This is a genomic window from Streptomyces sp. NPDC050548 (assembly GCF_044457385.1).
In the GTDB taxonomy this organism is placed as follows: Bacteria; Actinomycetota; Actinomycetes; order Streptomycetales; family Streptomycetaceae; genus Streptomyces.
This window is the reverse complement of the sequence record NZ_JBITGV010000014.1, coordinates 1-113,716: the sequence shown is the minus strand read 5'-3', so window position 1 is coordinate 113,716 and position 113,716 is coordinate 1. Positions and strand designations below refer to the sequence as shown.

Below are 113,716 nucleotides of genomic sequence, written 5' to 3'. Positions count from 1 at the left end.
TCCGCCGAACTGATCGCCGAGCTGAAGGAGGCGGGGGTGGTCGTGATCCCGTCGATCGGGGCGCGGCGGCACGCGGAGAAGGTCGCGGCGTGGGGCGCGGACGCGGTGATCGTGCAGGGCGGGGAGGGCGGCGGCCACACCGGGGAGGTGGCGACGACGGTGCTGCTGCCGCAGGTGGTGGACGCGGTGGACATACCGGTGGTGGCGGCGGGCGGCTTCTTCGACGGTCGGGGGCTGGTCGCGGCGCTGGCCTACGGGGCGGCGGGCGTCGCCATGGGCACCCGCTTCCTCCTCACCTCGGACTCGACGGTCCCGGACGCGGTGAAGGCGGCCTATCTGGCGGCGACGGTCAAGGACGTGACGGTGACGCGGGCGGTGGACGGCCTGCCACACCGCATGCTCCGTACGGAACTGGTCGACGCCCTGGAGCACTCCGGCCGGGCGAGGTCCCTGCTCCAGGCGATACGCCGGGCCGCCGGCTTCCGCCGCCTGTCCGGTCTGACCTGGCGGCGCATGATCCGCGACGGCCTCGCCATGAAGCACGGCAAGGACCTGACCTGGAGCCAGGTCCTGCTCGCCGCGAACACCCCGATGCTCCTCAAGGCGTCGATGGTGGACGGCCGCACGGATCTCGGGGTGATGGCGTCCGGGCAGGTCGCCGGGGTGATCGAGGATCTGCCGTCGTGCGCGGAGCTGGTGGCGCGGGTGATGAAGGAGGCGGAGGAGGTGTTGTGGACGCTGGTCAGGGCCGACTCCTGAACCGCCCTTGAACCACCTTGCCCCCCTTGAACCACCTTGCCCCCTTGAAGCCCCCGGCCCGGTCAGAGCCGTTCGATGATCGTCACATTGGCCTGGCCGCCGCCCTCGCACATGGTCTGGAGGCCGAACCGGCCGCCGGTGCGCTCCAGTTCGTGCAGGAGGGTGGTCATGAGTTTGACGCCGGTCGCGCCGAGGGGGTGGCCCAGCGCTATCGCGCCGCCGTTGACGTTGACCCGGTCGGGGTCGGCGCCCGTCTCCTTCAGCCAGGCGAGGACGACGGGCGCGAAGGCCTCGTTGATCTCGACGAGGTCGATGGCGTCGATGGTCAGGCCGGTCTTCTTCAGGGCGTGGGCGGTGGCCGGGATGGGCGCCGAGAGCATCCGGATCGGGTCCTCGCCGCGGACGGAGAGGTGGTGGACACGGGCGCGGGGCGTCAACCCGTGTTCCCGTACCGCCCGTTCGGAGGCGAGCAGCATCGCCGCCGCGCCGTCGGAGACCTGGGAGGAGCAGGCGGCGGTGATGGTGCCGCCGTCGACGACCGGTTTCAGGCCGGCCATCTTCTCCAGCGAGGTGTCCCGGCGCGGCCCCTCGTCGACCGCCACCGCGCCGTAGGCCACCGTCTCCCGCTCGAAGCGGCCCTCGTCGATGGCGCGCAGGGCCCGCCGGTGCGAGCGGAGGGCGAACTCCTCCTGGTCCTGCCTGCTGATCCCCCACTTCGCGGCGATCATCTCGGCGCCGGCGAACTGGTTCACCGGCTGTGTCCCGTACCGCGCGCGCCAGCCCTCGCTGCCCGCGAAGGGGCCGTCCGTGAGGCCGAGCGGCAGGGCGGCCTGGCGGGAGGCGAAGGCGATGGGGATGAGGGACATGTTCTGGACGCCGCCCGCGACGACCAGGTCCTGGGTGCCCGACAGCACGCCCTGGGCCGCGAAGTGCACGGCCTGCTGCGAGGACCCGCACTGCCGGTCCACCGTCACGCCCGGCACCTCCTCGGGCAGCCCGGCCGCCAGCCAGGCGGTCCGCGCGATGTCCCCGGCCTGCGGCCCCACCGCGTCCAGACACCCGAAGACGACGTCCTCGACGGCGGCGGGATCGACCCCCGAACGCGCGAGCAGCTCCCCCAGCACATGGGCCCCGAGGTCGGCGGGATGCACCCCGCTCAGCCCTCCCCCGCGCCGCCCGACGGGCGTCCGGACCGCTTCGACGATGTAGGCCTCGGCCATGTCAACTCCCCATACTTGCCCGTGAGTTACGTGCGTACGGCGATCCCGTCCAGCACCATCGACAGGTACTGCCGGGCGATCTCCTCGGCGCTGTGCTGTCCGCCGGGCCGGTACCAGGACGCGGCGACCCACACCGTGTCCCGCACGAACCGGTAGGTGAGCCGGACGTCGAGGTCGGCCCGGAAGACCTTGACGGCGACCCCGCGCTCCAGCGTGGACAGCCACGCCTTCTCGAACTTGCGCTGCGACTCGGCGAGGAACGCGAACCGCTCCTGCGCGACCAGCTGCTTGCTCTCCTTCTGGTAGATCGCGACGGCCGCGCGGTGCCGGTCGATCTCCCGGAACGACTCGGTGACCAGGGCCTCCAGCGTCTCGCGCGGCCCCGACTCGGCGTCCAGGACGGTGTCGTAGCCGCTCCACAGCTCGTCGAGGAACGTCCGCAGGATCTCCTCCAGCATCGATTCCTTGGAGTCGAAGTGGTAGTAGAGGCTGCCCGCGAGCATGCCCGCGTGGTCCGCGATCTTCCGTACGGTGGTGGCGTTGTAGCCCTGCTCGGCGAAGACCTCGGCCGCCGTGTCGAGGAGTTCGCGGCGGCGGGCCGGAGCGGCGGTCACCGGGGGTTTCTTCTTGGTCGGCACGGACCCATTGTCGTGCCACAGCACCGGCCCCTCGTCCCGCTACGCATGCTGACTGCTCACCGAGACGACCTCGCCGGTCATGTACGAGGAGTAGTCCGAGGCCAGGAAGACGATCACGTTGGCCACCTCCCAGGGCTCGGCGTACCGCCCGAAGGCCTCGCGCGCGGTGAGTTCGGCCAACAGCTCCGGGGTCGTCACCTTCACGAGGTGCGGGTGCATGGCGAGGCTCGGCGAGACCGCGTTGACCCGCACGCCGTACTCGGCGGCCTCGATCGCCGCGCACCGGGTCAGCGCCATCACGCCCGCCTTGGCCGCCGCGTAGTGCGCCTGTCCGGCCTGGGCGCGCCAGCCGACGACGGAGGCGTTGTTGACGATCACCCCGCCGCCGGTCCCGCGCATCGCGCGCAGCGCGGCCCGGGTGCAGCGGAAGGTGCCGTTCAACGTCACGTCCAGGACCTTCGACCACTGCTCGTCCGTCATGTCGACGAGGTCCGAAGTGCCGCCCAGGCCCGCGTTGTTGACGACGACGTCCAGCCGCCCGTGCGCCGCGACGGCCGCGTCGAACAGCGCCCGCACCTGTGACTCGTCGGTGACGTCGCACGGCAGCGCGGCGACCGACTCGGCGCCGAACTCCCCGGCCAGCTCGGCCTCGTACTCCTTGAGCCGCCGGGTGTGCGCGTCGCTGATGAACACGCGGGCGCCCTCCTGGAGGAAGCGGCGTGCGGTGGCTCCGCCGATGCCCGCGCCTGCGGCGGCGGTGACGACGGCGGCGCGCCCCTTCAGCAGCCCGTGCCCGGGGACGTATGCCGGACTCTCGACGCCTGTCATACGGCCACGCTAACCTACCAAACACTTGTTAGGGAAGGATGGTTGGCGATGGACCTCGACTTCACTCCCGCCGAGGAGGCGTTCCGCGCCGAGGCCCGAGCCTGGCTGCGCGCGCATGCGCCGGCCACGCCGCTCCCCTCCCTGGAGACGGAGGAGGGCTTCGCCGCGCACCGGGCGTGGGAGGCCCAACTCGCCGCGGACCGGTGGTCGGTGGTGTCCTGGCCGGAGGAGTACGGCGGCCGTGGCGTGGACATCGTGCGGTGGCTGCTGTTCGAGGAGGAGTACTACGCGGCGGGCGCGCCGGGCCGGGTTTGCCAGAACGGCATCAACCTGCTCGCCCCGACCCTCTTCGACCACGGCACACGGGAGCAACGCGCGCGCGTGCTGCCCTCGATGGCGACCGGCGAGGTGGTGTGGGCGCAGGCCTGGTCGGAGCCGGAGGCGGGTTCGGACCTGGCGTCACTGACCTCGCGGGCGGTGCGCACGGGCGGCGGCTGGCTGCTGAGCGGGCAGAAGACGTGGTCGTCGCGCGCGGCCTTCGCGGACCGCGCGTTCGGCCTGTTCCGCAGCGAGCCGGACACCCCGAAGCCCCAACAGGGCCTGACCTACCTGATGTTCGACCTGCGCGCGCCCGGCGTCACGGTCCGCCCGATCGGCCGCCTGGACGGCAAACCGGCCTTCGCGGAACTCTTCCTGGACGAGGTGTTCGTCCCCGACGAGGACGTGATCGGCGAGCCGGGCCAGGGCTGGCGGGTCGCCATGTCGACCGCGGGCAACGAACGCGGGCTCACCCTCCGCTCCCCCGGCCGTTTCCTCGCCTCCGCCGACCGCCTCCTCAACCTCTGGCGGGAGCAGGGCAGTTCGGCCACCGCAAGGGACCGGGTGGCGGACGCGGTGATCGGCGCCCGCGCCTACCAGCTCTTCACCTACGCCAACGCCTCCCGCTTCCTGGACGGCGAGTCCATCGGCCCGGAGTCCAGCCTGAACAAGGTCTTCTGGTCCGAGTACGACATCGCCCTGCACGAGACGGCCCTCGAACTGCTGGGCCCCGAGGGCGAGTTGGCGGACGCCGACTGGGCCGAGGGGTATGTCTTCTCCCTCGCGGGCCCCATCTACGCCGGTACGAACGAGATCCAGCGCGACATCATCGCCGAGCGCCTGCTCGGCCTGCCGAAGGGCCGCCGCTGATGCGCTTCCTCCTCGACCCCGAACAGCGGGCGTTCGCCGACTCGTTGAACGCGATGCTGGCGGCCGCGGACACCCCGTCGGTCGTACGGTCCTGGAGTCGCGGCGAGCATGCGAGCGGGCGCGCGTTGTGGCGCCGGATCGCGGGCGCCGGGGTGTTCGCGCTGGCGGTGCCCGAGGCCTACGAGGGGCTCGGTCCCCGGCCGGTCGAACTCGCGGTGGGGTTCGTGGAGTTGGGGCGGCACGCGGTGCCGGGGCCACTGGTGGAGACGGTCATGGCGGCGGCGCTGCTGACCGAACCCGCCCCGGCCAAGCGGCTGTTGCCCGAGCTGGCGGCGGGCGGGGCGATGGCCACGGCGGCGCAGGCGGGGTCGTACGCGCTGGACGGTGACGTGGCCACGATCCGGCTGAGCTGGGACGCCGACGGTCTGCGGCTGGCGCCCGGGCACGACGGACCGGTGCGCGCCTCCCTCGACCCCGCACGCCGTCTCACCCGTCTGCTCCCGGGCGGTGAACTCCTCACCCCGGAGCCGCCGTTGGCGCAGGCCCTCATCTGGGCCCGGCTGGCCACCGCCGCGCAGGCGCTCGGGGTCGGCCTCGCCCTGCTCGACAGGACCGTCACGTATGTCAAGCAGCGGACCCAATTCGGGCTCCCCGTGGGCTCGTTCCAGGCCGTGAAGCATCAACTGGCCGATGCGAAGATCGCGTTGGAGTTCGCGCGCCCGCTGGTCTTCGGCGCCGCGCTCACCATGACGGAGTCGGACGTGGCCGCCGCGAAGGTCGCCGCGTGCGAGGCGGCGTACGCGACGGCCCGTACGGCGCTTCAGCTGCACGGCGCGATCGGCTACACGGCGGAGTACGACCTGTCCCTGTGGCTGACCAAGGCCCGTGCCCTGCGCGCGAGTTGGGGCGAACCGGGCGAGTGCCGGGCCGCAGTGCTCAAGGGACTCGACCGCCTCAGTGGTGATGGTCCCCGCTCGTGAGTTCCTTGTACTCCTCCACCGTCGGCTTCGCGATCCGCGTCTCCGGTCCGAACATCGCCTTGGCGAGCCGGGCCCGCACCCGCTGCCCGCCCTTGACCTGCCGCTGCACACCGTTGGCGTCGACGAGCGGGCCGATCTCGTAGGGCGGTTCCTGTTCGTGCTGGGTGAGCCTGAACAGCTCGTCCTGCGCGAGGGGTTCGTGGACCTCGATGTACTCGCCGTGCGGCAGCATCTTGATGAGGCCGGACTCGCGGCCGTGCAACACCTTGTCCCGGTCCCGGCGTTGGAGTCCCATGCAGACGCGTTTGGTGACGAGGAACGCGACCACCGGCATCACGAAGAACGAGACCCGTACGAACCAAGTGATCGCGTTGATCGAGAGGTTGAGATGGGTGGCGACCACGTCGTTGCCGCCGCCGATCAGCAGCACGCCGTACAGACTCAGCCAGGCCACGCCGAGTCCGGTGCGCACGGGCATGTTGCGGGGCCGGTCCAGGATGTGGTGTTCGCGTTTGTCGCCGGTGATCCAGGCCTCGATGAACGGGTAGGCGCCGATGGCGGCGAGGATCAGCGGGAAGAGCGTGAAGGGGATGAAGACGCCCAGCTCCAGCGTGTGGCCCCAGGCGTCGATCTCCCATCCCGGCATCACACGGATGAGTCCCTCGGAGAAGCCGAGATACCAGTCGGGCTGGGCGCCGGTCGTCACCAGGTCGGGCCGGTACGGTCCGAAGGCCCACACGGGGTTGATGCTGGCGATGCCGCCCATGAGGGCGAGCACCCCGAAGACGAGGAAGAAGAAGCCGCCCGCCTTGGCCATGTAGACGGGCAGGAAGGGCATGCCGACCACGCTCTTCTGGTCCCGTCCGGGCCCGGGGTACTGCGTGTGCTTGTGGTAGAAGACCAGGATCAGATGCGCGACCACCAGGCCCAGCATGATCCCCGGCAGCACCAGGACATGGATCGGGAAGAGCCGCGAGATGATGTCGTGCCCCGGGAACTCTCCGCCGAACAGGAACATCGAGAGGTACGTCCCGACGATCGGCACGGACAGGATCGCGCCGTCCGCGAAGCGGATGCCGGTGCCGGACAGCAGGTCGTCGGGGAGCGAGTAGCCGGTCAGGCCGGTGATGATGCCGAGGAACAACAGGGTCCAGCCGAACACCCAGTTGAGCTCGCGCGGCTTGCGGTAGGCGCCGGTGAAGAACACCCGCATCATGTGGATGAGCATGCCCGCGATGAAGACGACGGCCGCCCAGTGGTGGATCTGCCGGATCAGCAGCCCGCCGCGCACGTCGAAGCTGATGTCGAGCGTGGACTCGAACGCCCGGGTCATCGGGATGCCGTTCAACGGCGTGTACGAGCCGTGGTAGATGACCTCGACGCCGCTCGGTTCGAAGAACAGGGTGAGATAGACGCCGGTGAGGATCAGGATGATGAAGCTGTAGAGGCAGATCTCGCCCAGCATGAAGGACCAGTGGTCCGGGAAGACCTTGCGCATATTGGCCTTGGCCAGCGCGTACAGCCCGAGCCGTCCGTCCGCCCAGTCGGCGAGCTTCTCCCCCTTGCCCGCCTCGCCCGGCCGTCCGCCGCCCGCTGTGCCGTTCACCGATCGTGCGCCGTCCATACGTTCGCCGCCTCCCCGTCCGGATCACCCCACAGGGTGTCACGGGGGCCGGGCTAAGCCAACGGTGCGTCAGCAGGCAATGACAGCCCGATCACGGCGGTACGACCGCGGGCGTGCAGCACCGCGTCCTCGTCGCCCAACTGGACGGCGTCGTAAGGCCCGAGGGCCAGTCCGGCCACCTCGGCGGTCCCGTCGAGCGCCACGACCAGCGCGCCCGCGCACACCCGCAGCCGTCCCCGGACGAAGGCGACCGTGGGGACCGTAGCGCCCACGTTCCTGCGCCACATGACGTTGAGGTTGACGACCGGGCCGTCCAGCAACCGGCAGTCGGTCGGTACGTCGCCTCTGAAGTCCCGTGGTGCGTAACGGGTGTTGACGAGCTGCCGCTCGCCGTCGACGGTGAGGTCCATGCCGGCGCCCTCGACGACGGTGAGAGTGCGGTCGACGTCGGGGAAGGCGGAGAACGGTCCGTCCGCGCCGACCTCGGCGAGGCTCACCCGCCACACGAAGTCGTCCATGCCGGAGCCCTCGGGCCAGGCGGCGATCTCCCGGGTGACACCGCCACCGTTCTTCCAGGGCACGGCGGTTCGCGCCGAGGCCGGCAGCAGGCGGGGCACTGAACTCACTGGACGATCTCCCGCTTCCGAGCCGCCGACAGCCACTGCGGGAACTCGCCCACGAGTCGGTCGTAGAGTTCCGCGTCGGACATCTTCAGCGGGTCCGAACCGGCGTGGAAGAAGCCCGCGTTGTCGACGACCCGCTGCTGCGGCACCGCCAACTCGTCGAGTCTGCGCAGGAATTCGAACTGCTTGCTCTTCGCGTCGCCGAACCCGACGAACTGCCAGAACATCGGCAGCTTCGCGGCCTTGCACACATAGCGTTCCGCGGCGAGCTTGTTGATCGGGCCGCCGTCGGTCTGGAAGACGACGAGCGCGGGGACCTTGGCGCCGCTGTCGAGGTAGTGGTCGATGACGGCGTCCATGGCGAGGTGGTAACTCGTCTTGCCCATGTGCCCGAGCCCGGCCACGATGCGGTCGATCCGCCCCTGATGGCTGTCGAGAGCGATGTCCGTGACGGCGTCGACGTCCGTCGAGAAGAAGACCACCGGCACCGTCCCGTCGTCGTCCAGGTGCGCCGACAGACCCAACACCCGGTCCGCCAGCGCCTGCACGCTGCCGTCCTTGTAGTACGGCTTCATGGAACCCGAGTAGTCGACCACCAGATAGACGGCCGCCCGCTGCCCGTCCAGCCCGTGCTTGCGGAGCGAGACCCCGGCGCTCTTGTACAGGCTGACCAGCGCGGGCGCGGTCTCCTCGACCTTGCTGAGCGAGATCGCGGCCACAGGCGCTCCCTTCGGATCACGACGAAAGGATCGAGATTACGCCACGCAGGTCCGACAATCCCCATGTCCCCCCAACCCCCGGAATAAGGGACGTAACCGCCCCTACTCTGGCCCCATGAAACGCGTCGGCGTCCTGATCCTCGCCGCCGTACCCGTCGTCCTCCTCGCGGCGACGGCCTACGGCTCCTCAACCACCGCCCACGACGACCCGCGGCCCGCGCACCCGGCCGCCGCGGCGCAACGGAGAGCGCCCGAGGGGCTGGCCGCGCCGGCCATGAAGAACCTCGCGCAGGAGCTGGTGGCCAGCGCCGAGAACTCGACGCTCAACTGGCGCAGCGCGTACGGATATGTGCAGGACATCGGCGACGGTCAGGGCTACACGGCGGGCATCATCGGCTTCTGCACCGGCACCCACGACCTGCTCGTCCTGGTCGAGAAGTACACCGCCGCCCACCCCGACAACGGCCTCGCCCGCTACCTCCCCGCCCTGCGCAAGGTCGACGGCACGGACTCCCACGAGGGCCTGGACCCCGGCTTCCCGGCCGCCTGGCGCGCCGAGGCGAAGGTCCCCGCGTTCCAGGCGGCGCAGAACGCGGAACGCGACCGCGTCTACTTCGACCCGGCGGTCGCCACCGCCCAACGCGACGGCCTGGGCCCGCTGGGGCAGTTCATCTACTACGACGCGATGGTCTTCCACGGCCCGGGCACCGACGGTTTCTACGGCATCCGCACGCGCGCGATGCAGCGGGCCGCGCCCCCGGCCCAAGGCGGCGACGAGAAGGCCTACTTGAGCGCCTTCCTCGATGTCCGCCGCGCCGCGATGCGGGCCATGCACCCCGGCATCGACACCTCCCGCGTCGACACGGCGCAGCGGAAGTTCCTGGAGGAGGGGAACCTGACGCTGCGTCCGCCGTTGGTGTGGAAGGTGTACGGGGAGACGTACCGGGTGCCGTAGCGGTGGGGCCGGACGCGCCACGGCGCCTGCCGGTCCGGTCGGGGACTGAGCAAGCGCCGCGCTCTGTTCCGCACGCCATTGTGCGGGACGTCTGTTGAGGGGATTCCCCCTCGTTTTTCTGGTGCCGTCAGACCATCAGTGAGCGGTCCGTCGGGCGGATCGGGGCCGGGAGTTCGCTGGCGCCGGTGAGGAAGCGGTCGACGCCGCGGGCGGCCGAGCGGCCCTCCGCGATGGCCCAGACGATGAGGGACTGGCCGCGGCCCGCGTCACCGGCGACGAAGACGCCGGGGACGTTGGTCTGGAAGTCGGCGTCGCGGGCGATGTTGCCGCGCTCGTCGAGGTCCAGGGCGAACTGGTCGACGAGACCGTTCTCGCGGTCGGTGCCGGTGAACCCCATGGCCAGGGTGACCAGTTGGGCGGGGATCTTACGCTCCGTGCCCGGCTTCTGGGTCAGCTTGCCCTCGACGAACTCGACCTCGACGAGGTGCAGCCACTGGACGTTGCCGTCCTCGTCGCCCTCGAAGTGGGTGGTGTTGACGGAGTAGACCCGCTCACCGCCCTCCTCGTGCGCGGACGTCACCTTGTAGAGCATCGGGAAGGTCGGCCAGGGCTGGGAGACCGGGTTCCGCTCGTCGCCCGGGCGGGGCATGATCTCCAACTGCGTGACGGAGGCGGCCCCTTGGCGGTGCGCCGTGCCCACGCAGTCCGCCCCGGTGTCGCCGCCGCCGATCACGACGACGTGCTTGCCCGCGGCCGAGACCGGGGCGGTGACGTAGTCGCCCTCCTGCACCTTGTTGGACAGGGGCAGGTACTCCATCGCCTGGTAGACACCGGTCAGCTCCCGCCCGGGGACGGGGAGATCACGCGCGGTGGTGGCACCGGCGGCGATGACGACGGCGTCGTAGCGCTTGCGCAGGTCGGTGGCCTTGAGGTCGACGCCGATCTCGACGCCCGTACGGAAGCGGGTGCCCTCCGCGCGCATCTGCTCGATACGGCGGTTGATGTGCCGCTTCTCCATCTTGAACTCGGGGATGCCGTACCGGAGAAGGCCCCCGATGCGGTCCGCGCGCTCGTAGACGGCGACGGTGTGGCCCGCCCGCGTGAGCTGCTGGGCGGCGGCGAGGCCCGCCGGGCCCGAGCCGACGACCGCGACGGTCTTGCCGGAGAGGCGCTCCGGGGCCTGCGGGGCGACGTCGCCCGTCTCCCAGGCCTTGTCGATGATGGAGACCTCGACGTTCTTGATGGTGACCGGCGGCTGGTTGATGCCCAGCACGCACGCCGACTCGCAGGGAGCCGGGCACAACCGCCCGGTGAACTCGGGGAAGTTGTTCGTCGCGTGCAGGCGCTCGGAGGCCGCCGTCCAGTCCCCGCGGTAGGCGTAGTCGTTCCACTCGGGGATCAGGTTCCCCAGCGGACAGCCGTTGTGACAGAACGGGATGCCGCAGTCCATGCACCGGCCGGCCTGCTTGCCGATGATCGGCAGCAGCGAACCGGGGACGTAGACCTCGTTCCAGTCCTTCAGACGGACGTCCACCGGACGGGACTTGGCGACCTCGCGCCCGTGGTTCAGGAAGCCCTTCGGGTCAGCCATTGATCGCCGCCTCCATCATCTTCTCGGTGATCTCGGTCTCGGAGAGACCCGCTCGCTCGGCGGCGTCCTTGGCGGCGAGCACTGCCTTGTATGCACTGGGGATGATCTTGCTGAAGCGGTCCACGGACACGGCCCACTCGGCGAGCAGCTTCTCGGCGACCGTGGAACCGGTCTCCTCGGCGTGACGGCGCACCACGTCGTGCAGCCACTGCTTGTCGGTGTCGTCCAACTCGCTTACGGCGCCCGCGTTTCCGACGTTGACGTTGTCGGGGTTCAGGTCGATGACGTAGGCGATGCCGCCGGACATGCCCGCCGCGAAGTTGCGGCCGGTCTCGCCGAGCACGACGGCACGGCCGCCGGTCATGTACTCGCAGCCGTGGTCGCCCACGCCCTCGGAGACCACGGTGGCACCGGAGTTACGGACACAGAACCGCTCGCCGGTACGGCCGCGCAGGAACAGCTCGCCGCCGGTCGCGCCGTAGGCGATGGTGTTGCCCGCGATGGTGGAGAACTCGGCGAGGTGGTCGGCGCCCCGGTCGGGGCGGACGATGACCCGGCCGCCCGAAAGGCCCTTGCCGACATAGTCGTTGGCGTCGCCCTCCAGGCGCAGCGTGACACCGCGCGGGAGGAAGGCGCCGAAGGACTGGCCCGCGCTGCCCGTGAAGGTGATGTCGATGGTGTCGTCGGGCAGACCCGCACCGCCGAACTTCTTCGTCACCTCGTGGCCGAGCATCGTGCCGACCGTGCGGTTGATGTTGCGGATCGCGACCTGCGCGCGGACCGGCTGGGCGTCGGTCGCGCTGGACGCGGCGAGGGCGTCGGCGGCGAGCTTGATCAGCTCGTTGTCGAGCGCCTTCTCCAGGCCGTGGTCCTGCTCGATGACCTGGTGGAGGGCGGCGCCCTCGGGGAGTTCGGGGACGTAGAAGAGCGGGGCCAGGTCCAGGCCCTGCGCCTTCCAGTGGTGGACGGCGCGCTCGACATCGAGCGTCCCGGCCTGGCCGACGGCCTCCTCGATGGTGCGGAAACCCAGCTCGGCGAGGATCTCGCGGACCTCTTCGGCGATGAACTGGAAGAAGTTCACAACGTATTCGGCCTTGCCGGCGAACCGGTCGCGCAGCACCGGGTTCTGCGTGGCGATGCCGACCGGGCAGGTGTCGAGGTGGCAGACGCGCATCATGACGCAGCCGGAGACGACGAGCGGCGCGGTCGCGAAACCGAACTCCTCGGCGCCGAGCAGCGCGGCGATGACGACGTCACGGCCGGTCTTCAGCTGACCGTCGGTCTGGACGACGATCCGGTCGCGAAGTCCGTTGAGCAGCAAGGTCTGTTGGGTCTCGGCGAGGCCCAACTCCCAAGGCCCACCTGCGTGCTTGAGGGAGGTGAGGGGCGAGGCGCCCGTGCCGCCGTCGTGGCCGGAGATCAGGACGACGTCCGCGTGCGCCTTCGACACACCCGCGGCGACCGTGCCGACGCCGACCTCCGAGACCAGCTTGACGTGAATCCGCGCCTGCGGGTTCGCGTTCTTCAGGTCGTGGATCAGCTGGGCGAGGTCCTCGATGGAGTAGATGTCGTGGTGCGGCGGCGGGGAGATCAGACCCACACCGGGGGTCGAGTGACGCGTCTTCGCGACCCACGGGTAGACCTTGTGGCCGGGCAGCTGGCCACCCTCGCCGGGCTTGGCGCCCTGGGCCATCTTGATCTGGATGTCGTCCGCGTTGACCAGGTACTCGGAGGTGACGCCGAAGCGGCCGGAGGCGACCTGCTTGATGGCGCTGCGCCGGGCCGGGTCGTAGAGCCGGTCCGCGTCCTCGCCGCCCTCACCGGTGTTGGACTTGCCGCCCAGCTGGTTCATGGCGATGGCGAGGGTCTCGTGCGCCTCCAGGGAGATGGAGCCGTACGACATGGCGCCGGTGGAGAAGCGCTTGACGATCTCGGAGACGGGCTCGACCTCGTCGATGGAGATCGAGGGGCGGTCCGACTTGCCGTTCTTTTCTGTTTTTAGGGCGAAGAGGCCGCGCAGCGTCATCAGCCGCTCGGACTGCTCGTTCACGCGGTCCGTGTACTTCTTGAAGATGTCGTAGCGGTTGGTGCGCGTCGAGTGCTGGAGGCGGAAGACCGTCTCCGGGTCGAACAGGTGCGGCTCGCCCTCGCGGCGCCACTGGTACTCGCCGCCTATGTCGAGGGCGCGGTGCGCGGGCGCGATGCCGGAGGCGGGGTACGCCTTGGCGTGCCGGGCGGCGACCTCCTTGGCGATGACGTCGATGCCGACGCCGCCGATCTTGGTGGCCGTACCGCTGAAGTAGCTGTTGACGAACTGCTCGTCCAGGCCGACCGCTTCGAAGACCTGGGCGCCGCGGTAGGAGGCGACCGTCGAGATGCCCATCTTGGACATGACCTTGAGGACGCCCTTGCCGAGCGCGTAGATCAGGTTCCGGATGGCCTGCTCGGCCTCGATGTCGGTGAGGAACGTGCCCGCGCGCACGAGATCCTCGACGGACTCCATCGCCAGGTACGGGTTGACGGCCGCGGCGCCGAAGCCGATGAGCAGGGCGACGTGGTGGACCTCGCGCACGTCACCGGCCTCCACCAGCAGGCCCACCTGGGTGCGCTGCTTGGTGCGGATGAGGTGGTGGTGGACGGCGGCGGTGAGCAGCAGCGAGGGGATCGGCGCGTGCTCGGCGTCGGAGTGCCGGTCCGAGAGGACGATCAGCCGGGCGCCGTTCTCGATGGCCGCGTCGGCCTCGGTGCAGATCTCGGCGAGGCGGGCCGCGAGCGAGTCGCCGCCGCCGGAGACCCGGTACAGGCCGGAGAGGGTCGCGGCCTTCATGCCGGGCATGTCGCCGTCGGCGTTGATGTGGATGAGCTTGGCCAGCTCGTCGTTGTCGATCACCGGGAAGGGCAGGGTGACGCTACGACAGGACGCGGCCGTCGGCTCCAGCAGGTTGCTCGCCGGACCGAGGGACGAGCGCAGGGAGGTCACGAGCTCTTCCCTGATCGCGTCCAGCGGCGGGTTGGTGACCTGCGCGAACAGCTGGGTGAAGTAGTCGAAGAGCAGGCGCGGGCGCGAGGACAGCGCGGCGATCGGCGAGTCGGTGCCCATCGAGCCGATCGGCTCGGCACCGGCCTTGGCCATCGGCGCGAGGATGACGCGCAGCTCCTCCTCGGTGTAGCCGAAGGTCTGCTGGCGGCGGGTGACCGAGGCGTGCGTGTGCACGATGTGCTCGCGCTCGGGCAGGTCGGACAGCTCGATCTCGCCGGCTTCGAGCCAGTCGGCGTACGGCTTCTCGGCGGCGAGGCCGGCCTTGATCTCGTCGTCCTCGATGATGCGGTGCTCGGCGGTGTCCACGAGGAACATGCGGCCGGGCTGCAGGCGGCCCTTGCGGACGACCTTCGCGGGGTCGATGTCGAGGACGCCGACCTCGGAGCCGAGGACGACGAGGCCGTCGTCGGTGACCCAGTAGCGGCCGGGGCGCAGGCCGTTGCGGTCGAGGACCGCGCCGACCTGGGTGCCGTCGGTGAAGGTGACGCAGGCCGGGCCGTCCCAGGGCTCCATCATCGTGGCGTGGAACTGGTAGAAGGCGCGGCGGGCCGGGTCCATGGAGTCGTGGTTCTCCCACGCCTCCGGGATCATCATCAGCACGGAGTGCGGCAGCGACCGTCCGCCGAGGTGGAGCAGCTCCAGCACCTCGTCGAAGGACGCGGAGTCGGAGGCCTCGGGCGTGCAGATCGGGAAGATCCGGTCGATCTTGTCCTGGTCGCCGAAGAGGTCGGAGGCGATCTGGGACTCGCGGGCGGCCATCCAGTTGCGGTTGCCCTTGACCGTGTTGATCTCGCCGTTGTGCGCGACGAAGCGGTACGGGTGGGCGAGCGGCCAGGACGGGAAGGTGTTCGTGGAGAACCGGGAGTGCACGAGCGAGATCGCGGAGGCGAAGCGCCGGTCGGACAGGTCCGGGAAGAAGGGCTCCAGCTGACCGGTGGTGAGCATGCCCTTGTAGACGATGGTCCGCGCGGAGAGCGACGGGAAGTAGACACCGGCCTCGCGCTCGGCGCGCTTGCGCAGCGCGAAGGCCTTGCGGTCGAGGTCGATGCCCCGGGTCTCGCCGTCGCTCACGAAGACCTGCCGGAAGAGCGGCATCGTGGAGCGGGCGGTGGCACCGAGGAGTTCGGGCGCGGTCGGAACCTCGCGCCAGCCGAGGACGGTGAGGCCCTCTTCGGCGGCGACCGTCTCGATCTGTGAGACGGCGGCGTCCGCGCCGTCCGGGGGCAGGAAGGCGATGCCGACCGCGTATCCACCGGCGGCGGGCAGCTCGAATCCGGCCACCTCGCGGAAGAAGGCGTCGGGCACCTGGGACAGGATGCCCGCGCCGTCGCCGGAGTCGGGCTCGGCGCCCGTCGCACCGCGGTGCTCCAGGTTGCGCAGCACCGTGAGCGCCTGCTCGACCAGCGCGTGGCTCGCCTCGCCGGTGAGGGTGGCCACGAAGCCGACGCCACAGGCGTCGTGCTCGTTGCGGGGGTCGTACATACCCTGGGCGGCAGGGCGAGCATCCATGAAGGACCAGTTCTGGCCATTCGTGGGCTGCTGGGACGGCTGGCGCGGCGTACGCATCGGCTCTCCCGTTGTCGTCGTGGCATATGCATGGGCATAGGGACGACGTTGGCCCTCTGCGGGTAAGCGCAAAATTTCGTGCAGGTTACATGATGGAACGGTTCTCGGGAACCGGATACTCCGTTCCAACATGCGGACGCCGCGGGGTGGCGGCGGTGCACCGCATCGGCGGTGGAGATGAAGGGGACCAAAGCGGACAGATCGATGTCCGCCGGACCAGGGCAGAGGGAGCGTCGTCGCCCATCCCGCGGGTACGCCCCGAGCGTCGTTGCCCGCAGCGCTTACGGCTCATGCCCAGTGGTTAAGCGTTCGAAACCAGCGGGTAACGGCTACTTATGCGGACCACCGCATAAGTGCGCGTCGAGCTATCCTACGACCGTTCCGAACAAGGTGCCCAGGGCGTACGTCACACCGGCCGCCGCACCGCCCAGCGCGAGCTGCCGCAGCCCGCTGAACCACCAGGTCCGCGCGGTCACCCGGGCCACCACCGCACCACAGCCGAACAGCCCGAGGAACGCGAGCAGCAGCGCCGGCCACAGCGCGGTCGCGCCGAGCAGGAACGGCAGTACGGGAAGCAGCGCGCCGAGCGCGAACGAGCCGAAGGACGACACGGCGGCGACGAGCGGCGAGGGCAGATCGCCCGGGTCGATGCCCAGCTCCTCGCGGGCGTGTATCTCCAGGGCCTGCTCGGGGTCGCGCGAGAGCTGCCGGGCGACTTCACGGGCCAGCGCGGCCTCGACCCCGCGACTCTCGTAGAGGGCGGCGAGTTCGCTCTCCTCGTCCTCCGGGTGCTTGCGCAACTCCCGGCGCTCGACGTCGAGTTCGGCCTCGACGAGTTCCCGCTGGGAGGCCACGGAGGTGTACTCGCCGGCCGCCATGGAGAAGGCACCGGCGGCGAGCCCGGCCAGCCCGGTGATGACGACGGTCTGATGACTGACGGCACCGCCGACGACACCGGTCATCAAGGCGAGGTTGGAGACGAGACCGTCCATGGCACCGAACACCGCGGGGCGCAGCCAGCCGCCGTTCACATCGCGGTGGGTGTGGTTGTCGCGGTGCGCCTCGTGAAGCGTCGCCTCGGTCTCGATGATGGCCATGCGGTAATCCCCCAGGGGCTAAGGTAAGGCTAAGTTTAGACAGATTCTACTCTTCGACAACACTGAACATACGCCGATCATTTCCGACTCACCAGCAAGGAAAGGCTGGGCTAACCAGCACGTTTACCCTCGAACGCTCATCCGAGCTACTAGCCCATCAAATGTCGACCGGGTGATGCTGCGCTCCGTCAGGCTCTGCCGAAGGCCTCCCGTGGGAGACATCCGCAAAGGGTTCCGCGCCCCGAGGCGCTCTGAGGGAACCCCGTAGGGAGAGGCCGCGTATGGCATCGATCGCCTGCATTCCCCCGGTCCCGGCGCCCAAGAACGCCGCCGAACTCCGCGAACGGGCACGCGGCGCGCTGCTCGGCCTGGCGGTGGGAGACGCCCTGGGGGCACCCGCAGAAAACATGAAGCCCTCGGAGATCCGCGCCCGCTGGGGCCGCATCGAGGGCTATGTGGCGGAGAACCCGGCGGGCACGGACGACACCGAGTACGCGATCTTCTCCGGCCTGCTCCTGGCCCGCCACGGTTCGGCACTCACCCCCTCCCATGTGGAGGCGGCCTGGCACGAGTGGATCGCGGACCGGGACGAGGGCCCCTTCCGGGGCGCGGGCTTCAGCGAACGCGGCACCCTGGAGAACCTCCGCCGGGGCCTCGCCGCCCCCATCTCCGCCCAGCACCGGCACGCCTGGAGCGACGGCCTGGCCATGCGCGCGGCCCCCTTCGGCGTCTTCGCGGCGGGCCGCCCCGCCGAGGCGGCCCGCCTGGTCGCGATCGACGGTTCGGTGAGCCACGACGGCGAGGGCATCTACGGCGGCCAGGCGGTCGCGGCGGGTGTGGCGGCGGCGATGGCGGGCGCCCCGACGATCGCGGTGGTCGCATCAGCACTGGCCGTAGTGCCCGACGACTCCTGGACGGCCCGCTCCCTGCGCCGCGCGGTGGCGGTCGCTCACCGCGGCGAACGCGCGGTCCGCTCCGCGGTGGTCATCGGCGGCTACCCCTGGACCGACCTCGCCCCCGAGGCCGTCGCCCTCGCCTTCGGCGCGTACGCGGCGGCGGACGGCGACTTCGTGGAGTCCGTCCTCACGGCGGTCAACATGGGCCGCGACGCGGACACGACGGCGGCGGTGGCGGGCGCGCTGGCGGGAGCGACGCGGGGCGCGTCCGCGATCCCCTCGGACTGGGCATCGGCGATCGGCCCGGCGCGAGGCAGCTGCCTGCCGGCGATGGCGGGCCATCACGTCCTGGACATCGCGGAGTTGCTGGTGCCGGGGGACGGCGGCAAGTGGGGCGACGCGGTGCGACGTGATCAGGGGAAGCACGAGTACGTGCTGGCTGCGGACGAGGACGAGGTACAGCGATGAGAACAACCCACGACGAATGCTCGGCAGCGGAGGACGCGAGCACTCCGCAGCACCCGGGGGAAGCGGCAGCCGCCGACGGCGAACCCACCCCACGCACACCGCCCGCACCCGACAACGCAACCCACCCACCCCACCCCACACCCCACCAACCCGCAGCCGCCGACGGCGAACCCGCCCCACGCACGCCACCCGCACCCGACAACGCAGCCCGCCCACCCCACCCCACACCCCACCAACCCGCAGCCGCCGACGGCGATTACGCCCCACAGGGGCCACCCGCACCCGACGACGAAAGTTGTACGGGCGGTGCGGGTGGGAAAACACAGGCCGATGGCGGAGCCGAGGCGTGTCGCGTTGAGGGGCTGCTGCTCGGGCTCGCCGCAGGGGACGCCGCCGGTTGGCCCGCCGCAAGGCACCGCGCCGCTCGCATGCCCGAGTGGACCCGCCGCCTCACCCGTGAGCTGGACACCTTCGCCGAACAGAACGCGACCACGACACTCCCCGTCCCCATCGCCCTCAACCAACCCCCCGAGCCGCTCCGCCTGGGCCCTTCCGACGACGCCGAATGGGCAGCGTTCGCCGCAGAAGCCGTACTACGAGCCGGCGACGACACCGTCCTGGGCGACCTCAGCCGAGAACGCCGTACCCGCGCCTCGATCGACCTCGGCTGGAACGCCGTAGCCAGCGAAGTAGCCGCCGCAGCGGACCGCGCCCCCGAGGTCGAGTCCGCCGTACTCCCCCTCCGCGCCCGCATCTCCGTCCGCGCCGGCCTCGGCAACCTCGCCGCCGGCCTCCGCCCACCCGCCACCGGCCACGACAACCCCCACTACTTCGACGACGCCGCCTGCGTCAGGGCCTGCGTCCTCGCCGTGGCGCACCCCGGCGATCCCCAACGCGCCGCCGCCCTCGCCGAGTTCGACGCCCGCTACACCCAGGACGGCGACGGAGTCCACGGCGCCAGAGCCATGGCGGCGGCCCTCGCCCTCGCGCTCGTCGGCACGGACGTGGACGAATGCGTGGCGGCCGCCCTCGCCGAACTCCCCGAAGCCACCGAGATCGGCCGCAACGCCCGCCACGCCCTGAAGTTGGCCCGGGACAGCGACAACGCGTTCGCCCTGATCCCCCTCCTGGAACACCAGATCGTCGACCACGTCTACAGCTACGGCATCGCCGCCGCCGAAACCGTCCCGGTCGCCCTCGCCCTCGCCACCGCCGCCCGCGGCCGTATCGCGGAAGCGGTCCCCGCCGCGGCCTGTCTCTCCCGCGTCGCCGACTCGGCACCGGCCCTCGCGGGCGCCCTCACCGGCGCGTTGAGCGGCGGACGGGCGATCCCGTCCACCTGGCGGGACGCCTGCCGCACCCTCTCCGGCTGCGCCCTCCCCCGCCTCACCGGCACCGACCTCGTGGAACTCGCCGAACTCCTGGAAGCCACACAACCGCCCCCACCAGGAGGATGATTCGGGGCATGACGCCCAAAGAATCCAAAGGACTCAAAGAGCCGGATAGCAGCCTTGAGGAGAAGATCACCGGAGCCCTCGTCGGTGCCGCGGTCGGCGACGCCCTCGGCGGTCCCGTCGAGGGCTACTCCCCCGACCAGATCCTCGAACGCCACGGCGGTCGCGTCCACGGCATCGTCGGCCCCTGGAACGGCGACGCGTGGCGCACCGCCCGCCCCATCGCGCCGTACCACAAGGGCGACGGCCACGTCACCGACGACACCTTGATGACCCACGCGCTGGTACGGGTCTACGCGACCGTCCGCGACCACCTCGACGCGTACGCGATCGCCGACCACCTGGTCCCCGATCTGATGCAGAACCCGCGCTGGATCCCGGAGTTGGAGGCGGAGGCCATCCCGCTCCAGCGCGTATTCCTCGCCGAGAAGTGGCTCGCGGCCCGTCTCCACTACGGCCATGTCGACCCCCGCGAGGCCGGCGTCGGCAACATCGTCAACTGCGGTGCCGCGATGTACATGGCACCGGTCGGCCTGCTCAACGCGGCTAATCCGGCCGGGGCTTACACCGAGGCGCTCGACATCGCGGGCGCCCACCAGTCGTCGTACGGCCGTGAGGCGGCCGGTGTCTTCGCGGCGGCCGTCGCCGCGGCCTGCGCACCGGGCGCGACCCCCGACTCCGTGGTCACCGCCTGCCTCGCCCTGGCGAAGGACGGCACCCGCACGGCCATCGAGAAGGTCTGCGAAGTGGCCGCCCGCCACTCGGACTTCGAGTCGGCGCTCGTCCCGCTGCGGGAGGCGGTCGCGCCGTACGACACGGTGGGTCCCGACTACCGTTCCCCCTCCCTGGACGCCCGCCGTCCCTCCCGTACCCGTGCGATCGAGGAACTCCCCGTCGCGCTGGGCATGTTGGTGGTGGCCGGCGGCGACTACCGGCACGCGGTGCTGGGTTCGGTGAACTACGGCCGGGACTGCGACTCGATCGCGACGATGGCGGGCGCGGTGGCCGGTGCGCTCGGATCGCCGGTTCCGCAGGACTGGTCGAAGACGGTCGCCGAGGCCAGCCGCCTGGACCTCTGGGAACCGGCGACGACCCTCACCGCCGTCACCCGTGAGGTCTTCGAGCGTGACGTCCGCCAACGCCGGGCCCACGAAGCCGCGTTCACCGAGATCGGAGGGCTCCGGTGCTCCGACTGACCTGGGTCCAGCCGGAGGACCTGCTCGGCCACGAACTGCGCCAGGCCGTCCAGGACGGACGCGAACCGTCGGCGATCGCGGCACGCTGGCGGGCTGCGGGCGGCACGGAGGCACCGGCCCGGGCGGGCGCCTCGGACCAACCCGCCTCCCGCTACCTCCGGTTGCTCGCCGAGGACCTGCTGGACGAACTGGCCGACCTGCCCAGCCGGTTGGCGGACCAGGAGCCGACGGACCTGGCGAGGATCAAGGCCCTGTGCCCCGACTGGCCCACCCCACAAGCCACTTCACCGCCCCGCCCGGCCACCCTCCAGGCCGCCTGGCTGGGCCGGGCCGTCGGCTGTCTCCTCGGCAAACCCGTCGAGAAACTCCCCCTCGACGGCATCCGCCAACTCGCCCGAGCCACCGGCAATTGGCCCCTCGACTTCTACTTCACCGCCCGGGGCGTCCCCGCCGAACTCCTCGCCGCCCACCCCTGGAACCGCCGCTCCGCCCCCACCTCCCTCGCCGAGAACATCGACGGCATGCCCGAGGACGACGACCTCAACTACCCCCTGTTGAACCTCCTGTTGCTACAGCGCCACGGCAAGACCTTCACCACCGCCGACGTGGCGAAGCTCTGGCTCGACGAACTCCCCGCCGGCCGCACCTTCACCGCCGAACGCATCGCCTACCGCAATCTGCTCTCCGGCCTCGAACCCCCGCGAACGGCCCGCCACCGCAACCCGTTCCGCGAATGGATCGGTGCCCTGATCCGCGCCGACGTCCACGGCTGGACCAACCCCGGCAACCCGGGCGCGGCAGCCGAACAGGCCCACCGCGACGCCACCCTCACCCACACCGCGAACGGCGTCTACGCGGCGATGTTCACGGCGGCCGTCATCGCCACCGCGGCCACCGGCACCCACGACATCCACACCTGCCTGCGCACCGGCCTGACCGTCGTCCCGCCCGACTCCCGCCTCGCCAAGGCGCTCCACCATGCCCTTCAACTGGCCCGGAAGCACCGGGACTTCGACGCCGTGGTGGACGAACTCCACACCACCCACGCCCGCACCCACCACTGGGTCCACGCGATCCCCAACACCGCCCTGATCGCCGCCGCTCTCACCCACGCGGACGGCGACTTCACCGGCTCCATCTGCCGTGCGGTGTCCGGCGGTTGGGACACCGACTCCAACGGCGCCACGGTCGGCTCCGTTTCGGCCCTGCTCGCGGGCAGCCCGACCGCACTCCCCGACCGCTGGACGACCCCCCTCAAGAACCGACTCGCCACCTCCGTAGGCGACTTCAACGGCATCGGCTTCGACACCCTCGCCCGGCTCACCCACCAGGAGACCGCCCGCCCATGACCCTCATCGCCGTGCTCGGCAGCACGAACATGGACCTCGTCGCCTACGTCACGAAGGCCCCGCGGCGCGGAGAGACCGTGACGGGACGGGAGTTCCGTACGATCCCCGGCGGCAAGGGCGCCAACCAGGCGATCGCCGCCGCCCACGCGGGCGCCGACGTCACCATCATCGGCGCGGTCGGCGACGACGCCTACGGCGCCCAACTCCGGTCCACGTTCGAGCACTCGGGCGTCGACACCGACCATCTGCGCACCGTCCCGGGCGCGTCCGGCACCGCGCACATCGTCGTGGACGACGAGGGCGGCAACGCGATCGTCGTCATCCCCGCCGCCAACGGCACCGTCGACCACCTCGCCCCCGGCGACGAGGCCCTCATCGCCGGCGCAGACGCCCTGCTCCTCCAGTTGGAAATCCCCCTCGCGGCAGTGGTCGCGGGCGCGGAAGCCGCCCGCCGCCACAGCGTCCGTACGATCCTCACCCCGGCCCCGGCGCAACCCCTGCCACCCGAACTCCTCGCCGCCACCGACCTGTTGGTCCCCAACGAGCACGAGGCCACCGCCCTCACCGGCCACACCGAACCGCGCAAGGCAGCGGCAGCCCTCCTCGGCCAAGTGCCCGAGGTGATCGTCACCCTGGGCGCGGCGGGCAGCCTGTACGCGGCCCGGGACGCCGAGCCGTTCACCGTCCCCGCACCCCAAGTGACCGCCGTGGACTCGACCGGCGCGGGTGACACCTTCGTCGGCGCGCTGGCGGTGGCACTCGCCGAGGGCCGCCCGATCCGGGACGCGCTGGGCTGGGCAGCAGCGGCGGCGGCACTCTCCGTCCAGCGGCCGGGTGCGACGGCGTCGATGCCGTACCGCGCGGAGATCGACAAGCAGTACGCCTCATGACCGAGACGACGACCACAACTCCCCTGTCCGGCCTGCGCGTTCTCGACCTCGCGACACTCTTCGCCGGTCCGCTCGCCGCCACCATGCTCGGCGACTTCGGCGCCGAGGTCATCAAGGTCGAGCACCCGACGAAGCCCGACCCGTCCCGGGGCCACGGCCCGTCGAAGGACGGCGTCGGCCTGTGGTGGAAGCTGCTCGGCCGCAACAAGCGCACCATCACCCTCGACCTCTCGAAGCCGGGCGGGCGCGACACCCTCCTCCGCCTCGCCGCCACCGCCGACGTGATCATCGAGAACTTCCGCCCCGGCACCCTGGAGAAATGGGACCTCGGCTGGGCCGAACTCTCCGCCGTCAACCCGAAGTTGGTGCTCGCCCGGGTCACCGCGTTCGGCCAGTTCGGGCCCTACGCCCACCGCCCCGGCTTCGGCACCCTCGCCGAGGCGATGAGCGGTTTCGCCGCGATCACCGGCGAACCGGACGCACCCCCGACCCTCCCGCCGTTCGGCCTCGCCGACTCGATCGCCGGGCTGGCGACGGCGTACGCGGTGATGACGGCCCTCGCGGCCCGCGACCGCACCGGCGAGGGCCAGGTCGTCGACATGGCGATCATCGAACCGATCCTGACCGCGCTGGGCCCCCAGCCCCTCTGGTACGACCAGCTCGGCCACGTCCAGCCGCGCACCGGCAACCGCTCCCAGAACAACGCCCCGCGCAACACCTACCGTACGGCGGACGGGAGTTGGGTCGCCGTCTCGACCTCGGCCCAGTCGATCGCCGAGCGCGTGATGCGCCTGGTCGGGCGCCCGGAACTGATCGACGAACCGTGGTTCGCGACGGGCGCGGACCGGGCCCGGCACGCCGACATCCTCGACGCGGCGGTCGGCGACTGGATCGCGCGGCGCTCGCGCACGGAGGTCCTGGCCGCCTTCGAGAAGGCGGAGGCGGCCGTGGCCCCCATCCAGGACGTACGGGACGTGATGACGGACCCTCAGTACCAGGCCCTCGACACGATCACCACCGTCGACGACCCCGAACTCGGCCCGCTCCGCATGCAGAACGTCCTCTTCCGCCTCTCCGCCACCCCGGGCTCCATCCGCTGGTCCGGCCGTCCGCACGGCGCCGACACGGACCCGGTCCTGACCGAACTCGGCCTGACCGAAGCCGAGTTGGCCGCTCTCCGACAGGAGGGCGCCCTGTGACCCCGAACCCGCTGACCTGGCTCTACGTCCCGGGCGACCGCCCCCCGATCGTCGCCAAGGCCCTCGCCGCCGGCGCCGACGTGGTCGTGATCGACCTGGAGGACGCGGTCGCCCCGGACCGCAAGGACTACGCCCGCGCGGCGACCGCGGAACTCCTCGCGGAGCCTCAACTCAACGTCCACGTCCGGGTGAACGCCCTGGACAGCCCGTGGGCCGCCGACGATCTCCGCGCACTCACACCCCTCCCGGGCGTGTCCGGCCTACGGCTCCCGAAGGTGACGTCCGCCGAGGAGGTCGTGGCCGTGGCGGACACCACGCATGAACTCCCCCTGTACGCCCTCCTGGAGACCGCCCTCGGCATCGAGCGGGCCTTCTCCATCGCCACCGCGCACCCCGCCCTGCACGGCATCGCACTCGGCGAGGCGGATCTACGGGCCGACCTGGGCGTGCGCGACGACGCGGGGCTCGACTGGTCCCGATCCCGGGTGATCGTGGCCGCCCGGGCGGCAGGGATGGCTCCGCCGCCGCAGTCCGTCCACCCGGACATCCGCGACCTGGACGGCCTGGCGGCCTCCTGTGCCCACGGCCGCGCCCTCGGCTTCCTCGGCCGGGCGGCGATCCATCCCCGTCAACTCCCGGTGATCGAGAGCGCGTTCCTCCCGACCGACCACGAACTCGAACAGGCCGAGACGATCGTCAAGGCGGCCATGCGGGAGGAGGGCGCCCAGGCTCTTCCGGACGGGCGGTTCATCGACGCGGCGGTGGTGGCGGCCGCGCAGCGCACGCTGGCGTTGGCGCGCCGGACCTGACATGCGGTGAGGGCGCCCTGTCGATCACAGGGCGCCCTCGTCGTCGTAGAACCAGTCGTCAGCTCTTCTTCGCCGACTCGGGCTCGTCCTTCTTCATGTCCACGGCCTCGGACTCGGCGTCGGCTTCGGGGGCGTCTTCCTTGGCCTCCGTGGCTTCGGTCTCGTCGGTCTCCGGGGCTTCCTTCGCGGTGGGCGCGTCGTCCCCGTCGGTTCCGTCGCCGGCCGCTTCCGGTTCGACGACCTCTTCGCAGCCCGGGCGCTTCTTCGCCGAGATGACGAAGTACGTCACCGCGAGGAGGAAGACGATCATCGCGGTCCAGTCGTTCAACCGCAGGCCCAGGAAGTGGTGGGCGTCGTCGACGCGCATGTACTCGATCCAGCCGCGGCCCACGCAGTACGAGGCGACGTAGAGCGCGAACGCCCGGCCGTGGCCCAGCTTGAAGCGGCGGTCGGCCCAGATGACGAGGAAGCCGACGCCGACGCACCACAGGGACTCGTACAGGAAGGTCGGGTGGTAGTAGCCCGGCACGCGGCCGTCCGTCGAGGACGTGATGTGCAGCGCCCAGGGGAGGTGCGTCTCGCGGCCGTAGAGCTCCTGGTTGAACCAGTTGCCCCAGCGGCCGATGGCCTGGGCGAAGGCGATGCCGGGGGCCAGCGCGTCGGCCCAGGCCGGCAGCGGGATGCCACGGCGGCGGCAGCCGATCCACGCGCCCACCGCGCCGAGCGCGATCGCGCCCCAGATGCCGAGGCCGCCCTGCCACACCTTGAAGGCGTCCACCCAGTCGCGGCCCTCGCTGAAGTACAGCTCGTAGTCCGTGATCACGTGGTACAGGCGACCGCCGACGAGGCCGAACGGCACGGCCCAGACAGCGATGTCGGCCACCGTCCCGACCTTGCCGCCGCGGGCGACCCAGCGTTTGTTGCCGAGCCAGACGGCGACGAAGACGCCGATGATGATGCAGAACGCGTAGCCGCGCAGCGGAATGGGGCCGAGGTGGATGACCCCGTGCGACGGGCTGGGAATGTAGGCAGTGGTTTCCATGGCAGGGTCGACGCTACCGTGCCGGACCGCGACCTCGGCAAGCGGCCCGGCTACGGCTCCATAACGGGCCGGTGTGAAAACCGGCCCGCCCGCTTACCCCGCGCTACCCCTTGTTCGCCGCCTGGACCAGCTGCTTCAGCTTCGCCGGGGTCATCGTCTGGTCCGCGTAGATGTTCTTGCCCTCGAAGAGGACGGTCGGGGTGCCGGTGAATCCGCCGGCCTGGAACGCGGCGGCGGACTTGGTGACCCAGCTGTCGTGCGTACCGCTGTTGACGCACTTCTGGAAGGCGGGCGTGTCGAGACCCTTCACCTTGCCCGCCAGCTCGATCAGCTTGGCGTTGCTGGAGAAGGCGTCGTCCGTCTCCTTGGGCTGGTTCTCGTAGAGCACGTCATGGAAGTCGCGGAACTTTCCGGCGTCCTGGGCGCAGGCCGCCGCGTTGGCCGCGCGCTTGGAGCCGGTGCCGCCGAGGTTGCCGTCGATGATCGTGACCAGGTGGTACTGCACCTTGAGCTGCCCGGAGTCGGTCAGTTCGTGGAGCGTCGGGCGGTACGCCGTCTCGAAGGCCTGGCAGGCCGGGCAGCGGAAGTCCTCCCACACCGTGAGCGTCGGCTTGGCGCTGTCCTTGCCGACCTGGATCGCCAGGCTGTCCTTGCCGGTCGCCCCGGAGGGCGCCACGACCGGGCCCGCGCTCTTGCTGCCGCTGTCGTCCTTGCCGTGGTTCGCGGCGAGCACGCCGATCACCGTCGCCAACCCCAGCACGCAGACGACGCTCGCGGCCACGATCAACGTGCGCCGCCGCCGCTCCGCGGACTTCTGCTTCTCACGCTCTGCCGCCAGCCGCTCGCGGGCGGTGCGCTTTCCGTCACGGTTCTTCTCGCTCACACCCCGCAGAACGAACCGGGGAGGCGCAGCGCGCCTCCCCGGTCCCAGGTCCACCCATACGGGGGACCCGTTGTTCTGTTATGCCGTTATGCCGTTGCTCGGTTACACCTGTCCGCGCACGCCCTTCGCGAGTTCACCGGCGAGCGTGCGGACCGCCTCGACTCCGGCCGCGTCGTCCGGCGCGTCCAGCATGCGCTTGACGAAGGCCGAGCCGACGATCACGCCGTCCGCGAAGCGGGCCACCTCGGCGGCCTGCCGGGCGTCGGAGACACCGAGGCCGACGCACACGGGCGTGTCGGTGGTGGCCCGGGTGCGCTCGACGAGGTCCTGCGCCTGCGCGCCCACCGACTCACGGGTGCCGGTGACACCCATGAGCGAGGCGGCGTAGACGAAGCCGGTGCCGACCTTGGTGATCTCGGCGAGGCGGGCGTCCTTGCTGCTGGGCGCGACGACGAAGACGGTGGCGAGCCCGTGCTTCTCCGCGTGCTCCCTCCACAGCCCCGCCTCCTGGACGGGCAGGTCGGGCAGGATGCAGCCGGCGCCGCCCGCCTCGGCCAGTTCGGCGGTGAAGCGCTCGACGCCGTAGCGGTCGATCGGGTTCCAGTACGTCATGACGAGGACGGGCTTGCCGGTCGCCGAGTGGGTCTCGCGGACCGTGCGCATGACGTCCGCGATCTTGACGCCGCCGCGCAGGGCGATGTCGTCGGCGGTCTGGATGACGGGGCCGTCGAGGACGGGGTCACTGTGCGGCAGGCCCACCTCGACGACGTCCGCGCCGCCGTCGAACGCGGCCTTGATGGCCTCGATGCCGCCGTCCACGGTCGGGAACCCGGCCGGGAGGTAGGCGATGAGTGCGGCGCGTCCCTCGGCCTTGGCGGCGGCGAGGGTGTCGCTCAACAGCTTGATGTTGCCACTCACTTGGCGTCCCCCTCGATCTCGGCGGTGTCGGCCGCGTTGGCCGCGACGGTGGCGTCGGTCCCGTTGTCGTACAGGCCGAAGTAACGCGCGGCCGTGTCCATGTCCTTGTCGCCGCGCCCGGACAGGTTGACGACGATCAGCCCGTCCTTGCCCAGCTCCCTGCCGACCTCCAGCGCACCGGCGAGCGCGTGGGCGCTCTCGATGGCCGGGATGATGCCCTCCGTGCGCGACAGCAGGCGCAAGGCCTGCATCGCCGCGTCGTCGGTGATCGCGCGGTACTCGCCGCGACCACTGTCCTTGAGGTACGAGTGCTCGGGGCCGATGCCCGGGTAGTCCAGTCCGGCCGAGATCGAGTACGGCTCGGTGATCTGGCCCTCCTCGTCCTGGAGGACGTAGGACCGCGAACCGTGCAGGATGCCGGGCTCGCCCGCGGTGAGGGTCGCCGCGTGTTCGCCCGTCTCGACGCCGTGGCCGGCCGGTTCGCAGCCGATGAGGCGTACGCCGGCGTCCGGGATGAAGGCGTGGAACAGGCCGATGGCGTTCGAGCCGCCGCCGACACAGGCGATCGCCGCGTCGGGGAGGCGTCCGGCGCGCTCCAGGATCTGACGGCGGGCCTCGACGCCGATCACGCGGTGGAAGTCGCGGACCATGGCGGGGAAGGGGTGCGGGCCCGCGACCGTACCGAAGAGGTAGTGGGTGCGGTCGACGTTGGCGACCCAGTCGCGGAACGCCTCGTTGATGGCGTCCTTGAGGGTGCGGCTGCCGGACTTCACGGCGATGACCTCGGCGCCGAGCATGCGCATCCGGGCCACGTTCAGGGCCTGGCGCTGGGTGTCGATCTCGCCCATGTAGATGGTGCATTCGAGGCCGAACAGCGCGCAGGCGGTGGCCGTCGCGACGCCGTGCTGGCCGGCGCCGGTCTCCGCGATGACCCTGGTCTTGCCCATGCGCTTGGTGAGCAGGGCCTGGCCGAGGACGTTGTTGATCTTGTGGGAGCCGGTGTGGTTCAGGTCCTCGCGCTTGAGGAAGATCCGGGCGCCGCCCGCGTGCTCCGCGAAGCGGGAGACCTCTGTGAACGCGCTTGGCCTGCCGGTGTAGTTGACCAGGAGGTCGTCCAACTCGCGGGCGAACTCGGGGTCGTGCTTGGCCTTGTCGTACTCGACGGCCACCTCGTCCACGGCGGCGACCAGCGCCTCCGGGATGAACTTGCCGCCGAAGGCGCCGAAGTAGCCCTCGGCGCTGGGGATTTGACCGTCGGGGTCGGGGATGAAGAACTCGCTGGGCATGCGGAAACCTCACGGTGAGTTTGTGGAAAAACACTAATCGCCGTGGGGGCAGGGATCGTCTGTTGAGTGCCGGCCGGATGTGGCTGGTCGCGCAGTTCCCCGCGCCCCTAAAGGGCGCGCTGCCATCGCCGCCCGTTGACCTGCCCAGGTTCGTCACCGATGACGTAGCGCACCCGACGACCGTGGACCCGCCTCGCGGGCGCACGGCAACCCCTCGGGCGGCAGCCGCGCGCGAGGCGGGCGTGCCGGTCCATGGGGGTCAGGGTGAGTGTCATCGGGGGCAGCCTATCGGGTGATCAGCTGCGGCCGTGGCGCAGTGCCGGGTGTTCGCCTGCTGCCACCAGGTCCGAGACCGCGGACTTGGGGTCGCGGCCGGTGACCAGGGACTCGCCGACCAGGACCGCGTCGGCGCCGGCGTTGGCGTAGGCGATGAGGTCGTGGGGGCCGCGGACTCCGGACTCGGCGATCTTGACGATGTGCGCGGGGATCTCGGGGGCGACGCGCTCGAAGGTGGCGCGGTCGACCTCAAGGGTCTTGAGGTTGCGGGCGTTGACGCCGATGATCTTGGCGCCGGCGTCGACCGCGCGGTCGACCTCGTCCTCGTCGTGGACCTCGACGATCGGCGTGAGGCCGATCGACTCGGCGCGCTCGATGAGGGACTCCAGGGCGGGCTGGTCCAGTGCCGCGACGATCAGCAGGGCGAGGTCGGCGCCGTAGGCCCGGGCCTCCCAGAGCTGGTACGACGTGACGATGAAGTCCTTGCGGAGGACCGGGATGTCCACCCGCGCGCGGACGGCCTCCAGGTCGGCCAGGGAGCCGCCGAAGCGACGCTGTTCGGTGAGGACGGAGATGACGGCGGCGCCGCCCGCCTCGTAGTCCGCCGCGAGGCCCGCCGGGTCGGCGATCGCCGCGAGCGCGCCCTTGGAGGGGCTGGAGCGCTTGACCTCGCAGATGACCTTGACGCCGTCGCCGCGCAGGGCCGCGATGCCGTCCTTGGCCGCGGGTGCCTTCGCCGCGCGCTCCTTGAGCTCGTCGAGGCTGACGCGCGCCTGCCGTTCCGCCAGGTCGGCACGGACTCCGTCGATGATCTCGTCGAGCACACTCACGCGAGCGGCCCCCTTCCGGACGGTGGAAAAGCAATGGTCACATCTGACCTCGATGGTATCCGGAGGAAGGCGTAGGCCTCGCATCCGGTTGACGCCGGTCCCAGTACCTGGACATCGGCCGGTTGATCAAGGGTGTAGCCAGCCACCGAACGGCAGGTTCCGGACAACCGTGAAGACCAGCACCAATGCGCCCAGAGTCCAGAGCCGGCCCCCGCCGAGTTCGATCCGCACCGGTCGGCCGCGTGCTGCGCGGACCACCCAGACGGTCCATACGACCGTGAAGGCCAGATAGCCCACCACGGCGATCGCGTTGTCCTGGAGCGCGGCGAGGAAGTCGCCGTGGATGAACTCGTGCGCGCTGCGCAGTCCGCCGCAGCCGGGGCAGTACAGGCCGGTGAGGCGGTACAGGGGGCAGACGGGGTAGTGGCCGGGCTGGTTCGGGTCGACCGTGCCGACGTACGCGAAGGCTCCGGCGACGGCCGCGAGGACTCCGGCGGGCACGGCTACGCGGTTCAGCACGGAGGCGGAACCGGGGGTGCGCGTCTTCGGGATGCTCCGGCTGTCGCTGTCGGCGTTCACGTCTCGCATTGTGCCCCCTGGCCCCTTCGTGCGGCACGCGCGCGTGAGGGGCGGTTCCCGGTGTGTCCGGGACCGCCCCTCCACGAAGTGGTGGCCGACAGCAGCTACGGCTCAGCTGTCGGCGTGCGCCGTCTTGCCGAGCAGCTCGGTCAGGTCCTGGGGACGGTCCTTGGGCATGCCCATACCCATCGCGCTCATGACCCAGCCGACGACGCCGCCGATGACCACGATGCCCATACCGGCCCAGAAGCCGGCCGGCTGCGCCATGACCATGAAGGCGCCCGCGACCAAGAAACCGATGAAGATGATGGTGGTACCGGTCCAGGCGGCCAAAGTGTGACCGTGGCTGTTGCCCGCCATGACGTGCTCCTCGTTGCCGTGTGCGTGTGTGAGCAGACGCTCGGGGTTCATTGTTCCGCACGTGTGCGGGTGCGGTGCTTCGGGGTGGCTCCGTGTCCGCCGCGGTCGGGAAGCGCTCCCCGAAGGGGCGCGGGGAACTGCGCGCCCAGCCACGACCACGCTGCGGTCAACCGACGACGGACGCATCCTCGCCCCTCCCCGCGGAGCGCTACGCCCCTGTGGGGTCCTCGCCGCGGTCCAGGGCCTTCCAGATGTCCTCGGGGCGGTCGGGGTCGACCACGGGGGCGCGGCGGGCCCGGGGGGTGCCGTTGCGTTCGTAGCGGCCCGACATCGCGGGCCAGCGGCGGCCGTAGAGGAGGGCGAGGAGGCCGGCGAGCAGGATCAGGGCGCCGCCGACCGCGGCGACGTAGGGCCAGGCGGTGTGGTCGAAGGCGTGCACGGCGGACGAGGTGCCGCCGGAGGCCTGGGTGGCCTTGTCGTCGAGCGCGGAGCTGTCGGAGGCCCCGAGCAGGGCCGCGGCGACGATGCCCGCGCCGGAGAGCGCGAGGAGGGCGGAGACCGCGAAGCGGCCCGTCCTGCGGACCGCGAAGACGGCGACGAGCGCGGCGAGGCCCACTATGGCGAGCGCCGCGGGCACACCCGTGACGTCGCTGCCCTTGGCGGACAGCGGGAACGGGTCGCCCGCCACCGTCGCGATCCCCTCCGACCAGCGCTGACGGGTGGCCAGCAGCGCCACGGCCGCGCCGAGCGCACCGCTCATGAGCGCTACGGCGAGGCTGCGGCGGCCGGCGCGTGCGGGGCCTTCGCCTTCGGAACGGGGGTGAGGAACAGCTGCAGTCACGTAGTCCACTATCGCTCGAACCCCGGGCGAACCGTCACCCGGGGTTCATATGACCCTCGTCCTATTGCCCGAGCCGGTTCGCCGTGTGCACCGCGCGGAGGACCGCCGCCGCCTTGTTGCGGCACTCCTGGTCCTCCAGTTCCGGGTCCGAGTCGGCGACGATGCCGGCGCCCGCCTGGACGTAGGCCGTGCCGTCGCGGAGGAGGGCCGTACGGATGGCGATGGCGGTGTCGGAGTCGCCCGCGAAGTCGAGGTAGCCGACGCAGCCGCCGTACAACCCCCTTCTGGAGGGCTCCAGTTCGTCGATGATCTGCATCGCGCGGGGCTTGGGCGCGCCGGAGAGGGTGCCGGCCGGGAAGCAGGCGGTGAGGACGTCGAAGGCGGTGCGGCCGGGGGCCACTCGGCCGGTGACCGTGGAGACGATGTGCATCACGTGGGAGTAGCGCTCCACCGACATGAAGTCGACGACCTCGACCGAGCCGGGCTCGCAGACGCGTCCCAAATCGTTACGCCCGAGGTCGACCAGCATGAGGTGTTCGGCGCGCTCCTTGGGGTCGGCGAGGAGTTCGTCGGCGAGGGCCTGGTCCTCCTGCGGGGTGGCGCCGCGGTGCCGGGTGCCGGCGATGGGGTGGACCATCGCGCGACCGTCCTCGACCTTGACGAGGGCCTCCGGGGACGAGCCGACCACGTCGAAGCCGTCGAAGCGGAACAGGTACATGTACGGGGACGGGTTGGTCGCGCGCAGCACCCGGTACACGTCCAACGCGCTTGCCGTGCACGGGGTTTCGAAGCGCTGGGAGGGGACGACCTGGAAGGCCTCGCCCGCGCGGATGCGCTCCTTGATGTCCTCGACGGCCTCCTTGAAGTCGGGGCCGCCCCACAGCGCGGTGTACTCCGGAAGCTCTGAGGGCGGGAGCTGGGCGGGCGGCTGGGCCACCGCGCGGGAGAGGTCCGCCTCCATGGCGTCGAGGCGGGCCACGGCGTCCGCGTAGGCCTCGTCGACGCCGGTGTCGAGGTCGTTGTGGTTGATCGCGTTGGCGATCAGCAGGACCGAGCCCTCCCAGTGGTCCATCACGGCGAGGTCGCTGGTGAGGAGCATGGTCAGCTCGGGGAGCCTGAGGTCGTCCCGCTCGCCGGGGCCGATCTTCTCCAGGCGGCGGACGATGTCGTAGCCGAGATAGCCGACCATGCCGCCGGTGAAGGGCGGCAGGCCCTCCTGGTGGGGGGTGTGCAGGGTGTCGATGGTGGCGCGCAGGGCGGCGAGGGGGTCGCCGTCGACCGGGACGCCGACGGGCGGGGTGCCGAGCCAGTGGGCCTGCCCGTCGCGGGCGGTCAGGGTGGCGGCGCTGCGAACGCCCACGAAGGAGTACCGAGACCATTGAAATGCCGTGCGGCCGTTCTCCGCGGACTCCAGGAGGAAGGTGCCGGGGCGCTCCGCGGCGAGCTTGCGGTAGAGCGCGACCGGGGTGTCGCCGTCGGCGAGGAGCTTGCGGGTGACCGGGATGACGCGACGGTCGGTGGCCAGCTTGCGGAACGTGTCAAGGTCCATGGCGGCTGACCCTACTGATCCGAGACGGCGGTGCTGGAATCAACGACATCTTTAAGAAGACTCTCGCCAACCGGCTCTTCCTTGAGCAGCACGTCCGCGTCGAAGCAGGTGCGGGCGCCGGTGTGGCAGGCGGCGCCGATCTGGTCGACCTTCACGAGGACCGTGTCCGCGTCGCAGTCCAGGGCGACGGACTTCACGTGCTGGAAGTGGCCGGAGGTGTCGCCCTTGACCCAGTACTCCTGGCGGCTGCGGGACCAGTAGGTGCAGCGGCCGGTCGTCAGGGTGCGGTGCAGCGCCTCGTCGTCCATCCAGCCGAGCATGAGCACCTCACCGGTGTCGTACTGCTGGGCGATGGCGGGGACGAGCCCGTCGGCGCTCCGCTTGAGGCGGGCGGCGATCTCGGGATCGAGGCTGCTGGACTGGGGCGCGCTGGTCATGGGGCCATTGTGCCGCGCGGCACCGACAACCCAGGTCGACGTCCACTGTGCGGACCCGGTGGGCGGTCGTAGGCTGACGGTATGTCGACCTTCGCCAAGCGTGAACGACTTCTTCTCGCCGACCTCCTGGAGACGACGGGCCCGGACGCCCCGACCCTCTGCGAGGGCTGGCAGACCCGTGATCTGGCCGCGCACGTGGTGGTGCGCGAGCGCCGCGCGGATGCCGCCGGCGGCATCATGATCAAGCAGCTCGCGCCGCGCCTGGACCGGGTGATGGCGGAGTTCGCGGCGAAGCCGTACGAGGAGCTGATCCAGCTCATCCGTACGGGCCCGCCGCGCTTCTCGCCGTTCCAGCTCAAGCAGCTCGACGAGGCCTCCAACACGGTCGAGTTCTACGTGCACACCGAGGACGTACGGCGGGCCCAGGAGGACTGGACTCCGCGCGAGCTGGATCCGGTCTTCCAGGACGCCCTGTGGTCCCGTCTGGAGCGCATGGCCCGGCTGGTCGGCCGGAGCGCGCCGACCGGGCTGGTACTGCGCCGCCCGGACGGGCAGACCGCGGTCGCCCACAAGGGAGCGCCGGTCGTGACGGTGACCGGCGAACCCTCGGAGCTGCTGCTGTTCGCACACGGCCGGCAGAACGTGGCCAAGGTGGAGCTGGACGGCGACGAGAACGCGATCGCCAAGCTCCATGAGGCCAAGCAGCTGGGGATCTGAACCTAGGCAGCGGGAGCTCCCACAAGTAAGCCCCGACCACCAGGCGGCCGGGGCTTACAACGCCTTACAGCACCACTACGGGACTCACCGCACTGGATGTCCCGCCTCCCGCAGCGCCTGCTTGACCTCGCCGATCCGCAGATCGCCGAAGTGGAAGACGGAGGCCGCCAGCACCGCGTCCGCGCCCGCCGCCACCGCGGGCGGGAAGTCGGCGAGCTTGCCCGCGCCGCCGGAGGCGATGACCGGGACGGTCACGTGCTTGCGGACGGCCGCGATCATCTCCAGGTCGTAGCCGTCCTTGGTGCCGTCCGCGTCCATCGAGTTGAGCAGGATCTCCCCGGCGCCCAACTCGGCGGCCCGGTGCGCCCATTCGACGGCGTCGATGCCGGTGCCCTTGCGGCCGCCGTGGGTGGTCACTTCGAAGGACCCGCTGTCAGTCCTCCGCGCGTCCACCGACAGGACCAGGACCTGGCGGCCGAACCGCTCCGCGATCTCCTTGATCAGTTCCGGCCGGTTGATCGCCGCCGTGTTGACCCCGACCTTGTCCGCGCCCGCCCGCAGCAGCTTGTCCACGTCCTCGGCCGTGCGGACGCCGCCGCCGACCGTGAGCGGGATGAAGACCTGCTCGGCGGTGCGGCGGACCACGTCGTACGTCGTCTCGCGGTTGCCGGAGGACGCGGTGATGTCCAGGAAGGTCAGCTCGTCGGCGCCCTCGGCGTCGTAGACCTTGGCCATCTCGACGGGGTCGCCGGCGTCGCGCAGGTTCTGGAAGTTGACGCCCTTGACGACCCGGCCGTTGTCGACGTCCAGGCAGGGGATCACGCGTACGGCGAGGGTCATGAGGAACCCTCCCCCCGGTACGCCTCCACCTCGACCTCGACGACCAGGCTGGGGTCGACGAAGCCGGACACGATGATCATCGAGGCGGCGGGGCGGATCGCGTCGAAGAGTTCCTTGTGGGCGCGGCCCACGTCCTCGACGTCCCGGGCGTGGGTGATGTACATGCGGGTGCGCACCACGTCGGCGGGGCCGAGGCCCAGCTGTTCCAGCGCCGCGAACGCGACGTTGAACGCGTTGACCGTCTGCTCGTAGGGACCGCCCCCGGCGATCTCGCCGTCCACTATCGACGTGCACCCGGAGATCAGCACCAGGCCGTTCGGCAGCTCCACCGCGCGGGAGTAGCCGAAGGCGTCCTCCCAGGGCGCGCCGGTCGACACGCGTCGTAGCTCGGTCACCGGGCCACCGCCTCCAAGGCTTCTTCGAGGGTGAACGCCTTCGCGTAGAGGGCCTTCCCGACGATGGAGCCCTCGACACCGAGGGGTACCAGCTCGGAGATGGCGCGGAGGTCGTCGAGCGACGACACGCCGCCGGAGGCCACGACCGGGCGGTCGGTCGCCGCGCAGACGTTGCGCAGCAGCTCCAGGTTGGGGCCCTGGAGGGTGCCGTCCTTGGCGATGTCGGTGACCACGTACCGGGCGCAGCCCTCGGAGTTGAGGCGGTCCAGCGTCTCGTAGAGGTCGCCGCCGTCGCGGGTCCAGCCACGGCCGCGCAGGGTCGTGCCGCGTACGTCGAGGCCGACCGCGATCTTGTCGCCGTGCTCGGCGATGACCTTGGCGACCCACTCCGGGGTCTCCAGTGCGGCGGTGCCGAGGTTCACCCGGGTGCAGCCGGTGGCGAGGGCCGCGGCGAGCGTGTCGTCGTCGCGGATGCCGCCGGACAGCTCGACCTTGATGTCCATGGCGCCGGCGACCTCGGCGATGAGCTTGCGGTTGTCGCCGGTGCCGAACGCGGCGTCCAGGTCGACGAGGTGCAGCCACTCGGCGCCGGAGCGCTGCCAGGCGAGGGCGGCCTCCAGCGGGGAGCCGTAGGAGGTCTCGGTCCCGGACTCGCCGTGGACGAGGCGGACGGCCTGGCCGTCGCGGACGTCGACGGCGGGGAGGAGTTCGAGCTTGGCCATGGTCTACAGGGTTCCGATCCAGTTGGTGAGCAGCTGCGCTCCGGCGTCGCCGGACTTCTCGGGGTGGAACTGGGTGGCCCACAGGGCGCCGTTCTCCACGGCGGCCACGAAGGGCTTGCCGTGCGTCGACCAGGTCACCAGGGGGGCGCGCATCGCCGGGTTGGAGACTTCGAGGGACCAGTCGTGGACGGCGTAGGAGTGCACGAAGTAGAAGCGCGCGTCGGCGTCCAGGCCCGCGAAGAGCTGGGAGCCCGCCGGGGTGTCGACGGTGTTCCAGCCCATGTGGGGCACGATCTCGGCCTGCAGCGGCTCGACCGAGCCGGGCCACTCGTCCAGGCCCTCGGTCTCGACGCCGTGCTCGATGCCGCGCGCGAACAGGATCTGCATGCCGACGCAGATGCCCATCACCGGCCGCCCGCCGGCCAGCCGACGCCCGACGATCCAGTCGCCGCGAGCCGAGCGCAGGCCCTCCATGCAGGCGGCGAAGGCGCCGACGCCGGGCACCAGCAGCCCGTCCGCGTTCATGGCCTTGTCGTAGTCACGCGTTATCTCGACCTCGGCACCCGCGCGCGCGAGGGCACGCTCGGCGGAACGGACGTTCCCGAAGCCGTAGTCGAAGACGACCACCTTCTTCGACGCCTTCTTGGATGTACTCGTGGCTGCGCTCAATTCCACACCTCCAGCCTCATGACCCCGGCCACCAGACATATCCCGGCGGCGATGGAGATCAGCACGATGAGCTGGCGCGGCATCTTCTGCTTGACGAAGGAGTAGACCCCGCCGAGCAGGAAGAGCCCGACGACGATGAGGAGGCTCGACAGGCTGGTCACAGCGCGCCCTTCGTGGAGGGGAGGATGCCGGCCGCGCGCGGGTCGCGCTCGGAGGCGTACCGCAGGGCGCGCGCGAGGGCCTTGAACTGGCACTCCACGATGTGGTGCGCGTTGCGCCCGTACGGCACGTGCACGTGCAGCGCGATCTGGGCCTGGGCCACGAAGGACTCCAGGATGTGCCGGGTCATCGTGGTGTCGTACTCGCCGATCATCGGCGCCATGTTCTCGGGCTCGGTGTGCACGAGGTAGGGGCGGCCGGAGAGGTCGACGGTCACCTGGGCGAGGGACTCGTCCAGCGGGACCGTGCAGTTGCCGAAGCGGTAGATGCCGACCTTGTCGCCGAGCGCCTGCTTGAAGGCGGCGCCGAGGGCGAGGGCGGTGTCCTCGATGGTGTGGTGGGAGTCGATGTGCAGATCGCCCTCGGTCTTCACGGTGAGGTCGAACAGACCGTGCCGGCCGAGCTGGTCGAGCATGTGGTCGTAGAAGCCGACCCCTGTCGACACGTCGACCTTGCCGTGGCCGTCGAGATCGATCTCGACCAGGACCGAGGTCTCCTTGGTCGTCCGCTCCACCCGTCCAACGCGGTTCATGTGCTCTGCTCCTTCATCAACTCACGGACCGCGTCGAGGAACGCGTCGTTCTCTTCGGGGGTTCCGGCGGAGACCCGCAGCCACCCCGGGATGCCGTTGTCCCGGACCAGGACGCCCCGGTCGAGGATCGCCTGCCAGGCGGTGTGGGAGTCCGCGAACCGGCCGAACTGCACGAAGTTGGCGTCGGACTCGACGACTTCGCAGCCGAGGGCCCGCAACTCCCTTACCAGCCGGTCCCGTTCGTCCTTCAGCTGCTCCACATAGCCGAGCAGTGTGTCGGTGTGCTCCAGGGCGGCCAGCGCGGTCGCCTGGGTGACGGCCGACAAGTGGTAGGGCAGCCGTACGAGTTGGACGGCGTCGACGACCGCCGGGTGCGCGGCGAGATAGCCGAGGCGCAGCCCTGCCGCGCCGAACGCCTTCGACATCGTCCGCGAGACGACGAGATTCGGCCGACCTTCGAGCAGCGGCAGCAGCGAGTCGCCGTGGCTGAACTCGATGTACGCCTCGTCGACGATCACCATCGACGCCGAACCCTGACTAGCACGCGCGGCCTGCGCGGCCTCGTACAGCGCGAGCACCGTCCCGGGCGGAACGGCGTTGCCCGTGGGGTTGTTGGGGGTCGTGACGAACACGACGTCGGGCTTGTTCTCGGCGATCCAGCGCTCGGCGGCCGGGAGGTCGATCGAGAAGTCCGCGTTGCGCGGCCCGGAGATCCAGCCCGTGCCCGTGCCGCGCGCGATGAGCGCGTGCATCGAGTACGACGGCTCGAAGCCGATCGCCGTACGGCCGGGGCCGCCGAAGGTCTGGAGCAGTTGCTGGATGACCTCGTTCGAGCCGTTGGCCGCCCACACGTTCTCGACGCCGACCCGGTAACCACCGGTCTTCGTCAGGTAGTTGGCGAGCTCGGTGCGCAGCTCGACCGCGTCCCGGTCCGGGTAGCGGTTGAGGCTGCGGGCCGCCTCGCGGACCCGCTCGGCGATCCGCTCGACCAGCGCCTCGGGCAGCGGGTAGGGGTTCTCGTTGGTGTTCAGCCGTACGGGGACGTCCAACTGGGGCGCGCCATAAGGGGACTTGCCGCGCAGTTCGTCCCGTACGGGAAGATCGTCGATTCCGAAGCTCACTTGCCGGGCACCTTCCAACCGAACCTTGCCTTGACCGCCGCGCCGTGCGCGGGCAGGTCCTCCGCCTCCGCCAGCGTCACCACGTGATGCGCCACGTCGGCGAGGGCGTCGCGGGTGTAGTCGACGATGTGGATGCCGCGCAGGAAGGACTGCACGGAGAGCCCGGAGGAGTGGCAGGCGCAACCGCCGGTCGGCAGCACGTGGTTGGAGCCGGCCGCGTAGTCGCCGAGGGAGACGGGCGCCCAGGGGCCGACGAAGATCGCGCCCGCGTTGCGCACCCGGTCGGCGACGGCAGCCGCGTCCGCCGTCTGGATCTCCAGGTGCTCGGCGCCGTACGCGTCGACGACCCGCAGTCCCTCCTCGATGCCGTCGACGAGGACGATCGCGGACTGCCGGCCGGCCAGCGCCGGGGCGATCCGGTCCTCGATGTGCTTGGTGGCCGCGACCTGCGGTTCGAGTTCCTTCTCGACCGCGTCCGCGAGCGTCACGGAGTCCGTGACCAGGACGGCGGCGGCGAGCGGGTCGTGCTCGGCCTGGCTGATCAGGTCGGCGGCGACGTGCACCGGGTCGGCGGTCTCGTCCGCGAGGACCGCGATCTCGGTGGGACCGGCCTCGGTGTCGATGCCGATCTTGCCCGTGAAGTAGCGCTTGGCGGCGGCGACCCAGATGTTGCCGGGCCCGGTGACCATGTTGGCCGGGGCGCAGGACTCGGTGCCGTGGGCGAACATCGCGACGGCCTGGGCGCCACCGACGGCGTAGACCTCGTCGACGCCGAGCAGCGCGCAGGCGGCGAGGATCGTCGGGTGCGGCAGACCGCCGAAGTCCGCCTGGGGCGGCGAGGCGAGCGCGACGGAGCCGACACCGGCCTCCTGCGCGGGCACCACGTTCATGATCACGGACGACGGGTAGACCGACCGTCCGCCGGGCGCGTAGAGCCCCACCCGATCGACCGGCACCCACTTCTCGGTGACCGTGCCGCCGGGCACGACCTGGGTCGTGTGGGTCGTACGGCGCTGCTCGCGGTGGACGAGCCGGGCGCGCCGGACGGACTCCTCCAGGGCCGCGCGGACGGCCGGGTCGAGCTGTTCCAGCGCGTCGCTGAGGGCCTGCGCCGGGACCCGTACCGATTCCAGCCGCACGCCGTCGAACTTCTCGGCGAAGTCGATCAGCGCCGCGTCGCCCCGATGATGCACGGCCTCGCAGATCGGCCGCACCTTCTCCAGGGCGGCCGAGACGTCGAAGTCGGCTCGGGGCAGCAGGTCGCGCAGGGCGGGCCCGTCGGGGAGGGCGTCGCCGCGCAGATCGATTCGGGAGATCACGGAAGTAATTCTCTCAGACGGCGAACGGGCGCTGCTCGCGCATATCAATGGCTGATACAGAACGTGGCCGGAACCCGGAAGATCCCCTTCACGTCTAGTGTTCCGGGCGTTACTCAGCGGGCATGAACAGCTGTGCGAAACCCGTGAGCAGTCGAGAGGGATGACAGAGCAGTGACCGAGGGTGTCGGCGTCCGCGCGGGGGATGTGCCGGACGATGCGACCGCCGCCGAGGCCGGGATGTGGCAGGCCTTCCGCAACGGCAGTGTGTACGACCTGAGCAGTGGCGACACCGTCGTCGACGATCCGCACGGCGGACATCCGTGGGGCCCGGAGCGGACCGTACGGGCACGGTTCGTGTGCTGGCTGCTCCTGGACGGGCCGCCCGCGCTGTCGGGCCGGGTGGCCTCGCTGAAACTCACCGGAGTGCGGATCAGCGGCACCCTGGATCTGGCGGGCGGCACGATCACCCCGTTCGTCGAGCTGAAGGGCTGCCGCTTCGAGCACGAGATCCTGCTGCCGGAGGCCCGCTTCCAGACCGTACGGCTGGTGGACTGCTCGGTGCCGCGGCTGGAGGCGGCGCGGGTGCACACGGAGGGTGACCTGCATCTGCCGCGCTGCCGCTTCCACAACGGGGTACGGCTTACCGACGCGCACATCGGCACCGATCTGCTGCTCAACCAGGCGATCGTCTACCGGGACCGCACGGGCCGTTCGATCGCCGCGGACGGCATGACCGTGGGCCAGGATCTCCAGGCCGAACTCCTGGAATCGCACGGCGAGTTGAGCCTGCGCAGCGCCAAGGTCGGCGTCTCGCTGAGTCTGCGCGGCGCCCGGCTGGCCAACCCGTACTCCCGACTCGCCCTGAACGCGCCCCAGTTGACCGTCGGCCGCACCCTGTACCTCACCCCGGCGGGCGTCGGCGGCCCCTGGCTGAGCGGCACCACGCCCGCGCGCGGGACCCGCATCCAGCGCTTCACCTGCCAGGGCGGAGTGCGCCTGGACGACGGACGGTTCGGGGACGCGGTGGACCTGGAGCGGGCCCGGTTCACCTTCACGGACGACCAGGAGCTGTCGCTGCTGCGCATCCAGGCGCCCGAACTGCGCTTCCTCGGGGAGAGACCGCAGCGGGGGAAGGTGGTGCTGTCGGGGGCGCGGGTCGCCAACCTGATTGACGGCAAGGACAGTTGGCCGGGTCCGGGCAACCTCCACATGGGCGGCTTCGTGTACGAGAACCTCGTACCGCAGGGCCCGTTCCCGCTGGAGGCCCGGCTCGACTGGGTGGCCGCCGCGACCGCCGAGTACAACCCGGAGCCGTACGAGCGGCTCGCGACCGTGCTGCGCAACGCCGGTGAGGACGAGGACGCGCGCGAGGTGCTGCTCGCCAAGCAGCGGCGGCGCCGGGAGAGCCTGCCCGTCGCGGCCAAGCTATGGGGGTTCGCGCAGGACTGGACGGTGGCCTACGGGTACCGGCCGGGCCGGGCCGCCGTATGGATGGCGGTGCTGTGGGCGGCCGGTTCGCTGGCCTTCACGCACGCGGGCCATGTGCCGGTGAACCCGAGCGGGCATCCGCCGTGGAGTCCCGCGCTGTTCGCGCTGGATCTGCTGCTGCCGGTGATCGACCTGGGGCAGGTCGGGCAGTGGCAGTTGCACGGGGGCTGGCAGTGGCTGTCCGTGGCGCTGATCCTGCTGGGCTGGATCCTGGCGACGACGGTGGCCGCGGGGGCGACCCGGCTGCTCAGGCGGGGTTAGCGACCGGCCGGCACAGTTATCGAACAGGTGAGCAAAAGTCACCTTTTACCGGGGCTTGACCGAGACGCGTACAACTTTCCATGGGGTGCTCAAACGGTCTGGCGCACTCCGAATCCCGGTCATTCAATGGTCGGCACCATGGCTCTGCTGCGCGACTTCATCCGCACCGCCCGGATGGCAAGGAGCACCTCGCGGCCCGCCGCCGGACTGCCGGCCGACGACGAGGTCCTTCTCGACGCGCCCGACGACCGGCTCGGCCCCGCACTGGTCGCGGCCGGACGGGGCGAGTACGGGCCGGCCGCCGAGCTGCTGGCCACCACCCGCGCGTCCGCCGAGTGGGAGGACCGCGACCGCTACACGCGTCGCCTCTCGGCCTTCGCCCGCTCCCGTCCCGAGTGGCTGGCCGACTGGCACGCCGCCGCCCCGGACGACTCCGACGCGCTGCTGGTCGGCGCCCAGCTGGCGGTGGACCGCTGCTGGGCATCGCCCGCCCGCGCCGAACTGCTCGGCGAACTCGGCCCGTTGATCACGGCGGCGGCCGAGGCCGGACCGCGCGACCCGGTGCCCTGGCGGATCGCCCTGGACCACGCGCGGGGCACCCACGCCGGACACGCCGGGTTCGAACGGCTGTGGGGCGAGGCGGTCCGCCGCTCCCCGCACCACTACGGCTGCCATGTGGCCGCCCTCCAGTACCTCTCGGCCGCCTGCTGCGCCCAGCGGGGCGACACGCCCCACACCGCGCGGCACTCCCACCGCGAGTGCTTCGACTTCGCCGAACGGGCCGCGCAGGACGCCCTGCCCGGCTCCCTCGTCCAGGCGCTGCCGGTGCGGGCCGCCTTCGCCTGTCTGACCGACGGCTGCGGCGCGACGGTGCCGCGCGCCCGGCTGGACGCGGCGGCCGACCTCGGGATCGCCCTCTCCGCCGGCTACGCGGCGGCCGACCCCTGGCCCGCAGAGGTCCGCAACCTGCTGGCCTACGTCCTCGTCCGCCTCGAACGCTGGCCCGACGCCCTCGACCAGCTGCGCCTGATCGGCCCGTACGCCACGTCCTTCCCCTGGGACCGGATCTCGGACGACCCGCTCGGACAGTTCCTGGAAGTGCGCGACGGAGTGCGGATCGCGGTCGCCTCGCACCTGCCCCTGGGCGGGCCGGTCCCGCCCTGTCTCACGGCGATTCCGGGGCAGCCGCGGGGCTTCGCGGACGCGCCGCCCCATCCACGGAGTGAGCACGACGGTCGCGCCCGCTCCCGCGACCACTAGGCTTTTGCGCCGTGACCACCGTCCGGCTGCCGCTCTTCCCCCTGAACTCGGTTCTGTTCCCGGGGCTCGTGCTTCCTCTGAACATTTTCGAGGAGCGCTATCGCGCCATGATGCGCGAACTGCTCAAGACCCCCGAGGAGGAACCGCGCCGATTCGCCGTCGTCGCCATCCGTGACGGCCACGAGGTGGCCCCGTCCGCCCAGGGCATGCCCGACCAGACGGCCGTGCCCGAACGCGGGCCCACGGCAGGCTTCGGCCCCGACCCGCTCAAGGCCTTCCACTCGGTGGGCTGCGTCGCCGACGCGGCCACCATCCGGGAGCGCGCCGACGGCACCTTCGAGGTGCTGGCGACGGGCACCACCCGGATGCGGCTGCTCACCGTCGACGCCTCGGGCCCGTTCCTGACGGCCGAGCTGGAGGAACTGCCCGAGGAGAAGGGCGACGAGGCGGGCGCGCTGGCCGAGGGAGTGCTACGCGCGTTCCGCCAGTACCAGAAGCGCCTCGCGGGCGCCCGCGAGCGTTCCCTGTCGACCGGCGACGCGGAACTCCCCGACGAACCGGCGGTGGTGTCGTACCTGGTAGCCGCAGCGATGATGCTCGACACGGCAACCAAGCAGCGCCTGCTCCAGGCCCCCGACACCGCCTCCCGGCTGCGCGACGAACTGAAGCTCCTGCGCTCCGAGACGGCCATCATCCGCAATCTGCCGTCCCTGCCCGCGTCCGACCTGACGCGCAACCCGACAAGCCTGAACTGAGACCGACGATGGCGAAGAAGTCCAGGAAACAACAACAGCCCCAGTCCGGCGGCACCCCGGCCACCGTGGCCCTCACGGCCGCCGGAGTGCCCTACGAGGTGCACGCCTACGACCACGACCCCGCGCACCCGTCCTACGGCGAGGAGGCCGCCGAGGCGATGGGTGTCTCCCCCGACCGCGTCTTCAAAACACTGGTCGCGGACGTCGACGGCACACTGACGGTGGCCGTGGTCCCGGTGGCGGGCCAGCTGGACCTGAAGGCCCTGGCGACGGCGGTGGGCGGCAAACGCGCGGCGATGGCCGACCCGACCCTCGCCGAACGCACCACGGGCTACGTCCGCGGCGGCATCTCCCCCCTCGGCCAGCGCAAGAAGCTCCGCACGGTCGTCGACGCCTCGGCCTCGGCCCACGCCACGATCTGCGTCTCGGCGGGCCGCCGCGGCCTGGAGGTGGAACTCTCCCCCGACGACCTGGCAACCCTCACGGCAGCGGTACTGGCCCCCATCGGCCGTGCGTGACCCCTCGACGCCGGCCCCGTCCTCGGTTAAGCACAAGGGGCATGTCGAAGAAAACCAGGAAACGAAAGTGGCGCATCAAGAAGCGCCGCTCGAACCATGGACACCGGCCGGCATAGAAACACGGGTCGGCCATATCCAGCCCGTCCGGCGTTTGAGGACGAGGCCGTCCAGGCCGAAGCGGGGGTCTGGGGGCGGCAGCCCCCAGGGACGGGACGGGTAGGGGCGGCGGGGGCGAAGAAACCCCCCGCCCCTACGACAGCGGCGCCCCGTAACCGTCCGTAGGAACACCCTGCGGCTCAGGATCCCGCGGCCCGAACAACGCGATCAACCCCAGATGAACCACCAGCGCAGCGATGGACCAGGCCAGCAACGCCCCCTTCGCCCCCAACTTCAGCGGCGCCGAGAACGTGACCCCCTTGCCCACGGACTTGGCATGCGCGAGCACGTCCTTCGTCGGCCCCAGCCACATCCCCAGCCGCCAAGCGAGCAGCGAGGCCAGCAGCCCACCCACGGTCAGCGCGACCACCAGCGGCACTCCCCCACGCCGCCGCAGCAGAAACGCGGCAAGCGCACTCAGCACGCCGAAACCGACCGCGAGCAGAGTGAACGTTCCGTCCACCCCCACCGCCTGCTCGCCCTCGGAGTCCTTGAGGTAGACGACCCAGCTCTTGTCGACCACGTCCCCGACCAGCGGCACATGCGGAGCCAGCCACCACCACAGCAGCCCGAGCAGCACCCCGCCGAGCGCCACGACGACCGTGGCGACCACGGCCTCGATCAGTTCGGTCTTCATTCCGGGCCCGTCCGCGCCGTAGGACACGTCCTGCGGGGCGTACACGGGATACCCGGCGCTCGGGGCACCGGGGTCGCCCTGGGGGCCCTGGTCACCCGGCGGCTGCCACGGGTCGTGCGAGGACTGGTCACGCGGCGGCGGAGGCGGAGTCAGCGGTGCGGTCACAACGCCATCGTGCCAGGCCCGGCTGTGCGGCGCGTCACCGGACGGCGGCCCGACGGTAGGCCCAGGCGGCGACGGCCAGCGAAACGACGCCGACCGCGGCGCATACGGCGAGGTCACCGAGGACCAGCGCCCAGTCGGGGTGCGCGGCGAAGGTCTGCGCGAAGGCCTCGACGCCGTAGGTCGAGGGCACCAGGTCCCGCAGGAACCGCACCGCGTCGGGCATCCGATCAGCCGGCAACACACCCAGCAACAAAGCCGCGGACATCCCCAACTGCCCGAGCAGCGTGGCGAGTTCAGGGCGAGGCGCAAGCAGCCCCAGAGCCGCGCCGAGCCCGGCGAGGGCGGCTCCGGCGAGCGGGATCACCGCCGCGAGGATCCAGATGTTGCCCATCGGCAGCCCGAACAGCACACACCCGAAGACGGCGGTGAGCGCGGTCCCCGGCACGGTGAAGGAGGCGTACGCCCCCGCCGCCCCGAGCACCACGGCGGCGGGCGGCACCGGCAGGGTGGCGTAGTGGTCGAGCCCGCCGCTGCCGCGCAGCTGGCCGAAGTACTGGGCGAGCAGGTTGAGCCCGACGTAGGCGACGACCAGCACGGACGAGCCCGCGACGACGAACCGGGCGTCATGGCTCCCGCCGTCGACGACCCCGCGCATCATGATCAGGATGCCGACGGACTGGAAGGTCGCCACGAACAGCAGCGGGATCCGCGCGACCCGCGCCCGCGAGAGCTGTGCCCGGTACACGGCGGCCAGCGAGGGCCACAGCCGCGCCTTCGGCCCCAGCTCGGCGGCGCCTGCCCCGGCGGCCTCCGGCACGGCCAGCGGGCCACTCGGCAGAACATCGGCGGATACGACACTCACGTCCCGCTGCTCCTCTCGACGCCGGCAGTCGCCCTGTCCGATACGGATACGACGGCCCGTGTACTCATGCCTTCACCAGCCCCTGTCCGTTTCCGCCCAGGGTCAGATAGACGTCCTCCAGGCTGGGCGTGGCCAGGGTGAAGTCGTCCAGGGCGGCGAAGGCGGCCCCGCCGGTCACCGTGGCGACGGCCACCCGGGCCTCCTCGGGGGCGAGCCTGAGCGTCCAGCGGCGGCCGGACTCGACGGCCCGGTCCCGCAGCGCGGCGACCTCCGGGACGTCCAGCGGCGGTTTCTCCCGCCACACCAGCTCGACCCGCACCTCTCCGGCGACCTGTTCCTTGAGCCCGGCGGGGCTGTCGCAGGCGATGACCCGGCCCTGGTCGAGGACGGCGACCCGGTCGAGGACGGTCTCGGCCTCGATGACGTTGTGGGTGACGAGCAGCACGGTGGACCCGCGCTCGGCCCGGCGCCGGTCGACGGCGGCCCACACGGCCCGCCGCGCCACCGGATCCATCCCGGTGGTCGGCTCGTCGAGCACCAGCAGCGGGCGTTCCCCGACCAGCGCGGCGGCCACGCACGCCAGCCGCCGCTGCCCGCCGGACAGCTTCTTCAGCGGCCGTCCGGCAATGGCCGTGAGCCCCAACTCGTCCAGTACGGCGTCCCGTTCGGCCCGTGCCTCGCGCAGGTCCAGGCCGCGCAGCCGCGCGGTGGTCTCGGCGGCGAGGGACACGGTCAGTTCGTCGAGCGCGGTGGACTCCTGGCCGAGGTAGGCGAGGATCCGCGCGGCGCGCTCCGGGTGGCGGACGATGTCGTGCCCGAGGATCTCGACGCTGCCCGCGTCGGGCCGCATGAGCCCGGTGAGCTGGCGTACGAGGGTGGACTTGCCGGCGCCGTTCGGTCCGAGCAGTCCGAAGATCTCGCCCCGGCGGATGTCGAGGGTCACCGCGTCGGTGGCCCGTACCTCGGGGGTGCCCGGCGCACCGCGCCGGCCGCGCACCGCGGGATAGGTCTTGCTGAGTCCGCGCACCGCGCACACGACATCCCCACCGTGTCGAAGTGCCTGTCCCGCGCGCGTACTCACGTGGACGAGACTACGGGGTCCGCGGCCCCCGCCCGTTCGCGGGTGGGTCGAGAACCGCAAATACCCCGGTAAAGAGCGTCAATCCCCCGCGGGGGCGTGCTCGGCCGCCGTCCGTACGTCGATCTCGCGCCAGAACCCGGCCCGGATCGCGTACCTGTCGTGCTCGTCGATCTGGTCGTCCTTGTGGGCGAGGAGTCCGAAACGGGCCGCGTAGCGGAGCAGTTCCCCGTCGATGCGGTGCGGGACGCGGGGATACATTCCGGAGAGTTTCTGCAGGTGGGCGCCCTGGTCCCCGAGGCGGCCCATCCATCGGCGGGCGAACACCTGTCCGACCTCGAAGGGGTCGCCGCCGACCGTGGTGATGTCCTCCTCGCGGTCGGCCCAGCGCTGCTCGGCGGTGGTCAGCTGCGCCAGCGTCGGCATCGAGGCGACCTCGGGCGGCTCGGCGGCCCCGCCCGGCCGGTCGACCCACCCTTTGTCGGAGGACCAGCGCAGGGTGGCGCTCGCGGGATGCGGCGCGGGCGCGGCGGCTCCCGGGGCCTTGAGGCTCGCCAGGTCCTTCGGGGTGGGCACGCCCTTGGGCGCGGGGACCCGCTCCTGTGTGCCGTTCTCCGAGCCGGCCTCGGCCGCCGCGTGCTCGCCGTCCTCGACCACCCGCTCGCGCGTCGCGGGCGCCGACTCGGGCAGCGGCGCGGACAGGATCGCGGCGATCTCCGGCCTGGGCACGGGCTGCGGCGCGCACACCCCGCCGAGGTCCTTCGCCCGTACGGCCTTGGTGATCCACGTCCGGTCGAGCACCCGCCGCTCGTCGGCCTCGGCGACCAGGTCCTCGGACTGGTTGTAGTCCCCGTCGGCGGCCTGCACGGCCCACAGGTGTACGGCGACGCCGTGCTCCTTGGCGGCCATCATGCCCGGCAGCAGGTCGCCGTCGCCGGTGACGAGGACGATGTCGGAGCAGGCGCGGTTGCGGGCCAGCTCGGTCAGTTCGGCGTGCATGGCGGCGTCGACGCCCTTCTGCGCCCAGCGGCCGTCGCTGCGGGTCAGGGCGCCGAGGCGGACGGTGACCCGGGGCATCACGCGCAGCCTGCGGTGCTCGGGCTGCGGGACGCGGTCGGGGGCGCCGTCGAACCAGTAGATGCGGAGCAGGGGCCGTTCCGTGTCGGACTCGGCTCGCTCGCGCAAACCCTGGATGAGGGCGGCGTGATCGACGGTGATACGGGAACGCGAGGGCTCTCCGGCGAGGAGACTGGCCGCCGCCCCCAGCAGGTACCCGGCGTCCACCAGGACGATGCAGCGGTCCACGCGACTCACCCTCTTCCCGGTCGGTTTTGCTTCGGGCTCGCTTCGAGTCTGCCCGACCGCACTGGGGTTAACGGCCCGAAACTCGATCTTCGGCGTGGCGTTTCGGGGCTTCCGTCTCGCACCAACCATGTCACACACGGTAATTATCCGAAATGCGTTCTTCGTCAGCCTATGTGAATCTGGTCGCGGTCCCGGCCCCTAGATCCCCCCTCAGGAGGCAGATCATCATGGCCAAGAACAAGCATCGTGACCGTAAGCAGCCCCAGTCCGAGCGCGCCCAGGAGCAGGCCACGTCGTCCTCGATGGAGGCACAGGCCGAACAGCGCATATCCCAGGCGACGCCGAGCGACATGGCCCGCAAGGGCAAGCAGAAGCGCTTCGGCCACAACTGAGGCCCGTATCAAGGGTTGTTGAATGACTGAGGGGCGCGTCCGTTGGCGGATGCGCCCCTCAGTCACTTCTGCGAGTCCGTCGCTCAGCCCGCCAGGCAGGCCGGGCCGAGCAGCACCTTCAGGTCGCCGAACAGGGCCGGGTCGGGCTTCACCCGGTGCCGGTCCAGGCGCAGCACGGTGGTCTTGGTCGGGCCCTGGAGCCTGATGCGGACCTCGCTGTCGCCGCGGTGGTGGCTGAGGATCTCACCGAGCCTGCTCACCATCGGCGGGGTGACCCTGGTCGCCGGGATGGTGAGGATCACGGGCGCGTTGGTGCCCACGTTCGACACGTCCGGGACCTGCATCTCCATCGCGACCAGACGGGGCACGTCCTCGCGCTTGTCGAGGCGGCCCTTGACGAACACGATGGTGTCCTCGACGAGTTGGGTCGAGATGAGCTGGTAGGTCGCCGGGAAGAACATGCACTCGATGGAGCCCGCGAGGTCCTCGACGGTGGCGATCGCCCAGGCGTTGCCCTGCTTGGTCATCTTGCGCTGAAGGCCCGAGATGATGCCGCCGATGGTGACGACCGCGCCGTCCGCGTGCTCACCTCCGGTGAGCTGGGCGATGCCCGCGTCGGCCTTGTCGGACAGCACGTGCTCCAGGCCGAACAGCGGGTGGTCGGAGACGTAGAGACCGAGCATCTCCCGCTCCTGGGCGAGGAGATAGGTCTTCTCCCACTCGTCGGTGGTGAACTCCACGTCGAGTCCGAAGCCGGGCTCGCTGGTGTCCTCCTCGCCCATGCCGCCGAAGAGGTCGAACTGCCCCTCGGCCTCCTTGCGCTTGACCGCCACCACGTTGTCGATCATCGGCTCGAAGTGCGCGGTGAGGCCCTTGCGGGTGTGCCCGAGGGTGTCGAACGCGCCTGCCTTGATGAGGGATTCGGTGGTGCGCTTGTTGCAGGCGGCGGCCTCGACCTTGTCCAGGTAGTCGGGGAAGGAGCCGTACTTCCCCTTCGCCTTGCGGGAGCGGATGATCGAATCGACCACGTTCGTGCCGACGTTGCGCACGGCCTCCAGGCCGAAGAGGATCACGTCGTCGCCCTGGGCGGCGAAGTTGTGCACCGACTCGTTGACGTTCGGCGGGAGCACCTTGATCTTCATGCGGCGGCACTCGTTCAGGTAGATCGCGGACTTGTCCTTGTCGTCCTTGACCGAGGTGAGCAGCGCCGCCATGTACTCGGCCGGGTAGTTGGCCTTCAGGTAGGCGGTCCAGTACGAGACCAGTCCGTACGCGGCCGAGTGCGCCTTGTTGAACGCGTAGCCGGCGAAGGGGACCAGGACGTCCCACAGGCCCTGGATCGCCGCGTCGCTGTAGCCGTTCTTCCGAGCGCCCTCCTGGAAGATGGTGAAGTTCTTCGCCAGCTCGTCGGGCTTCTTCTTGCCCATCACGCGGCGCAGGATGTCGGCCTCGCCGAGCGAGTAACCGGCGACGATCTGGGCGGCCTTCTGCACCTGCTCCTGGTACACGATCAGGCCGTAGGTGACCGCGAGGACCTCTTCGAGAGGCTCCTCCAGCTCCTTGTGGATCGGGGTGATCTCCTGGCGCTTGTTCTTGCGCTCGGCGTAGTTGATGTGCGAGTTCATGCCCATCGGGCCGGGGCGGTACAGGGCCGAGACGGCGGAGATGTCCTCGAAGTTGTCGGGCTGCATCTGGCGCAGCAGCGAACGCATCGGGCCGCCGTCGAACTGGAACACGCCCAACGTGTCACCGCGGCAGAGCAGTTCGTACGTCTTGGGGTCGTCCAGGGGAAGGGCGAGCATCTCCAGGTCGATGCCCTTGTTGGACTTCACCATCTTCACGGCGTCGTCCATGATCGTGAGGTTGCGCAGCCCCAGGAAGTCCATCTTGATCAGGCCGAGCGACTCGCACTGCGGGTAGTCCCACTGTGTGATGGTCACGCCGTCCGTGTGCCGCACCCAGATCGGGGCGTGGTCGACGATGGGCTCGCTGGACATGATGACGCCGGCCGCGTGCACACCCATCTGCCGGACCAGGCCCTCGACGCCCTTGGCGGTGTCGATGACCTTCTTGACGTCCGGCTCGTTCTCGTACATCCCGCGGATCTCGCCCGCCTCGCCGTAGCGCGGGTGCTTGGGGTCGGTGATGCCGGAGAGGTCGATGCCCTTGCCGAGGACGTCGGCGGGCATCGCCTTGGTGAGGCGGTCGCCCATCGCGTACGGGTAGCCCAGCACGCGCGCGGAGTCCTTGATGGCGTTCTTGGCCTTGATCTTGCCGTAGGTGCCGATCATGGCGACCTTGTCGGCGCCGTACTTCTCGGTCACGTACCGGATCACCTCGACGCGCCGACGCTCGTCGAAGTCGATGTCGACATCGGGCATGGAGACGCGCTCGGGGTTGAGGAACCGCTCGAAGATCAGGCCGTGCGGGATCGGGTCGAGGTCGGTGATGCCCAGGGCGTACGCGACGATCGAGCCGGCCGCGGAGCCTCGGCCGGGGCCGACCGCGATGCCGTTGTTCTTCGCCCACATGATGAAGTCGGCGACCACGAGGAAGTAGCCCGGGAAGCCCATCTGGATGATGACGTCCAGCTCGTAGTCGACCTGCTTCTGGCGGTCGTCGGGGACGCCGCCCGGGAAGCGGCGCTCCATGCCGAGGCGCACCTCCTCCTTGAACCAGGTGACCTCCGTATAGCCGTCCGGGATGTCAAACTTCGGCATGAGGTTCTTGGCCTCGAACATGCCGGTGGTGTCGATCTGTTCGGCGACCAGGAGGGTGTTGCGGCAGCCCTCCTGCCAGGCGTCCGAGGAGTCCACGGCGTACATCTCGTCGGTGGACTTCAGGTAGTAGCCGGTGCCGTCGAAGCGGAAGCGGTCCGGGTCGGAGAGGTTCTTGCCGGTCTGGATGCAGAGCAGGGCGTCGTGGGCGGTCGCCTCGTGCGCGTACGTGTAGTGCGAGTCGTTGGTCACCAGGGGCGGGATGCCGAGCTTCTTGCCGATGTCCAACAGGCCGTCACGGACCCGGCGTTCGATCTCGATGCCGTGGTCCATCAGCTCCAGGAAGTAGCGGTCCTTGCCGAAGATGTCCTGGTACTCGGCAGCCGCCTTCAGGGCCTCTTCCTCCTGCCCGAGGCGCAGCCGGGTCTGCAGCTCGCCCGAGGGGCAGCCGGTGGAGGCGATGAGCCCCTCGGACCACTTGGAGATGGTCTCCTTGTCCATGCGCGGCCACTTCTGGAGCCAGCCCTCGGCGTACGCGTCCGAGGACAGCTTGAAGAGGTTGTGCAGGCCCGTCTTGTTCGCCGCCCAGATCGTCTTGTGGGTGTAACCACCGGAACCGGACACGTCGTCGCGCTTCTGGTGCGGCTGGCCCCACTGGATCTTGCGCTTGTTGCGCCGGGACTCGGGGGCGACGTACGCCTCGATCCCGATGATCGGCGTGACACCCGCTTTCTTCGCCGTGTGGAAGAAGTCGTAGGCCCCGTGGAGATTGCCGTGGTCGGACATCGCGATATGGGTCATGCCCATCTCGTTGCACGCGTTGAACATGTCCTTCAGCCGCGCGGCACCGTCCAGCAGCGAGTACTGGGTGTGGACGTGCAGGTGCGTGAACGGCGGCTTTGACACGGCTTGGCCTCCAGGGGAAACGATCGACGACGGGCAGCGGACGGTCTGGGGGGGACAGCATCGAATCCTATGCCTCGGGACTGACACAAGGCGGGCACTCCCACGTACCTTCAAGCGTTGGAAAGTGACGACAGACCCGTCACATGTCACGTACCACCCGTACCAGGAGGCACAGAGCGATGTCGGTTCCGCAGCTCAACGACGAGCACCGCGGCGAGGAGATCCTCGCTGTCTTCGACACCGCCTTCGGCGAGCTCCTGGCCGCCGATCCGGCCGCGTTCCGCGTGAAGTTCCGGAAGATGGCGGCCTCCGCCTTCGCCTTCTACCGGGGCACGGCGGCCCTCTTCTACCACGACCTCGACGCGGAGAAGCGGGGCGGCCCGTACCTGGACGACCGCACCTCACGCGTGTGGATCCACGGCGACCTGCACGCCGAGAACTTCGGCACGTACATGGACTCCAACGGCCGCCTGGTCTTCAACGTCAACGACTTCGACGAGGCCTACGTCGGCCCGTTCACCTGGGACCTGAAGCGCTTCGCGGGCTCCATCGCGCTCCTCGGGTACGCGAAGGCGCTCAGTGACGGGCAGATCACCGAGCTGGTGAAGATCTACGCGGGCGCGTACCGCGAGCGGGTGCACGCGCTGGCGACCGGCGCGAAGAGCGACGAGGTGCCGCCGTTCACCCTGGACACCGCCGACGGCCCGCTGCTGGGCGCGCTGCGCACGGCCCGCTCGCTGACCCGCTTCGAGCTGCTGGACTCGATGACGGAGATCCGCGACTACGAGCGCCGGTTCGCTTCGGGCGGCGGCTCCATCGAGCTGGACGCGGCCACCCGCTACAAGGTCCTCGCGGCCTTCGACGGCTACCTGGAGACCCTCCCCGAGTCCTCCCTGGACCGCCCGGACTCGTACCGCGTGAAGGACGTCGTCGGCCGCCGCGGAATCGGCATCGGCTCGGCGGGGCTGCCGTCGTACAACATCCTTCTTGAGGGCAACAGCGACGCCCTGGAGAACGACGTGGTGATCTACATCAAGCAGGCCCAGACGCCGGCCGTCTCCCGGCACATCACGGACGCGGCGATCCGGGACTACTTCCAGCACGAGGGCCACCGCACGGTGATCTCCCAGCGCGCCCTCCAGGCGCACGCGGACCCGTGGCTGGGCTGGACCGAGCTGGACGGCTCGGGGCAGCTGGTCGCCGAGGTGTCGCCGTACGCGGTGGACCTGGACTGGAGCGACATCGACGACCCGGAGGAGATCGCCGCCGTCGTCGCCGACCTCGGGCGGGCCACGGCCACCATGCACGCGGCGGCCGACGACCAGTCCGGCGAGTCCCTGGTGCCGTTCTCCACCGAGCGCGCCATCGACGCGGCGATCGCGGCCGACGAGGACGGCTTCGCGGGCGTCCTGGTCGACTTCGCGCACGACTACGGCACGCGCGCGCGTGCCGACCACCAGATCTTCGTCGACCTGTTCCGCAACGGCCGGATTCCGGGTCTGTAACCATCCGTACGCTCACAGGAACCCTTTAAGGGTCCCTTACCGGAGCGCATGACACACTCACTCCGCTATGGACATATCCGGGATCCAGCTCAGGGCCGTACGCGCGGCGCTGTTCACGGCACTGGTCGTGACGCTCAGCACCGCGTCGCACGTGCTGCTGTCCCGGGTCCCCCTTCCGTTCGGCACGGTGGCCGCCATCGCGGCCACCGTGTTCGTGCTCGCGTACGCGCTGGCGGGCCGCGAGCGCGGCTTCGGCCGGATCGCCGCACTCCTGATCCCGCTGGAACTGGCCGCCGACACGGTCTTCACCACCGGCCAGCACGCCTGCTACGGCAGGGCGGGCGGCCCGGTCGCCGGACCGCTGCGCGCGGTCGGCCTGGACGTGCTGTGCAGCGGCGGCAGCGTGGGCACCCCGCTGGCCCGGATGACCGACGATCCCCAGCAGGCGGCGGCGCTGCTCGCGCACACCGACGCCACCGCCGCCTGGCTGCTGCTCGGCGCGCACATCGGCGTGGGACTGCTGGCCGCCGCGTATCTGCGCCGCGGCGAGCGCGCGCTGACCGAACTGCTGCGCGCGGCGACGGCGGTCGGCTTCCGGCCGCTGCTGCTCGCCGTCACCGCGTTGACGGGCCGGCGCACCCCCGCGGTCAGCCGGCTGCCGCGCACCACGCACCGTACGGCCACCGCCCGTGAGCGGCTGCTGGTGCACTCCCTGGGACGGCGTGGACCGCCGTGCTCGGTGGCGAGCCCCCTCGCGGTCTGAACACGTCCGCGCACCGGCACCCGGGCACCACGAGCATCACGAGCACCCCTGTGTAGTCCCCCCATACGTATTCCGCGCACACCCTGTGCGCGTCCCTGATGGAGATCACCACCATGAGCAAGCGGAACAGCGCGGCGGCGAAGACGGCGGCCCGTGAGCGGCTGCGCGCCGAGCGCGAGCGCCAGGCCAAGCGGGCGAAGGTCAAGCGGCAGCTCATAGTCGCCGGTTCGGTCGTCGGCGTCCTCGCGATAGCCGGCGGCATCGGCTATGCCGTCGTGCAGAGCAACAAGCCCAGCTACTGGGAGGGCCTGAAGGACGCCAAGGTCACCGCCCCGGCCAACACCACGGGCACCAAGGGCACGACGGTCGTCATCGGCAAGTCGACGGCCAAGAAGACCCTCAAGGAGTACGAGGACCCGCGCTGCCCCGTCTGCGCCCAGTTCGAGCAGACCGTCGGCTCGACCGTCATCAAGGACATCGACGACGGCAAGTTCAAGATCCAGTACATCGGTGGCACGTTCATCGACAACAAGGACAACGGCGTCGGCTCCAAGAACGCGCTGAGCGCCCTGGGCGCCGCGCTGAACGTCAGCCCCACCGCGTTCCTGGAGTACAAGTCCGCGCTGTACTCGACGAAGTACCACCCGGACGAGACGACCGACAAGTTCAAGGACGACAGCTACCTCATCAAGGTCGCCGACACGGTCTCCGCGCTGAAGAACAACACGAAGTTCCAGACCGCGGTCAAGAAGGGCACCTACGACGCCTGGGCGATGGCCATGTCGAAGACCTTCGACACCAACAAGGACGGCGTGACGGGCACTCCGAGCTTCGTCATGGACGGCAAGATGCTGACCGCCGACAGCGCGGGCAACGCGCCCATGACGGTGGCCGACTTCAACAGGGTGGTGGACGCGGCCCTGAAGGGCTGAACCAACGGCCGGTGGAAGAGCGGGCGAACTTTCACGAGTTCGCCCGCTCTCGTTAATACCGGTCAGTAACCTGGTCGCTCGTGACCAGTCGATACAGAGCACCCGAGGGCGCCAACTCGCCCTCCCCGCGCCGCCGTACGGTCGTCAAGGCCGCGGCCGCCACCGCCGTCCTGGCCGGCCCACTGATCGCCGCGCTGCCCGCCGGGGCCGCCACCGACACCCCCGCCTTCCTCCATGGGGTCGCCTCCGGGGACCCGCTCCCGGACGGAGTCCTGCTGTGGACCCGGGTGACACCCACCGCCGAGGCGGTCCCGGGTTCCGGGCTCGGCCCGGACACCGAGGTGAGCTGGACCGTCGCCACCGACAAGGCGTTCACCACCGTCGTCTCCAGGGGCTCGCTCACCGCGACCGCCGCCTCCGACCACACCGTCAAGGCCGACATCCGAGGCCTGGCCCCGGCCACCGACTACTGGTTCCGCTTCTCGGCCGGCGGCACCGACTCCCCGGCGGCGCGCACCCGCACCGCGCCGGCGGCGGACGCCGACGTGTCCGGCCTCCGCTTCGGCGTCGTCACCTGCGCCAACTGGGAGGCGGGCTACTTCTCCTCGTACCGCCACCTCGCGAACCGCAACGACCTCGACGCCTGGCTGCACCTGGGCGACTACATCTACGAGTACAAGTCCGGCGAGTACGGGACGCGCGGCACGGTCGTACGGCCGCACGCTCCGCTGAACGAGATCGTCACGCTCGCCGACTACCGCACCCGGCACGGCAGGTACAAGACGGACCCCGACCTCCAGGCGCTGCACAGCAAGGCGCCGGTGATCGCGATCTGGGACGACCACGAGCTCGCCGACAACGCCTGGTCGGGCGGCGCGGTCAACCACACCGAGGGCGCCGAGGGCACCTGGACGGCACGCCAAGCCGCCGCGAAACAGGCGTACTTCGAGTGGATGCCGGTCCGCCCGGCCATCGCGGGCACCACCTACCGCCGCCTGCGCTTCGGCAGACTGGCGGACCTCTCCCTCCTCGACCTGCGCTCCTTCCGTTCGCAGCAGGCGAGTTCGGGCAGCGGTTCGGTCGACGACCCGGACCGTACGATCACGGGTCGCGCCCAACTCGACTGGCTGAAGGCCGGGTTGAAGGCGTCGGACACCAAGTGGCGGCTGGTCGGCAACTCGGTGATGATCGCGCCGTTCGTCATCGGCTCACTCACCGCCGACCTGCTCAAACCGCTCGCCAAGCTGCTGGACCTGCCGCAGGACGGCATCGGCGTCAACACCGACCAGTGGGACGGCTACACCGACGACCGCCGTGAACTCCTCGCCCATCTGCGCGCGAACGCGATCGGCAACACGGTCTTCCTCACCGGCGACATCCACATGTCCTGGGCCAACGACGTGCCGGTGGACGCCGGCACCTACCCGCTCTCGCCGTCCGCCGCAACGGAGTTCGTGATCACCTCGGTGACCTCCGACAACCTCGACGACATGGTGAAGGTGCCCGAGGGCACGGTCTCCGCGCTCGCCGCCCCGCTCATCCAGCTCGCCAACCGGCACGTCCACTGGGTCGACACGGACCGCCACGGCTACGGCGTCCTCGACATCACCGCCGACCGGGCGCAGATGGACTACTACGTCCTGTCCGACCGCACCTCGCCCACCGCGACCTCGGCCTGGGAGCGGTCGTACCGCACGCGCAGCGGCACGCAGAAGGTGGAGCGGACCTACAACCCCGTGTAGCCGCAAAACAGTTGGAGTGGTCTAGGCCCCGCTGTGTTCATTGCAACTCGTCAAGATCGACCACGATTGGAGTCAAGTGGCCACCCCCCAAGGTGTTTTGACAAAGACCGCAGTGCTCACGGCCGCCCTGGCTTTCGCCGGGCTCACGTCGACGTCCGCCCAGGCCCTGGAGAACACGGCCGCGGCGGCGCCGCAGTATGTCAACCTCGTCACGGCCGAGAGCTCTCCCATATATTCCCAGCCCACGTCCTCGTCGACGCGGTTCCGCACGGAGGCGGCGGGCACGACCCTGCGGATCCAGTGCTCGACCACCAACACCCCTTCGGGGGCGATGTGGTACAGGCTCTACGACGCCAAGCCGACGTCCTGGGTGTGGTCCGGGCACTTCATGTCGCTGGTCAACCCGCCCAAGAAGTGCTGACCCGGTAGGCAGCCGCTACAGGCTGTCGAGGAAGGCGAGCGCCACCCGCCAGGTGGCCTCGGCGGCCTCCTCGTCGTAGTCGGGCAGGCCGGGGTCGGTGTACAGGTGACCGGCTCCGGCGTACCGGTAGATCTCCACATCCGCACCCGCCCTGCCCATCTGCAGATACCACGAGCTGAGCCAGTCGTCGGTCTCGAACTGGTCCGGCTCGGCGACATGCAGCTGGACCGGCAGATCGTCCACGGAGGCGGTGGCGGCGATGTCCGAGGTGCCGTGCAGAAGCAGCAGCCCGCGGGCCTTCTCATCGCCGAGGGCGAGGGTCTGGGCGACGGAGGCACCGAGCGAGAACCCGGCGTAGACGAGCCCGCGCTCGGAGTAGGGAGCGGCGGCCAGCACGGCCCGCTTCAGCAGCTCGTCCTTGCCGATCCCGTCGTTGAAGGCCATGCCCTCCTCGACCGTCTCGAACGTCTGCCCCTCGAAGAGGTCCGGCGTCCACACCTCGTGGCCCGCGGCGCGCAGCCGGTCGGCGGCCTCGCGGACCGCCGGCCGGAGTCCGTACGTCGAGTGGAAGAGCATGATGTTCATGAAGCCATCGTGCCAGTACGGTCGGACACATGGAGAACGTACTGCGCCCGCTGATCGTCATCGGCGGCTCCGTCGTCCTCACGCTGCTCATCGGCTGGGTCACCGACCTGCTGCTGCGCAAGGCGGACGCCCGGCACGACGACACCACGCTGTGGGGTCTGCTGCGCCGAGGCCGCGTCCCCTACCAACTACTGCTCTGCGCAGCCTTTCTCAGAGGCTCCTACGACCAGGCGCAACTCCTTGAGGAACACCGGGTCGGCATCGGCCAGGCCCTGACCCTGGTGCTGATCGGCGCCACCGCCTGGCTGATGATCCGGGTCGCCGCGGCGATCGTCGAGTCGTCGTACGCGCGCTACGCCCGCGCCTCCCGCGACGCGGCCCGGGTCCGCCGGGTCCGGACCCAGGTGACGCTGATCACGCGGGTGGTGGCGGCGATCGTCGGGGTCGTGGCGGTCGCCGCGATGCTGCTCACCTTCCCCGCGATGCGCGCAGCCGGCGCCTCGCTGCTGGCCTCGGCCGGCGTCCTCGGCATCGTCGCCGGTGTCGCCGCGCAGTCCACGCTCGCCAACCTCTTCGCGGGACTGCAGATCGCCTTCGGCGACATGGTCCGCATCGGCGACACCGTGGTGGTGGACGGCGAGTGGGGCACGATCGAGGAGATCACGCTGACCTTCCTCACGGTACGGACCTGGGACGAGCGCCGGATCACCATGCCGGTGTCGTACTTCACGTCCAAGCCGTTCGAGAACTGGTCGCGCGGCACCCCGCAGATGACCGGCATCGTCTACTTCCAGGTCGACCACTCGGCCCCCGTCGACGCGATGCGCGAACAGCTCCGCGAAATCCTCCGCGCCTGCCCCGCCTGGGACGGCCGCAGCTACGGCCTGGTCGTCACCGACACCACCCCCAACACCATGGAGGTACGGGCCCTGGTCACGGCGAAGGACGCGGACGACATCTGGACGGTACGGGTCACGGTCCGCGAACAGATGATCCGCTGGCTGTACGTGGAACACCCGTACGCCCTCCCCCGCGTCAACACGGCGGACGCAGCACCGATACCGGGCGAGGACACGTCACCCAACGGGAGTTCGGGGCGGGCGGCTCATGAGCCGCCGGGGGGGGGGGGGGGGTGACGGACCGGGGATCGGTACGTGGTCGGCTCGGGCCCGGTGGGGGCGGGTCGCGCAGTTCCCCGCGCCCCTGAGCGGTTGGCGTCGGGACGCTTCAACACTTGAGTCGGCCCCCTCAACGCCCCCGCTCCGCCCCGCCGTTGACCTGAATCACCTGCCAAGTGACATGCCCCGCGGCCGACGAGGCAAGCCAGCGCAGCGTCCCGGCGACATCCCCAGGTGCCCCGGCCCGACCGGCCGACGTGTCGCGGATCATCCACTCCCGCCGGGCCTCCGCGATCTCCGGCCCGAGATCCCGGGCCAGATCATGGGCGTACGGATGCAACGCGGCCTTGGCCGCGCCGTACGCCCCGCTCCCCGCCACTGATTACGACGTTACGAGCCATGACCAGAACGTACGCGCAGCCGCCGACGGCGCCCGGCCCCCACGGGAGACGTCCACCCTCCAGCCGACGGTGAACGGGCGGTGCGCGGGTGGGAGACTCACCGCAGACTACGCACGTCGAGATGCCGCAGCACCCGGTCCACGATCTCCGGATCCGCCCCCGGCTCACTCCGCGCCGCCAGCACCTCGTGCCGCGCCGCGCTCATCATCTCCCCCTGGATCCGCCGCATCCGCTTCACGCGCTTGACCCGCTTCTCGTACGCCTCCCGCCGCTCCCCGTCCCCCACCTCGGGAGAGATCCGCACCCCGATGTCGAACGCCCGCCGCAGCAACTGCTCGGACACCTCCTCGGGCAGCTCCTCCACGTCCTCGATCTCCCGCAGCCGCCGCTTCGCGGCCTTCGCCGCCCGCACCGCCAGCTCCTTCTCGAACGCCTTCTCGCTGTCGGTGTCGGCCCGCACCCCGAGCCGCTTCACCAGCCACGGCAGCGTGAGCCCCTGGATCACCAGCGTCGCCATGATCACGCCGAACGCGATGAACACGATCTCGTCCCGGTCGGGAAACGCCGACCCGTCGTCCATCGTGAGCGGGATCGCCAGGGCCAACGCGACCGACGCCACGCCCCGCATCCCCGCCCACCACATGATCACGGTCTCCCGCCACGACGTCGGGATCTCCTCGTCGTAGTCCCGCTTGGCGTGCAGCCGTTTGGTCAGCCAGGTCGCCGGCAGGAGCCACGCCAGCCGTACGACCACGACCACGCCGACGATCGCGCCGGCCCAGCCGAGCATCTCGCCCCACCGCCCGGACGCCGTACGGATCGCGTTGTGCAGTTCCAGCCCGATGAGCCCGAACGCGACCCCGGTGACCAGCGTGTCCACCACGTCCCACACGGTCGCCCCGGCGAGCCGGGTCAGCACGTCGTCGGCGCCGAGGGCGTACTCGGCGAGGAACAGCGCGGTGGTGAGCACGGCGAGCACCCCGGAGCCGTGCAGTTCGTCGGCCAGGACGTACGAGGCGTACGGCACCAGGAGGGTGAGTCCGATCTGCAGCGTGGCGTCGTCGAGCGCCGACATCAGCTTGTTCGCGGCCCAGCCCAGGGCCAGTCCGACCGCCACGGCGACGACGGCGGACAGCACGAAGTCGAGCCCGGCGCGCCAGAAGTGGAAGGAACCACTGACGGCCGCGGCGATCGCCACGTGGTACAGCACGATGGCCGTGACGTCGTTGAAGAGGCCCTCGCCCTCCAGGATCGACACCAGCCGCCGCGGCAGCCCGAGTTGGCCGGCGACGGCGGTCGCGGCGACCGGGTCGGGCGGCGCCACCAGCGCGCCGAGCGCCACGGCGGCGGCGATCGGCAGCCCGGGCACGATCGCGCTCGCGACGGCGGCCACGGCGAGGGTGGTGACGAACACCAGCGCCACGGCCAGCAGGAAGATGGGCCGGATGTTGGCGGTGAACTGCCGCCAGGACGTGCGCCGTACGGCCGCGTACAGCAGCGGTGGCAGCAGCAGGGGCAGGATCAGCTCGGGCGGGACGTTCACGTTCGGCACGAAGTCGGCGATCGCGAGGGCCATCCCGAGAAGCGTCATGAGCACCGGCGCCGGCAGACCGAACCGGTCCCCCAGCGGGACACTCACCACGGCCCCGAGCAACAGGACGAAAAGCAGGGCCAATTGATCCACGGTCAGGGCTCCGGCGGGATCTCGACGTTCATACAGCGGTCGCCCCAGCCTGCCACGCCGCCCGGCTCACCAGCTCTTTCGACGCCCTTCCGTCACAGGGCGCGCCGCATCGCCCGGTGCGGGATGCCGGCGTCGGCGAACTCCGGGCCGTACACCTCGTAGCCGAGCCGTTCGTAGAACCCCAGCGCGTGTGTCTGCGCGTGCAGGTCGACGGCGGCCAGCCCACGCGCGCGTGCCGCGTCCTCGATGGCCCGCACCAGCGCGACTCCGACCCCGAGCCCCCGCGACTCCTTCGCGACGGCCAGCCGCCCCAGGGAACCCACGGTGAGATCGCCGTCGGACTTCGCCGCGGCCACCTCGCCGTACAGCAACCGCCCGGTGCCCAACGGCAGCCCGTCCTCCCGCACGGCGAGCACATGCGTCGCTACGGCGTCGTACTCGTCGTACTCAAGCTCCTGGGGCACGCCCTGCTCGACGACGAAGACCTCCTTGCGCACCGCGAAGCAGGCCTCACGGTCGGCCGGGTCCTCGGCGACGCGCACCGCGTACGGCGTCGGACTCATGCGTACGTCTCCTCGCGCACCAGGTCCAGGGCCTGCTGGAGGTCGTCCGGGTAGCCGCTCTCGAACTCGACCCACTGGCCGTCGGCGGGGTGCTCGAAGCCGAGCCGTACGGCGTGCAGCCACTGGCGGGTCAGGCGCAGCCGCTTGGCGAGCGTCGGGTCGGCGCCGTACGTCAGGTCGCCCACGCACGGGTGGCGGTGGGCTGCCATGTGCACGCGGATCTGGTGGGTGCGGCCGGTCTCCAGCTTCACATCGAGCAGCGAGGCCGCGCGGAACGCCTCGATGAGGTCGTAGTGCGTGACGGACGGCTTGCCCTCGGCGGTGACCGCCCACTTGTAGTCGTGGTTCGGGTGGCGGCCGATGGGGGCGTCGATGGTGCCGCTGGTCGGGTCGGGGTGACCCTGGACCAGCGTGTGGTAGCGCTTGTCGACCGTGCGCTCCTTGAACTGGCGCTTCAACGAGGTGTACGCGCGCTCCGACTTCGCGACCACCATCAGGCCGGAGGTGCCCACGTCAAGGCGGTGCACGATGCCCTGGCGCTCGGCGGCACCGGAGGTGGAGATGCGGTATCCGGCGGCGGCCAGTCCACCGATGACCGTGGTCCCGGTCCAGCCGGGGCTGGGGTGGGCGGCGACGCCGACCGGCTTCACGATCACGATCACATCGTCGTCGTCGTAGACGATCTCCATGCCCTCGACCGGCTCGGCGACGATCTGCACGGGCGCGGGCGCCTGCGGCATCTCGACCTCAAGCCAGGCCCCGCCGTGCACCCGCTCGGACTTCCCGACCACCGAGCCGTCGACCGTGACCTTCCCCGCCGAGGCCAGCTCGGCGGCCTTCGTACGGGAGAAACCGAACATCCGGGAGATGGCGGCGTCGACGCGCTCGCCCTCCAGGCCGTCGGGCACGGGCAGGTTTCGGATCTCGGGAACTGTGCTCACTCGGTCGAGTATGCCGGACGGGTCCGACACCGCCTTACCCGATCCCGTGCGCGCAGGCCTCGGTGATCCGCGTTCAGTCCTTGTGGACCGTGCCGTCCGGGTCGAGGCCGCGGAAGGAGAGCAGCACGATCAGGATGCCGCCGCAGACGATCGCCGAGTCGGCGAGGTTGAAGACGGCGAAGCCCTTGGGCGCGATGAAGTCGACGACCTCGCCCTGGAAGATGCCGGGCGAGCGGAAGATCCGGTCGGTGAGGTTGCCGAGCGCGCCGCCCAGCAGCAGCCCGAGCGCGATCGCCCAGGGCAGGCTGTAGAGCTTGCGGGCCAGCCGGGCGATCACCACGATCACGGCGGCGGCGATCATCGTGAAGATGACCGTGAAGGCCGCGCCGAACCCGAAGGCCGCGCCGGGGTTGCGGATCGCGTGGAACTCCAGCCAGTCCCCGAAGACCTCGATCGGCGCGTGGTGCTCCAGCTTGGCCACCACGAGCAGCTTGCTCACCAGGTCGAGGGTGTACGCGAACGCGGCCACCGCGAACAGCACCGCGATCCGGCGCCTGCCCCTGGGGCGCACGCTCTCGTCCCGCTCCGGCTCGGCCCCCGCCGCCTCTGGGGTATCCGGCGTACCGATGATGCGCTCCGCCTCTGCCACGTGAGTCCCTCGAACCTAGGTACCTGACTGAGGAAGAGGGTACGGCACACCTCTCGGCACCCCCTGTACCGGCGTTCGGTACCGGCGTTCGGTACCGCCGCTCAGTACCGGCGCTCCTGCTTCTGCTTGCACTCGACGCACAGGGTGGCCCGCGGGAAGGCCTGCATGCGCGCCTTGCCGATAGGGTTGCCGCAGTTCTCGCACAGGCCGTAGGTGCCCGCGTCCAGCTTCCCGAGGGCGCGCTCGGTCTGGATCAGCATCTCGCGCGCGTTGGCGGCCAGCGCCATCTCGCTCTCCCGCGTGATGTTCTTGGTGCCGGTGTCGGCCTGATCGTCGCCGGCACCGTCCCCGGAGTCCCGCATCAGACCGGCGAGGGCCCGCTCGGTGGACGTGATCTCCTCGCTCAGCCGCTCGGCGTCGGCCAGCAGCTCGGTGCGGGCCTCCTCGACCTCCTGAGGCGTCCAGGGGTCCTCGCCCGGGCGGACCGCCAGCTCGCCCGGCCCGGCCGCCGCGGCGAGCCGCGCCTTGGGAACGGGTGTCTTCGCCGCCGTGGCCGTACCAGGAGTCTTCTTCGCAACCACCGTCGTGGCTCCCGTCTGCTCCGCGGCCCGCGCCGCGCCCGCCATTGCCTTCTTGGCCGCACTCTTCGTGCGCTTCGCGCTGTTCGTCGTCGTCCTGGCGGTCGCCGCCGACTTGGCCGTCGGCTTCGCGGCCGACTTCTTCTCAGTCGGCTTCTTCGCGGCCGACCTCGTGGCCGTCCTGGTCGCGGTGCCCTTCGGGGACTCGTTCAGGGCGACGGCCGCCTTCGGGGCTGCCGTCTTCTTCACAGCCGCCTTTTTCGATGCCGTCTTCTTCGGAGCCGTCTTCTTCGCATCCACAGCCGTCGCCTTCGCGGCCGTTCTCTTCACCGTCGTCTTCTTCGAGCCGGTCGCCTTCTCCGATGCGGTCGCCTTCTCCGATGCGGTCGTCTTCTTCGCCGCGGTCGTCTTCTTCGAAGAAGCCGCCCTCGTAGCGACCGCCTTCTTCGCCGCGGTCTTCTTCGTTGCGGTCTTCTTCGCCACCATGGCCGCGGCCCCTTCACATTTTGTGATCACGCACGCGAATCGTGCTGGGACGATAAATCGACTTGAGTCCCGCGGCAACGGGGCACGCCGCCCGATTCGTCCACCCTTCCGGCCCCGCGCGGCGAGCCTTCAAGCGTTGTGCCCAGCTCCCCGCCGGGTAATCCGCCGAGCCGGACACCCCGAACCTCGAACGCGCGTTCAGCGCCATTCGAGTCATACGGCAGGCCGAGAAGCCTCCGCGCGAAGCACCCGCCGAGGCCCCCGCAAAACCGGTCGGCCGCTGTCGGCGCGGGCCCGTACACTGGGCGGAGCGAGAAGCGTGGATGGGGACGAGTAGCGGCGTACGCAGCCCAGAGCGACCCGGGGACGGTGGAAGCCCGGGGGCGAGCGCGACGTGAAGATCACCCCGGAGCCGCCGGAAGAAAGCCGCAGCCGACCGGCCGTGGCGAGTAGACCCGGTATCGCGACCCCAATGAGGGGGCTCACTGGTGCGCAGGGTGCACCGGGGAGCCAAGGAGGGTGGTACCGCGGGAGCGCGCCGCACACGGCGTACGGAAAGTCGTAGCTCTCGTCCCTCCGGACGGAAGGCAGAAAGTCCGCCGGAGGAAGCTCGCTGATGACAACGCCGACGTACCGCCAGGTGCCCGCCCAGGTCGACCTGCCCGCGCTGGAGCACGCCGTGCTCGACTTCTGGCGCGAGCAGAAGATCTTCGCCAAGACCCTGGACCAGTCCGAGGGGCGCCCCGAGTGGGTGTTCTACGAGGGCCCGCCCACGGCCAACGGCATGCCGGGCGCCCACCACATCGAGGCGCGCGTCTTCAAGGACGTCTTCCCCCGCTTCCGGACCATGCGCGGCTACCACGTGGGCCGCAAGGCCGGCTGGGACTGCCACGGCCTCCCGGTGGAGCTGGCGGTCGAGAAGGAGCTGGGCTTCACCGACAAGCAGGACATCGAGGCGTACGGCATCGCCGAGTTCAACGCCAAGTGCCGTGAGTCCGTGACCCGTCACACCGACGCCTTCACCGAGCTGACGACCCGCATGGGGTACTGGGTCGACCTCGACGACGCCTACCGGACCATGGACCCGGAGTACATCGAGTCGGTCTGGTGGTCCCTCAAGGAGATCTTCAACAAGGGCCTGCTGGTCCAGGACTACCGCGTCGCCCCCTGGTGCCCACGCGACCAGACGGGCCTCTCGGACCACGAGCTGGCGCAGGGCTACGAGACGGTCGTCGACCCCTCCGTGTACGTCCGTTTCCCGCTCACCTCCGGTCCGCTGGCCGGCCGTGCCGCGCTCCTGGTGTGGACGACGACGCCCTGGACGCTGGTGTCCAACACGGCCGTCGCCGCCCATCCCGGGGTCACCTACGTCGTCGCGACGAACGGCGAGGAGCAGCTCGTCGTCGCCGAACCGCTGCTCGCCAAGGCCCTCGGCGAGGGCTGGGAGACCACCGGTGAGACCTTCACCGGCACCGAGATGGAGCGCTGGACGTATCAACGTCCGTTCGAGCTCGTGGAGTTCCCGGAGCCGGCCCACTACGTGGTGAACGCGGAGTACGTGACGACCGAGGACGGTACGGGTCTGGTCCACCAGTCCCCCGCCTTCGGCGAGGAGGACCTCAAGGTCTGCCGCGCGTACGGCCTGCCGGTCGTGAACCCGGTCCGTCCGAACGGCACGTTCGCCGAGGACGTCCCGCTCGTGGGCGGTGTCTTCTTCAAGAAGGCCGACGAAAAGCTCACCGAGGACCTGAAGGACCGCGGTCTGCTCCTCAAGCACGTGCCGTACGAGCACAGTTACCCGCACTGCTGGCGCTGCCACACCGCGCTGCTCTACTACGCGCAGCCCTCCTGGTACATCCGCACCACGGCCGTCAAGGACCGTCTCCTCCAGGAGAACGAGAACACCAACTGGTTCCCGGACACCGTCAAGCACGGCCGGTACGGCGACTGGCTGAACAACAACATCGACTGGGCGCTGTCCCGCAGCCGCTACTGGGGCACCCCGCTGCCGATCTGGCGCTGTGCGGACGACCACCTCACGGTCGTCGGCTCCCGCGCGGAGCTGACCGAGCTGACCGGCACCGACCAGTCGGGCCTCGACCCGCACCGCCCGTTCATCGACGCGGTCACCTTCGCCTGCCCCCAGTGCGGGGAGACGGCCACGCGCGTGCCGGAGGTCATCGACGCCTGGTACGACTCGGGTTCGATGCCGTTCGCGCAGTGGGGCTACCCGTACAAGAACAAGGAGATGTTCGAGTCCCGCTACCCGGCTCAGTTCATCTCCGAGGCGATCGACCAGACCCGCGGCTGGTTCTACACGCTGATGGCCGTCGGCACCCTGGTCTTCGACAAGTCGTCGTACGAGAACGTGGTGTGCCTCGGCCACATCCTCGCCGAGGACGGCCGCAAGATGTCCAAGCACCTGGGCAACATCCTGCAGCCGATCCCGCTGATGGACCAGCACGGGGCCGACGCGGTGCGGTGGTTCATGGCGGCGGGCGGCTCCCCGTGGGCGGCACGCCGGGTGGGCCACGGCACCATCCAGGAGGTCGTCCGCAAGACGCTCCTGACGTACTGGAACACGGTCGCCTTCCAGGCCCTGTACGCGCGCACGTCCGACTGGGCACCGAGCGCGGCGGACCCGGCCCCGGCCGACCGCCCGGTCCTGGACCGCTGGCTGCTGTCCGAACTCCACGCGCTCACCGACCAGGTGACACAGGCTCTGGAGTCCTACGACACCCAGCGCGCCGGCAAGCTCCTGTCGGCGTTCGTCGACGACCTCTCCAACTGGTACGTCCGCCGCTCCCGTCGCCGCTTCTGGCAGGGCGACAAGGCCGCGCTGCGCACCCTGCACGAGGTCGTCGAGACGGTCACCAAGCTGATGGCCCCGCTGACCCCGTTCATCACCGAGCGGGTCTGGCAGGACCTGATCGTCCCGGTGACCCCGGGCGCCCCCGAGTCGGTCCACCTCTCCTCGTGGCCGGAGGCGGACCTGTCCGTCATCGACCCCGAGCTGTCCCAGCAGATGGTCCTCGTACGGCGCCTGGTGGAGCTGGGCCGGGCCACGCGCGCGGAGTCGGGCGTCAAGACGCGCCAGCCGCTGTCCCGCGCGCTGATCGCGGCGACGGGCTTCGCCGCCCTGGACCGCGAGTTGCACGCGCAGATCACGGAGGAGCTGAACGTCGAGGGGCTCGCCTCGCTGAGCGAGGTCGGCGGCTCGCTGGTCGACACCACGGCGAAGGCCAACTTCCGCGCCCTGGGCAAGCGGTTCGGCAAGCGCGTCCAGGATGTGGCGAAGGCCGTCGCGAACGCCGACGCGGCCGCGCTGTCCCTGGCCCTGCGCGAGGGCACGGCGACCGTCGAGGTGGACGGCGAGACCATCACGCTGGCTCCGGATGAGGTGATCATCACAGAGACCCCGCGCGAGGGCTGGTCCGTGGCCTCCGACTCGGGGGCGACGGTCGCGCTCGACCTGGAGATCACGGAGAAGCTGCGGCAGGCGGGCCTGGCCCGTGACGCGATCCGGCTGATCCAGGAGGCCCGCAAGAACAGCGGCCTCGACGTGGCCGACCGGATCGCGCTCCGCTGGACGTCGACGGACCCTGAGGTCATCTCCGCGCTGGCCGAGCACGCGGCTCTCATCGCCGACGAGGTGTTGGCCACGGACTTCGCCCAGGGCGAGGCGGACGACGCGTACGGCGACCCGTTCACGGATGAAGGTCTGTCGCTGGTGTTCCGCCTCCGTAAGGCGTAAGCACCACTGGTGTGAGGAAAGGGCCCGGTCTCCATGGAGGAGACCGGGCCCTTTCCTGTTGGCTCGGGTGGGGCCTGGAACGTGCGCGGTTCCCCGCGCCCCTGAAGGCCAAAGGGCGGGCCCCCGGAAGAACTTCCGGGGGCCCGCCCTTTGAACGCTGCCGACGCCCAAGGCGTACTAGAGGCCGGTCAGTTGTCGTCCTCGTCGATCAGGAAGCCGCGCATCGGCGAGGGGGCCTGGCCCATCGGGGACGGGCCCTGCGGGCGGACCGGAGCCATCGGCTGGGTCATCGCCGGGGACATCTGCTGCTGGCCGCCGTAGGACGGACCGGCCGGAGCCGGGCCACCTCCCATGCCGCCCATGCCACCCATGCCCTGCGGGCCGCCGTACGACGGGGCGCTCGCGCCGGCCGGAGCCATCGAGGGCGCCGGGGACGGCGGAAGCGACGCGGCGGCCGGAGCACGCGGCGGAGCCAGCGAGTCGTCGGCCTGGGTCTCCAACTGGCGCAGCTGGGACTCCAGGTAGGACTTCAGACGCGTGCGGTACTCGCGCTCGAAGCCGCGCAGGTCCTCGACCTTGCGCTCCAGCGTGGCGCGGGCGGACTCCAGGGAGCCCATCGCGACGCGGTGCTTCTCCTGCGCGTCCCGCTCCAGGGCGTCGGCCTTGGCACGGGCGTCGCGCTCAAGACCCTCGGCGCGCGAACGGGCCTCGCCGACGATCTTGTTGGCCTCGGAACGGGCCTCGGCGATCGCCTGGTCGGCGGTCTGCTGGGCCAGCGAGAGGACACGGGCGGCGCTGTCGCCACCGGGGCCCTGCTGCGGCATGCCGCCGCCCATCGGTCCGCCCATGCCCATCTGCTGCATGGGGGGCTGGCCCATCTGACCCTGCATCGGGCCCTGGCCCATCTGCTGCATCTGGCCCTGCATGGGTCCCTGGCCCATCTGACCCTGGCCCATCTGGCCCTGCATCGGACCCTGGCCCATGGGGCCCTGCCCCATCGGACCCTGGCCCTGCGGGCCACCCTGGCCGGGGCCGGGCGGCAGCTGCGGGGCACCGCTCGGCAGCTGGGGCGGGCCGCCCATGGGGCCGCCCATCTGCTGCTGCGGCGGGCCCGATATGCCGGCGGGCACCGGGGCGCCCGGACCGCGCATGCCCTGCTGCGGCATGCCTTGCGGGGGCATGCCCTGCTGGGGCATCCCCTGTTGCTGCATGCCGCCCTGCTGCTGGTCCTGTTCGGGGGGCTTGCGCATGTTCTGCTGGTTCTGGGCAGCGGCACGCGTGGCCGCGGCCAGTTTGGCGCGCAGGTCCTCGTTCTCGCGGAGCAAGCGCGTCAGTTCGGCTTCGACCTCGTCGAGGAAGGCATCAACCTCGTCCTCGTCATAGCCTTCTCGGAGGCGGACGGTCGTGAACTGCTTGTTCCGCACGTCCTCGGGGGTCAACGGCATCTCTTCACCTCAACGTAGTCATCGGCAGTCGGCAAGACCGTATCGTCCACTGTCACCCCGCGAGATTGCCCACGATAGAGATCAAGATGTAGACGATGATCATCAGGACGAAGAAGGACAGGTCGAGCGCCACGCCCCCGAGACGCAACGGCGGAATGAACCGCCGTAGAAGCTTCAACGGTGGATCGGTGACAGTGTAGGCGGCCTCCAGAACGACCACCATCGCCTTGCCGGGTTGCCATGAGCGGGCGAACTGGAAGACGTAGTCCATGACCAACCGGAAGATGAGCACGATGAGGAACACCATCAGCGCGATGTAGATCACCTGCGCGAACACGCTCATGGTCTGTGTTTCCCTCTCCCCTGTTCCGTGCTTCCTAGCGGCTGTCTGTCTCAGCTCTGATTGAAGAACCCGCCCTCTGCGATGCGGGCCTTGTCCTCCGCCGTGACATCGACGTTAGCAGGCGACAACAGAAACACCTTCTGCGTCACCCGCTCGATGCTGCCGTGAAGACCAAACACCAAACCGGCCGCAAAGTCGACAAGTCGCTTGGCGTCTGTGTCATCCATCTCAGTCAGATTCATGATCACCGGGGTGCCTTCACGGAAGTGTTCCCCGATGGTACGGGCCTCGTTGTAGGTCCGGGGGTGAAGTGTGGTGATCCGGTAAGGCTCTCGTTCCGACACGACCTTGGGCATGATCACCGGTGCGTTCTTCTCCAGGGACTGGCGTTCTTGTGTGATGGATGCCACGGGCGCGATGCGCGCCGGACGCCCTGATTCCGCACCCAGTGAAGCGGAATGGGACACCGGGTCGCGAGGGGCCGGAGGCTGCACCACTCGTACCGGTTCGTCCCTTTGGGACTGATGTGAACTGTGCGCCTGGTGTGACGGCTCGTGCCGTCGACGGTCCCGCTCGGGCTCCGGGTCCAGTTCGGGTTCGAAGTCGTCGTCGGGGTCGAAACCCCGGCCGTCGTACCCATCGTCCTCCACGAGGCCGAGGTAGACCGCCATCTTGCGCATCGCGCCGGCCATTCTCTGAGTCCTCCGCTCTGTGGTGGATCGGCTGACGACTGCCAAGTGCCCGCGATCCACGAGGTCGTTACGCCCGCCTGCGGCGGCAATGACCATATTTTCTGCTGTGGTCCGACTTCCTGGCGACGTTACCCGAGCCTGGGGCGGACGCCGAGTACCGCAGTGCCGACGCGTACATGTGTCGCTCCGGCTGCCACGGCCTGTTCGAGGTCCGCACTCATCCCTGCCGAGACCATGTTCGCAGCCGGATGGGCTCGGCGCAGGTCAGTCGACAAATCCATCAACCGCCCGAACGCCTCCTGTTGGCGTCCCGCGTACTCCCCGGTGAGCGGAGCGACGGTCATCAGACCGTCGAGCCGCAGCCCCGGGGAGTCGGCCACCAGGTCGGCCAACTCCGCGATGCCGCCCGGTCCGACGCCACCGCGCTCGCCCCGCCCGCTCACTCCCGCGTCCAGCGCGACCTGGATGAGACAGCCCAGTTCGCGCCCGGAGCGCTCGGTCTCCTTCGACAGCGCGGTCACGAGCCGGGCCCGGTCGACCGACTGCACGACATCGGCGTAACCGGCCACGGATCGCACCTTGTTGGTCTGCAACTGGCCGACGAAGTGCCAACTCAGCGGCAGATCCGCGCATTCGGCCGCCTTCGGGGCGGCGTCCTGGTCCCGGTTCTCGGCGACATGACGCACACCGAGTTCGGCCAACGTCCGCACGTCGCTCGCCGGATAGGTCTTGGTGACCACGATCAGGGTCACCTCGTCGCGCTTCCGCCCGGCCGCGGCACAGGCGGCGGCGATGCGCTCCTCGACTTTCGCCAGATTCACGGCGATTTCTTGCCTACGGTCCGTCATGCCCGATCAGTCCAGCCACACATAGCTCGCGAGCCGCCCGGTGGTGCGGTCGCGGCGGTACGAGAAGTGGTCGCCCGATTCACGGGTGCACACCGGCGACCGCTCCCGGTCGCGCACCCCGAGCCGGTCGAGCTGCGCGTGCGCTCCGGCGGTCACGTCGACCGCGGGAGTGCCCCAACTCGTCTCGGCGTACGCCGCGGGTTCCACGGCGGCGACATCGGCGCGCATGTCCGCGGGCACTTCGTAGCACCGGCCGCAGACGGCGGGTCCGGTGCGGGCGACGATCCGGGCGGGATCGGCGCCGAGTTCCGTCATGGCCCGTACGACGGCGGGTACGACCCCCGCCACCATGCCGGGGCGTCCGGCGTGGGCCGCGCCCGCGATCCCGGCGACCGGGTCGGCGAGCAGGACCGGAGTGCAGTCGGCGGTCAGGACCGCGAGGGCGAGTCCGCGCCGGGCGGTGACGAGGGCGTCCACGGAGGGGATGTCGGCGGTGCCCCAGGGCCCGTCGACGACCGCCACGTCCGCGCCGTGCACCTGGTTCATCCAGACCACCAGCGCCGGGTCCAAGTCCAGTGATTTGGCGGCCAGTTCGCGATTGGTACGGACCGCGTCGGGGTCGTCGCCGACCGCGCCGCCGAGGTTGAGCTCCTCGTACGGAACGGCGCTCACCCCGCCCCACCTGTCGGTGAAGGCGAAATGCGCGCCGCTCACGGTGTCGAACTGTCCTATCACTTCAGGAAGTCCGGTACGTCCAGCTCCTCGGCGGCGCTGTCCGAGTAGGTCCGCGACGGCGGGACCGGCGGGGCGATCGGGAGGTCGGCGACCGGCTCCTGGGCGGGCTCCGGCTCCTCCTTCGGCTTGACGCTGCCGAGCGAGCCGAAGGACGGACGGCTCTCGGTCTGCCGTACCGGAGTCGGCTCGTCGCGGCGGGCCGAGGACGAGCCCATCGTGGACTCGCGGCGGGTCGGCGGCTGGCCGCCGTCGAAGCCGGCCGCGATCACGGTGACCCGGACCTCGTCGCCGAGGGCGTCGTCGATGACCGCGCCGAAGATGATGTTGGCCTCGGGGTGGGCGGCCTCGCTGACCAGTTGGGCCGCTTCGTTGATCTCGAACAGGCCGAGGTCGGAGCCGCCGGAGATGGAGAGCAGGACGCCGCGGGCGCCGTCGATGGAGGCTTCGAGGAGCGGCGAGGAGATCGCCATCTCGGCCGCCGCCACCGCGCGGTCGTCGCCGCGGGCCGAGCCGATGCCCATGAGGGCCGAACCGGCCTCGGACATCACGGACTTGACGTCGGCGAAGTCGAGGTTGATCAGGCCGGGCGTGGTGATGAGGTCGGTGATGCCCTGGACGCCGGAGAGCAGGACCTGGTCCGCCGACTTGAAGGCGTCGAGGACCGAGACCTGGCGGTCCGAGATGGACAGCAGCCGGTCGTTCGGGATGACGATGAGGGTGTCGACCTCTTCGCGGAGTTCGGCGATGCCGTCCTCCGCCTGGTTGGCCCTGCGCCGTCCTTCGAAGGTGAAGGGGCGGGTGACCACGCCGATGGTGAGGGCGCCCAGGGAGCGGGCGATGTTGGCCACGACGGGGGCGCCGCCGGTGCCGGTGCCGCCGCCCTCGCCGGCCGTCACGAAGACCATGTCGGCCCCCTTGAGGACCTCCTCGATCTCCTCGCGGTGATCCTCGGCCGCCTTGCGGCCGACGGCCGGGTTGGCGCCGGCGCCGAGTCCGCGGGTGAGTTCGCGTCCGACGTCGAGTTTGACGTCGGCGTCGCTCATCAACAGCGCCTGCGCGTCGGTGTTGATGGCGATGAACTCGACGCCCTTGAGACCGACCTCGATCATCCGGTTGATGGCATTGACACCACCGCCGCCGACACCGATGACCTTGATGACTGCGAGGTAGTTCTGCGGTGCTGCCACGTCGAAGGCCTCTCGCCTCGAATTACGTCGCCGTCTCCGTGCGGTTCCCGCGCGGGACGGCAGATGCCGAATGGGACGGTCCGTAGCGCCGACCCGAACCCTAACGTTGAAGTTTAGGGTTACCAGTGTGTCTGTTCCTTGAAGTCTTCTGAACAGGACACTAAGTCGACAAGTGGCGCACGTTCAACGAACACGCCGAACCTCCCGTTTTTCTTTTCACCCTATGTGATCAGCCGTAGCGCTGCCCAACCAGGGTGCTGGCCTGCGCGAATGTGCGTCAACTCCCGGCTGACGCAGGGGCGGTGGGAACACTTACGTCGAAGTGCCGGGCTCCGGAAGCTGCTTTCATGAGAGCGGTGAGCGTACGCGCCTTCGCCGCGCCCTTGTCGCCGCTTCCCCAGGAGACGGTCCGGCCGCCGCTCAACTCCAGTGAGATGTCGTCGTAGGAACGGACCTTGACGACCTGTGTGTCGCGCGCGACCGCGGCCGGAATGTCACCCGCGACGCGCACCGCCTCGCGGACGAGCCGGTCCTCTCCGAAGCGGCGCAGGCCGGCGGCGGAGGAAGCCGTGGGAGAGAGCGTCAATTCGAGGGTGGGGACGGACTTCGGTGGCGTGGAAACGGTGGCGAATCGCACGCCCTCGTCGTCCACTTCGACAAAGTTTCCGCCCTTTTTCACCACCAGGACCGGGCTGCGTTCGGTCACTTTCAGCCCGATTCCATGAGGCCAGGAACGGACTACGTCAACGGTGTCAATTCGGGGCAATTTCCTGCGGAGTCGGGCTTCGATCGCATCGGTGTCGACGGAAATGAGCGGTCCGCCGACCGGCACACCGGCGGCTTCGCGCACCTGCTCCGGAGTGAGGACCTCGGTCCCGGAGACCGACACCTTCTCGACCCGCAGCCACTGCGAGCCGTAGAGCAGCCAGACCGCGGCGGTGCCCAACAGGACTGCGGCGAGGGCGAGTACGACAATCAGACGAAGGCGCCGACGCCCCAGACGCCGGACAAGGGGCGGGCCGGACGACTCCTGTTGGCGTTCACCGCGTTCGGCGGTCGTCGGTCCGGCCACGATCCCCTGCCTCTCTCACATATGGCTAGCGGTGCCGCGAGGCGATCGCCTCGTACACCATGCCGACGAGCAGGTCGTCGGCGTCCCGGCGGCCGAACTCGCTTGCCGCGCGCGACATCTCGTACAGCCGGTGCGGGTCGGCGAGCACGGGCAGGACGTTGCCCTGGACCCACTCGGGCGTCAGTTCCGCGTCGTCGACCAGGAGTCCGCCGCCGGCCTTGACCACCGGCTGGGCGTTGAGCCGCTGTTCGCCGTTGCCGATGGGCAGCGGGACGTAGGCGGCCGGGAGTCCGACGGCGGAGAGTTCGGCGACGGTCATCGCGCCCGCGCGGCAGAGCATCATGTCGGCCGCGGCGTACGCGAGGTCCATCCGGTCCACGTACGGTACCGGGATGTAGGGGGGCATCCCCGGCATCTGGTGCACCTGCGGCAGTTCGTTCTTCGGGCCGACCGCGTGCAGGATCTGGATTCCGGCCTGTTGGAGGTACGGCGCGACCCGCTCGACCACCTCGTTGAGGTGCCGGGCGCCCTGCGAGCCGCCGGAGACCAGCAGCGTCGGCAAGTTGGGGTCGAGGCCGAACGCGGCCCGTGCCTGGGGCCGTACGGCCGCGCGGTCCAGGAGGGCGATGGAGCGGCGCAGCGGGATGCCGATGTAACGGGCGCCCCGCAGCTTGCTGTCCGGGGTGGAGACGGCGACCTGGGCCGCGTAGCGCGAGCCGATCTTGTTGGCCAACCCGGGCCTGGCGTTGGCCTCGTGGATCACGATCGGCACCCCGAGGCGCTTGGCGGCGAGATAGCCGGGCAGCGCCACATAGCCGCCGAAGCCGACGACCGCGTCCGCCTTGGTGCGCTCCAGGATCTGCTCGGCGGCCTTGATCGTGCCGCGCAACCGGCCCGGCACGGTGATCAGTTCCGGGGTGGGCTTGCGGGGCAGCGGTACGGCGGGGATCAGCGCGAGTTCGTAGCCCCGCTCGGGTACGAGGCGGGTCTCAAGGCCGCGTTCCGTGCCCAGCGCCGTGATCCCCACGGTGGGGTCCTGCCTGCGCAGGGCGTCCGCGAGGGCGAGCGCGGGCTCGATGTGGCCGGCGGTCCCCCCACCGGCGAGTACGACATGCACCGAAATTCACCGCTCTCCGGACGAACGCGCCGCCGAGGCACGCCGTCGCATCGTGTTCCATCTGCGGGGACTCCGGCCGGAACCGGGTCCCCTGGCCCCCCGTTTTCTACCAAAGCGGGGTTGCCGCATCGCAAGCGCCGCCCGCGCAGCGGGGTCGTCGCGCGCGAAGGCGATCAGCAACCCGATGGCGAACATGGTCGGCAGCAGGGCGGAACCCCCGTAGGAGAACAGCGGGAGCGGGACGCCGGCGATCGGCAGCAGGCCGAGCACCGCACCGATGTTGATCACCGCCTGAGCGATGATCCAGGTGGTCACGCCTCCCGCGGCATACCTCACGAAGGGGTCCTCCGTGCGTCCGGCCACGCGGATACCCGCATAGCCTAGAGCCGCGAAGAGGGCGAGGACCGACAGCGTCCCTGCCAGGCCCAGTTCCTCACCGGTGACGGCGAAGATGAAGTCGGTGTGGGCTTCGGGGAGTTGACCCCATTTCTCCACACTCGCGCCGAGCCCGGAGCCGAAGATCCCGCCCGATGCGAGCGCGTAGATCCCGTGCACGGCCTGCCAGCAGTCGGCGACCCCGGTCTTGGGCTCGGTGGCGCCGATGCAGGCGAGCCGGGCCATCCGGTTGGGGCTGGTCTTGATGAGGATCACACCGATCACGCCCGCGATCGACAGCACGCCGGCGAAGAGCCGGGTCGGCGCACCGGCCAGCCAGAGCAGGCCGAACAGGATCGCGGTGAGGATGATCGCCGTCCCCATGTCGCCGCCGAGCATGATCAGCCCGAGCAGCATGAACGCGACCGGCACCAGCGGCACCAGCATGTGCTTCCACTGGGACAGCATCGCCTTGTCCTGCTTGCGGGCCAGCAGATCGGCGCCCCACAGCACGAGGGCCAGCTTGCCGAACTCGCTGGGCTGGATCTGGAAGGAGCCGCCGAGCGAGATCCAGTTGCGGTTGCCGTTGACCGACATCCCTATCCCCGGCAACTGCACCAGCGCCATCATGAAGACGGCGCCCGCGAGGATCGGATAGGCCAGCGCCCGGTGCAACTTGACCGGCATCCGCGAGGCGACCAGCGCCAGCACCCCGCCGATACAGGCGGCGAGGAACTGTTTGCGGAAGAAATACGAGCCGGGCAGCGAGAGTTGGAGCGCGGTGATCTGGGAGGCCGAGTAGACCATCACCAGACCGAGCACGGTGATCAGCACGCTGCCGCCGGCGATCAGGTAGTAGGCGGTCAGCGGCCGGTCCCAGGCCTTGCGCGCGTTGGCGTACAAGCGTCGTACGGGGTTGTCGCGTACGGTCCGTGCGGCGGCGGGACGTCTGGGGGTCCGCTGCTGCACGGGCGGCCGGCCGGTACGGCTACTGGGCATCAGCGCCTCCGCTCACGTCGGTCAGGCGCCGAGTTCGCGAACCGCCTGGGCGAACGCGTCACCGCGCTTGTTGTAGTTGGCGAACATGTCCATGGAGGCGCAGGCCGGGGCGAGCAGCACCGTGTCGCCGGCGGCGGCGAGCCGCTGTGCCTCCTGGACAGCCGCGAGCATCGCCCCAGTGTCGGTCCGGGCGAGGTCGACGACGGGTACTTCAGGGGCGTGTCGCGCCAGGGCTTCCCGGATGAGCGCACGATCGGCGCCGATCAGCACCACGCCCCGAAGTCGCTTTGCCGACTTGGCGACGAGTTCGTCGAAGGTAGCGCCCTTGGCGAGTCCGCCCGCGATCCACACGATCGACTCGTAGGCCGCCAACGAGGCTTCCGCCGCATGGGTGTTGGTGGCCTTGGAGTCGTCGATGTACGCGACACCGTCCACATCGGCCACGTGCGCGATCCGGTGCGCGTCGGGCGTGAAGGCCCGCAGCCCGTCCCGTACGGCCTTGGCGGGCACCCCGAAGGCGCGCGCGAGGGCGGCGGCGGCAAGGGCGTTGGCGATGTTGTGCGGGGCCGGCGGATTGACGTCGGAGATCTCCGCCAGCTCCTGCGCGTTGCGCTGCCGGTCCTCGACGAAGGCGCGGTCGACCAGGATGCCGTCCACGACGCCGAGTTGGGAGGGCCCGGGGCTGCCCAGCGTGAACCCGACGGCCCGGCACCCCTCTTCGACATCGGCCGCGCGGACCAGGTCCTCGGTGGCCTTGTCGGCGACGTTGTAGACGCAGGCGACCCGATTGCCTTCGTAGATACGGCCCTTGTCGGCGGCGTACGCCTCCATGGAGCCGTGCCAGTCGAGGTGATCGGGCGCCAGATTGAGAACGGCGGCGGAGTGGGCGCGCACCGAGGGCGCCCAGTGCAGCTGATAGCTCGACAGTTCGACGGCGAGGACGTCGTATTCCTCGTCCCCGAGTACGGCGTCCAGGACCGAGACGCCGATGTTGCCGACGGCGGCCGTGCGCAGGCCGCCCGCCTTCAGGATGGAGGCGAGCATCTGGACGGTGGTGGTCTTGCCGTTGGTACCGGTGACGGCGAGCCAGGGGGCCGCGTCGGGGCCGCGCAGGCGCCAGGCCAGCTCCACGTCGCCCCAGATCTCGACGCCGGCTGCCCGTGCCGCCGTGAACAGCGGCTTGTCGGGCTGCCAGCCGGGGGCGGTGACGATCAGTTCGGTGCCTTCGGGCAGGGTCCCCGCGGCGGAGCCGCTCATGGATGCAGTGTCGCCGAGGCGCACGGTGATGCCGAGCGCCTCCAGGTCGGCGGCCTGGGCCCGGGAGCGCTCGTCGTCGCCGTCGTTGACGACCGTGACGAGCGCGCCGAGGCCGTGCAGGACCTTGGCCGCCGGGATCCCGGAGACACCGAGTCCGGCGACGGTGACGTGCTTGCCCTCCCAGGAGAGCCCCTGCCCATCGGTCACTTTTCCGCTGCCCATCCCGCGTAGAAGAGGCCAAGGCCGACGATCACGCAGATGCCCTGGATGATCCAGAAACGGACCACCACGAGCACTTCGGACCAGCCCTTGAGTTCGAAGTGGTGCTGGAGCGGGGCCATACGGAAGACCCGCTTGCCGGTGAGCTTGAAGGAGCCGACCTGGATGACCACCGACATGGTGATGAGAACGAAGAGGCCGCCCATGATGGCGACGAGCAGCTCGGTGCGGGAGAGGATCGCCAGACCGGTGAGGACACCGCCGAGGGCCAGCGAACCGGTGTCCCCCATGAAGATCTTGGCCGGCGAGGTGTTCCACCACAGGAAGCCCAGGCAGGCGCCCATCAGCGCGGAGGCGATGACCGCGAGGTCGAGCGGATCGCGCACCTCGTAACAGGCGTTCGGGTTGGTCAGGGTCTGCGCGTTGGCGCAGGACTCCTGGAACTGCCAGACGCCGATGAACGTGTAGGCGCCGAAGACCAGGACCGAGGCGCCGGTGGCGAGGCCGTCCAGACCGTCCGTCAGGTTCACGCCGTTCGACATCGCGAGGATCATGAACAGCGCCCAGATCACGAACAGGATCGGGCCGATCTTCCAGCCGAAGTCCGTGATGAACGACAGCTTCGTGGAGGCCGGGGTGTTGCCGCGGGCGTCCTGGAACTGGAGGGCGAGCACCGCGAAGCTGATGCCGACGATCAGCTGGCCGGCCATCTTCGCCTTGGCCCGCAGGCCCAGCGAACGCCGCTTGACGATCTTGATGTAGTCGTCGAGGAAGCCGACCAGGCCCATGCCGACCATCAGACCGAGCACCAGCAGACCCGAATAGGTCGGCGTGTAGCCGGTGATGACCTTGGACAGGAAGTACGCGGCGACCGTCGCGAAGATGAAGGCGATACCGCCCATCGTCGGCGTACCGCGCTTGCTGGCGTGCTCGCGCGGGCCGTCGTCACGGATGTACTGGCCGTAGCCCTTGCGGGCCAGCAGCTTGATCAGCAGCGGGGTGCCCACCAGGGTCAGGAACAGGCCGATGACTCCTGAGAACAGGATCTGCTTCATCATCGGGCGGCAACCTCACCCTCGGTACCGGCCTCGACGAGCGCCTGCGCCACGCTCTCCAGACCGACCGACCGGGACGCCTTCACGAGAACGACGTCTCCCGGGCGCAACTCGCTGCGCAACAGGTCGACCGCCGCCTGTGCGTCGGACACGTGCACCGACTCCTCACCCCACGAACCCTCGTTATATGCGCCCAGTTGCAGCCAGGACGCTTCCCTGCCCCCGACCGCGACGAGCTTGCCGACATTGAGCCGGACAGCGAGCCGTCCGACCGCGTCGTGCTCGGCGAGCGCCTCGTCCCCGAGCTCGGCCATCTTGCCGAGCACCGCCCAGGTCCGCCGCCCCTTGCCCATGGCCGCGAGCGCGCGCAAGGCGGCTCGCATGGACTCGGGGTTCGCGTTGTAGGCGTCGTTGACGATGGTCACGCCGTCCGGTCGCTCGGTGACCTCCATCCGCCAGCGGGAGAGGGAGCCCGCCTCGGAGAGCGCGGTGGCGATCTCGTCTGCGGACATGCCCAGCTCATGGGCGACGGCGGCCGCGGCGAGCGCGTTCGACACGTGGTGCTCACCGTACAGGCGCATGGTCACTTCGCTGCACCCGGAGGGTGTGTGAAGGCTGAAGGCGGGCTGTCCGCTGTCCGTGAGTCTGACGTTCTCGGCCCGTACGTCCGCTTCGCCGGACTCTCCGAAAAGGATCACCTTCGCCTTCGTACGGGACGCCATGGCCCGTACGAGCGGATCGTCCGCGTTGAGGACCGCGACGCCGCCGTCCTCAACTGAAGGGAGCGCTTCTACGAGTTCACCCTTTGCCTGCGCGATCTGCTCCCGGCCGCCGAACTCCCCGATGTGGGCGGTGCCGACGTTGAGGACGAGGCCGATCTGCGGGGGTGTCAGATCCGTGAGGTAGCGGATGTGACCGATCCCGCGGGCGCCCATCTCCAGGACGAGGAACCTCGTCTCGTCGGTGGCGCTCAGCGCGGTCAGCGGCAGCCCGATCTCATTGTTCAACGATCCCGGTGTGAACACCGTGGGCGCCTTGCGCGAGAGCACCTGGGCGATGAGGTCCTTGGTGCTGGTCTTGCCCGCCGAGCCGGTGAGGGCGACGAGGGTCGCGCCGAGCCGTCGTACGACATGGCGGGCGAGGGCGCCCAGGGCGCTCTGGACGTCGTCCACGACGATCGCGGGCACGCCGACCGGGCGGGACGCCAGGAGGGCCACCGCGCCCGCCTCGACGACCGCCTGCGCGAAGTCGTGGCCGTCGACGCGCTCGCCCACGAAGGCGACGAAGAGGCTGCCTGGTTGCACTTCCCTGGAGTCGCGGACCACCGGGCCGGTGACCTGGACGGACGGATCCGGTATGTCGTACGTCTGCCCGCCGACGACTTCTGCGATCTCGGCGAGGGAGAGGGCGATCACAAGTTCATCCCTGGGTCTTCTGGATAGCTTCGCGAAGCACCTGGCGGTCGTCGAAGGGACGGACCACTCCGGCGATGTCCTGGCCCTGCTCATGGCCCTTGCCCGCGACCAGCACGGTGTCCCCCGGCCGCGCGCGGGCCACGGCGGCGGCGATGGCGGCGGCCCGGTCCTCGAAGACCTGGACCTCGCCGCGCTCGTGCGCCGGCACGGACGCCGCCCCCTGGAGCATGGTCGCGAGGATCGCGAGGGGGTCCTCGGAGCGGGGGTTGTCCGACGTCAGTACGGCGGTGTCGGCGAGCCGCGCCACGGCGGCGCCCATCGGCTCGCGCTTGGTCTTGTCCCGGTCCCCGCCGCAGCCGAGCACGACGTGCACCTTGCCCTCGGTGACCTTGCGCAGCGCGCGCAGGACCGATTCGACGGCGTCCGTCTTGTGGGCGTAGTCGACGACCGCGAGATACGGCTGCCCGGCGTCCACGCGCTCCAGGCGCCCCGGCACGCCCGGCACGGCGGCGATGCCGTCGGCGGCGAGCTGCGGGTCGAGGCCCGCGGTGGCCAGGGCGGCGATCGCGGCGAGGGTGTTGGCCACGTTGAAGGAGCCGGCCAGCGGCGATCTCGCGGTGATCCGCTCGCCCTTGGGGCCGCCCGCGGTGAACGTCGAGTCCATCGGGCCGATTTCGACGTCCTCGGCACGCCAGTCGGCGTCCGGGTGGCCCTCCGCGGAGTAGGTGGTCACGGGGACCGTGGCCTCGGCGGCGAGCCTGCGGCCGTACTCGTCGTCGAGATTGACCACTCCCTGCCGGCTGCGCGGCGGTGTGAACAGCTGGGCCTTGGCCTGGAAGTAGTCCTCCATGCCGGAGTGGAACTCCATGTGCTCCGGGCTGAGGTTGGTGAAGACCGCGATGTCGAAGACGCAGGCGTCGACCCGGCCGAGGACCAGGGCGTGGCTGGAGACCTCCATGGCGACCGCGTCGACCCCGCGCTCGCGCATGACCGCGAACAGGGCCTGGAGATCGGTGGCTTCGGGGGTCGTGCGCTCCGACTTCATGCGCTCGTCGCCGATGCGCGTCTCGACCGTGCCGATCAGACCGGTGGACCGGACCGTTTTCAGCCCGCCCTCTACGAGGTAGGCGGTGGTCGTCTTCCCGGAGGTGCCGGTGATGCCGATCTGGAGCAGATCGCGGCCGGGGTGGCCGTAGATCGTCGCCGCCAGCTCGCCCATCTGCCCACGCGGATCGGCTACGACCAGGACCGGCAGGCCGGTCGCGGTCGCGCGGTCGGCGCCGGCCGGGTCCGTCAGGACGGCCACGGCACCGAGTCCGGCGGCCTGGGTCACGAAGTCGGCGCCGTGCACACGGGCGCCGGGCAGCGCGGCGTACAGGTCGCCGGGGCGGACGGCGCGCGAGTCATGGGTGATGCCCGTGACCTCGGCGGTCGACACCGGCTCGGCGGCGCCCAGTTGGTCGGCGAGTTCCGCGAGGGGTGTGGCGGAGAGCTGCGCCGGCCTGGGCGACCCCGGGTATGTCACGGATACGCCCTTCTGGGGGGTTTGGTACTGATCGGCGGGTGGCACGGCGGTGAGCGTACCGGGCGCACCGCCCTCGGGGCGAAGCGAGGGGCGGGGCTCGCCCTGGTTCCCGGACTGGGAAGTGATCATGGTCACGGATCGGTTCCTGGCTGTTGCGCTGATCAGGGAGTGAAGGTCACGGGCAGGTTCGCGGCCTTCGCCCCGGTGGGCGGGACCTGGAGGGTCTTGAGGGCGAACTCCATCACCTGCTTGTAGATCGGTCCGCAGATCTGACCGCCGAAGTAGCTTCCGCTGGTGGCGTTCTGGATCGCGCAGTAGACGGTGATGCGGGGGTTGTCGGCAGGCGCGAACCCGGCGAACGACGAGGTGTAGCCCTTGTACTTGCCGGTGGCCGGATCCACGCGGTTGGCGGTGCCGGTCTTGCCCGCGACGCGGTACCCCGGAATCGCGGCCTTACCGCCCGTGCCCTGCTCGTCGTCCACCACGGACTCCAGCATCTGGGCGAGGGTCTTCGCCGTCTTCGCACTGATGACCCTGGTCTTCTTGGGCGTCGCCGCAGGTGTGAAGCGGCCGTCGGGCCCCTTCGTGCCGCGCACCAGGGTGGGTTCGACGCGGACTCCGCCGTTGGCGACCGTCGAGTAGACGGAGGCCGCCTGGAGCGCGTTGAGGGACATGCCCTGGCCGAAAGGAATCGTGTACTGCTGCGAGGTCGACCACTTGGAGGCGGGCGCGAGGATGCCCTTCGTCTCACCGGGGAAGTCGAGCCCGCTGTAGCTGCCGATGCCGAACTTCCGCAGATACGAGTACAGGACCTCGTTGGCCTGCGACTGCGTCTTGCCGAGCTGGCCGGCCGCCTCGATGGTGCCGATGTTGCTGGACTTGGCGAGGACGCCGTTGAGCGTCAGGTTCCAGGTCGCGTGGTCGACGTCGTCCTGGAAGAGGCGGTCGCCGCGGTGCAGCCGGTTCGGCACGACGACATGCGTCAGCGGGGTGGCCACGTTCTCCTGGAGCACGGCGGCCATCGTCATGACCTTGGCGGTGGAACCGGGCTCGTAGGCGTCCTGGAGGGCCGCGTTGCCCAGGGAGGCCGCGTTGGCCTGCGCGAGGTCGTTCGGGTCGAAGCCGGGCGCGTTGGCCATGGCGAGGATCTCTCCGGTGCGGGTGTCCTGCACTATCACGTACCCGCGGTCCGCCTTGGACTTCTTCACCTGCTCCGTGATGGCGTTCTGCGCGGCCCACTGGATGTCGCGGTCGATGGTCAGCTCGACGTCGGAACCAGGCACGGCAGGCGTCTCCGTGGAGCCCGCGGTGGGCACCTGGAGGCCGCCGGACTGGGCGTAGCGGACCTTGCCGTCCTTGCCGGTCAGGTCCTTGTTCAGCTGCTGCTCGACCCCGCCGCCGCCCTTGCCGTCGGCGTTGACCCAGCCCAGTATCCCGGCGGCGAGATCGCCGTTCGGGTACACGCGCTTGGTGGTCGGGACGGCCAGGACACCGGCAAGGACGTTGACGGTGGTCGGGTCGGTTCCGGACTTGGTGGTGAGCGCGCTCTTCAGGTCCTTGATCTGCTTCCAGACCTGCGGGGTCTGCCGGTTGGCGAGCACCACGTAGCGCAGGTTCTTGTTCGCGGGCCTGAGTTTCTTGACGATCGAGGCCTGGTCCACGCCGAGGATCGGGGCGAGGAGGGCCGCCGCCTGCTCCGGCCCGTCGTCGATCTTGAGCTGCTTGCGGGTGAACAGCGTCGGGTCGGCGGTGATCGTGTACGCGTCCACGCTGGTCGCGAGGGCCACCCCGGAACGGTCGGTGATCTCACCGCGCTCGGCGGCCAGGACGTAGTCGACGTACCGGTTCTGCGCGGCCTTGGCGGCGTACGCGCTCGCGTCGACGGCCTGCACCTGGAGCAGCCGTACGACGAACGCGATCAGGACGAGGGTCAGCGCGAGGCTGATCATGCGCAGCCGGGGGCGGGGGCTGCCGAGCCGGAGGGCGCGCGGGCCTCCCGGGCGAGCGGCGGGAGAGGCAGGTGCCGGGCGGCGGGCCGGGTGGGCGCCGGGCCCGGGGCGGCGCCGGGCATCGGGCCGTTCGGGCCTGGCCGGTCCGGGCACTCGGCGGCGCGGCGGTTCCCTGTCGGACACTTCCGTCACCTGCCGGGTGTAGTCGGGGTGGAGGACTGAACTGCCGTGGACTGCGCGGACTTTGCGGGCTGTACGGACCGTGCCGGGGTGGGCGTCGGGGCGGCCACGGGTGCCGCCGCGCCGGCCGCGGGGGTCGGGCTCGGCCTGCTGACGAGGGCCTCCGGGGCGAGCACCACCGGTGTGTCCGCGGAGGTCCTCTCGGCGGCGGCCTGCTCCGGGACACCCTTCACGGTGCCGTTCGGGTCGAGGAAGGCGGGGTCTCCCCCGGGCACCATGCCCAGTTCGTGGGCGCGGCGCTGGAGGGCGTCGGGGGCGGAGTATGCGTCCACGTCCCGCTGGAGGGCCTGTTCCTCGTCGGTGAGGCTCTTGGTCTGCTTCTGGAGGTCGTCCAGCTTGAACTGCCCTTCGCTGAGCGCGGAGTTCAGCACGAGCAGCGCGATCAGACCGCCGCCGAGGAGAAGCACGACAAGGAGGACGAACGGGGTCCGGGCCGCGTGGATCCCGCCCGACTGCGCGGGTCCGGTCGGAAAGAGCCGCGCCAGCCGGGCGGCCCTGCCCCTCAGTTCGGGTTTCCTACTCACTCACGCACCCCGCACCCCAACACCCCGCACCGACTTGGTACGTACTCACCCGATGTCCTCCCTGATGCGCTCGGCCCCCCGCAGCCGCGCGGGTGCCGCCCGCCGGTTCTCGGCGACCTCTTCCTCGGTGGGAAGTTCGGCACCGCGCGTCAGGAGCTTGAGCCGGGGCTGGTACTGCTCGGGCACCACGGGCAGTCCGGGAGGCGCGGTATTGGCGGCGCCGGCCGCGAACACCTGCTTCACCAGGCGGTCTTCGAGCGAGTGGTACGACAGGACGGCGATCCGGCCGCCCACGGCAAGGGACTTCACGGCGGCGGGAATCGCCCTCTCCAGGACGGACAGTTCGCCGTTGACCTCGATGCGCAGCGCCTGGAAGGTGCGCTTGGCCGGGTTGCCGCCGGTGCGCTTGGCGGCCTGGGGCAGCGAGTCGCGGATCAGCTCGACGAGCCGCGCGCTGTTGCCGAACGGCTCCTTGTCGCGCTCACGGACGATCGCCGACACGATCCGCTTGGCCTGCTTCTCCTCGCCGTAGGCCCGCAGGATGCGGACGAGTTCACCGGGCGCGTAGGTGTTGAGGACCTCGGCGGCGCTGATGCCGGTCGTCTGGTCCATGCGCATGTCCAGGGGGGCGTCCTGGGCGTAGGCGAAGCCGCGGTCGGCCTCGTCCAGCTGCATGGAGGAGACGCCGAGGTCGAACAGGACGCCCTCCACGCGCGCGAGGCCGAGCCGCTCCAGTACGTCGGGGAGTTCGTCGTAGACGGCGTGCACGAGGGTGGCGCGCTCCCCGAAGGGGGCGAGGCGCTCGCCGGAGAGGCGCAGGGCCTCCTTGTCGCGGTCGAGGGCGACGAGGCGGGCCTCCGGGAAGCGGGTGAGCAGTGCCTCGCTGTGGCCGCCGAGACCGAGGGTGCAGTCGACGACCACGGCTCCCGGCCGCTCCAGGGCGGGTGCCAACAGGTCCAGGCACCGCTGGAGCATCACCGGGACGTGTCGACTGTTGCTCAAGGGGCCCTCTCAGGTCCGACGGGCCCGTACGCACCGCCGGGTCCCCGCCCGCTCATGAAGGGGAAGGCCTGCCGGCGCCGGAAGCGTCAGCCGACCGGGAGCGGGAGGAGGCCGAGCCGTACGTACGCGCCGCGCACGTGGGGAGAATCCGGAAAGTCGCCGGAGCCTCCGGGAAAAGTCCAGCAGGGAGGCCTCGCCTCCCGCTTCGCGCAACTTTAGTCCACGCTGTCTCACGGTCAATCAACCGGCCTGCGCGTCGCGGGCCGGGGTGCGTGCGAAGCCTCAAATCGGGAAGAATCACCCACGCGGGTGCACCCCCGCCACCCGTGTGGGTTACCTCACAAGAGGACGCAATGACGCTCTTTTTCCCTTCCCGTACCAAGACCGCACCGGCGGTGACCAGTACCGTCATAGGTATGACGACCTCCGCATCCGTACCCACAGAGTCCGAAGGCGCCATAGCCCACGACGGGACCGTGACGGACCGCCTCGTCGAGGCCAACGGGCAGTACGCCGCCGCGTTCACCGATCCCGGGATGGACGCCCATCCCGTCCTCCAGGTGGCCGTGGTGGCCTGCATGGACGCCCGTCTCGACCTGCACGCGGCGCTCGGCCTCCAGCTCGGCGACTGCCACACCATCCGCAACGCGGGCGGTGTCGTCACCGACGACGTCATCCGCTCCCTCACCATCAGCCAGCGGGCGCTCGGCACCCGCAGCGTCGTGCTCATCCACCACACCGGCTGCGGCCTGGAGTCCCTCACCGAGGAGTTCCGGCACGACCTGGAGATGGAGGTCGGCCAGCGCCCCGCCTGGGCGGTGGAGGCCTTCCGGGACGTGGAGCAGGACGTACGGCAGTCCATGCAGCGTGTGCGCACCTCGCCGTTCCTGCTGCACACTGATGATGTGCGCGGCTTCGTGTTCGACGTGAAGTCGGGTCTGCTGCGCGAGATCGACCCCGCCTGACGCACCCGCCCGCCCCGAAACTTCGAAAAGTTCGCCCCTCGGACCGCCCAAAAGGTCGTAAGACCCGACAAAGCGAAGGCAGTTGTCCACAGGCGAGTGACACGAACCGGTAACGGCAACAAGAATGCGGGTGTGGCGTCACGCGGAACTTTTCCCGCGTGCCGTCCGTGTTTCGGGGTGGGCCGATCCGCAGCGCGCGCGTCGGCCCATGGAAAGAACGGGCCGAGGAGGGCCGGGTGACGACCTATGACGATCGAGCGAGCCTTACAGATCTGACCGCCACTGTGGAGCGAGTCCGCAGTTCGGTGGAAGGAGTGATCGAGGGCAAGCCCGAGGTCGTACGGCTTTCGCTGACCGTGCTGCTCGCCGAGGGACATCTTCTGATCGAGGACGTTCCGGGCGTGGGCAAGACAATGCTGGCCAAGGCGCTGGCACGGTCGATCGACTGTTCGGTGCGGCGAATCCAGTTCACGCCGGACCTGCTGCCCTCGGACATCACCGGTGTGTCCATCTGGGACCAGCAGCGGCAGGACTTCGAGTTCAAACCGGGCGCCATCTTCGCGCAGATCGTGATCGGCGACGAGATCAACCGCGCCTCGCCGAAGACCCAGTCCGCGCTCCTGGAGTCGATGGAGGAGCGGCAGGTCACCAGTGACGGCCAGACCTACGAGCTGCCCAGCCCCTTCATGGTGGTGGCCACGCAGAACCCGGTCGAGATGGAGGGCACCTATCCGCTGCCCGAGGCCCAGCGCGACCGTTTCATGGCCCGGGTCTCCATCGGCTATCCCAGCGCGGAGGCCGAGCTGCAGATGCTGGACATCCACGGCGGGGTGAGCCCGCTGGACGACCTCCAGCCCGTGGCCCACGCGCACGACATCGTCAAGCTGATCGAGGCGGTCCGCGGCGTCCATGTCGCCGACCCGGTGCGCAGATACGCGGTGGACCTGGTCTCCGCCACGCGCACCCACCCCGACCTCAGACTCGGCGCCTCCCCTCGCGCGACGCTGCACCTGCTGCGCGCGGCGAAGGCCTCCGCCGCCCTGAGCGGCCGTGAGTACGCGCTGCCGGACGACATCCAGGCGCTCGCGGTCGCCGTCCTGGCCCACCGCCTGCTGCCCACCGCCCAGGCCCAGCTGAACCGCCGTACGGCGGAGCAGGTCGTCCAGGAGATCCTGCAGCGCACCCCCGTGCCCGCGGCGCCGCCGCAGCAGAGCAGCCTCGGCATGGGCCGCGGCACGGCGTCCTACGGCGAGCAGCCGCCCCGGAGGCTGTGATGGCCGTCGGGGGGCCGGGGGTCCCGGAGCCCGAGCGGGACGAGAAGGGTGGTGTCCGTACGGCCCTGGCGGGGCTGACCACCCGCGGTCGCTCGTTCCTGGCCGCCGGTATCGCGGCGGCCGTCTGCGCGTACGTCCTGGGGCAGGGCGATCTGCTCCGGGTCGGACTGCTGCTGGCCGTGCTGCCCCTGGTCTGCGCGACCGTGCTCTACCGCACCCGGTACCGGGTCGCCGGCAGCCGCCGACTCTCCCCCGCGCGCGTGCCGGCCGGCAGCGAGGCCCGCGTCCATCTGCGGATGGACAATGTCTCGCGGCTGCCCACGGGCCTGCTGATGCTTCAGGACCGGGTGCCCTACGTGCTCGGCCCCCGCCCGCGGTTCGTCCTGGACCGGGTGGAGGCGGGCGGCCGGCGCGAGGTGTCCTACCGGGTCCGCTCCGATCTGCGGGGCCGCTACCCCCTGGGCCCGCTGCAGCTGCGCCTGACAGACCCGTTCGGAATGTGCGAACTGACCCGCTCCTTCTCTACGTTCGACACCCTGACCGTGATCCCGCGCGTGGAGGCCCTGCCCCCGGTCCGCCTCAGCGGCGAGGCCAAGGGGTACGGCGACGGACGCAACCGCTCGCTGGCCCTGGCCGGCGAGGACGACGTGATCCCGCGCGGCTACCGCTACGGCGACGACCTGCGCCGCGTGCACTGGCGCTCCACCGCCCGCTACGGCGAGCTGATGGTGCGCCGCGAGGAGCAGCCGCAGCGCGCCCGCTGCACGGTGCTCCTCGACACCCGTGGCATCGCCTTCGCGGGCCAGGGCCCGGACTCGGCCTTCGAGTGGGCCGTGTCGGGCGCCGCCTCCGTCCTGGTGCACATGCTGGAACGGGGCTTCTCCGTACGGCTGTTGACCGACACCGGCAACTCGGTGCCCGGTGAGGGCGCCGACGGCTTCGCGGGCGCGAGCCAGGAGTCGGCGGACGCGGCCGGGCTGATGATGGACACCCTCGCGGTGATCGACCACTCGGACGGCGAGGGCCTGTCCCGGGCCTATGACCTGCTGCGCGGCGGAAACGAAGGATTGCTGGTGGCCTTCTTCGGCGACCTCGACGAGGAACAGGCGGCGATCGTCGCCCGGATGCGGCAGCGCAGCGGGGGCGCTCTCGCCTTCGTGCTGGACAGCGGCGGCTGGGTGCGCGAGTCGACCGACGTACCCGGCCCGGAGAACGAGCAGGAGGAACGGCTGCGGATGCTGCGCGACGCGGGCTGGACCGCCGTGGGCGTGCCGCGCGGCGCGTCCCTGACCGAGCTGTGGCAGCGCGCCGACCAGGAGCGCAACGGCGTCACCGCGGCCGGCCTCGGGGAGGGATGGGCATGAGCGGGCGGGCACGACTGGCGTTCTGCGCCTGGGTGGCGACCATGCTGGCGTCCACCGCACTGACCCCTCTGGTCTCCCCGGCGATCTGGATCTTCCAGGCCGGCTTCATGCTGGCGATCCAGGCCGGGGTGGGCGCGGCGACCCGGCGGGTCCCGCTGGCCCGGCCGCTGACCGTCGCCGCGCAGGCCCTGGTCACGCTGCTGATGCTGACCCTGGTCTTCGCCCGTGAGCAGGCCTTCGCCGGGATCGTCCCGGGCCCCCAGGCCTTCCAGCACTTCGCCGACCTGCTGCAGCAGGGCTCCGACGACGTCTCCCGGTACGCGATCCCGGCCCCGCTGCACGACGGCATCCGGCTGATGATCATCGGCGGTGTGCTGGTGATCGGCCTCGCGGTGGACACGCTCGCGGTCACCTTCCGCAGCGCGGCCCCGGCCGGGCTGCCGCTGCTCGCCCTCTACTCTGTCGCCGCCGGACTCTCCGACAGCAGTGCCGACTGGCTGTGGTTCCTGCTCGCGGCGGCGGGCTATCTGATGCTGCTCCTGTCCGAAGGCCGGGACCGGCTCGCCCAGTGGGGCCGGGTCTTCGGCGGGGCGCCACGCACCACCCCGGGTTCGGACTCCTCCGGACCACTCGCCCCGGTCCGCACCGGACGGCGGATCGGCGCCGTCGCGCTGGCCATCGCCCTGCTGCCGCTGCCCACGATCTCGGGCGGACTGCTGGACGCCGCCGGGACCGGTGTGGGCGCGGGCACCGGGAGCGGCGGCACGATCTCCGCGGTCAACCCGCTGGTCTCGCTGCGCGACAGCCTGAACGTGGACGAGAACCGCCAGGTCCTGTCCCTGCACACCAACACGAACGACATCTCGGACATGTATCTGCGGATCGTGTCCCTGGACGACTTCGACGGCATCACCTGGAAGCCGTCACAGCGGCACATCGAGAGCGTGCCCGACAAGTTCCCCACTCCGACCGGTCTGGGCGCCGACGTCAAGCGCGCGGAGATCAAGACCCGGATCTCGGCCGCGGACTGGTACGCCCAGGACTGGCTGCCGATGCCGTACCCGCCCAGCCGCGTGGACATCGGTGGCAGCTGGCGCTACGAGCCCGTGGGCATGACGGTCGTGGGGGACCACGGCCAGAACACCCGTGGGGTGAGCTACACGGTCACCAGCCTGGACGTGGAGCCGACCGCGGAGCAGCTGGCGACCGCGCCGGCGCCGTCGAAGGCCCTGGAGACCCAGTACACCAAGGTGCCGAAATCGCTGCCGGCGGTGGTGGCCCAGACCGCCCGCCGGGTCACCGCGGGCTCGGCGAACGCCTACGAGCAGGCGGTCAAGCTCCAGGACTACTTCGCGGTGACCGGCGGTTTCCAGTACGACACCCAGGTGGACGTCGGTACCGGCCGCAACGCGATAGCGAAGTTCCTCAAGGACAAGCAGGGTTTCTGCGTCCACTTCTCCTTCGCGATGGCGGCGATGGCCCGCACCCTGGGCATTCCGGCCCGGGTCGCGGTGGGCTTCGCACCCGGCACCCCGGAGGCCGACCAGTCGGTGTCGGTGGGCCTGAAGGACGCGCACGCCTGGCCCGAGCTGTACTTCGAGGGCATCGGCTGGACCCGCTTCGAGCCGACCCCCAACCGGGGCTCGGTGCCGTCGTACACCCAGTCGACCACCCCCGGCAGTGACGTCCCGGACCCGGCCAAGCCCTCGGCCTCGACGAGCACGGCCCCCTCGGCCGCCCCCTCGGCGAGCGAGAGCTGCACGGCCCAGCTGCGGAAGCTGGACGGCTGCACGAGCCAGGCCCCGGCGCTCGCGGCGGGCGACGACGGCAGGGGCCCGTGGTGGTACCTGAAGGTGTCGCTGCTGGGCCTGGGCGCGCTGCTGCTGCTGACGATCCCGTTCTCGCCGATGCTGTGGCGGGCCCGGGCGCGCTCGGTACGGCTGGGCGCACACGGTCGTACGGCGGCGGACGCGGCCCTCCACACGCTGGCGGTCTGGGAGGAACTGACCGATACGGCCTGGGACTTCGGGATCTCGCCCGACGATTCGCTGACCCCGCGCAAGGCCGCCGCCCGGATCGTGCGACTCGGGCATCTCGATCCGCCGACCGCCGCCTCGGTGCACCGGGTGGCGGACGCCGTGGAGCAGGTCCTCTACGCCCCCAGGCCGCAACTGGCGGCGGGGCTCACGCAGGACGTGCGCCGGGTGATCGTCGGTTTCCAGGACACGGCCGACCGCACCACACGGCTGCGCGCACTGGTCGCCCCGCGCTCGACCGTCCGGGTGGTGTGGACGCTGTCGGCCTGGTGGGCGTCCGTGACGACACGGGTGGCGGCGATCCGCCCGCCCCTGCGCAAGCCGTCGGGACAGCAGGGCTGAGGGGCCGAGAGGCCTGGGCACACGGGAGGGGGTGACCACCGGTTCGGTGGTCACCCCCTCACTCGTGTTCTGGGGTGCCTCGCTTCGTGCGGAGCCGGGCCGCCGTTACTGGCCCTGCTGCTCGTCGCGGCGGCGCTGCCAGCGCTGCTCGATACGGTCCATGACCGAGCGCTTCTGCCGTCCCTGACGGCCGGCGTGCGCAGCGCCCGCTGCGGGCTGTTCGCCGGGCTTCGGAGCCTTGCGCCAGCCGGTCACGGCGAGTACCGCGCAGCCCAGCATGACGAGGAATCCCACCACGCTGACCCAAATCTGCAGCGTGACCATGCCGGCGATGAGGAGCGCGATACCTACGAGAAAGCCGGCCACCGCCTGGTAGACCCGTCGCCGGGTGTACGTGCGCAGGCCGCTTCCTTCGAGCGCTGTCGCGAACTTGGGGTCTTCGGCGTACAGCGCTCGCTCCATCTGCTCAAGCATTCGCTGCTCGTGCTCCGAGAGCGGCACGGAGTCCTCCTCATCGTGCAGTCGCCGGGGCGACCCGGGGGGTCCCTTCAGGATAGGCAGGGAATCGCCCCCGTGAAACCCGCCCCTCTACGCCAATTGGCCAACCGGAACCCGTCATGACTGTTCCGACTCGCTGAAGCTTCCATTCCCCAGCGGCCGTCCTGTCATGCCGGGCGGTCTCCCTCGATCATACGGCGCCGGGCCCGCGATCGGGGGGCCTGTGGCGTACTCCATGTGCGGCCGAGCCCCTGATCAGGGCTCCGTCGCGGGAGGCCACTCACGCCTCGCCGGCACCCCGCGTCTCGCCGAGCACATGAAGCTGCGTGGCCACGGAGTGGTACGCCGGGAGCTCGGCCGCCGCGGCTTCCAGCTTCAGCAGCGCGTCCAGGGCACCGGGCTCGGTGTCCACGAGCACTCCGGGCACCAGGTCGGCGAAGACCCGCACCCCGTGCACGGCGCCGACGTCGAGGCCCGCGCCCTGGACGAACGCGGTGAGCTGCTCGGCGGTGAAGCGGTGCGGGACGGGGTCGGCGGCGCCCCAGCGGCCGTTCGGGTCGGTGAGGGCCTGGCGGGCCTCGGTGAAGTGGCCGGCGAGGGCGCGCGCGAGGACGGCACCGCCGAGTCCGGCGGCGAGCAGGCTGAGGACGCCCTCGGGGCGCAGCGCGGCCACCACGGTACGGACGCCCTCGGCGGGGTCGTCGACGTACTCCAGGACGCCGTGGCACAGCACCGCGTCGTAGCCGCCGCGCTCGACCACGTCGAAGAGGCCGTGCGCGTCGCCCTGGACGCCCCGCACGCGGTCGGCGACACCGGCCTCGGCGGCGCGGCGCTCCAGCGCGAACAGCGCGTTCGGGCTGGGGTCGACGACGGTGACGCGGTGGCCGAGGCGGGCGACGGGCACCGCGAAGTTGCCGCTGCCGCCTCCGGTGTCGAGGACGTCCAGCGCGTCCCGACCCGTGGCCTTGGCCCGGCGGTCGAGGGCGTCCTGAAGGACGTCCCAGACCACGGCGGTACGGAGGGAGGCGCGGGGGCGGCTCGGGTCCGACACGGCAGTTGACTCCTCGGCGCGGCACCGCCTGTGCACGGCGGAGCGAACGGGCTGCCTCCCCGGCCCGGAGGCGGGCGGAGGGAGGGCTTCAGGCGCCCTCCACCCTATTGCCTCCGGTGCCGTACCCGGTGATGTGTCTCGCGCGGCGGACCGCCCTCGCTCAGCCGGCGCGGTCCCCCGGCCGCTCCGGGTCCTGGCGTGGCTGGGGCAGGACCGGCTGGAGGACGAGCATCCGCTCCACCAGGCGCAGGAACATCGCCACGTCGCGTATGAGGTCGTCGGCGTCCCGGCGGGTCGCCGCGCCCTGGATGCCCGCCTCGGCCCGGGCGCGGCGCCGGGCACCGGAGGCGAACAGGGCGCTCCACTCGGTGAGTTCGGGAACTATCTCGGGGAGTACTTCCCAGGCGCTGCGGATGCGGGCCCGGCGCCGGGCCGTGGGCTCCGGCTGGGCGCGCGCGGCGAGTACCGCGGCGGCGGTGCGCAGGGCGGCGAGGTGGGCCGTCGCGTAACGCTCGTTCGGCGTTTCGAGGACGGCTGCCTCGTCCAGTCCGGCGCGGGCCTGGGCGAGCAGGTCGAGGGCGGCGGGCGGGGCCGTGGCCCGGCGGAGCACGGGGTGTACGTCGCTCGCCGGGCCGGTCAGTGAGGGGGCAGGGCCGGAGGCGCGGCGCCGACGGGCGGCGGCTGCGGACGAGTTGGCCATGACGAACCTCCTGTCGTCGTGTGACGGCACGCCCTGTCAGGTAGTGCCGTATGTGCCCATCGTGAGGTATGGCACTGACAATCCGTTCTGACCTGCGCTTTTGCTTCGATCGAAGGTTCGCGTTAGTTTTTGCACTGACCAGTCAGTTCAAAAAAATCCGGCAACAGGGGATGGGGAACCGTGGGTGGGGTCGGTGTCACGGCCGAGGACTTCGGGGTCAAGGGGCCGCGCGGCTGGGCGTTCCGGGGGATCTCCCTCGACGCCGGGCCCGGCGCGCTGATCGCCGTCGAAGGGCCCTCCGGGTCCGGGCGTACGAGCCTGCTGCTCGCGCTCACCGGGCGGATGAAGGCGTCCGAAGGGACCGCCCGCGTGGGCGAGTTGGCGCTGCCGAAGCAGTCGGCGGCCGTACGGCGGGTCGGCGCGCTGGCCAATGTCGCCGGGGTCACCGACCTCGACCCGGCACTGACCGTCGGCGAGCATCTGCGCGAACGGGCCGCGCTGCAACGGCGGTTCGGGGACTCCGTGCGCGCGATGCTGCGGCCACGGGCGGAGCGGGCGGCCGAGGCGCGGCTGCGGATCGAGCGGGCGCTGACCGCCGCCGGTCTCGACCTCGACGCCCTGCCCAAGGGCGCCCGGACCGCCGTACGGGATCTGGAACGGCCGCAGGAGTTGCGGCTGTCCATCGCGCTGGCGCTGATCGGGCGGCCGGCCCTGCTCGGTGTGGACGACGTCGGTCTCAAGCTCTCGGATGCCGAACGGGCGGAGATCTGGGGTCTGTTGAGGTCCCTCGCGGATTCCGGGACGACCGTCGTGGCGGTGTCCGCCGAAGGAGCCGAAGGAACGGAGAAGGCCGATGCACGCGCCACGACTGGCCGCCCTTGAGCTGAGGCGCTTCGGCAGGGGCAAGCTGCCGCGCTCCGCGCTCGTCGCCCTCCTGCTGCTGCCCCTGCTGTACGGCGCCCTGTACCTGTGGTCCTTCTGGGACCCGTACGGCCGCCTGGACCGCATCCCCGTGGCGCTCGTCAACGACGACCGGGGGACGACGGCCGACGGGAAGAGGCTCACGGCGGGCGACGACATCACCCGGGGGCTGCGCGACAGCAGGACCTTCGAGTGGCACGAGGTGAGTGCGGCCACCGCGCGGAAGGGCGTCGAGGACGGCACGTACTACTTGTCGTTGACCATGCCGGCCGACTTCAGCTCGCGCATCGCCTCCAGTGCGGGCGACTCCCCCGAGACGGGCGCGCTCCAGGTGCGGACGAACGACGCGAACAACTACATCGTCGGGCAGATCTCCCGGACGGTGTTCAGCGAGGTGCGCTCGGCCGCGTCCACCAAGGCCTCGCGGACCTTCCTGGACCGGATCTTCGTGTCGTTCTCCGACATCCACGGCCAGACCGTGAAGGCGGCCGACGGCGCCGACAAACTCAAGGGCGGGATCGGGACGGCAGAGGCGGGCTCCAAGGATCTCGCCGACGGCCTGAAGGACGCCAAGAAGGGCAGCGGGAAGCTCTCCAAGGGCCTGAAGAAGCTCGACACGGGCGCGGGCAACCTGGAGGACGGTTCGAAGCAGGTGGCGGCCGGGACGCAGACCCTCGCGGACACGGTCAACGGGGTCGCCGACAAGGTGGGGCCCTTCCTGAAGGACAACGAGAGGACCATCGGGGACACGGCCCAGTTGGTCGCCGACTCCGCGAAGACGATCCGCGCCAACCTCGGCGTCCTGGTGAAGACGGCCCCGGTCGCCGCCAAGGGAGCGCGCGCGGCCTCGGACACCCTGGACGACGTCTACAGGGCGCGCTGCGAAACCGCCGTCCTGGCCGACGTCGCCTGCCCCGACCTGAAGAAAGCCGCCCAGGCCGCCTCGGACGTGGCGAAGGTCGCCGACGACATCGACAACCTGGTGGCCGACCAGAACGGCGACCTGAAGAAGCTCGACGCGAACCTGCGCACCCTCCAGACGCAGGCCCAGGCGCTCGCCGACCGCGCACCGCACCTCTCCGAGGACCTCGACGACGCGGTGGCCAGGATCAACAAGCTGAACGACGGCGCCGGGAAGGTCGCCGCGGGCGCCAGGACCCTGCACACCGGGCTCGGCACGGCCAAGACCGGCGCGACCGCCCTGGACACCGGGGTCCGCAAGTTGAAGACCGGCGCCGTGGACCTCAGCGGCGGCCTGTACAAGCTCGTCGACGGCTCCGGGAAGCTCGCCGGCGGACTGCACGACGGCGCCGCCCAGATCCCCGACTACGACAAGCAGGACCGCGACCAGCGCACCGGCGTCATGGCCGACCCGGTCCAACTGGCCTCCCAGGACCTGCACAAGGCGCCCAACTACGGCACCGGGTTCGCCCCGTACTTCATCCCGCTGTCCCTGTGGGTGGGCGCGATGGTGGCGTACATGCTCATCACGCCCATGAACCGGCGGGCGCTCGCCGCCGGTGCCCCGGCCCGGCGGATCGCGCTCGCGGGCTGGCTGCCGGTGGTGGCGATCGGGGTGCTCCAGACGGTGGCCCTGATGGCCGTACTGCACTGGGCGATCGGTCTGCAGATGGCGCACGCGGCCGGCACGGTCGGCTTCCTGTTCCTGGTGACGGCCTGCTTCGCGGCGATCGTGCAGTGGCTGAACGCGCGCTTCGGGGCGGCGGGCCGGATCCTCGTACTCGCCCTGCTGATGCTCCAGTTGACGTCGGCGGGCGGCACCTATCCGGTGCAGACCAGTCCCGGCTTCTTCAACGCGATCCACCCCTTCCTGCCGATGAGTTACGTCGTCGAGGCCCTACGGAGGCTCATCACGGGCGGCGGCCTGGAACCCGTGTGGCACGCGTGCGTGGTGCTCGTCGCCTTCACCGTGGGCGCGCTCGCGCTGACCGCGCTGTCGGCGCGCCGCCGCCAGGTGTGGACGTTGGACCGCCTGCATCCGGAGCTGAGCCTGTGACCTCGCCCAGGACCCCGGCACCCGTGCCCACCGCCGCGGCCGGGCCTGTGACAATCAGGCCCATGGAAAGCAGCAGCACCCCGTCGGGCGGCAACACGCGCCGCGAGGCCACCCGGCAGAAGCTCTACGAGGCGGCCGTCACGCTCATCGCCGAACAGGGCTTCTCGGCCACCACGGTGGACGAGATCGCCGAGCGTGCCGGGGTCGCGAAGGGCACCGTCTACTACAACTTCGCGAGCAAGTCCGTCCTCTTCGAGGAGCTGCTGCGACACGGCGTGGGCCTCCTCACCGCCTCTCTGAGGGAGGCCGCCGAGCAGACCGCGCGGGACGGCGGCAGCAAGGTGGACGCCCTGGACGCGATGATCCGCGCGGGCCTCGGCTTCATCGCCCACTACCCGTCCTTCACACAGCTCTATGTGGCCGAGCTGTGGCGCACCAACCGCGCCTGGCAGTCCACGCTCATGGTGGTGCGCCAGCAGGTGAACGCGGCCATCGAGGACGTACTGCACGCGGGTGTGGCGAACGGCGAGTTCAGCCCCGAGATCGATGTCCGGCTGACGGCCGCCGCACTGGTCGGGATGGTCCTGGTGGCCGCCCTGGACTGGCAGTCGTTCCAGCCGGAGCGCTCCCTGGACGACGTCCACTCGGCGCTGTCCCGGCTGCTCCAGGGGCGGGTGAGCGGGGGGCACTGAGCGCACGCACAGAAGCGCCGGTCCGTTGTGGCCGCGTCCCCCGCGGGCCGCCCCGAACCGGCGCTCCCTTGTGCTTCCCCCGTACGTTTCCCCCGTTGGAACCCCCGTTGGTCAGTCCCCCTGGGCTCCCCCGTGTCTCGCTTCCGCCGATGTTCCGGCGGAAGGAGCGGCCAAGGGCGCGCGCCCCGTTCCGCCGCCCCGTGTCGGCGGTACCGGAGCCGCGCCCCTTTCCGTGTCTCCACTCTCTCGTTCGCGCAGGTCGCGCCCCATCCGCGCGCGTACTCATCTCACTCCCTAGGTACGCATACTCAGCCCTACGCACTCAGGCCCAGGACGCCCTGTTGCCGAGTGGTTACTATCGCCCCCGTGTCCGTACTCCCCCTGGTCTTCACCAGCGGCTGGGCCAGCGGCATCAACGCCTACGCGGTGGTGCTGCTGCTCGGTGTCTTCGGCGCGACCGGGGTGAGCGACGCCGTCCCCGAGTCGCTGCAACGCCCTGAGGTCCTCGTCACAGCGGCCGTGCTGTTCCTGTGCGAGGCGGTCGCCGACAAGATCCCCTACGTCGACTCCATGTGGGACTCCGTGCACACCCTGATCCGGCCGGCCGCCGGGGCGTGGGTCGGCGCGGTGCTCGCCGGACACAGCGGATCGTTGAACGATGTGGCGGCGGGACTGATCGGCGGCTCGACGGCGCTGGCCAGCCACACGGTCAAGGCCGGGACGCGGATGGCGATCAACACCTCGCCGGAACCGTTCAGCAACATCGTGGTGAGCCTCGCGGAGGACCTCGGGGTCGGCGCGATCGTCTCGTTCGCGATGTTCCATCCCCAGGCGGCGGCGATCATCGCGGCCGTGCTGCTGGCGGCCGGGCTGACGATCCTGTTCTTCCTGGTCTCGCGGATCCGCCGGTTCCTGCGCCGCCGGGCCCAGCTCCGCGAGGAGAAACGGCTGGCCTCGCAGGCGGGAGGGCCACCGAACCGGCCGCCCTGGTGACGGCCCGTGACCGGACTGTCAGTGGCGGCCGATAAAGTCGCGGGCATGGCACGGATTGCGGTGATCGGCGCCGGCATGGGCGCGATGGCGGCCGCTGCCCGGCTGGCCGTCGCGGGCCACCGGGTGGCGGTGTACGAGCGTACGGAGACGTACGGCGGTGCGGTGCGCCGCTTCGAGCGGGACGGTTTCTCCTTCGACACCGGCCCCGGGCTGCTGACCGTGCCCGCGGTCTACCGCGACCTGTTCATCAAGACCGGCAAGGAGCCGCTGGAGGACCTGGTCGAGCTGGTCCAGGTGGACCCGTCCTCGCGGCACGTCTTCGCGGACGGCACGGAGGTGTCGTTGCCGAACGCCTCCCGCGCGGGCGTCGTCACCGCCCTGGACGAGGCGCTGGGCGGGGGCGCCGGGCAGCGCTGGGGCGACTTCCTGATCCGGGCCCGTGAGGCCTGGGACCGCACCCGCAGACCCCTCCTGGAGGAGCCGCTGTGGCCCAACTGGTCGGTGCTGGCCGAGCAGGAGCCCTACCCCGCGGTCCCGCACAAGAAGCTGCTGCGCACCCGCCGGGCGAGCGCCCTCGCCGAGATCGGCGCCTGGGAGCTGCGCGACGACCGCCTGACGGCCCTCCTGGAGAGCCACGCACTCGCATACGGCCTCCACCCCCGGTCCGCTCCGGCCGGCGCGGCCGTGCTGCCGTACATGGAGCACGCCTTCGGTACCTGGTATGTGCGGGGCGGCATACGGGAGTTGGCGCGCGCGGTGTACGAGCGGTGTCTGGCGCGGAAGGTCGAGTTCGTCTTCGGGGCCGAGGTCACCCGGGTTCTGGAGAAGGACGGGCGGGCGGCGGGGGTCGAGCTGGCCGACGGGACTGTGGTCGACGCGGACCATGTCGTGGCGGACGTGGACCCCGCGGGGCTGCGGGCCCTGACGGATCGTCCGCTGGACCGGGACGGTGACGTGCGGGCCGACCCCGAATCACCCCGACCGGTGCGGCTGACACTCCTGTTGGCACTGCGTGGTCCGCGCGAGGCCGGAGCCGCCCACCGGACGGTGGTCCATGCCCCGGACCGCGAGGCCGAGTTGGACTTCCTGGCCTCCCCGGGCGGCGACGAGCCCCGCTGCCCCACGGTGACGGTGCTGCGCCCCGACGACCCCGCGCTGTGGCCGGACGGCGAGCACGAGTCGGCGGTGGTGTCCGCGGTGCTGTCGAGCGAGGCCGGCTGGGGGGAGGAGAGCACGGTCGGGCGTTACACCGACTTCCTCCTCAAGGCCGCCGAGTCCGCCGTACCGGGCCTGCGGGAGCGCCTGTTGTGGCACGAGGTGCGCACGCCCGGGGACACGGAGGGCGAGACCGGCGCCCGCTCCGGAGCCGCGCCCGCACCCTCGCTCGCCGCCGGCGGGGGCCGTTTCCTGCACCCCGCGAACACCACGCGCCTGCCCGGTCTCTACCGCGTCGGCGGCTGGTCGCACCCCGGAGGCGGGCTTCCGCACGCCGGTATGTCGGGGGCGCTGGTGGCCGGACTGATCGTGGAGGGACCGCAGTTCAGAGGGTCTCAGTAGGCTTCAGAAACGGTACTGCTCGTCGTAGCCGGTGCCCGACTGCGGCTGCTGCTGTTGTTGCTGCTGCTGGCCGTCGCCCTGGTAGTACTGCTGATCCGCCGGGACTTCGCCGCCGTAGGTCTCGTCGTTGCGCTGCTGCGGGACCCACACCCCGCCGGCCGGGGTCTCGCCGACATAGCCGCCGTTGCCGTACTGGTCCTGCGTGTAGCCCTGTTGGGGATACTGCTGCTGGCCGTCGTAGCCCGTGTCGTACATGGCGCCGCCGTAGGTCTGGGTGCCGATGTACGGGTCGGAGTAGGCCGCGTACTGCTGCTGGCCGGTCGTGTCGTAGCCGTACTGCTGCTGGTCGTAGCCCGCGTAGGTGTCGTAGCCGTACTGCTGCTGGTCGGCCGCCGCGTAGGCCTGGTCCTGGGTCTGGCCGGCCGCCGCTGCCGCGTAGGCCTGGTCCGTGCCCGCGTAGTTCGGGTCGGCGGCGTTCGCGTAGGCGGTGGCGCTGTAGACGCCGTAGGAGCCGGTGTCGTCCGGCAGGGGCTGCGGCTCGTAGACCGAGGTGGTCTCGGCGGCCGTCGGGTCGAGCGGGCGGTTCGGGGTGAAGACGTCGTCGCGGTCGAAGTCGTCGTCCTGGCCGAAGTCGGCGTTGCGGCCGTAGTCCTGGAAGGCGGGCTGGGAGCCCGTCGAGTCGAGGCCGGAGGCGTCCGCGCCCGGGTCCTGCTCGTCCGGTTCGCCGCCGCGGCGCATGAAGCCGCCGGCGCCGGGTCGGCCGGAGACCGCCCAGCCGGCTTCGAAGCCGCGGCGGAACGACAGCGTGACGTAGGTCTGGCCGATGGCGAAGGCCACCGCGCCCAGTCCGATCACGACGACAGAGGGCATCAGTACGCCGAGCACGACGCCCAGGAAGCCGACGAAGGCGAGCAGTCGCCAGCGCAGCCGCGCCTTGTACTGCAGCAGCACCTCACCGAGCAACCACAGTGCGACGATGCCGAACGCGATGTAGAGGACCGTCCAGCCCATGTACGCCCCTCTCCCAGTGGCCGCTACGCAGTGTGTCGTATGTCCGGGCGGCCGGTCTAGGCCCGCGGTGGGTGGTGCAGGCCCAGGTTCTCGTAGATTTCCAGCGTCGCCGTGGAGTTGTTGAGCGTGATGAAGTGCAGTCCGGGCACTCCCTCGGCCAGCAGCCGGGCGCAGAACTCCGTGGCGAAGCCGATCCCGATCGAGCGTACAGCCGCCGGATCGTCTTTGGCTGTGAGGATTCGCTCTTTCAGAGCGTCCGGGATGACGGCGTTGCTGAGCTGCGGCAACCGCTCCAGCATCCGCACGCTGGTCACCGGCATGACCTCGGGGATGACCGGTGTGGCACAGCCTGCCGCCTCGACCCGGTCGCGCAGGCGAAGATAGGACTCCGGGCGGAAGAACATCTGGGTGATCGCGTAGTCGGCGCCGGCCCGGCACTTGTCGACGAAGTGCCGCACGTCCGTGTCCCAGTCCGGGGAGCGCGGGTGCAGCTCCGGGAAGGCGGCGACACCGACGCAGAAATCGCCCGACTCCTTGATGAGCCGGACCAGTTCGGCCGCGTACGTCAGGCCCCGCGGGTGCGCCACCCAGTCGGCCATGGGGTCGCCGGGCGGGTCGCCGCGCACCGCGAGGATGTTGCGGATCCCGGCGTCGGCGTACTGGCCGATGATGTTGCGCAGTTCGGCGACGGAGTGGTCGACCGCGGTGAGGTGGGCGACCGGGGTGAGCGTGGTGTCGGCGACGATCTGCTCGGTCTCCCTGACGGTGCCCGCGCGGGTCGAACCGCCGGCGCCGTAGGTCACGGAGACGAAGTCGGGGGCGACCGCCTCGACCCTCCGCAGCGCACTCCACAGGCTTCGCTCGCCCTTGGGGGTCTTCGGCGCGGAGAACTCGAACGAGTACGTGTTCTTACCGGTCGCGAGCATGTCGCGCACCGTCCGTGCGCGATCGGTCCTGGTCGATGCGATTCCGAAGGCCATACCCGCAGGTTAGTCAGGGGACGGCGGACACCCAACCGGAACCGGAAATTTGCCTGATTTGTCGCCCTGTTGTCCACCCACCGGACAACAGCGCGACACCCCGACCGCTCTCAGGTCTGCCGCAGCCGCTTCGCGAACTCGGCCGCCGCCGCGCCCGGGTCGTCGGCCTCCGTGATCGCCCGTACGACGACGACCCGGCGGGCGCCCGCTTCGAGCACCTCGTCGAGGTTGCCGAGGTCGATGCCGCCGATGGCGAACCAGGGGCGGTCGGTGCCCAGGGCGGCCGTGTACCGGACCAGGTCGAGGCCGGGGGCGTGGCGGCCGGGCTTGGTGGGGGTCGGCCAGCACGGGCCGGTGCAGAAGTAGTCCACGCCCTCCTGGACGGCGGCCGCGGCGGCCTCCGCCTCCGCGTGCGTGGAGCGGCCGATCAGGATGTCGTCGCCGAGGATCGCGCGGGCCGCGGGGACCGGGAGGTCACCCTGTCCCAGGTGCAGTACGTCGGCGCCGGCGGCGTGGGCGACGTCCGCGCGGTCGTTGACCGCGAGCAGTCGGCCGTGCCGGGCGCAGGCGTCGGCGAACACCTGGAGGTGCTCCAGCTCCTCGGCGGCCTCCATGCCCTTGTCGCGCAGCTGCACGATGTCGACCCCGCCGGCCAGGACCGCGTCCAGGAACTCGGCGAGGTCGCCCTGGCGTCTGCGGGCGTCCGTGCAGAGGTAGACCCGGGCGTCGGCGAGTTCCGCGCGGGCGGCGGCTGCGGCGGTGTCGGGCATACGTGTGTCCCCCGTTGTTGTTGTGCGGTGATGTCGGGCACGGGCCGCGACTGAGCGTCGCCGCGGCCCGTACACCGGTCGGTCGTCCGGATCAGCCGGTCGTCCGGATCAGACGGCGAGCGCCTGGGCGCGGCGCTTCACCTCCGTGCCGCGATTCTCGCTCAGGGCCTGCGCGGGGGTGCCGGGCAGGCTGGGGTCGGGGGTGAAGAGCCATTCCAGCATCTCTTCGTCGGAGAAGCCGTCGTCCCGCAGGAGCGTCAGGGTCCCCGTGAGGCCCTTGACGACCTTCTGCTCGGCCCCGTCGATGAAGGCGGCGGGGACGTGCAGCGCGCGGTTCTCGCCACGCCGTACGGCGATGACTTGGCCCTCCTTGACCAGCTGCCGCACGCGTGTCACCTCGACATCGAGCATCTCTGCGATGTCGGGCAGCGTGAGCCAGGCGGGGACGAGAGCATCGATCTTTGCGTCAATCTCGGTCACGTAAACAGCGTGCCATCCCGGACTGACAGTCGGAAGCCGGGCCGGTCCGACCCGGTGTCACGAACTAGGCGATAGCCGCCTTCATCGGGAGAGAAGGGTCCGCCAGCGGCCCGGGATCCATCGGGGTGCCCGACTCGATCAGGCGGCGGCCCTGGGCCAGGTCGCGGGGGCGGCCGACCGCGAGAAGGGCCACCAGGCGGTCCCCGCGCAGCCAGCAGACGGTCCAGGCCGGGGTGGCCGGGTCGCCGCGCCACAGCGTCGTGTCGGCGGACGCGTGGTGGCCGACGTACTGGACGAAGCGGCCGAACTGCTCGGACCAGAAGTACGGCACCGGGTCGTAGACCGCCGGGGTCTGGCCGACGATGTTCGCGGCGACCGTGCGCGGGCCCTGGAGGGCGTTGTCCCAGTGGTGGACGAGGAGGCGCTCGCCGTACCTTCCCGAAGGGAAGGAGGCGCAGTCGCCGACCGCGTACACGTCCGGCACCGAGGTGCGCAGCCGGTCGTCGGCCACGACCTCGCGGTGGGCGCCCAGCTCGATGCCGGAGTCCGCGAGCCAGCCGGTGGCGGGGCGGGCGCCGATGCCCACCACGACGGCTCCTGCGGGCAGCCGGGTGCCGTCGTCGAGGACCACCTCGCCGGGTTCGACGCGCTCCACGCGCGTGTGCGTGCGCAGCACGGCACCGGCGTCCGCGTACCAGGCGGCCATCGGCGCGGCCACCTCGGCGGGCAGCGCGCCCGCGAGCGGCCGGTCGGCGGCTTCCACGACGGTCACCGCGCAGCCCGCCTCGCGCGCGGCCGTGGCGAACTCCGCGCCGATCCAGCCCGCGCCGACGACCACGATGTCGTGCTGCCGCGCGAGCACGGGGCGCAGCCGCTCGGCGTCGTCCAGGGTGCGCAGCAGATGCACCCCGGGGATGCCGTCGGCGCCAGGAAGTCGGATCGGCTCGGCGCCGGTGGCGAGGACCAGGACGTCGTACGGCACCGGGCCTTCGGCGGTGTCCAGTTCGTGGTCTCCGGGGCGCAGGCCCGACACCTCGCGGCCGAGCCGGAGTTCGATGCCGAGTGCCTCGAAGTCGACGTCGAAGGCGGAGCCCTCGGCCTTGCCGAGCAGGACGGCCTTGGACAGCGGGGGCCGGTCGTAGGGCTGATGGGGTTCGGCGCCGAGAAGGGTGACGGTGCCGGTGAAGCCCTGTTCGCGCAGGGCGACCGCGGTCTGCACCCCGGCCATGCCCGCGCCGACGACGACCACGCGCCGTCCCGCTGCCGTGCCCTGTCCCGGTGTCTGCTCGCTCATCCGATCACCATAGACACCTGACAAATCGTCAGTCAGGGGGCGCGTTCAGTGACCTGTTCCACAACACTCGTCCCGCTGCCCTGCTGTGACTCCCACTCCCAGGTCTCGTCGAGGCGGATCCGGCCGTCGGACAGCTCGACCACTTCGGACACGCAGTGCCCGGAGGACGTCGTCCCGTCGGTCTTCAACTGCACGTACCGGAAGTCGAGTCGGTCCCCCGCGCGCGTGCCGACGAGATGCCCGCGGACGACGTCGCCGCCCGCGTACTCGGCCCAGATCTCGCCGTCCTTCTCGTGGTACGCGAACCGGGTGCGGGTGCCGACCTGACCCGGTGCCTGGTCCGCGACCGGGGCGAGGACGAGACCGTCGAGCGAGCGGGCCATGGACGGAGGCTCCCTTACTGGGACATGGGGTACGGGCTAGGGTGGCCAACGTACAAGCACTCGCGGGAGTCCGGACGCACCGGGCTGAGAGGGAGGCTGGCGGCCTCCGACCGTACGAACCTGATCCGGGTCATGCCGGCGAAGGGAGGGGCTGGACGCCCATGCCTACACGTACGTCAGACGTCCTCGTCGTCGGGGGCGGGATCATCGGCCTGGTCACGGCCTGGCGGGCCGCGCAACGCGGGTTCGCGACGGCCGTCGTGGACCCCGAGCCGGGCGGCGGGGCCGCGCAGGTGGCCGCCGGAATGCTCGCCGCCGTCACGGAGCTGCACTACGGCGAACAGACCCTGCTCGCCCTCAACCTGGCCTCGGCGCAGCGCTACCCGGACTTCGCGGCCGAGCTGACCGACCTCACCGGCCTCGACCTCGGCTACCGGCGCTGCGGCACCCTCGCCGTCGCCCTGGACGCCGACGACCGCGCCCACCTCCGTGAACTGCACGCCCTGCAGCAGCGGTCGGGGCTGGACTCCGAGTGGCTGTCGGGGCGCGAATGCCGGCGCCTGGAGCCGATGCTCGCGCCGGGCGTGCGCGGGGGGCTCCGGGTCGACGGGGACCACCAGGTCGACCCGCGGCGCCTGGCGCGGGCGCTGGTGGCCGCGTGCGAGCGTGCCGGGGTCGTGTTCCACCGGACATGGGCCGAGCGGCTCACGTGCGGCCAGGACCGCGCCACGGGGGTCGTCACGCGCGAGGGGGAAGCCCTGGGCGCGGACCAGGTGGTCCTCGCGGGCGGCAGCCTCAGCGGGCGGCTGGCCGGGGTCCCCGACGACGTCCTGCCGCCCGTACGGCCCGTGAAGGGGCAGGTGCTGCGGCTGACCGTGCCGGAGCGGTACGCGCCGTTCCTGAGCCGGACCGTGCGGGCCGTGGTGCGCGGCAGCCACGTCTATCTGGTGCCGCGCGAGAACGGCGAGCTGGTCGTCGGCGCGACCAGCGAGGAACTGGGCTGGGACACCACGGTGACCGCCGGCGGGGTCTACGAACTGCTGCGCGACGCCCACGAGTTGGTCCCCGGGATCACCGAACTGCCGCTCACCGAGACCCGGGCCGGACTGCGCCCCGGCTCCCCCGACAACGCGCCGCTGCTCGGCCCGACCGCACTCCCTGGGCTGCTGCTGGCCACCGGGCACTACCGCAACGGCGTACTGCTCACGCCGGTCACCGGCGACGCCCTCGCGCACGCCCTGGCCACCGGTGAACTCCCGGACGAGGCACGGCCGTTCACACCGAAGCGGTTCGCTCTCACGGAGTTGCCCGCATGAACGTCTCCGTCAACGGGGAGCCCCGGGTGATCGCGCCCGGCACGGCTCTCGACACCCTCGTAAGCACCCTGGCCCCTTCCCCCTCCGGGGTGGCCGCCGCCCTCAACGAAACCGTCGTCCCGCGCGCGGAGTGGCCCTCGACGTCCCTCTCCGAGGGAGACCGCGTCGAGGTCCTCACCGCCGTCCAAGGAGGCTGACCCATGGCCGACGACCCCTTCGTCCTCGGTGGTACGTCCTTCACGTCCCGGCTGATCATGGGCACCGGGGGCGCGCCCAGCCTCGACGTCCTGGAGCGCGCGCTGGTGGCCTCCGGGACGGAACTCACGACCGTCGCGATGCGGCGCGTGAACGCTTCCGTGCACGGCTCGGTGCTGTCCGTCCTGGAGCGGCTCGGCATCCGGGTGCTGCCCAACACCGCGGGCTGCTTCACGGCGGGCGAGGCGGTGCTGACGGCCCGGCTGGCGCGGGAGGCGCTCGGGACGGCACTGGTCAAACTTGAGGTGATCGCGGACGAGCGCACGCTGCTCCCCGATCCCATCGAGCTGCTCGACGCGGCCGAGACCCTGGTCGACGACGGGTTCACGGTGCTGCCGTACACGAACGACGATCCCGTGCTGGCGCGGAAGCTGGAGGACGTCGGGTGCGCGGCGATCATGCCGCTGGGGTCGCCGATCGGCTCCGGGCTCGGGATCCGCAACCCGCACAACTTCCAGCTGATCGTCGAGCACGCGCGCGTGCCGGTGATTCTGGACGCGGGGGCCGGTACGGCGTCCGACGCGGCGTTCGCGATGGAGCTGGGGTGCGCGGGGGTGATGCTCGCGTCGGCGGTGACGCGGGCGCAGGAGCCTGTGCTGATGGCGTCCGCGATGCGGAGCGCGGTGGAGGCGGGGCGGCTGGCCCGGCTGGCGGGGCGTATCCCCCGTAGGCACTTCGCCTCGGCGTCTTCTCCTGCGGAGGGGCTGGCACGGCTGGACCCGGAGCGTCCGGCCTTTTGATCTCCCACCCGCGCACCGCCCGTTTACGGTCGGCTGAAAAGTGGACCCCTCCTGTGGGGGTTCCTCGCCGTCGGCGGCCACCCGTGCGTGCGATCCGTGGAAAAGGGGACCTCACCTGTGGAGGCGCCTCGTCGTCGGCGCCGCCCGTGCGTGCGATGCGTCACAGGTCCGCTGCAGTACCGCCCCGAAACTGGCCGAAAAGGGGGCGCTGTCAGCCTCGGCTCGTACACTCACCTGCGTGGATACGACCCTTCATGACCCTCTCGTCGGGCAGTTGCTCGACGGCCGCTATCGCGTCGACGCGCGGATCGCCGTCGGCGGGATGGCCACGGTCTACCGGGCCGTGGACACCCGCCTGGACCGGGTTCTCGCGCTCAAGGTGATGCACCCGACGCTCGCGGCCGACGCCTCCTTCGTCGACCGGTTCATCCGCGAGGCCAAGTCCGTGGCGCGGCTGGCGCATCCGAACGTGGTGCAGGTCTTCGACCAGGGCGCCCAGGGGGCGTACGTCTATCTGGCGATGGAGTACGTCGCAGGCTGCACCCTGCGGGACGTGCTGCGCGAGCGTGGGGCGCTGCAGCCGCGGGCCGCGCTGGACATCCTGGAGCCGGTGCTGGCCGCGCTCGGTGCCGCGCACCGGGCCGGGTTCGTGCACCGGGACATGAAGCCGGAGAACGTGCTCATAGGGGACGACGGCCGGGTCAAGGTCGCCGACTTCGGGCTGGTCCGGTCCGTCGACACGGTCACCAGCACCACGGAGAACGTGCTCGGTACGGTCTCGTATCTCGCCCCGGAGCAGATCGAGGGCGGCACGGCGTCTCCCCGGGTCGACGTGTACGCGTGCGGGGTCGTCCTGTACGAGATGCTCACCGGCCAGAAGCCGCACGACGGGGACTCCCCCGCGATCGTGCTCTACAAGCACCTGCACGAGGACGTCCCGCCGCCCTCGGCCGTAGTCCCCGGGCTGGCGTACGAGCTGGACGAGCTGGTCGCCACCGCCACCGCGCGCACCCCGGAGATCCGGCCGTACGACGCGGTCGCGCTGTTCGGTCTTGTCCGCGAGGCGCGGGCGGGGCTGAGCGACGAGCAGTTGGACGTGGTGCCGCCGCAGGCGCTGACCTCGGAGCATCCCGACTCCGAGAACCGTACGAGTGTGATCCCGCGCTCGCTGACCGTGCCGCGTCCGCTGCCGGTCAACGAGGACGACGAGCCCGGTGACCCGTTCAACCGGACGAGCCGGTTCGAGAGCGGGCCGCCGCTGCCGACCCGGCGGCGCGACGCGCGGCGGCCCCGGCGCGGGCTGCTGGCGATCGTCGCCGCGATCCTGCTGATCATCGGGGTCGGGACGGGCGTCTGGTACATCAACTCCGGCCAGTTCACCAAGGTCCCGCCGCTCCTTGCGAAGACCGAGGCCCAGGCGAAAGAACGGCTCCAGGAGGCCGGTCTCGACGTCAAGTCGGTCAAGCACGCCTACAGCGACACCGTGAAGCGGGGCACGGTCATCAGCACCGACCCGGTGGCCGGCGCCCGCATCCGGGACAACGACTCGGTGGCCCTGACCATCTCGGACGGACCCGAGACCGTGAAGGTGCCCGATCTGACCGGCTACGCCCTGGCCAAGGCTCGGGCCCTGCTCAGGACGGACGGGCTGGCGGCCGGCATGGTCACCAGGGAGTTCAGCGACGACGTCCCCAAGGGCTTCGTGATCAGCACGGACCCCGAGGCGGGCACCGAGCGCCACGCGGGCTCCGCGATAGCCCTGACCGTCAGCAAGGGCAGCGCGGTCGACGTGCCGGACGTCACCGGTGAGGACCTGGACGAGGCGAAGTCGGACCTCCAGGAGGCCGGTCTCACGGTGAAGGTGTCGGACACCGAGGTCACCTCGGAGTACGACGCGGGCCAGGTCGCCCAGCAGACCCCGGCCGGCGACAGCCAGGCCGCCGCGGGCGACACGGTGACACTGACCCTGTCCAAGGGCCCGGAGATGGTCGAGGTCCCGAGCGTGGTCGGCGCGAGTGTCGACGCGGCGACGAAGCTCCTGGAGGAGTCCGGCTTCAAGGTCAAGGAGGACCGCGGACTGCTCGGCCTGTTCGGCGACACCGTGAAGAGCCAGTCCGTGGACGCGGGCGAGCAGGCCCCCAAGGGGTCGACGATCACGATCACCATCCGGTGACGGGGACGGCACGCGCGCGTGACACCCTGGACGGGTGAGCAGCAAGCACCCCTCCCCCACCTCCGGGATCCCCTCCCGCAACCCCGTCGGCGGCCATGTCCCCGTGGCCGGCGGTCTCCACTCCGTGGGGCTGTCCTACGCCCGTGAGCTGGCCGCCGAGACCGTGCAGGTCTTCGTCGCCAACCCGCGCGGCTGGGCGACACCGGCCGGGAACCCGCGCCAGGACGAGGAGTTCCGCGCGGTGTGCGAGGCCGAGTCCATCCCGGCGTACGTGCACGCCCCGTACCTGATCAACTTCGGCTCGCACACCGAGGCCACTGTAGGGAAGTCCGTCGAGTCGCTACGGCACTCGCTGCGGCGGGGACGGGAGATCGGCGCGCTCGGTGTGGTCGTGCACACCGGGAGCGCGACGGGCGGGCGGGAGCGGGCCGTGGCGCTGGCCCAGGTGCGGGAGCATCTGCTGCCGCTGCTGGACGAGTTGACGCACGACGACGATCCGTTCCTGCTGCTGGAGTCGACGGCCGGGCAGGGTTCGTCGCTGTGCTCGCGGACCTGGGACTTCGGGCCGTACTTCGAGGCGCTGGACGCCCATCCGAAGCTGGGCGTGTGTCTGGACACGTGCCACATCTTCGCCGCCGGGCACGATCTGACCGGTCCCAGCGGGATGCACCAGACGCTCGATCTGCTGGTGGACACGGTCGGCGAGGGGCGGCTGAAACTGATCCATGCCAACGACTCCAAGGACGTCGTCGGCGCCCACAAGGACCGGCACGAGAACATCGGTTCCGGGCACATCGGCGAGGATCCGTTCCGCGCGCTGATGACCCACCCGGCGACCGAGGGCGTACCGCTGATCATCGAGACGCCCGGCGGCAAGGAGGGGCACGCGGCGGACGTGGAGCGGCTGAAGAAGCTCAGGGACTCATAGCCCGAAGGGGCTTACTCGGCTCCGAAGGGCTCACAGCTCCGGGCCCTCGCCGGGTCCCTCCTGGTACGAGTACCGCTGTTCCTTCCACGGGTCCCCGACGTTGTGATAGCCGCGTTCCTCCCAGAACCCGCGCCGGTCGGCCGTCATGTACTCGACGCCCCGGACCCACTTGGGGCCCTTCCAGGCGTACAGGTGGGGGACGACCAGGCGGAGCGGGAAGCCGTGTTCCGCGGTGAGGAGTTCGCCGTCCTTGTGGGTGGCGAAAATCGTGCCCTCGGCGGCGAAGTCGGCCAGCCGGAGGTTGGCGCTGAAGCCGTACTCGGCCCAGACCATGACATGGGTGACGGCGGGTGAGGGCGGGGCCTTCTCCAGGATCGTGCGGGCGGGGATGCCGCCCCATTCGGCGCCCAGCATGCTGAACTTCGTGACGCAGTGCAGATCGGCCACGACCGAGTCGTAGGGCAGCGCCGTGAACTCGTCGTGGTTCCAGCAGTGCTTGTCGCCGTCGGCCGTGGCGCCGAAGACCCTGAACTCCCAGCGCTCGGGGCGGAACTTGGGGACCGGGCCGTAGTGGGTGACCGGCCAGCCGCGCTGAAGTCGCTGGCCGGGCGGCAGCTCGGACTGTTCGACCCCTCTCTGACCCATGGCTCCATCCTGACAGACGGGGGGCGGTGCACATGACCGGCTCTGGGCGGATTCGGGCAACTCCTACTAAGCATGCACTTACTGGACGACGTCTTCGCGCCGATGCAATCATGCGGCGCAACCCGCCAGTTCCCTTGTCTTGGAAGGAGCCTCTGCGATGCAGGGCGACCCCGAGGTCCTTGAATTCCTGAACGAGCAGCTCACCGGTGAGCTGACCGCGATCAACCAGTACTGGCTGCACTACCGCATCCAGGACAACAACGGCTGGACCAAGCTCGCCAAGTACACGCGTGAAGAGTCCATCGACGAGATGAAGCACGCGGACAAGATCACCGAGCGCATCCTGATGCTCGACGGTCTGCCGAACTACCAGCGACTGTTCCACGTCCGGGTCGGCCAGACGGTCACCGAGATGTTCCAGGCGGACCGGCAGGTGGAGGTCGAGGCGATCGACCGCCTCAAGCGCGGTATCGAGGTGATGCGCACCAAGGGCGACATCACGTCCGCGAACATCTTCGAGGACATCCTTGAGGACGAGGAGCACCACATCGACTACCTCGACACGCAGCTGCAGCTGATCGAGCAGCTCGGCGAGGCGCTGTACATCGCGCAGCAGATCGAGCAGCCCAGCTAGGGTCCACCCCTAAGCGGCTTCGTCCAGTTCGGCCATTCCGGGCAGTTCGGCGAAGACCGGCGCGCCCTCTTCCGCGAGATCGCGGCGCGGGCAGCTGCCGCGGCCGAGTATCGCCTGGATCCGGCGGACGCACGAACCGCAGTCGGTACCGGCCTTGCAGGCGGAGGCGATCTGGCGGGGCGTGCAGGCACCCCCACCCGCGTGCTGCTGGACCTGCGCCTCGGTCACCTGGAAGCAACTGCAGACGTACACGCGGATTCACCTCCCGCCGGAACTTGATAAGGCCAACCTAACCTTACCCGGCCCGCGGGTCCTGTAAAAGTGGGGGGGGGGGGGGGGGGGGGGGGGGGGGGGGGGGGCGCGCCCCGCCCCCCCCCCCCGGGGGGGGGCCCCCCCGGGGGGGGGGGGCGCGCGGGCCCCCCCCGGCGGGCCGGGGGCGGGGGGGGGGGGGT

105 protein-coding genes, 1 pseudogene and 1 riboswitch (1 of these 107 cut by a window edge) are annotated in these 113,716 nt (G+C 70.7%); of the genes and pseudogenes, 39 read left to right on the top strand and 67 right to left on the bottom strand.

Features of this window, described 5'->3' with window-relative positions:
- Positions 1-759, top strand: the 3' portion of a protein-coding gene (locus ACIBJH_RS32990; RefSeq protein WP_399120570.1) for an NAD(P)H-dependent flavin oxidoreductase. 294 nt of this gene lie to the left of the window's left edge; only the last 759 of its 1,053 coding nucleotides appear in the window; the start codon falls outside the window, past its left edge; its stop codon occupies positions 757-759.
- Between the two features lie 62 nt (positions 760-821).
- Here ACIBJH_RS32990 and ACIBJH_RS32985 read toward each other — a convergent pair whose 3' ends face one another.
- Genes ACIBJH_RS32985 through ACIBJH_RS32975 form a run of 3 tightly spaced genes read right to left on the bottom strand, consistent with a single transcriptional unit; the run spans position 822 to position 3,445 of the window.
- Positions 822-1,979: an acetyl-CoA C-acetyltransferase gene (locus ACIBJH_RS32985; protein WP_399120569.1), complete on the bottom strand. Its 1,158-nt coding sequence runs from the start codon at positions 1,977-1,979 to the stop codon at positions 822-824.
- Positions 1,980-2,005: 26 nt separating this feature from the next.
- Positions 2,006-2,617, bottom strand: a complete 612-nt coding sequence (locus tag ACIBJH_RS32980) for a TetR/AcrR family transcriptional regulator (RefSeq protein WP_399120568.1) — start codon at positions 2,615-2,617, stop codon at positions 2,006-2,008.
- Positions 2,618-2,656: 39 nt separating this feature from the next.
- On the bottom strand, positions 2,657-3,445 hold the full coding sequence (locus tag ACIBJH_RS32975) for an SDR family oxidoreductase (RefSeq protein WP_399120567.1): 789 nt from the start codon (positions 3,443-3,445) through the stop codon (positions 2,657-2,659).
- A 48-nt stretch (positions 3,446-3,493) separates the two neighbouring features.
- Between ACIBJH_RS32975 and ACIBJH_RS32970 the strand changes: the two genes are divergently transcribed.
- Positions 3,494-4,633, top strand: a complete 1,140-nt coding sequence (locus ACIBJH_RS32970; RefSeq protein ID WP_399120566.1) for an acyl-CoA dehydrogenase family protein — start codon at positions 3,494-3,496, stop codon at positions 4,631-4,633.
- Complete coding sequence (locus ACIBJH_RS32965) at positions 4,633-5,613, top strand: acyl-CoA dehydrogenase family protein (protein WP_399120565.1); 981 nt, start codon at positions 4,633-4,635, stop codon at positions 5,611-5,613. Before ACIBJH_RS32970 ends, ACIBJH_RS32965 begins: the two co-directional genes overlap by 1 nt.
- Here ACIBJH_RS32965 and ACIBJH_RS32960 read toward each other — a convergent pair.
- Genes ACIBJH_RS32960 through ACIBJH_RS32950 form a run of 3 tightly spaced genes read right to left on the bottom strand, consistent with a single transcriptional unit; the run spans position 5,588 to position 8,579 of the window.
- A complete protein-coding gene (locus tag ACIBJH_RS32960) occupies positions 5,588-7,237 on the bottom strand; it encodes a cytochrome bc complex cytochrome b subunit (protein WP_399120564.1) in 1,650 nt (549 codons plus the stop codon). The two genes, ACIBJH_RS32965 and ACIBJH_RS32960, sit on opposite strands and share 26 nt — an antisense overlap.
- A 53-nt stretch (positions 7,238-7,290) precedes the next feature.
- Positions 7,291-7,854, bottom strand: coding sequence for a HutD family protein (locus tag ACIBJH_RS32955; protein ID WP_399120717.1), 564 nt, complete (start codon positions 7,852-7,854; stop codon positions 7,291-7,293).
- Positions 7,855-7,859: 5 nt separating this feature from the next.
- Positions 7,860-8,579 (bottom strand): vWA domain-containing protein, encoded by a 720-nt coding sequence (locus ACIBJH_RS32950; protein WP_399120563.1) that lies wholly within the window; start codon positions 8,577-8,579, stop codon positions 7,860-7,862.
- A 115-nt stretch (positions 8,580-8,694) separates the two neighbouring features.
- On the opposite strand from ACIBJH_RS32950, the gene ACIBJH_RS32945 reads away from it, so the two are divergent.
- Positions 8,695-9,534: a chitosanase gene (locus ACIBJH_RS32945; protein WP_399120562.1), complete on the top strand. Its 840-nt coding sequence runs from the start codon at positions 8,695-8,697 to the stop codon at positions 9,532-9,534.
- A 127-nt stretch (positions 9,535-9,661) separates the two neighbouring features.
- On the opposite strand, the gene ACIBJH_RS32940 is transcribed toward ACIBJH_RS32945, so the two are convergent.
- The 3 genes from ACIBJH_RS32940 to ACIBJH_RS32930 form a co-directional block, all read right to left on the bottom strand.
- Positions 9,662-11,125, bottom strand: coding sequence for a glutamate synthase subunit beta (locus ACIBJH_RS32940; protein WP_399120561.1), 1,464 nt, complete (start codon positions 11,123-11,125; stop codon positions 9,662-9,664).
- Positions 11,118-15,731, bottom strand: a complete 4,614-nt coding sequence (gene gltB, locus ACIBJH_RS32935; protein ID WP_399120560.1) for a glutamate synthase large subunit — start codon at positions 15,729-15,731, stop codon at positions 11,118-11,120. Before gltB ends, ACIBJH_RS32940 begins: the two co-directional genes overlap by 8 nt.
- 365 nt (positions 15,732-16,096) lie before the next feature.
- On the bottom strand, positions 16,097-16,828 hold the full coding sequence (locus ACIBJH_RS32930; protein ID WP_399120559.1) for a VIT1/CCC1 transporter family protein: 732 nt from the start codon (positions 16,826-16,828) through the stop codon (positions 16,097-16,099).
- Positions 16,829-17,109: 281 nt separating this feature from the next.
- Here ACIBJH_RS32930 and ACIBJH_RS32925 point away from each other — a divergent pair, with 281 nt between their 5' ends.
- Genes ACIBJH_RS32925 through ACIBJH_RS32895 form a run of 7 tightly spaced genes read left to right on the top strand, consistent with a single transcriptional unit; the run spans position 17,110 to position 25,089 of the window.
- Positions 17,110-18,192 carry an ADP-ribosylglycohydrolase family protein gene (locus tag ACIBJH_RS32925; RefSeq protein WP_399120558.1) on the top strand — a complete coding sequence of 361 codons (1,083 nt, stop codon included), beginning with the start codon at positions 17,110-17,112 and terminating at the stop codon, positions 18,190-18,192.
- Complete coding sequence (locus ACIBJH_RS32920; RefSeq protein WP_399120557.1) at positions 18,189-19,649, top strand: ADP-ribosylglycohydrolase family protein; 1,461 nt, start codon at positions 18,189-18,191, stop codon at positions 19,647-19,649. The genes ACIBJH_RS32925 and ACIBJH_RS32920 overlap by 4 nt, the downstream gene beginning before the upstream one ends.
- Before the next feature lie 8 nt (positions 19,650-19,657).
- A complete protein-coding gene (locus ACIBJH_RS32915; RefSeq protein ID WP_399120556.1) occupies positions 19,658-20,842 on the top strand; it encodes an ADP-ribosylglycohydrolase family protein in 1,185 nt (394 codons plus the stop codon).
- Positions 20,830-22,191, top strand: a complete 1,362-nt coding sequence (locus ACIBJH_RS32910) for an ADP-ribosylglycohydrolase family protein (RefSeq protein WP_399120555.1) — start codon at positions 20,830-20,832, stop codon at positions 22,189-22,191. The genes ACIBJH_RS32915 and ACIBJH_RS32910 overlap by 13 nt, the downstream gene beginning before the upstream one ends.
- Positions 22,188-23,081 (top strand): ribokinase, encoded by an 894-nt coding sequence (gene rbsK, locus ACIBJH_RS32905; RefSeq protein ID WP_399120554.1) that lies wholly within the window; start codon positions 22,188-22,190, stop codon positions 23,079-23,081. The genes ACIBJH_RS32910 and rbsK overlap by 4 nt, the downstream gene beginning before the upstream one ends.
- On the top strand, positions 23,078-24,280 hold the full coding sequence (locus ACIBJH_RS32900; protein ID WP_399120553.1) for a CaiB/BaiF CoA transferase family protein: 1,203 nt from the start codon (positions 23,078-23,080) through the stop codon (positions 24,278-24,280). The genes rbsK and ACIBJH_RS32900 overlap by 4 nt, the downstream gene beginning before the upstream one ends.
- Positions 24,277-25,089, top strand: a complete 813-nt coding sequence (locus tag ACIBJH_RS32895; protein WP_399120552.1) for an HpcH/HpaI aldolase/citrate lyase family protein — start codon at positions 24,277-24,279, stop codon at positions 25,087-25,089. Before ACIBJH_RS32900 ends, ACIBJH_RS32895 begins: the two co-directional genes overlap by 4 nt.
- Positions 25,090-25,147: 58 nt before the next feature.
- Here the strand turns inward: ACIBJH_RS32895 and lgt are convergent, their stop codons facing one another.
- From lgt to hisI, 11 genes are all read right to left on the bottom strand, one after another.
- Entirely contained in the window at positions 25,148-26,131 is a 984-nt protein-coding gene (gene lgt / locus ACIBJH_RS32890) for a prolipoprotein diacylglyceryl transferase (protein ID WP_399120551.1), read from the bottom strand.
- Between the two features lie 103 nt (positions 26,132-26,234).
- Positions 26,235-27,014, bottom strand: a complete 780-nt coding sequence (locus ACIBJH_RS32885) for a DsbA family protein (protein WP_399120550.1) — start codon at positions 27,012-27,014, stop codon at positions 26,235-26,237.
- A gap of 102 nt (positions 27,015-27,116) precedes the next feature.
- Complete coding sequence (trpA, locus tag ACIBJH_RS32880) at positions 27,117-27,932, bottom strand: tryptophan synthase subunit alpha (RefSeq protein WP_399120549.1); 816 nt, start codon at positions 27,930-27,932, stop codon at positions 27,117-27,119.
- Positions 27,929-29,218 (bottom strand): tryptophan synthase subunit beta, encoded by a 1,290-nt coding sequence (trpB, locus tag ACIBJH_RS32875; RefSeq protein WP_399120548.1) that lies wholly within the window; start codon positions 29,216-29,218, stop codon positions 27,929-27,931. The genes trpA and trpB overlap by 4 nt, the downstream gene beginning before the upstream one ends.
- Before the next feature lie 107 nt (positions 29,219-29,325).
- Positions 29,326-29,493, bottom strand: a complete 168-nt coding sequence (trpM, locus tag ACIBJH_RS32870; RefSeq protein ID WP_399120547.1) for a tryptophan biosynthesis modulator TrpM — start codon at positions 29,491-29,493, stop codon at positions 29,326-29,328.
- Positions 29,494-29,514: 21 nt separating this feature from the next.
- Positions 29,515-30,324, bottom strand: a complete 810-nt coding sequence (trpC, locus tag ACIBJH_RS32865; protein ID WP_359605051.1) for an indole-3-glycerol phosphate synthase TrpC — start codon at positions 30,322-30,324, stop codon at positions 29,515-29,517.
- Between the two features lie 126 nt (positions 30,325-30,450).
- Positions 30,451-30,912: a DUF2752 domain-containing protein gene (locus tag ACIBJH_RS32860; RefSeq protein ID WP_399120546.1), complete on the bottom strand. Its 462-nt coding sequence runs from the start codon at positions 30,910-30,912 to the stop codon at positions 30,451-30,453.
- Between the two features lie 102 nt (positions 30,913-31,014).
- The gene (locus ACIBJH_RS32855) at positions 31,015-31,263 is read right to left on the bottom strand and encodes an HGxxPAAW family protein (RefSeq protein WP_399120545.1); all 249 of its coding nucleotides are present in this window, start codon (positions 31,261-31,263) and stop codon (positions 31,015-31,017) included.
- Between the two features lie 208 nt (positions 31,264-31,471).
- Complete coding sequence (locus ACIBJH_RS32850) at positions 31,472-32,113, bottom strand: TIGR02234 family membrane protein (RefSeq protein ID WP_399120544.1); 642 nt, start codon at positions 32,111-32,113, stop codon at positions 31,472-31,474.
- A gap of 52 nt (positions 32,114-32,165) precedes the next feature.
- Complete coding sequence (locus ACIBJH_RS32845; RefSeq protein ID WP_399120543.1) at positions 32,166-33,653, bottom strand: anthranilate synthase component I; 1,488 nt, start codon at positions 33,651-33,653, stop codon at positions 32,166-32,168.
- A gap of 11 nt (positions 33,654-33,664) precedes the next feature.
- Positions 33,665-34,090 carry a phosphoribosyl-AMP cyclohydrolase gene (gene hisI, locus ACIBJH_RS32840; protein ID WP_399120541.1) on the bottom strand — a complete coding sequence of 142 codons (426 nt, stop codon included), beginning with the start codon at positions 34,088-34,090 and terminating at the stop codon, positions 33,665-33,667.
- Between the two features lie 81 nt (positions 34,091-34,171).
- Here hisI and ACIBJH_RS32835 point away from each other — a divergent pair, with 81 nt between their 5' ends.
- Positions 34,172-34,807, top strand: coding sequence for a TIGR03085 family metal-binding protein (locus ACIBJH_RS32835; protein ID WP_019067713.1), 636 nt, complete (start codon positions 34,172-34,174; stop codon positions 34,805-34,807).
- An 84-nt stretch (positions 34,808-34,891) separates the two neighbouring features.
- On the opposite strand, the gene hisF is transcribed toward ACIBJH_RS32835, so the two are convergent.
- The 8 genes from hisF to hisD are packed head-to-tail and all read right to left on the bottom strand — an operon-like array spanning position 34,892 to position 40,624.
- Complete coding sequence (hisF, locus tag ACIBJH_RS32830; protein WP_262059920.1) at positions 34,892-35,647, bottom strand: imidazole glycerol phosphate synthase subunit HisF; 756 nt, start codon at positions 35,645-35,647, stop codon at positions 34,892-34,894.
- Positions 35,644-36,042: a RidA family protein gene (locus tag ACIBJH_RS32825; protein ID WP_399120540.1), complete on the bottom strand. Its 399-nt coding sequence runs from the start codon at positions 36,040-36,042 to the stop codon at positions 35,644-35,646. The genes hisF and ACIBJH_RS32825 overlap by 4 nt, the downstream gene beginning before the upstream one ends.
- Positions 36,039-36,764, bottom strand: a complete 726-nt coding sequence (gene priA / locus ACIBJH_RS32820; RefSeq protein ID WP_262059918.1) for a bifunctional 1-(5-phosphoribosyl)-5-((5-phosphoribosylamino)methylideneamino)imidazole-4-carboxamide isomerase/phosphoribosylanthranilate isomerase PriA — start codon at positions 36,762-36,764, stop codon at positions 36,039-36,041. The genes ACIBJH_RS32825 and priA overlap by 4 nt, the downstream gene beginning before the upstream one ends.
- A 3-nt stretch (positions 36,765-36,767) precedes the next feature.
- Positions 36,768-37,472, bottom strand: a complete 705-nt coding sequence (gene hisH / locus ACIBJH_RS32815) for an imidazole glycerol phosphate synthase subunit HisH (protein WP_399120539.1) — start codon at positions 37,470-37,472, stop codon at positions 36,768-36,770.
- Positions 37,430-37,594, bottom strand: coding sequence for a hypothetical protein (locus ACIBJH_RS32810; protein ID WP_399120538.1), 165 nt, complete (start codon positions 37,592-37,594; stop codon positions 37,430-37,432). Before ACIBJH_RS32810 ends, hisH begins: the two co-directional genes overlap by 43 nt.
- Positions 37,591-38,184 (bottom strand): imidazoleglycerol-phosphate dehydratase HisB, encoded by a 594-nt coding sequence (gene hisB / locus ACIBJH_RS32805; RefSeq protein ID WP_043675308.1) that lies wholly within the window; start codon positions 38,182-38,184, stop codon positions 37,591-37,593. Before hisB ends, ACIBJH_RS32810 begins: the two co-directional genes overlap by 4 nt.
- Entirely contained in the window at positions 38,181-39,305 is a 1,125-nt protein-coding gene (locus ACIBJH_RS32800) for a histidinol-phosphate transaminase (RefSeq protein ID WP_399120537.1), read from the bottom strand. The genes hisB and ACIBJH_RS32800 overlap by 4 nt, the downstream gene beginning before the upstream one ends.
- A complete protein-coding gene (gene hisD / locus ACIBJH_RS32795) occupies positions 39,302-40,624 on the bottom strand; it encodes a histidinol dehydrogenase (RefSeq protein WP_399120536.1) in 1,323 nt (440 codons plus the stop codon). The genes ACIBJH_RS32800 and hisD overlap by 4 nt, the downstream gene beginning before the upstream one ends.
- A 171-nt stretch (positions 40,625-40,795) precedes the next feature.
- Here hisD and ACIBJH_RS32790 point away from each other — a divergent pair, with 171 nt between their 5' ends.
- The 4 genes from ACIBJH_RS32790 (at position 40,796) to ybaK (ending at position 44,906) form a co-directional block, all read left to right on the top strand.
- Entirely contained in the window at positions 40,796-42,373 is a 1,578-nt protein-coding gene (locus ACIBJH_RS32790; RefSeq protein ID WP_399120535.1) for an oxidoreductase, read from the top strand.
- 126 nt (positions 42,374-42,499) lie between these two features.
- The gene (locus tag ACIBJH_RS32785) at positions 42,500-43,633 is read left to right on the top strand and encodes a hypothetical protein (RefSeq protein WP_399120534.1); all 1,134 of its coding nucleotides are present in this window, start codon (positions 42,500-42,502) and stop codon (positions 43,631-43,633) included.
- An 11-nt stretch (positions 43,634-43,644) separates the two neighbouring features.
- Entirely contained in the window at positions 43,645-44,388 is a 744-nt protein-coding gene (locus ACIBJH_RS32780; protein ID WP_399120533.1) for an LON peptidase substrate-binding domain-containing protein, read from the top strand.
- A gap of 8 nt (positions 44,389-44,396) precedes the next feature.
- Positions 44,397-44,906 (top strand): Cys-tRNA(Pro) deacylase, encoded by a 510-nt coding sequence (ybaK, locus tag ACIBJH_RS32775; RefSeq protein WP_399120532.1) that lies wholly within the window; start codon positions 44,397-44,399, stop codon positions 44,904-44,906.
- 250 nt (positions 44,907-45,156) lie between these two features.
- Here ybaK and ACIBJH_RS32770 read toward each other — a convergent pair whose 3' ends face one another.
- The 4 genes from ACIBJH_RS32770 to ACIBJH_RS32755 form a co-directional block, all read right to left on the bottom strand.
- Positions 45,157-45,864, bottom strand: a complete 708-nt coding sequence (locus ACIBJH_RS32770) for a DUF2567 domain-containing protein (protein WP_399120531.1) — start codon at positions 45,862-45,864, stop codon at positions 45,157-45,159.
- A gap of 34 nt (positions 45,865-45,898) precedes the next feature.
- Entirely contained in the window at positions 45,899-46,726 is an 828-nt protein-coding gene (locus tag ACIBJH_RS32765; RefSeq protein WP_200714868.1) for an ABC transporter permease, read from the bottom strand.
- A gap of 64 nt (positions 46,727-46,790) precedes the next feature.
- Positions 46,791-47,762, bottom strand: a complete 972-nt coding sequence (locus ACIBJH_RS32760; RefSeq protein WP_399120716.1) for an ABC transporter ATP-binding protein — start codon at positions 47,760-47,762, stop codon at positions 46,791-46,793.
- Between the two features lie 123 nt (positions 47,763-47,885).
- On the bottom strand, positions 47,886-49,109 hold the full coding sequence (locus ACIBJH_RS32755; RefSeq protein WP_399120530.1) for an NYN domain-containing protein: 1,224 nt from the start codon (positions 49,107-49,109) through the stop codon (positions 47,886-47,888).
- A gap of 227 nt (positions 49,110-49,336) precedes the next feature.
- Between ACIBJH_RS32755 and ACIBJH_RS32750 the strand changes: the two genes are divergently transcribed.
- On the top strand, positions 49,337-49,501 hold the full coding sequence (locus tag ACIBJH_RS32750) for a hypothetical protein (protein ID WP_019067731.1): 165 nt from the start codon (positions 49,337-49,339) through the stop codon (positions 49,499-49,501).
- A gap of 83 nt (positions 49,502-49,584) precedes the next feature.
- Here the strand turns inward: ACIBJH_RS32750 and dnaE are convergent, their stop codons facing one another.
- Entirely contained in the window at positions 49,585-53,124 is a 3,540-nt protein-coding gene (gene dnaE / locus ACIBJH_RS32745; protein WP_399120529.1) for a DNA polymerase III subunit alpha, read from the bottom strand.
- 179 nt (positions 53,125-53,303) lie between these two features.
- Between dnaE and ACIBJH_RS32740 the strand changes: the two genes are divergently transcribed.
- The 5 genes from ACIBJH_RS32740 (at position 53,304) to ACIBJH_RS32720 (ending at position 58,487) form a co-directional block, all read left to right on the top strand.
- A complete protein-coding gene (locus tag ACIBJH_RS32740; protein ID WP_399120528.1) occupies positions 53,304-54,629 on the top strand; it encodes a DUF2252 domain-containing protein in 1,326 nt (441 codons plus the stop codon).
- Between the two features lie 67 nt (positions 54,630-54,696).
- A complete protein-coding gene (locus ACIBJH_RS32735) occupies positions 54,697-55,392 on the top strand; it encodes a hypothetical protein (RefSeq protein ID WP_399120527.1) in 696 nt (231 codons plus the stop codon).
- 113 nt (positions 55,393-55,505) lie between these two features.
- Positions 55,506-56,324: a thioredoxin domain-containing protein gene (locus tag ACIBJH_RS32730; RefSeq protein ID WP_399120526.1), complete on the top strand. Its 819-nt coding sequence runs from the start codon at positions 55,506-55,508 to the stop codon at positions 56,322-56,324.
- A gap of 80 nt (positions 56,325-56,404) precedes the next feature.
- The gene (locus ACIBJH_RS32725) at positions 56,405-58,066 is read left to right on the top strand and encodes an alkaline phosphatase D family protein (RefSeq protein WP_399120525.1); all 1,662 of its coding nucleotides are present in this window, start codon (positions 56,405-56,407) and stop codon (positions 58,064-58,066) included.
- Between the two features lie 97 nt (positions 58,067-58,163).
- Positions 58,164-58,487: a hypothetical protein gene (locus ACIBJH_RS32720; protein WP_399120524.1), complete on the top strand. Its 324-nt coding sequence runs from the start codon at positions 58,164-58,166 to the stop codon at positions 58,485-58,487.
- 15 nt (positions 58,488-58,502) lie between these two features.
- On the opposite strand, the gene ACIBJH_RS32715 is transcribed toward ACIBJH_RS32720, so the two are convergent.
- Complete coding sequence (locus ACIBJH_RS32715; RefSeq protein WP_399120523.1) at positions 58,503-59,072, bottom strand: dienelactone hydrolase family protein; 570 nt, start codon at positions 59,070-59,072, stop codon at positions 58,503-58,505.
- Between the two features lie 29 nt (positions 59,073-59,101).
- Here ACIBJH_RS32715 and ACIBJH_RS32710 point away from each other — a divergent pair, with 29 nt between their 5' ends.
- A complete protein-coding gene (locus tag ACIBJH_RS32710) occupies positions 59,102-60,208 on the top strand; it encodes a mechanosensitive ion channel family protein (protein WP_399120522.1) in 1,107 nt (368 codons plus the stop codon).
- 112 nt (positions 60,209-60,320) lie between these two features.
- Here ACIBJH_RS32710 and ACIBJH_RS32705 read toward each other — a convergent pair.
- The 6 genes and pseudogenes from ACIBJH_RS32705 to ACIBJH_RS32680 form a co-directional block, all read right to left on the bottom strand.
- Positions 60,321-60,566: pseudogene (locus ACIBJH_RS32705) on the bottom strand (oxidoreductase); the annotation flags it as partial.
- A 122-nt stretch (positions 60,567-60,688) separates the two neighbouring features.
- Positions 60,689-62,275 carry a Na+/H+ antiporter gene (locus ACIBJH_RS32700; RefSeq protein WP_399120521.1) on the bottom strand — a complete coding sequence of 529 codons (1,587 nt, stop codon included), beginning with the start codon at positions 62,273-62,275 and terminating at the stop codon, positions 60,689-60,691.
- A gap of 92 nt (positions 62,276-62,367) precedes the next feature.
- A complete protein-coding gene (locus ACIBJH_RS32695; RefSeq protein ID WP_399120520.1) occupies positions 62,368-62,838 on the bottom strand; it encodes a GNAT family N-acetyltransferase in 471 nt (156 codons plus the stop codon).
- A complete protein-coding gene (locus ACIBJH_RS32690; RefSeq protein ID WP_026178396.1) occupies positions 62,835-63,779 on the bottom strand; it encodes an RluA family pseudouridine synthase in 945 nt (314 codons plus the stop codon). Before ACIBJH_RS32690 ends, ACIBJH_RS32695 begins: the two co-directional genes overlap by 4 nt.
- A 73-nt stretch (positions 63,780-63,852) precedes the next feature.
- Positions 63,853-64,428, bottom strand: coding sequence for a signal peptidase II (lspA, locus tag ACIBJH_RS32685; RefSeq protein ID WP_399120519.1), 576 nt, complete (start codon positions 64,426-64,428; stop codon positions 63,853-63,855).
- Between the two features lie 101 nt (positions 64,429-64,529).
- Complete coding sequence (locus ACIBJH_RS32680; protein ID WP_399120518.1) at positions 64,530-65,492, bottom strand: TraR/DksA family transcriptional regulator; 963 nt, start codon at positions 65,490-65,492, stop codon at positions 64,530-64,532.
- Positions 65,493-66,108: 616 nt separating this feature from the next.
- Between ACIBJH_RS32680 and ileS the strand changes: the two genes are divergently transcribed.
- On the top strand, positions 66,109-69,246 hold the full coding sequence (gene ileS / locus ACIBJH_RS32675) for an isoleucine--tRNA ligase (protein WP_399120517.1): 3,138 nt from the start codon (positions 66,109-66,111) through the stop codon (positions 69,244-69,246).
- Between the two features lie 188 nt (positions 69,247-69,434).
- Here the strand turns inward: ileS and ACIBJH_RS32670 are convergent, their stop codons facing one another.
- From ACIBJH_RS32670 to rsmH, 16 genes are all read right to left on the bottom strand, one after another.
- Complete coding sequence (locus tag ACIBJH_RS32670) at positions 69,435-70,691, bottom strand: DivIVA domain-containing protein (protein ID WP_399120516.1); 1,257 nt, start codon at positions 70,689-70,691, stop codon at positions 69,435-69,437.
- A gap of 52 nt (positions 70,692-70,743) precedes the next feature.
- On the bottom strand, positions 70,744-71,034 hold the full coding sequence (locus tag ACIBJH_RS32665; RefSeq protein WP_019067748.1) for a YggT family protein: 291 nt from the start codon (positions 71,032-71,034) through the stop codon (positions 70,744-70,746).
- A gap of 50 nt (positions 71,035-71,084) precedes the next feature.
- Positions 71,085-71,726 (bottom strand): cell division protein SepF, encoded by a 642-nt coding sequence (locus ACIBJH_RS32660; protein WP_026178397.1) that lies wholly within the window; start codon positions 71,724-71,726, stop codon positions 71,085-71,087.
- 128 nt (positions 71,727-71,854) lie between these two features.
- Positions 71,855-72,574 (bottom strand): YggS family pyridoxal phosphate-dependent enzyme, encoded by a 720-nt coding sequence (locus ACIBJH_RS32655; protein WP_399120515.1) that lies wholly within the window; start codon positions 72,572-72,574, stop codon positions 71,855-71,857.
- A 6-nt stretch (positions 72,575-72,580) separates the two neighbouring features.
- Positions 72,581-73,309, bottom strand: a complete 729-nt coding sequence (pgeF, locus tag ACIBJH_RS32650) for a peptidoglycan editing factor PgeF (protein WP_399120514.1) — start codon at positions 73,307-73,309, stop codon at positions 72,581-72,583.
- Positions 73,306-74,496, bottom strand: coding sequence for a cell division protein FtsZ (ftsZ, locus tag ACIBJH_RS32645; protein WP_399120512.1), 1,191 nt, complete (start codon positions 74,494-74,496; stop codon positions 73,306-73,308). Before ftsZ ends, pgeF begins: the two co-directional genes overlap by 4 nt.
- Before the next feature lie 277 nt (positions 74,497-74,773).
- A complete protein-coding gene (locus ACIBJH_RS32640) occupies positions 74,774-75,568 on the bottom strand; it encodes a cell division protein FtsQ/DivIB (RefSeq protein ID WP_399120511.1) in 795 nt (264 codons plus the stop codon).
- A 25-nt stretch (positions 75,569-75,593) separates the two neighbouring features.
- Entirely contained in the window at positions 75,594-76,685 is a 1,092-nt protein-coding gene (gene murG, locus ACIBJH_RS32635) for an undecaprenyldiphospho-muramoylpentapeptide beta-N-acetylglucosaminyltransferase (RefSeq protein ID WP_019067754.1), read from the bottom strand.
- Between the two features lie 6 nt (positions 76,686-76,691).
- Complete coding sequence (gene ftsW / locus ACIBJH_RS32630) at positions 76,692-78,059, bottom strand: putative lipid II flippase FtsW (protein WP_399120510.1); 1,368 nt, start codon at positions 78,057-78,059, stop codon at positions 76,692-76,694.
- Positions 78,060-78,080: 21 nt separating this feature from the next.
- A complete protein-coding gene (murD, locus tag ACIBJH_RS32625; protein ID WP_399120509.1) occupies positions 78,081-79,538 on the bottom strand; it encodes a UDP-N-acetylmuramoyl-L-alanine--D-glutamate ligase in 1,458 nt (485 codons plus the stop codon).
- The gene (mraY, locus tag ACIBJH_RS32620; protein ID WP_352183683.1) at positions 79,520-80,593 is read right to left on the bottom strand and encodes a phospho-N-acetylmuramoyl-pentapeptide-transferase; all 1,074 of its coding nucleotides are present in this window, start codon (positions 80,591-80,593) and stop codon (positions 79,520-79,522) included. Before mraY ends, murD begins: the two co-directional genes overlap by 19 nt.
- Positions 80,590-82,005 carry a UDP-N-acetylmuramoyl-tripeptide--D-alanyl-D-alanine ligase gene (gene murF, locus ACIBJH_RS32615; RefSeq protein ID WP_399120508.1) on the bottom strand — a complete coding sequence of 472 codons (1,416 nt, stop codon included), beginning with the start codon at positions 82,003-82,005 and terminating at the stop codon, positions 80,590-80,592. The genes mraY and murF overlap by 4 nt, the downstream gene beginning before the upstream one ends.
- Before the next feature lie 4 nt (positions 82,006-82,009).
- On the bottom strand, positions 82,010-83,530 hold the full coding sequence (locus ACIBJH_RS32610; protein ID WP_399120715.1) for a UDP-N-acetylmuramoyl-L-alanyl-D-glutamate--2,6-diaminopimelate ligase: 1,521 nt from the start codon (positions 83,528-83,530) through the stop codon (positions 82,010-82,012).
- Between the two features lie 161 nt (positions 83,531-83,691).
- Positions 83,692-85,662, bottom strand: coding sequence for a peptidoglycan D,D-transpeptidase FtsI family protein (locus ACIBJH_RS32605; protein ID WP_399120507.1), 1,971 nt, complete (start codon positions 85,660-85,662; stop codon positions 83,692-83,694).
- A 5-nt stretch (positions 85,663-85,667) separates the two neighbouring features.
- A complete protein-coding gene (locus tag ACIBJH_RS32600; protein ID WP_399120506.1) occupies positions 85,668-86,243 on the bottom strand; it encodes a septum formation initiator family protein in 576 nt (191 codons plus the stop codon).
- Between the two features lie 45 nt (positions 86,244-86,288).
- Entirely contained in the window at positions 86,289-87,245 is a 957-nt protein-coding gene (gene rsmH / locus ACIBJH_RS32595; protein ID WP_399120505.1) for a 16S rRNA (cytosine(1402)-N(4))-methyltransferase RsmH, read from the bottom strand.
- 416 nt (positions 87,246-87,661) lie between these two features.
- Here rsmH and ACIBJH_RS32590 point away from each other — a divergent pair, with 416 nt between their 5' ends.
- The 4 genes from ACIBJH_RS32590 (at position 87,662) to ACIBJH_RS32575 (ending at position 93,226) form a co-directional block, all read left to right on the top strand.
- Positions 87,662-88,210, top strand: coding sequence for a beta-class carbonic anhydrase (locus tag ACIBJH_RS32590; RefSeq protein ID WP_399120504.1), 549 nt, complete (start codon positions 87,662-87,664; stop codon positions 88,208-88,210).
- Positions 88,211-88,446: 236 nt separating this feature from the next.
- Positions 88,447-89,484 (top strand): AAA family ATPase, encoded by a 1,038-nt coding sequence (locus tag ACIBJH_RS32585; protein WP_399120503.1) that lies wholly within the window; start codon positions 88,447-88,449, stop codon positions 89,482-89,484.
- Entirely contained in the window at positions 89,484-90,848 is a 1,365-nt protein-coding gene (locus tag ACIBJH_RS32580) for a DUF58 domain-containing protein (protein ID WP_399120502.1), read from the top strand. The genes ACIBJH_RS32585 and ACIBJH_RS32580 overlap by 1 nt, the downstream gene beginning before the upstream one ends.
- The gene (locus ACIBJH_RS32575; protein WP_399120501.1) at positions 90,845-93,226 is read left to right on the top strand and encodes a DUF3488 and DUF4129 domain-containing transglutaminase family protein; all 2,382 of its coding nucleotides are present in this window, start codon (positions 90,845-90,847) and stop codon (positions 93,224-93,226) included. The genes ACIBJH_RS32580 and ACIBJH_RS32575 overlap by 4 nt, the downstream gene beginning before the upstream one ends.
- Before the next feature lie 105 nt (positions 93,227-93,331).
- On the opposite strand, the gene ACIBJH_RS32570 is transcribed toward ACIBJH_RS32575, so the two are convergent.
- The 3 genes from ACIBJH_RS32570 to ACIBJH_RS32560 all read right to left on the bottom strand — a co-directional run bounded on the left by ACIBJH_RS32570 (position 93,332) and on the right by ACIBJH_RS32560 (position 95,475).
- On the bottom strand, positions 93,332-93,727 hold the full coding sequence (locus tag ACIBJH_RS32570; protein ID WP_399120500.1) for a DUF3040 domain-containing protein: 396 nt from the start codon (positions 93,725-93,727) through the stop codon (positions 93,332-93,334).
- Between the two features lie 277 nt (positions 93,728-94,004).
- The gene (locus tag ACIBJH_RS32565) at positions 94,005-94,775 is read right to left on the bottom strand and encodes a methyltransferase (protein ID WP_399120499.1); all 771 of its coding nucleotides are present in this window, start codon (positions 94,773-94,775) and stop codon (positions 94,005-94,007) included.
- 160 nt (positions 94,776-94,935) lie between these two features.
- A complete protein-coding gene (locus tag ACIBJH_RS32560; RefSeq protein ID WP_399120498.1) occupies positions 94,936-95,475 on the bottom strand; it encodes an SAV_6107 family HEPN domain-containing protein in 540 nt (179 codons plus the stop codon).
- A gap of 180 nt (positions 95,476-95,655) precedes the next feature.
- Here ACIBJH_RS32560 and ACIBJH_RS32555 point away from each other — a divergent pair, with 180 nt between their 5' ends.
- The 5 genes from ACIBJH_RS32555 to ACIBJH_RS32535 all read left to right on the top strand — a co-directional run bounded on the left by ACIBJH_RS32555 (position 95,656) and on the right by ACIBJH_RS32535 (position 101,655).
- Positions 95,656-96,357: an ATP-binding cassette domain-containing protein gene (locus ACIBJH_RS32555; protein WP_399120497.1), complete on the top strand. Its 702-nt coding sequence runs from the start codon at positions 95,656-95,658 to the stop codon at positions 96,355-96,357.
- On the top strand, positions 96,329-98,413 hold the full coding sequence (locus ACIBJH_RS32550) for a YhgE/Pip family protein (RefSeq protein WP_399120496.1): 2,085 nt from the start codon (positions 96,329-96,331) through the stop codon (positions 98,411-98,413). The genes ACIBJH_RS32555 and ACIBJH_RS32550 overlap by 29 nt, the downstream gene beginning before the upstream one ends.
- 62 nt (positions 98,414-98,475) lie before the next feature.
- Positions 98,476-99,105 (top strand): TetR/AcrR family transcriptional regulator, encoded by a 630-nt coding sequence (locus ACIBJH_RS32545; protein WP_399120495.1) that lies wholly within the window; start codon positions 98,476-98,478, stop codon positions 99,103-99,105.
- 366 nt (positions 99,106-99,471) lie between these two features.
- Entirely contained in the window at positions 99,472-100,098 is a 627-nt protein-coding gene (locus ACIBJH_RS32540; protein ID WP_399120494.1) for a DUF4126 domain-containing protein, read from the top strand.
- A gap of 45 nt (positions 100,099-100,143) precedes the next feature.
- A complete protein-coding gene (locus ACIBJH_RS32535) occupies positions 100,144-101,655 on the top strand; it encodes a phytoene desaturase family protein (protein ID WP_399120493.1) in 1,512 nt (503 codons plus the stop codon).
- Between the two features lie 3 nt (positions 101,656-101,658).
- On the opposite strand, the gene ACIBJH_RS32530 is transcribed toward ACIBJH_RS32535, so the two are convergent.
- From ACIBJH_RS32530 to ACIBJH_RS32505, 6 genes are all read right to left on the bottom strand, one after another.
- Entirely contained in the window at positions 101,659-102,666 is a 1,008-nt protein-coding gene (locus ACIBJH_RS32530) for a hypothetical protein (RefSeq protein ID WP_399120492.1), read from the bottom strand.
- Positions 102,667-102,722: 56 nt separating this feature from the next.
- Positions 102,723-103,646, bottom strand: a complete 924-nt coding sequence (metF, locus tag ACIBJH_RS32525) for a methylenetetrahydrofolate reductase [NAD(P)H] (protein ID WP_399120491.1) — start codon at positions 103,644-103,646, stop codon at positions 102,723-102,725.
- 110 nt (positions 103,647-103,756) lie between these two features.
- Positions 103,757-104,416 (bottom strand): thiamine phosphate synthase, encoded by a 660-nt coding sequence (gene thiE, locus ACIBJH_RS32520; protein WP_399120490.1) that lies wholly within the window; start codon positions 104,414-104,416, stop codon positions 103,757-103,759.
- 108 nt (positions 104,417-104,524) lie between these two features.
- Positions 104,525-104,896: an Rv2175c family DNA-binding protein gene (locus ACIBJH_RS32515; protein ID WP_019067778.1), complete on the bottom strand. Its 372-nt coding sequence runs from the start codon at positions 104,894-104,896 to the stop codon at positions 104,525-104,527.
- 64 nt (positions 104,897-104,960) lie between these two features.
- Entirely contained in the window at positions 104,961-106,190 is a 1,230-nt protein-coding gene (locus tag ACIBJH_RS32510) for an NAD(P)/FAD-dependent oxidoreductase (RefSeq protein ID WP_399120489.1), read from the bottom strand.
- Between the two features lie 32 nt (positions 106,191-106,222).
- Positions 106,223-106,573 carry a hypothetical protein gene (locus ACIBJH_RS32505; protein WP_399120488.1) on the bottom strand — a complete coding sequence of 117 codons (351 nt, stop codon included), beginning with the start codon at positions 106,571-106,573 and terminating at the stop codon, positions 106,223-106,225.
- A gap of 52 nt (positions 106,574-106,625) precedes the next feature.
- A riboswitch (TPP riboswitch) is annotated at positions 106,626-106,737 on the top strand.
- Between ACIBJH_RS32505 and thiO the strand changes: the two genes are divergently transcribed.
- The 5 genes from thiO to ACIBJH_RS32480 all read left to right on the top strand — a co-directional run bounded on the left by thiO (position 106,735) and on the right by ACIBJH_RS32480 (position 111,985).
- Positions 106,735-107,889 (top strand): glycine oxidase ThiO, encoded by a 1,155-nt coding sequence (gene thiO, locus ACIBJH_RS32500; RefSeq protein WP_399120487.1) that lies wholly within the window; start codon positions 106,735-106,737, stop codon positions 107,887-107,889. (Overlaps the previous riboswitch by 3 nt.)
- Positions 107,886-108,086: a sulfur carrier protein ThiS gene (gene thiS / locus ACIBJH_RS32495; RefSeq protein ID WP_399120486.1), complete on the top strand. Its 201-nt coding sequence runs from the start codon at positions 107,886-107,888 to the stop codon at positions 108,084-108,086. Before thiO ends, thiS begins: the two co-directional genes overlap by 4 nt.
- Before the next feature lie 3 nt (positions 108,087-108,089).
- The gene (locus ACIBJH_RS32490; RefSeq protein WP_399120485.1) at positions 108,090-108,884 is read left to right on the top strand and encodes a thiazole synthase; all 795 of its coding nucleotides are present in this window, start codon (positions 108,090-108,092) and stop codon (positions 108,882-108,884) included.
- Between the two features lie 238 nt (positions 108,885-109,122).
- Positions 109,123-111,057, top strand: coding sequence for a Stk1 family PASTA domain-containing Ser/Thr kinase (gene pknB, locus ACIBJH_RS32485; RefSeq protein ID WP_399120484.1), 1,935 nt, complete (start codon positions 109,123-109,125; stop codon positions 111,055-111,057).
- A 34-nt stretch (positions 111,058-111,091) separates the two neighbouring features.
- Positions 111,092-111,985, top strand: coding sequence for a deoxyribonuclease IV (locus tag ACIBJH_RS32480; RefSeq protein WP_399120483.1), 894 nt, complete (start codon positions 111,092-111,094; stop codon positions 111,983-111,985).
- Between the two features lie 30 nt (positions 111,986-112,015).
- Here the strand turns inward: ACIBJH_RS32480 and ACIBJH_RS32475 are convergent, their stop codons facing one another.
- Positions 112,016-112,630 carry a sulfite oxidase-like oxidoreductase gene (locus ACIBJH_RS32475; protein WP_399120481.1) on the bottom strand — a complete coding sequence of 205 codons (615 nt, stop codon included), beginning with the start codon at positions 112,628-112,630 and terminating at the stop codon, positions 112,016-112,018.
- A gap of 157 nt (positions 112,631-112,787) precedes the next feature.
- Here ACIBJH_RS32475 and bfr point away from each other — a divergent pair, with 157 nt between their 5' ends.
- Positions 112,788-113,264, top strand: a complete 477-nt coding sequence (gene bfr / locus ACIBJH_RS32470; protein WP_019062355.1) for a bacterioferritin — start codon at positions 112,788-112,790, stop codon at positions 113,262-113,264.
- A gap of 9 nt (positions 113,265-113,273) precedes the next feature.
- Here the strand turns inward: bfr and ACIBJH_RS32465 are convergent, their stop codons facing one another.
- The gene (locus ACIBJH_RS32465; protein WP_399120480.1) at positions 113,274-113,516 is read right to left on the bottom strand and encodes a bacterioferritin-associated ferredoxin; all 243 of its coding nucleotides are present in this window, start codon (positions 113,514-113,516) and stop codon (positions 113,274-113,276) included.
- Positions 113,517-113,716: the final 200 nt, after the last annotated feature.

What these genes read in the sequence shown, in the direction of transcription:
- ACIBJH_RS32655 (WP_399120515.1), bottom strand. Translation starts at nt 72,574, where the DNA reads ATGACGGACCGTAGGCAAGAAATCGCCGTGAATCTGGCGAAAGTCGAG.
- ACIBJH_RS32970 (WP_399120566.1), top strand. Translation starts at nt 3,494, where the DNA reads ATGGACCTCGACTTCACTCCCGCCGAGGAGGCGTTCCGCGCCGAGGCC.
- ACIBJH_RS32510 (WP_399120489.1), bottom strand. Translation starts at nt 106,190, where the DNA reads ATGAGCGAGCAGACACCGGGACAGGGCACGGCAGCGGGACGGCGCGTG.
- ACIBJH_RS32670 (WP_399120516.1), bottom strand. Translation starts at nt 70,691, where the DNA reads ATGCCGTTGACCCCCGAGGACGTGCGGAACAAGCAGTTCACGACCGTC.
- ACIBJH_RS32920 (WP_399120557.1), top strand. Translation starts at nt 18,189, where the DNA reads ATGAGAACAACCCACGACGAATGCTCGGCAGCGGAGGACGCGAGCACT.
- ftsW (WP_399120510.1), bottom strand. Translation starts at nt 78,059, where the DNA reads ATGCCCAGTAGCCGTACCGGCCGGCCGCCCGTGCAGCAGCGGACCCCC.
- bfr (WP_019062355.1), top strand. Translation starts at nt 112,788, where the DNA reads ATGCAGGGCGACCCCGAGGTCCTTGAATTCCTGAACGAGCAGCTCACC.
- ACIBJH_RS32860 (WP_399120546.1), bottom strand. Translation starts at nt 30,912, where the DNA reads ATGCGAGACGTGAACGCCGACAGCGACAGCCGGAGCATCCCGAAGACG.
- mraY (WP_352183683.1), bottom strand. Translation starts at nt 80,593, where the DNA reads ATGATGAAGCAGATCCTGTTCTCAGGAGTCATCGGCCTGTTCCTGACC.
- lgt (WP_399120551.1), bottom strand. Translation starts at nt 26,131, where the DNA reads ATGGAAACCACTGCCTACATTCCCAGCCCGTCGCACGGGGTCATCCAC.
- ACIBJH_RS32715 (WP_399120523.1), bottom strand. Translation starts at nt 59,072, where the DNA reads ATGAACATCATGCTCTTCCACTCGACGTACGGACTCCGGCCGGCGGTC.
- ACIBJH_RS32560 (WP_399120498.1), bottom strand. Translation starts at nt 95,475, where the DNA reads ATGGCCAACTCGTCCGCAGCCGCCGCCCGTCGGCGCCGCGCCTCCGGC.
- ACIBJH_RS32550 (WP_399120496.1), top strand. Translation starts at nt 96,329, where the DNA reads ATGCACGCGCCACGACTGGCCGCCCTTGAGCTGAGGCGCTTCGGCAGG.
- ACIBJH_RS32665 (WP_019067748.1), bottom strand. Translation starts at nt 71,034, where the DNA reads ATGAGCGTGTTCGCGCAGGTGATCTACATCGCGCTGATGGTGTTCCTC.
- ACIBJH_RS32695 (WP_399120520.1), bottom strand. Translation starts at nt 62,838, where the DNA reads ATGAGTCCGACGCCGTACGCGGTGCGCGTCGCCGAGGACCCGGCCGAC.
- ACIBJH_RS32735 (WP_399120527.1), top strand. Translation starts at nt 54,697, where the DNA reads ATGGACATATCCGGGATCCAGCTCAGGGCCGTACGCGCGGCGCTGTTC.
- ACIBJH_RS32505 (WP_399120488.1), bottom strand. Translation starts at nt 106,573, where the DNA reads ATGGCCCGCTCGCTCGACGGTCTCGTCCTCGCCCCGGTCGCGGACCAG.
- trpM (WP_399120547.1), bottom strand. Translation starts at nt 29,493, where the DNA reads ATGACACTCACCCTGACCCCCATGGACCGGCACGCCCGCCTCGCGCGC.
- ACIBJH_RS32960 (WP_399120564.1), bottom strand. Translation starts at nt 7,237, where the DNA reads ATGGACGGCGCACGATCGGTGAACGGCACAGCGGGCGGCGGACGGCCG.
- gltB (WP_399120560.1), bottom strand. Translation starts at nt 15,731, where the DNA reads ATGCGTACGCCGCGCCAGCCGTCCCAGCAGCCCACGAATGGCCAGAAC.
- thiO (WP_399120487.1), top strand. Translation starts at nt 106,735, where the DNA reads ATGCCTACACGTACGTCAGACGTCCTCGTCGTCGGGGGCGGGATCATC.
- ACIBJH_RS32900 (WP_399120553.1), top strand. Translation starts at nt 23,078, where the DNA reads ATGACCGAGACGACGACCACAACTCCCCTGTCCGGCCTGCGCGTTCTC.
- thiE (WP_399120490.1), bottom strand. Translation starts at nt 104,416, where the DNA reads ATGCCCGACACCGCCGCAGCCGCCGCCCGCGCGGAACTCGCCGACGCC.
- trpB (WP_399120548.1), bottom strand. Translation starts at nt 29,218, where the DNA reads ATGCCCAGCGAGTTCTTCATCCCCGACCCCGACGGTCAAATCCCCAGC.
- thiS (WP_399120486.1), top strand. Translation starts at nt 107,886, where the DNA reads ATGAACGTCTCCGTCAACGGGGAGCCCCGGGTGATCGCGCCCGGCACG.
- ybaK (WP_399120532.1), top strand. Translation starts at nt 44,397, where the DNA reads ATGGCGAAGAAGTCCAGGAAACAACAACAGCCCCAGTCCGGCGGCACC.
- ACIBJH_RS32985 (WP_399120569.1), bottom strand. Translation starts at nt 1,979, where the DNA reads ATGGCCGAGGCCTACATCGTCGAAGCGGTCCGGACGCCCGTCGGGCGG.
- ileS (WP_399120517.1), top strand. Translation starts at nt 66,109, where the DNA reads ATGACAACGCCGACGTACCGCCAGGTGCCCGCCCAGGTCGACCTGCCC.
- ACIBJH_RS32845 (WP_399120543.1), bottom strand. Translation starts at nt 33,653, where the DNA reads ATGGACCTTGACACGTTCCGCAAGCTGGCCACCGACCGTCGCGTCATC.
- ACIBJH_RS32535 (WP_399120493.1), top strand. Translation starts at nt 100,144, where the DNA reads ATGGCACGGATTGCGGTGATCGGCGCCGGCATGGGCGCGATGGCGGCC.
- hisF (WP_262059920.1), bottom strand. Translation starts at nt 35,647, where the DNA reads ATGACCCTCGCCGTACGCGTGATCCCCTGCCTGGACGTCGACAACGGC.
- hisH (WP_399120539.1), bottom strand. Translation starts at nt 37,472, where the DNA reads ATGTCTGGTGGCCGGGGTCATGAGGCTGGAGGTGTGGAATTGAGCGCA.
- ACIBJH_RS32660 (WP_026178397.1), bottom strand. Translation starts at nt 71,726, where the DNA reads ATGGCCGGCGCGATGCGCAAGATGGCGGTCTACCTCGGCCTCGTGGAG.
- ACIBJH_RS32680 (WP_399120518.1), bottom strand. Translation starts at nt 65,492, where the DNA reads ATGGTGGCGAAGAAGACCGCAACGAAGAAGACCGCGGCGAAGAAGGCG.
- ACIBJH_RS32490 (WP_399120485.1), top strand. Translation starts at nt 108,090, where the DNA reads ATGGCCGACGACCCCTTCGTCCTCGGTGGTACGTCCTTCACGTCCCGG.
- ACIBJH_RS32710 (WP_399120522.1), top strand. Translation starts at nt 59,102, where the DNA reads ATGGAGAACGTACTGCGCCCGCTGATCGTCATCGGCGGCTCCGTCGTC.
- ACIBJH_RS32965 (WP_399120565.1), top strand. Translation starts at nt 4,633, where the DNA reads ATGCGCTTCCTCCTCGACCCCGAACAGCGGGCGTTCGCCGACTCGTTG.
- ACIBJH_RS32945 (WP_399120562.1), top strand. Translation starts at nt 8,695, where the DNA reads ATGAAACGCGTCGGCGTCCTGATCCTCGCCGCCGTACCCGTCGTCCTC.
- murD (WP_399120509.1), bottom strand. Translation starts at nt 79,538, where the DNA reads ATGGGCAGCGGAAAAGTGACCGATGGGCAGGGGCTCTCCTGGGAGGGC.
- ACIBJH_RS32580 (WP_399120502.1), top strand. Translation starts at nt 89,484, where the DNA reads ATGGCCGTCGGGGGGCCGGGGGTCCCGGAGCCCGAGCGGGACGAGAAG.
- ACIBJH_RS32940 (WP_399120561.1), bottom strand. Translation starts at nt 11,125, where the DNA reads ATGGCTGACCCGAAGGGCTTCCTGAACCACGGGCGCGAGGTCGCCAAG.
- ACIBJH_RS32975 (WP_399120567.1), bottom strand. Translation starts at nt 3,445, where the DNA reads ATGACAGGCGTCGAGAGTCCGGCATACGTCCCCGGGCACGGGCTGCTG.
- ACIBJH_RS32785 (WP_399120534.1), top strand. Translation starts at nt 42,500, where the DNA reads ATGGTCGGCACCATGGCTCTGCTGCGCGACTTCATCCGCACCGCCCGG.
- ACIBJH_RS32590 (WP_399120504.1), top strand. Translation starts at nt 87,662, where the DNA reads ATGACGACCTCCGCATCCGTACCCACAGAGTCCGAAGGCGCCATAGCC.
- ACIBJH_RS32740 (WP_399120528.1), top strand. Translation starts at nt 53,304, where the DNA reads ATGTCGGTTCCGCAGCTCAACGACGAGCACCGCGGCGAGGAGATCCTC.
- ACIBJH_RS32575 (WP_399120501.1), top strand. Translation starts at nt 90,845, where the DNA reads ATGAGCGGGCGGGCACGACTGGCGTTCTGCGCCTGGGTGGCGACCATG.
- rbsK (WP_399120554.1), top strand. Translation starts at nt 22,188, where the DNA reads ATGACCCTCATCGCCGTGCTCGGCAGCACGAACATGGACCTCGTCGCC.
- ACIBJH_RS32930 (WP_399120559.1), bottom strand. Translation starts at nt 16,828, where the DNA reads ATGGCCATCATCGAGACCGAGGCGACGCTTCACGAGGCGCACCGCGAC.
- ACIBJH_RS32545 (WP_399120495.1), top strand. Translation starts at nt 98,476, where the DNA reads ATGGAAAGCAGCAGCACCCCGTCGGGCGGCAACACGCGCCGCGAGGCC.
- ACIBJH_RS32530 (WP_399120492.1), bottom strand. Translation starts at nt 102,666, where the DNA reads ATGGGCTGGACGGTCCTCTACATCGCGTTCGGCATCGTCGCACTGTGG.
- priA (WP_262059918.1), bottom strand. Translation starts at nt 36,764, where the DNA reads ATGGCCAAGCTCGAACTCCTCCCCGCCGTCGACGTCCGCGACGGCCAG.
- ACIBJH_RS32915 (WP_399120556.1), top strand. Translation starts at nt 19,658, where the DNA reads ATGACGCCCAAAGAATCCAAAGGACTCAAAGAGCCGGATAGCAGCCTT.
- ACIBJH_RS32750 (WP_019067731.1), top strand. Translation starts at nt 49,337, where the DNA reads ATGGCCAAGAACAAGCATCGTGACCGTAAGCAGCCCCAGTCCGAGCGC.
- metF (WP_399120491.1), bottom strand. Translation starts at nt 103,646, where the DNA reads ATGGCCTTCGGAATCGCATCGACCAGGACCGATCGCGCACGGACGGTG.
- ACIBJH_RS32925 (WP_399120558.1), top strand. Translation starts at nt 17,110, where the DNA reads ATGGCATCGATCGCCTGCATTCCCCCGGTCCCGGCGCCCAAGAACGCC.
- ACIBJH_RS32730 (WP_399120526.1), top strand. Translation starts at nt 55,506, where the DNA reads ATGAGCAAGCGGAACAGCGCGGCGGCGAAGACGGCGGCCCGTGAGCGG.
- ACIBJH_RS32475 (WP_399120481.1), bottom strand. Translation starts at nt 112,630, where the DNA reads ATGGGTCAGAGAGGGGTCGAACAGTCCGAGCTGCCGCCCGGCCAGCGA.
- hisB (WP_043675308.1), bottom strand. Translation starts at nt 38,184, where the DNA reads ATGAACCGCGTTGGACGGGTGGAGCGGACGACCAAGGAGACCTCGGTC.
- ACIBJH_RS32855 (WP_399120545.1), bottom strand. Translation starts at nt 31,263, where the DNA reads ATGGCGGGCAACAGCCACGGTCACACTTTGGCCGCCTGGACCGGTACC.
- ACIBJH_RS32835 (WP_019067713.1), top strand. Translation starts at nt 34,172, where the DNA reads ATGTCGACCTTCGCCAAGCGTGAACGACTTCTTCTCGCCGACCTCCTG.
- hisI (WP_399120541.1), bottom strand. Translation starts at nt 34,090, where the DNA reads ATGACCAGCGCGCCCCAGTCCAGCAGCCTCGATCCCGAGATCGCCGCC.